The organism is Curtobacterium sp. 9128 (assembly GCF_007673775.1).
Taxonomy (GTDB): domain Bacteria; phylum Actinomycetota; class Actinomycetes; order Actinomycetales; family Microbacteriaceae; genus Curtobacterium.
The window spans coordinates 63,451-174,101 of sequence record NZ_VEAF01000004.1; the positions used below are offsets into that span (position 1 = coordinate 63,451).

Here is a 110,651-nt window from a genome sequence, read left to right on the forward strand (position 1 = left end):
GCTCAGGGTTGCCCCCGGGCACCCGGTCTGGGGGTGACCGACCGCCGGACTGGAGGCTCGTGACGGCGCCGTCACGAGCCTCCAGTCCGGCCGTGGTCACCGGAGCAGCGCCAGCACCCGATCGCCGAGCAACCGTTGCGCTGGCTCGGCGCGCACCGCCGCCGTGACGAGGGCGCTCACCCGCTCCGTGACGGAACCGACCGGTGCGGTCTCCCCGATGCGCGCCGCGCCACGGGTGAGCAGTCCGTCGACGTCGCCGCGTCCACGGCGGGCAGCCTTGACGGCGGCGACGGCGTTCATGAGCGCGCTCTCGGCCGCCGACCACGGCAGGTCCCACGACGGTGGTGCGGGGCGGAAGTCGCCGTGGACCTCGAGGTCGACTCGGTGGAACACCGACCACGCGGTGAACCGGACGAAGACCAGGCGTCGGCCCCTGTCGTCGTCCGGGTCGAGCCGCAGGGACTCGACCGCGCCGACCGTGTGGAGCGCGGACGGGAGCGTCTCGAGTGCCCAGGAGCCGGACGCGCCCACCTGCCAGTCGAGGTCGACGTCGCTGTACTCGTCCGCGGTGCCCGCCGCTCGGGAGCCCCGCAGGGCGACGGCGCTGGCCGGGACCGCGGCGACGAGGGCCGCGGACAGCGCCCGGATGCCGGCGTCGACACCGGGGGACGAGTGCATGCGAGGAGGCTAGTACGCCGGCTGCCGTAGGGTCCTGGTGTGAACCGCACCGACCGCCTGTACGCGCTGGTCGAGGAGCTCCGGGCCGTGGCGCCCGGCAGACGGAGCGCGGCACGCCTCGCGGAGCAGTTCGGCGTGAGCACGAGGACCGTCGAGCGCGACCTCCGTGCCCTGCAGGAGGCCGGCGTGCCGATCTGGGCCGATGCCGGCCGCACCGGCGGCTACACGATCGACGCGCGCGCGACGCTGCCACCGCTCGGCCTGACGGTCGACGAGGCACTCGCGGTGTCGATCGGGCTGGGAGCACTGGCGGGGAGCCCGTTCCGCGACGCTGCAGCGAGCGCCGCACGGAAGGTGACGGCGGTCCTCGCCGAGGACGACGCACGGCGGACCGCACGGCTGGCGAGCCGTGTGCACCTGCTCGAGTCGGGTGACCGCGCGGAGCCGCCGACCGGGCTCGCCCGCGCGCTCGCCGACGGACTCGTCCTGCGGATGACGTACCGCGACGCGCAGGGGAGCGAGTCGGTGCGCCTCGTCGAGCCGCTCGGGTACATCGGCAAGGGCGAGGACTGGTACCTGGTGGCCTGGTGCCGGCTCCGCGACGCCGTGCGGGTGTTCCGCGGCGACCGGGTGCTCGGCGTCGAGGAGACCGGCGAGCGGGCTCCGGCGCGGGTCGTGTCCGTTGCGGAGCTCGACATCCCGCACGGCGTCCTCCGTCCGGTGTTGCGCGATCCGGTTCGCTGAAACACCGACAGGACGGTGTCGCGAGCCTGTCGGATGCTCGGTCCGTCGGTCACCCTGGCCGACGAGAGAGGGCACCGTGCAGTTCACATCCATCCGCATCGTCACCGAGCAGCTCGACCAGATGACGGCGTTCTACGAGCGTGTCACGGGGACGACGGCGAACCGCCCGGCTCCGGTGTTCGCCGAGATCACCACCGGCGGGCTCACCCTGGCGCTGGCGACTCCCGCGACGGTCGCGATGCTCGGCGCCGCTGCCCCGATCGCCGGCACCAACCGCAGCGTCGTCGTGGAGTTCGAGGTGGCCGACGTCGACGCGGCGTTCGCGGCACTCGGGCACGACGACGTCGTGCTGCCACCGACCACGATGCCGTGGGGCAACCGCTCGGCGCTCCTCAGGGACCCGGACGGCAACGTCGTGAACCTGTTCGCCCGGCCGACCAGCGGCTGAGGGGCCGATCGGGCAAGCTGGGGCCATGCGCTCACCGTCGGGGCTGTCGTTCGCCGCTGTGCTCCTCGTCGCCGCCGTCGCCCTCGCAGGGTGCGACGCGACGTCCGGGGACGACCACCGGGCGACGACGTCCCCGACCGCCGCAGCATCCGCCGAGGACGGGGCGTCGTCGAACCAGGCGTTCGCAGCGCTCGAGCGGGAGCACGACGCCCGGCTCGGGGTCACCGCGATCGACACCGGCTCCGGGCACCGGGTGACGTACCGGCAGGACGAGCGCTTCCCGTTCGCGTCGACGAACAAGACGTTCATCGCGGCGGCCGTGCTCGCGCACGACTCGGACGCCGACCTCGACACCGTGGTGCACTACGACCGGAGCGACCTGCTCGCGTACGCCCCGGTGACGAGCCGCTTCGTCGCCACCGGCATGACCGTCCGCGAGCTGATCGACGCCGCCATGCGGTTCAGCGACAACACCGCGGCGAACCTGCTCGTCGAACGGGTCGGCGGTCCGGCCGCGGTCGAGCAGTGGCTCCGCGGGATCGGTGACCGGGTGACGAACGTCGACCGTACCGAGCCCGACCTCAACCAGGCGACCCCGGGCGACGAGCGCGACACCACGACGCCGGCACAGTTCGCATCGGACCTGCGGTCGGTGATCCTCGGCTCGACACTCGGCGCCACCGACCGGACGTTCCTCCGCGACACGATGCTCGACAACACCACCGGTGCCGCGACCGTCCGGGCAGGGGTCGACAGCGCGTGGCCGGTCGCCGACAAGACCGGCACGGGGGAGTACGGCGTCCGGAACGACATCGCCGCCGTCTACCCGGCTGGGCGTGCGCCGGTGATCGTCGTGGTGATGACGGCGACGGACCGCTCCGGCGCGACCGCCGACGACGCGCTCGTCGCCGCGGCGACGAAGCAGGCCGTCGCAGCGCTCGGCTGACCCGGCGCGCTGCTGCCCAACTCGTGCGCGCGCTGACGACGAGTGCGCGGTCGGACGCCGGCGCAACTGTCGCCGTCGTGTACAGCGCCCGCTCTCGCCCGGAGGCCCGCGGGAGCGCCGACCGTCAGCCGAGCGTCGCCGCCCAGCGCGCGATCGCGTCGTACGCCCGCTCCCGGACCGGCTCGGCGGACAGCACCACGTCGTGCAGCGCCCCGCGGAGCCGCCGCACGGTGACCTCCTCGCCGAGGGACAGCGCCCGGCGTGCGACGACGTCGACGTTGAGCGCGACGTCGGCGTGCGCCATGCCGTCGTCCCACCGCGGCTGGAGCATGCTCTTGTCGCTGAGCATCACCAGCGCCGGGACCTCGAGTCCGAGCCCCTGTTCGACCGTGCGCTGTCCCTGGAACACGGCGTCGAGCCACCCGGGGTGCAGCGGGAAGCCGCGCTCCGGACGCCATCGCTGGTCGTACGTCCAGGACCCGCCGCTCGTCGCCGACACCGTGCGCGTGTAGAAGCCCGGATCCACGGCGGGCATCGGCGCGAGCGGGTTGCGTCGCGCGCCGAGTCTGACGAGCGGGGCGAGGAGCGTCCGCACCGTGGCGTCCGCCTGGAACTCGAGCCACGGACTGTTGAGGACGAGCCCGGCCACCAGGTGCTGGTGTCGTGCGGCCCAGAGCGACAGGGTGAGGCCGCCCGTCGAGTGCCCCATCGGCACGAGCCGGCGCTCGCCGCGGTGCTCGGACCCGATGACGTCGAGGGCCGCGGCGATGTCCTCGTCGTAGGTCCGCAGGTCGTCGACGTGCCCCGGCGTCTGGTGGGGACGCAGGCTCCTGCCGTACTTCCGGAGGTCGAGCGCGTGGAAGCGCGCGCCGAGCCGTTCGATGCGTTCGGCGAGCTCGGTCTGGAAGAAGTAGTCCGACCACCCGTGCACATAGAGCACGTCGACACCGTGCAGCGGTCCGCGCGGACGGAGCAGGTCCGCGGCCGAGCGGCGTCGGCGCACGAGGGTGGCGACGACCGGTCCCTCGCCGTCCTCGCCGAGCGGGAGCGTGCGCTGCTCCCACGGCGCACCGAGCACGTCCTCGGTCCACGCGCCGTCGGTCATGCCTCGTTCCTACCGGTGTTCGCGGCGACTCGTGGCGGTGCGGCTGCGCGACGCTCCGTCTGGGAACACGACGCCCCGCGCCCCGTAGGCTCCGGGCATGGCTGACTTCACCGAGGCGCAGGCCGCCGTCGTCCGCATCGAACGTGCCGAGCCGGGGCGCTGGGACCTCTCCGTCATCAGCGACAGCGGGGTCGCCATGGGGCACGGCGTCTACCTGTTCGAGTCGGACCAGGACGACGCGCAGGACGAGGTCGCGGGTGCCGCCGAGTTCGTGCGCGAGTACGGGTTCCGCTTCGAGGCGGACGCGGTCGTCGCCGACGGCCCTGACGCGTTCTGGGCGCCGCTCCTGCCGATCGACTAGGACAGCTTCTTGCTCTCGGTGAGCCACCCGGCCAGGTCGTGCATGTACTGCGCCTGCGACGCGTAGTCGAGTGCCGGGAACGTCCAGCTGTGCACCTGTCCGGCCGTCAGGGCGGGGTTGTCGGCGAACGTCGGCTGCTTCTCGAGGTCGGCGACCTGGTAGCCCTGCTGTGACAGCAGGATCACGTCGCCGCTGATCTGGCCCGCGTTCTCCCAGCTGTAGATGCCCCAGTAGAAGCCCTTCGGCTTCGGGTCGACCAGGTCGACCCCGAACGAGCGGTACATCTGCAGCGTCGGCTCGTCGCTCGGACGGGTGACGTACGCGCCGTCGCCGTCGGCGTACATCGAGACGACGCGCAGGTCGGACTCCTTCGCTGCCTTCGTGAGCTCGTCCTTCGCGGTGTCGAACCGCTTCTCGGCGGCGTCGATACGCGACTCCTTCGCGCCGAGGGACTCCGCGAGGTCGCTGACGTGCTCGATGACGTCCTGGCCCTTGCCGCCCCATTCGACCTCGGCGACCGGCGCGATCGCCTCGACCTGCTTCTGCTGGGTCATGTCCTTGAACCCGTAGCCCGGGGCCGTCGCGTCGAGGGTGCCCTTCTCGTCGGTCGGGTAGACCGAGGTGACGACGAGGTCGGGCTTCAGCGCCGCGAGCTGCTCGAGGTCGATGTCGCCGTAGGCCTTGCCGAGCTGCGTGATGCCGTCGGTGTCGAGTCCCTTGAAGCGGGCGTCGTCGGCCATCGTGAGCTGCCCGAACGTGCCGACCGGGTGGAGCCCGTACTGGATGAACGAGATCGCCAGGTCGTTGAGGACCACCACACGCTTCGGCCGGTGGTCGACCTTGACGACCTTGCCGGTGGCGTCCTTGTAGGACCAGGCACCGGTGCCCGCGGACGCGCTGCTGTCGGAGCCGGAGGAGTCCGCGCCGGTGGAGGAGCACCCGGCCAGGAGCAGGGCGGACGCGGCGACGGCGGAGAGGAGAACGGTTCGGAGCTTCACATTAGGAGAGGCTAACCTAACCTTGCGTCCCGCGCGAGTCCGGACTCGCGGGCAGGTGCTCGTCCGCCTCGGGAACGACCATCGGCGCGCCGGTGACCGGATCGGGGACGACCCGCGCGTGCAGCCCGAACGCCGTCGCGAGCACGTCCGGCGTGAGGACCTGGTCGGGAGTGCCGTCGGCGAGCACGCCGCCGTCGTGGAGCACGACCAGACGGTCGGAGTACCGGGCGGCGAGGGTCAGGTCGTGCAGGACCATCACGACGGTCGACCCCTGGTCGCGGTTGATCCGGCGGACGAGGCGGAGCACCTCGAGCTGGTGCGCGAGGTCGAGGTACGTCGTCGGTTCGTCGAGCAGCAGGGTGTCCGCCCGCTGCGCCAGGACCAGGGCGATCCACGCCCGTTGCCGCTGTCCGCCCGACAGGCTCGCGACGTCACGGTGCGCCACGGCGGAGAGCCCGGTCGCGGCGATCGCCTGCTCGGCCACGTCGGCGTCCTCGGCCGTCCACGGACGGGCCCACGACTGGTGCGGGTTCCGCCCGCGCATCACGAGGTCGAGCACACTCGTGCCGGACGGCGCCACGGGGGACTGCGGCAGGATCGCGAGCTTCCGGGCGACCGCGCGGTTCGGCTCGCGGCGGATCGGGACGCCGTCGAGGAGCACCTCGCCGGCCATCGGCTTGAGCACCCGGCCGAAGGCCTTGAGGAGCGTCGACTTCCCGCAGCCGTTCGCGCCGACGATCGTCGTCACGGTGCCGCGCTCGATGCCGAGGTCGAGGCCGGTGAGCACGGCGTGCCGGTCGTGGCCGACGGACAGGGAACGGGCCTCGAGGACGGGGGTCGTGATCAGAGCGTCGCGGTGCGGCGTGGTCGGGGTGTCGCCGTGCCGTGTCGTCGTCGGGCCGGTGCCGGCCGGTGTTGCCATCGGGGCGGTGCCGTGCGGTGTCGTCATCGGGACATCTCCTTGCGGTGGCGGATGAGCAGCCAGATCAGGTACGGCGCGCCGATCACGGTCGTGACGATGCCGACCGGCACCTGCCACGGGAAGGCCGAGCGTGCGAGCAGGTCCGCCGCCAGGACGAGCACCGCGCCGAGCCCTGCCGACAGCAGCAGCGGCGGACGGTTCGTCCCCGCCAGCCGCAGCGCGATCTGCGGCACGACGAAGGCGACGAAGCCCACGGGCCCGGCGGCGGCGACGGCAGCGGCGGTGAGGACGACCGCCAGGGCGATCACGAGCAGCCGGTGCCGCTGGAGCGCCAGTCCGACGCCGACCGCGACCTCGTCGCCGAGCTGCCCGATGCCGAGTGCGGCACTGGTCGCCAGGGCGATCGGGACGGTGACGGCCGCGACGACGAGCAGCGGCCAGACGCTCGTCCACGAGGTGCTCGACAGACTGCCCACGAGCCACTGTGACGCCGCGGCGGCCTGGGTGATCTGCGCCCGGACGAGCAGGTAGCTCGTGACCGCGTCGAGCGTCGCGCTCACCCCGATGCCGACCAGGACGAGGCGGTGGCTCTGGACGCCGCCGCGCCACCCGAGCCCGTACACGACGGTCGCCGCGACGAGTGCGCCGATGGTCGCTGCGACCGGGATCCCGCTGCCGAGGACGACGGCACCGACGGCGTACGACCCGCCCCCGATCACCACCGCGGCGACCGCCCCGACGCTCGCGCCCGAGGTCACGCCGATGATGTCCGGCGTCCCGAGCGGGTTCCGCGTGAAGGTCTGGGTGAGGGCTCCGGCGACCGCCAGGGTCAGGCCCACCAGGGCGCCGGTGAGCACGCGCGGGAGCCGCAGGGTGGTGATGATGAACGCATCCGGGCCGGATCCGAGGCCGAGCAGGGAGCGGACGACCGTCGCCGGGGCGATCCACGTCGACCCGATCGCCACGCCGAGCACCACCAGCAGCAGCGCGACGACGAGGGTGGCGACCGTCAGCCAGAACACCCGTGGGCGCCAGGCGAGACCGACGGGACCGATTCGGACACCGCGGCGGAGCGCGGTCGTGCCGTCCGCGGCGGAGTCGATCGCCGCCGCGCGGACCGTGCCGGCACCGGCCTGCCCGGCCGTCACAGCGACACCAGCGATCGACGGCGGGCGACCGCGACGAACACCGGGCCGCCGAGGACGGCGAGCACGATGCCGACCTCGACCTCGGCGAAGCCGCCGACGAGCCGCCCGATGACGTCGGCGACGAGCACGAGGGCGGCACCGAGCAGTGCGGACGCCGGCAGCGCCCATCGGTGTCCGGTCCCGACGAGTGCGCGGGCGACGTGCGGCACGGTCAGCCCGACGAAGCCGATCGGGCCGGCGGCGGCGGTGGCCCCGGCGGCGAGCAGCGTGATCCCGCCGAGGCCGACGAGCCGCGCCACGAGCACGTTCTCGCCGAGCCCCTTCGCCAGGTCGGCGCCGAGGCCGAGGGCGTCGAGGGCACGCACGTTCAGCACCGCGAGCAGGAGTCCGGCGACGAGGAACGGCCACACCGCCTGCAGCACGTCGAGCTGGCGCCCGGAGAGCGACCCGACGACCCAGAGCCGGTACGCGTCGAGGGAGTCCTGGTCGGTGAGCACCAGGAACGAGGTCAGTGCGCCGAGCAGTGCCGAGACCGCGGCCCCGGCGAGGGCGAGGGGGACGGGGCTCGCGGTCCCGCTGCCCGCGATCGTCACGGAGAACACGACGACGCTCGCCACGACGGCTCCGGCGAGCGCGAACCACACCGTGGCGCCGGAGCTCGTGACGCCGAAGACGGACGCGGCGACGACGATGGCCAGGCCGGCGCCGGCGGAGACCCCGAACAGGCCGGGGTCGGCGAGCGGGTTCCTGGTGTGTCCCTGCATGAGCAGCCCGGCGATCCCGAGCGCCGCACCGACCGCGGCACCGATCGCGGTCCGCGGCACCCTCGAGCCCCACACGATGGCGTCGTCGGTGCTCGAACCGGTGTGCGTGAGGCCGGCGAGGACGTGGTCGACGCTGATCCGGTTGCTGCCGAGCAGCAGGCTCGCCACGGCGGCGATCACGAGGACCAGGAGCATGCCGCCGACGACCGCGGAGCGCCGTCGCAGGGCCAGACGATGCGCCCCGGCAGCGCCGGCAGCGCCGGCAGCGCCGGCACCGGCAGCACCGGCACCGACGCGCGGGGAGCTCGGGACGGCCTCGGTCAGGACGGGATCGGGGGCTGGCACGCGGACCAGCTTAGGGTAGCCTTGCCTCATGGCGAAGAACCCGCGGCTCCTGCCCTCGGATCCCCGGCTCTTCCACGCCCAGGTGCTCCGGACCGAGCGCGTGACGCCGTCGATGCACCGCGTCACGGTCACCGGCGACGATCTCGACGACTTCGGGTACCTCGGCTTCGACCACTGGTTCCGCCTGTTCACCCAGCGTCCGGACCAGGACGTCTTCCGGATGCCCGAGCTCGACGGCCGGAAGTGGTGGCCGACCTACCTCGCCGTTCCGGAGGCGATCCGCCCGCACTGTGCGAACTACACCGTCGCCGCGTTCCGTCCGGCGACCGCGACGACTCCGGCCGAGCTCGACGTCGACTTCGTCGTGCACACCGCGGCGGACGGCTCGCTCGAGGGTCGTGCGGCCGTGTGGGCGTGTTCCGCGCAGCCCGGCCAGCGCCTCGCGCTGCTCGACCAGGGCTGCATCTTCGACTGCCCGGAGGACGCGAGCGAGGTGCTCGTGGTCGCCGAGGAGACCGGACTGCCCGGCGTCGTCGGCATCGCCGCGTCACTGCCGCGCGACGCGGTGGGCCGCATCATCCAAGAGGTCCCCGTCGCCGCAGACGTCCGGGAACTCGACGCACCGGCCGGCGTCCGTGTGACCTGGCTCGTCCGTGACGACCCGCGCGCCGTCCCCGGAGCGGCCGCGCTCGAGGAGCTCCGGCGGCACGTGCCGTCCGACGAGCACGCGTACGCCTTCGTCGTGGGCGAGTCCACGCTCGCCACCGAGGGGCGTCGCCACCTGCACCGCGCCGGCTTGCCGAAGTCCCGGATCACCTTCTCCGGGTTCTGGAAGCGCGAAGCGCGGGAGCCTGTGCCCGCCTGATCCGCACCGTGACGGACTGGAGGCCCGGTGCCAGCTGGCACCGGGCCTCCAGTCTGCGCGTCGGCGTCAGCCCTTGAGGCCGGACCCGGTGACGCCCTCCACGATCTGCCGCTGGAAGATCAGGTAGAGGATGATCAGCGGCAGCGCAGCGAGGATCGCTCCGGCCTGGATGTCGGCGTACCGCTGTCCGAAGCTGCCCTGGACCGTCGCCAGACCGACCGGGATGGTCATCAGGTCGGGGTTCGACAGGACGAACAGCGGCAGCAGCAGGTTGTTCCAGACCCCGACGAAGGTCAGGATCGTCACCGCCGCGATCACCGGACGCGACAGCGGCAGGATGACCGACCAGTAGACCTTCCAGATGCTGGCGCCGTCGATGCGCGCCGCCTCCTCGAGCTCCTTCGGGATGCCGTCGAAGAACTGCTTGAAGATGAACACGGCGATCACCGCGGGCACCTGCGGGAAGATGACCGACCAGTAGGTGTTCAGCAGGTTGACGGCGTTGAGCTCCTGGAAGATCGGGATGATCAGCACCTGCGTCGGGATCATGATCCCGAGGATGATGAGCAGGAACGCCAGGTTGCGGCCGCGGAACACGAGCCGGCTGAGCGCGAACGCGGCCATCGAGGCGAACAGCACCGTCAGCAGTGCCGTGACGACGCTCGTGATGCCGCTCGCCAGGTACCAGTTCCAGATGTCGCCGGCCTGGAACAGCGACGCGTAGGAGTGCAGCGTCGGGTTCCAGTTGGACAGGATCGCGTTCGCGCCGAGGGCGGCGACGCCGTTGTCGGACAGCGAGGTCTTGAGCGCGAACAGGCTCGGGATGAGCCAGATGATCGCGAACACCGTCAGGACGATGCCGGACGCGATCGTGAAGCCCTTCCCGCTGACGCCGATCTTCGCCGCGCTGGTGGGGGCTGCCGAGGACACGCCGGTGCGGAGCTTCCGGCGGTCGGTGGTGATGCTCTCGGTGGCGGTCATCTCAGGCACCGACCTCTCGCTTGGCGGCAGCGCGCTCGACGAGCTGCCGGATGACCGCGATCGCGACGATCACGATGAACAGGAGCACCGACGCAGCCGATGCCGCGCCGAGGCGGTTGTCGGTGAACCCGACGCCGGTGATGAGCTGCAGTGAGACCTGGGTCGAGATGCCCGGACCGCCGTTCGTCATCAGGTACACCTGGTCGAAGATCTTCAGGGACGCGATGATCTGCAGCAGGATCACCAGGGTCGTGGTGCGACCGAGCAGCGGCAGCGTGATCGACTTGATCTGCTGCCAGTTCGAGGCACCGTCGACCGCCGCCGCCTCGTACAGCTCGCGCGGGATCTCCTGCAGGCCCGCCAGATAGAGCACGAAGTTGAAGCCGAGCGTCCACCACACCGTGGCGAGGGCGACGCCGATCATCGCGGTGTTCGGACTCGCCAGGACGCCGGCGCCCGGGGTCATCCCGAGGAACGACTGCACGCTGGCGAACAGGCCCGTGCTCGGCGTGAAGATGAACACCCAGATGAGCGAGATCGTCGCCGAGGGCAGGATGAACGGCAGGAAGAACGCCAGACGGAAGAACCACTGACCGCGGTTCATGCGGTTCGTCAGCACCGCGAACACGAACGCCAGGATGACGAGCGGCGGCGTCGTGTACAGCGTGAACTGCAGCGTGTGCCAGAGCGAGGACCAGAAGTCCGCGCGACCGAGCATCTCCGCGTAGTTCGCGAGCCCGGCGAAGCTGCCGAGCCCGGTGCGGACGGTGGAGGTGTTGAAGAAGCTCGTGACGATCATCCAGACCGTCGGGCCGAGCAGGAAGGCCAGGTAGAACAGGCCGAAGGGGGCGAGGAAGAGCCAGCCGCTGCGGCCCTGGCCGCGGGTCAGGCTGGTCCGGTAGGTGCTGAGTCGTCGCGGAGCGGTGGTCGCATCCGTGGGACGGGTGAGGACTGGTGCTGCGGTCACGTCGTCGTGCCTTTCGCGCAGGTGTTCGCGTCGCCGCTCAGAGCGGGCTCGGGGTGTTGAGGTACGGCGAGAGCTGGGACCTGATGGCGTCCATCGCTCCGGCGGGGGAGATGCTGCCCTGCTGCACGAGGGCGAGCTGCGCACCGACGGTGTTCTCGAACGTCGAGCCGGAACCGCCGTACCAGGCGGCGTCGTCGAACACCGCGTGCTGCGCGGCCGAGGCGTAGTCCGACTGCGGCTCGAGCTTCTTGTACGCGGTGCTGTCGAAGGTCGGCAGGTACGCCGGCACGTGACCGCCCTGGGCCCAGATGAGGCTCTGCTGCAGCATCTGCTTGATGAAGAGCATCGCGGCGTGCTTCTCGTCCGGCGTGCGGTTCTTCCGCGGCAGGATGAACGTGTGCGAGTCGGCCTGCGCGGCCGGCTTGTCGAAGAGCTGTGGCACCGGCGCCATGCCGAACTTCAGCCCCTTGATCGACTGTGCCGTGCTGATCTCCCACTCGCCCTGCATGAAGAAGCCCGCCTTGCCGGTGAACATGAGCGTCTGCGCGGTGGCGTAGTCGAGGCCCTTGTTGAGCCACCCGTTCTTGACCCACTTCTGGGTCATGTCGGTCACCTTCGTGTACGCGTCCATGTCGACGGTGAGCTTCCCGCCGCCGTCGCTGATGAAGGGCGTCACCCCGTTGATCTGGTTGTACATCGTCCAGAAGAACCGCCACGGTGTCGCGGTCTCGCTGACGTTCGCGACGTTGAGTGCCGTTCCGCCGGTGACCTTCGCGACGGCGGCGAGAGCGCTCTCGAACGCGTCGATGCCGGTCAGGTCCTTGAGTGTGCCGTCGCTGTCGATGAGTCCGGCCTTCTGGCAGACGTCGACGTTGTAGAACAGCACGAAGGGGTGGGTGTCGAGCGGCACACAGATGTTCTTGCCGTCGGTCTTCTGCGCGGTCCACGCCTTCTGGTTGAAGTCGCTCGCGCTCAGGCCGACGCCGGCGAGGTCGTCGGCGCTGATCGGTTCGAGCAGGTCGCCGTCCCACAGGGGCTTCGCGCGGGTCAGGTGTGAGATCGCGACGTCCGGCGGCTTGTTCCCGACGGTGGCCAGTGTGAGCTTGGAGTAGTACGGGTTGCCCCAGGCGAACGTCGTCGCCTGCAGGGAACTCGAGCCGCCGTGTTGCTTGGCGTAGCCGGCCTCCATCTCCTGCATGCGGAGGCCGTCACCGCCGCCGAAGAGGTTCCAGAACACCAGGGTGTCGGGGTTCAGCGCACTGCCGGCGAGGCCCGCGGCGAGGGGGCTGGAGCAGGCGGCGAGGGGGAGCACGGTCGCTGCCGCCGCTCCGGCGGCGAGGAGGCTCCGCCGGGTGAAGGCGGTCCCCCGGCTCGGTGGGACGGTCGGGAGGGGTCGGATCGGCATGGCATCACTCCATCGGGATGGGCCGGGCTCGGAACACCAGGGCAGGTGCTCCGTGAGCGCTCACATTAGCCCCGGCTCCGCGGATGCGCCACCCCTTCCATCGGCAGGTGGACACCGGTAGCGTTGTCCTCGGGTGAGCGCTCACTTCGTGGTTCGGCCGCCCGTCCACCTGCCGCACGCTGATCGAAGGAGATCCATGCCCCGCACACACCTCGTCCTCGATGCCGCCTTCGCCGTCGGACCGGTGCGCCGGCGTCTGTTCGGCGGGTTCGTCGAGCACCTCGGACGGCACGTCTACGACGGCATCCACGAGCCCACGCACGAAAGCGCCGACGAGCACGGCTTCCGGAAGGACGTCATCGAGCTCGTCAAGGAGCTCGGCGTCACCACGATCCGCTACCCCGGCGGCAACTTCGTCTCCGGCTACAAGTGGGAGGACGGCGTCGGCCCCGTCGACCAGCGCCCCCGCCGACTCGACCTCGCCTGGCACTCCACCGAGACGAACGAGGTGGGCCTGCACGAGTTCCAGCAGTGGCTCGACTCGGTCGGCTCCGAGCTGATGCTCGCCGTCAACCTCGGCACCCGTGGCACGGAGGCGGCGATCGAGCTGCTCGAGTACGCGAACATCCCTGGCGGCACCGCCAGGTCCGAGGAACGCAAGCGCAACGGCCGCGAGGAACCGTTCGGCGTCACGATGTGGTGCCTCGGCAACGAGATGGACGGGCCGTGGCAGCTCGGTCACAAGAACGCCGACGACTACGGCAAGCTCGCGGCCATGACGGCGAAGGGCATGCGGCAGATCCAGCCCGACCTCGAACTCGTCATCTGCGGGTCCTCCGGTGCGTCGATGCCGACCTTCGGCGAGTGGGAGCGCACCGTCCTCGAGCACGCCTACGAGGACGTCGACTACATCTCCGCGCACGCCTACTACGAGGAGGGTGACGACCTCGCCACCTTCCTTGCCTCCGGCGTGAACATGGACCGCTTCATCGACACCGTCACCACGGCGGCGGACCACGTGCAGGCGCACAAGAAGTCCGACAAGCGCATCGACATCTCCTTCGACGAGTGGAACGTGTGGTCGATCTCGAAGTGGAACGAGATGCAGAAGGAGTTCACGCTCGACGAGTGGCCGGTCGCGCCGCGGTTGCTCGAGGACGTCTACACCGTCGCGGACGCCGTCGTGGTCGGCGGGCTGCTCATCTCGCTGCTGCGGCACGCGGACCGGGTCGCCTCGGCCTCCATCGCGCAGCTCGTGAACGTGATCGGGCCGATCATGACCGAGTCGGGCGGTGAGGCCTGGCGCCAGACGACGTTCTTCCCGTTCTCCCTGACCTCGCGCCTGGCGCACGGCACCTCGCTGCAGGTCATCGCCTCGGGTGACACGGTCGACGGTGGCACGTACGGGCAGGTCCCCGTGGTCGACTCCGCGGCGACGGTCGCGGACGGCACGGCAGCCGTGTTCCTCGTCAACCGGCACCCGTCGGAGAGCACCACGGTGACGATCGACCTGTCCGGGCTCGGCGTCTCCGGGGACGTCCATGCCGAGGGGGTCTGGGACGACGACCTGCACGCCGTCAACGACCTGTCCAACACGGCGCGCGTCGGGCTGCGGACGAACGAGTCGGCTCGCCGCGAGGGCGACACCGTCACGATCGAGCTGCCGCCGGTGAGCTGGACGGCGCTGTCGATCGGCTGATCGCGCACGGTGCGGGAGCGGGGGAGGTGCACCGTGCGCGCTTCGTGGTGCGGTGCGGTGCGAGGGGCGCACGGTGCGCGCTTCGTGCCCGGTGCGTGGTTGATGGCCTGGTGCGTCGTCACGACCCCGCACCAGGCATGCAACGGCGCACTAGCGTGCAACGGCGCACGGTGCGGGTTCCGCTCGGCGCAGCAACGGCGCTCGGTGCGCGCTTCGTGGCCGGTGCGTGGTTGTCGGCTCCGTGCGTCGTCACGACCCCGCACCAGGCATGCAACGGCGCACCAGCATGCAACGGCGCACGGTGCGGGTTCCCTCTCGGCGCAGCAACGGCGCACGGTGCAGAGTCCGCACGCCGCAGCAGCGGCGCACGGTGCGCACTTCGTGGCCGGTGCGTGGTTGTCGGCTCCGTGCGTCGTCACGACCCGGCACCGGGCACGCAACGGCGCACCAGCATGCAACGGCGCACGGTGCGGAGTCCGGTCGGCGCAGCAACGGCGCACGGTGCGGAGTCCGCGCGGCACAGCACGGCACCCACCAACCGCGCGCAGTGCGGAGCAGGCGACGGACGGGAGGCTCGTGGCGGCACTGCCACGAGCCTCTTGTCCGCGCGCGGTAGCCTGCACGGCATGCGCGGCGTCGGACTGATCGACGAGGCCGGCCGGATGCGGCTGGTCGGTGCCGGCGCGGCCGGCGCGGCCTTCGCCGTCGTGCTGGTGATGCTCGTCGTGTCCCCGTGGGCCGGTGCGACCACCGGTGTCCTCGTCGGTGTCGCGCTCCCGGTCGGGGCCGTCGGCGCAGCGATCGGCGTGTGGCTGACGCTGCGGTCGTGGCGCCTCGGGGGCGGGTACGAGCGGGTCGTCGCGGTCCAGCGGTGGGTCGCCGAGGACGAGGTGCCCGCTGGCGTCCCGACCTCGACGTGGGTGCCGCTCGTGCAGGCGGAGGCCGACAAGCAGATCGCCGGCTGGGGCAAGATCGTGCTCGCCGTGTCCTGGGGCGGGATCACCTGGTCGATGCGGGACCAGCAGCCGCCGGTGCTCACCGCGATCCTGCTCGCGCTCTGGACGGGCCTGGCGCTGTGGAGCGCCGTCTGGGTGATCCCGCGGGCCCGAGCCGCGCAGGCGATGCTGCGCCGCGGAGTCGCGACCCAGGACTGACCCCCGGCGCGCAGACGAGTCAGCGCACAGACGGGGGAGCGAGCCAGCGGGTCAGCGCGCCCACAGGCCAGCGTGCAGACGAGGCTGCGGGCAAGGGTCCGACGGGCTCAGGCTCGCGGCGGGGCCGTGCTCGCGCGTTCGACCAGCCGGACGGGGACCAGGTCGGTCGCCGTCCGTGGTGCCTCGCCCGCGATCTCCGCGAGGAGCGTGCTGACCGCCCGACGCCCGACCTCGTCGAAGGACTGGTGGACGGTGGTGAGCGGCGGCCAGAACGAGTCGGACTCGGGTGAGTCGTCGAACCCCACCACGCTGAGCGACTCCGGCACGCTGCGGCCGAGTTCGTGGCAGGCGCGGAGGATGCCGAGCGCCGACTGGTCGTTCGCGGCGAAGACGGCGGTGACGTCCGGACGGCGGGCGATCTCGAGCCCGGCGCGGTAGCCCGACTCGGTGCCCCAGTTGCCCTCGAACACCGGCGGGACCGGTCGTCCGGCCGCGACGAGGGTCGCACTCCACGCCGCGCGCCGCCGAGCAGCCGAGTAGGACGACGCCGGGCCGGCGACGTGCCACACGGTCTCGTGCCCGAGGTCGAGCAGGTGCTGCGTCGCCAGCCGGGCGCCCTCGGCCTGGTCGGTGTCGATCGCCGGGTGGTTCGTCGTGCCGGTGGAGTCGACCACCACGACCGGCACACCGTCCGGCAGCGCGACCTCGGCGGTGTCGATGACGTGGGACTCGATGATGATCACGACGCCGTCGACGGCCTGCTCGTGCAGCCGTGAGAACGCCGACCGCACGCCTTCTTCGGTCCGGGAGGCCATCGGCAGCAGCGTGATCGTGAAGTCGGCGGCGCCGGCGGCGTCGGCGATCGCCTCGAGGGTCCGCATGTTGCCGAACGACGCGAGCGTGAACATGATCACGCCGATCGTGCGGAACCGCCCGGACCGCAGCGCACGAGCGGCCCGGTTCGGCCGGTAGCCGAGCTCGGTCATCACACGGCGGACGCGGTCGCGGGTCTCCGGACTGACGTTGTCGAACCCCCGCGCGACCCGCGAGACCGTCTGCATGGAGACCCCCGCGGCGTCGGCGACCGCGGCCATCGACGGGGCACGACGCGCCCCCGAGTCGATCTCCGTGGTCACGTCGTCCCCCTTCGCGAAGTGGCCCGCCGATCGGCTGCCGCCCCCGAACGCTAGCGCATGTTGACGTTGCCATGCTATCGTCGCGCCGTTCGATGTTGACGTCAACATCGAACCAGCTCGCAGCAGACGAAGGAGTCACATGAGCACGCTCGCAGCGCGACCGGCAGCGGCGTCCGCGCCGACGTCGCCACCGCGACGACGGACGAAGCCCCGCGGCCGGTGGACCGGATGGCTCTTCGTCGGGCCGTTCGTCGTCGTCCTGGTCCTGATGCTCGTCGTCCCGATCGGCTACGCCCTCTGGCTCAGCCTGTTCCGCGACCAGCTCATCGGTGGCAACCAGTTCGTGTGGTTCGCCAACTACGCCCAGCTGTTCCAGGACGCCAAGTTCTGGACCGGGTTCGGCCGGGTCGCCCTCTTCCTGGTCGTCCAGGTGCCGATCATGCTCGTGGTCGCCCTCGTCGCCGCCCTCGCGCTCGACAGTGCGCGGCTCTGGGGAGCGTCCTTCTTCCGGATCGCGATCTTCCTGCCCTACGCGGTGCCCGGCGTGGTGGCCGCCCTCATCTGGGGCTTCATCTACGGCAACCAGTTCGGACTGACGGGCTCGATCAACTCCGCCCTCGGCATCGACCTGCTGCAGCCGTTCAGCCCCGACTGGGTGCTCGCGTCGATCGGCAACATCGTCACGTGGGAGTTCGTCGGCTACAACATGCTGATCTTCTACGCGGCCCTCCGCGTCGTCCCCGGCGAGCTGTACGAGGCCGCGGAGATCGACGGCGCCGGCCCGCTGCGCACCGTCTGGTCGATCAAGGTCCCGGCGCTCCGCGGTTCGATCGTGATCGCCACGATCTTCTCGATCATCGGCAGCTTCCAGCTCTTCAACGAGCCGAACCTGCTGAAGACCCTGGCACCGAACGTCATCGGCACGTCCTTCACCCCGAACATGTACGCCTACTCGCTGTCCTTCAGCGGCCAGCAGTTCAACTACTCCGCCACCGTCGCGATCGTGATGGGTGTCATCACCGCCGTGATCGCCTACGTCGTCCAGGTGCACGGGACCCGAGCGGAGAACCGATGAGCACCCTCGACACCCGCACGACGGCCCCGACCGTGACCGAGGCGGTGACCACCCGCGGTCACCGCGGGGCGGGCCGCACCCGTGCCTCCAGGACGACCGGCCGGGGTCCCCGGGCGCGCAAGTCCACGCTCCTGCTCGTGGTGATGGTCGTCATCACCGTCTACTCGCTGCTGCCGCTCTTCTACCTCGTCGTCAACGCGACCAAGTCGCAGGACGACCTGCTCAGCACCTTCGGGCTCTGGTTCGGCAACGGCTTCTCGCTGTTCCAGAACATCGGCGAGACGCTGACGTACAACGGCGGCATCTACCTGCGGTGGCTCGCGAACACCGTGCTCTACGTCGTCGTCGGCGCCGGCGGGGCGACCCTGCTCGCGACCGTCGCCGGGTACGGCATGGCGAAGTTCCGCTTCCCCGGTCGTCGCGCCGTGTTCGCGATCGTCCTCGGCGCCATCGCGATCCCCGGGACAGCCCTCGCCGTGCCGACGTTCCTGCTGTTCTCGTCGGTCGGCCTGACGAACACCCCGTGGGCGATCATCCTGCCGTCGCTCATCAGCCCCTTCGGGATGTACCTCATCTGGACCTACGCGATCGACGCCGTCCCGACCGAGGTGATCGAGGCCGCCCGCATGGACGGCGCGGGGGAGTTCCGGATCTTCTTCACGATCGCGCTCCGACTGCTCGCGCCCGGCGTCGTCACGGTCCTGCTCTTCGCCGTCGTCGCGACGTGGAACAACTACTTCCTGCCCCTGATCATGCTGAGCGACCCGAACCTCTACCCGCTCACCGTCGGGCTGAACCAGTGGAGCGCCCAGGCCCAGGGGGTCTCGGCACACCCGATCTACAACCTCGTCGTCACCGGATCGCTCCTGACGATCATCCCGATCGTCGTCGCGTTCCTCTTCCTCCAGCGCTCCTGGCAGTCCGGCCTCGCAGCCGGCTCCGTCAAGGCGTGACCCGCACCCCAGCAGCACCACGAAGCACCTGCTTCACGATGAAGTGAAAGGCAACCCCATGCACAAGCGTCTCCGGCGCGGGCTCAGCGCCCTCGCGATCGGTGTCACCGCGGCCATCGCCATGACGGCCTGCGCCTCCGGCGGCTCGTCGTCCGGCGGATCGTCCGACGACATCACCAAGGCCCTCCAGAAGGGCGGCACCATCACCTACTGGTCGTGGACCCCCTCCGCCCAGGCCCAGGTCGCCGCGTTCGAGAAGGCCTACCCCAAGGTGAAGGTCAAGCTCGTCAACGCCGGCACCGGCAACGACCAGTACACGAAGCTGCAGAACACGATCAAGGCGGGCTCCGGTGCTCCCGACGTCGCCCAGATCGAGTACTTCGCGCTGCCGCAGTTCGCGCTGAGCGACTCGCTCGTCGACCTGAAGTCGTACGGCTTCGACTCGCTGGCCGACAAGTACGGCGCCGGCACGTGGCAGTCGGTCGACCTCGACGGCAAGGTCTACGGCCTGCCGCAGGACTCCGGCCCCATGGCCATGTTCTACAACGAGAAGACGTTCCAGGAGGCCGGGATCACCACCCCGCCGAAGACCTGGGACGAGTACGTCGCGGACGCCGAGAAGATCCACGCGTCCAACCCGAACGCGTACATCGCCGCGGACAGCGGGGACGCCGGCTTCACGACGTCGATGATCTGGCAGGCCGGCGGTCGGCCGTTCGACGTCAAGGGCACCGACGTGACGGTGAACCTGCAGGACGCGGGCACCAAGAAGTGGACCTCGACCTGGAACCAGCTCGTCGAGAAGGGCCTGCTCTCGCAGACGCCCGGCTGGACGGACGACTGGTACAAGCAGCTCGGCAACGGTGAGATCGCCACGATGGTCACCGGCGCCTGGATGCCCGGCGTGCTCGAGTCGAGCGTGAAGGACGGCAGCGGCAACTGGCGCGTCGCCCCGATCCCGACCTACGACGGCTCCTCCGACGTCACCGCCAACAACGGCGGCTCGGCCGAGGTGGTCATGAAGCAGTCGAAGAACCCGGCGCTGGCCGCCGGCTTCCTGAAGTGGCTCAACTCGTCGCAGGACTCGATCGACGTGTTCCTCAAGTCCGGCGGCTTCCCGTCGACGAAGGCGCAGCTGACCTCGAGCTCGTTCACCGCCGAGAAGCCGGAGTACTTCGGCGGCGAGGCGATCAACGAGACCCTGTCGAAGGCGTCCTCGAACGTCGCCGAGGGCTGGCAGTACCTGCCGTTCCAGGTCTACGCGAACAGCATCTACGCGGACACCGTCGGCCAGGCCTACCAGAACAAGACCGACCTGAACGCCGGGCTCGAGGCCTGGCAGAAGGCGATCGTGAAGTACGGCAACGAGCAGGGCTTCAAGGTCACCGCGAAGTAGTCCCCGCCCACAGCACCGGGGCCGTGCGGATCCGTCCGCACGGCCCCTGCTCCTGCCCCTGCTCCCGAGAGGACCACCCCCATGCGCTTCGCCATCGGCGACACCGACTTCCTGCTCGACGGCGAGCCGCACCGGGTGCTCTCCGGCGCGATCCACTACTTCCGCGTCCACCCGGACCTGTGGGCCGACCGCATCCACAAGGCCCGGCTGATGGGGCTGAACACCGTGGAGACCTACGTTGCGTGGAACGCGCACGAGGCCACGCCCGGCACGTTCGACTTCTCCGGCGGTCTCGACCTCGGTCGCTTCCTCGACCTGGTCGAAGCCGAGGGCATGCACGCGATCGTCCGCCCCGGCCCCTACATCTGCGCCGAGTGGACGAACGGCGGGCTGCCGTACTGGCTCTTCACCGACGGCACCGTGGGCGTCCGCCGCGACGAACCGCAGTTCCTCGCCGCGGTCGAGCGGTACCTCGAGGCCCTCGCCCCGATCCTGGTGCCCCGCCAGATCGACGCCGGCGGCCCGATCGTGCTCGTCCAGGTCGAGAACGAGTACGGCGCGTACGGCTCCGACCCCGTCTACCTGACCAAGCTCGAGGCGATGCACCGGGCGATCGGGCTGACCGTGCCGTTCACGAGCGTCGACCAACCGATGGGCACGATGCTCGAGGACGGATCGCTGCCCTCGCTGCACAAGACCGGCTCGTTCGGGTCCCGCGCCGCCGCCCGCATGGAACGGCTCCGGCAGGCGCAGCCGACCGGACCGCTCATGTGCTCCGAGTTCTGGGACGGCTGGTTCGACAGCTGGGGCGAGCACCACCACACCACGTCCGCCGCCGCGAGCGCGGAGGACCTCGACGTCCTGCTCGGCGCCGGCGGCTCGGTGAACGTCTACATGTTCCACGGGGGCACCAACTTCGGCTTCACGAACGGTGCGAACGACAAGGGCGTGTACCGCCCCATCGCGACGTCGTACGACTACGACGCACCCCTCGACGAGGCGGGACGGCCCACCGCCAAGTTCCACGCGTTCCGCGCGGTGATCGCCCGCCACGCGCCCGTCCCGGAGCTTCCGGCGTCGATGCAGCCGGGAGGCTCCGGCAGGCTGGGAGCGGATGCGCCGCTCGGACTGGAGGCTCGACGCACCTCCGCCCCGGACGTCGCCGTCCGGCTGGACCGCGCCGTCCCGCTCGGTGCGCTGCTGCCGCAGCTCACGTCCTGGACCACCCACGACACGCTCCCCACGTTCGACGAGCTCGGCGCAGCCTCCGGGTTCGTGCTGTTCCGGACGGAGGTCGACCTGCCCACCGGTGGCGTCCTGACCGTCGGCACCGAGGTCCGTGACCGGGTCCTCGTGAGCGTCGACGGCCAGACCGTCGGCGTCCTGGAGCGCGAACACCACGACCGTGCGATCGCCCTCCCGCCGGTCGCGGGCACCCTGGAACTGCTCGTCGAGGACCAGGGGCGGGTCGACTACGGGCCCCGCATCGGTGAACCGAAGGGCCTGATCGGCGGGGTCTCCGTCGACGGGGTCCCGCTCGAACGCTGGACGGCGTCGCCGTTGGCGTTCGACCCGCTCGCACCGTCGGCGCTCGAGGCGCTCCAGGGCGCGCCCACGTCGGCGGGGGACCGGCTCGCCGGGCCGGTCGTGGCGTCCGGGACGTTCGACCTCGACGAGGCGACCGACCGGTACCTGTCGCTCGACGGGTTCCGGAAGGGGGTCGCCTGGGTGAACGGCTTCTGCCTCGGCCGGTACTGGTCGCGCGGCCCGCAGCGCACGCTCGCCGTCCCCGGACCGGTGCTGCGCCGCGGGACGAACGAGGTCGTCGTGTTCGAGCTGCACGCCGCTGCGTCGCGCACGCTGTGCCTGCTGCACACGCCGGACCTCGGGCACACCGAGGCCTGACCACGCCCGGCGCTCAGCTGGTCGCGCCGGCGTCGGCGCTGCCCCCAGGGTCCGGTGCGTCGCGGTGGTCGCCGTCGGTGGGGGTGTCGAGCGCGTCGAGGTCGGCGAGGGCGCGACGGGCGTCGGCGACCCGGTCGGACTCCGGGCGCCCCCACCACTCGGGGCCGCGCTCGCCGAGGCCGTGCTTGGCGATCCCGTTGCGGTGTCGCGCGGCTGCCAGCGCCGCGTCGTCGCCGGACCGCTTCGCCTGCCGGACGGCGTTCCGGCCGCGTCCGAGGTGGGACCGCAGCGCGGCGGCGACGTCCTCGGGGACCGCCGGGTCGGTGCGGCGCCACCGTCGGCCGTCGACGACGAAGAAGTGGTCGTCCGGTTCGCTCATGCTCCGAGTCTGCTCCGTCGGTGGTCGCCGGTAGACAGGGGACGATGAGTCCCGACCGCGTCCGTCCGCTGCTCGACGTCACCCGCATCTACGCCGAGCAGGCCGCCCTCGAGCTGCCCCGCGGGCAGGACGTCGTCGCGCGCTGGCCCGACGCCGAGATCGTGCCGGTCGCGTCGCACTGGAACATCCCGGAGGTCCACGGCGACGAACGCAACGTCCGGCGCTGGGTGCGCATCAAGACCGAGGCGCTGGTGCTCGGCGTCAAGAAGTCGCTCGTCACCCGGCCGAACGGGCGCTCGGCGGACTTCATCGCCCCCTCGACGGCGAACGGCTGCGCGATGGCGTGCGCGTACTGCTACGTCCCCCGGCGCAAGGGGTACAGCAACCCGGTCACGGTCTTCGCGAACATCGAGCAGATCGCCGCACACGTCGCGCGGAACATCCGGAAGCAGGGGCCGAAGACCGAACCGAACCAGTGCGACCCCGAGGCGTGGGTCTACGACATCGGGGAGAACAGCGACTGCTCCGTCGACGCGGTGCTGAGCGAGAACGTCCGCGACCTCTGCAACCTGTTCCGGATGTCGCCGACCGCCAAGGCGTCGTTCGCCACGAAATGGGTCAACCGCGACCTGCTGGACTGGGACCCGATGGGCCGCACACGCATCCGGTTCTCGCTGATGCCGCACGAGACGGCGAAGGTGACCGACATCCGGACGTCGCCGATGGCCGAGCGGATCGCGGCGGTGAACGACTTCGTCGACGCGGGCTACGAGGTGCACCTGAACTTCTCCCCGGTCATCCTCACGCCGACGTGGGAGGCGGACTGGGCGGAGCTGCTGCGCCAGGTGGACGACGTGCTGTCACCCGCGGCGAAGGCCCAGCTGGCGGCCGAGGTGATCTTCCTCACCCACAACGAGGGCCTGCACGAGGTGAACCTCGGGTGGCATCCGAAGGCCGAGGAACTGCTGTGGCGTCCTGACCTGCAGGAGACCAAGGTGTCCCAGAACGGTGCCGTCAACGTCCGGTACCGCCGAGACACGAAGGGGCAGCTCGTCGAGCGCTTCCGCGAACTGGTCGCCGAGCACCTGCCGAGCTGCCGCCTCCGTTACGCCTTCTGAGCGTCGCGACTCACTTGCCGTCGACGGCGTCCTTGGCCTTCTCGGTCTCCATGCGGCCCTCGCCCATGACCTGGTCCTTCTGGCCCTGGTGCTTGAGCTCGGCGTCGTCGGTGTGCTTGCCGACGGCCTCTTCGGCCTTGCCGGCGATCTTCTGGGTGGCGTCCTTGGCCTTGTCTGCGAGCGACATGACGTGTCCTTCCGGTCGGGGTCCCACCGGGGAGCCCCGGCTGGTCTGTACCGGACTCTACGTCGGTGCCGTGTACCCCACTCACGGACTCGGCTCGGCGCCGGGCGCGATCGACCGCACCGGTTCGACCGACGGTGCCGGTCAGGGGATCACTCGATCCGCCCGGTAGCGGTCGAACAGGTCGGTGAAGGCCCGTTCGGTGCGCCTGTACCCCGTGAACCCGGCCTCGCGGCTCTTGCTCATGTCGGTCACGACCTCCATCGCGCGCCCCAGGTCGGCGTCGGTGTGCCACCAGGACGCGAGCCGGGCGATGTCCGACTCGACGAGCCCGTGGCGCTCGGCGATGCCCGCCCACGCGGACTCGTGGGGTGCCATCTGCTCCTCGAGCGGCCGCGGTGCGGACTCGTAGCCGACCACGCGCGCCGGGTCGACCCCGAGGTGCGCGGCCAGGCGCTGCCACATCCAGCGCCACCGGAAGACGTCGCCGTTCACGATGTTGAACGCCTCGTCGGCGCCGGCGGGGTCGGTCGCAGCCCACACCATCTGCTCGGCGAGGACACCCGCGTCGGTCATGTCGGTGAGGCCGTTCCACTGCGCCTCGCTGCCCGGGAACACGAAGTCGAGGTCGAGCTCCTTCGCGAGCGTCGCCTGGACGGCGATGGTCAGCCCCATGTTCATCGCGTTGCCGACGGCGTGGCCGATCACGGTGTGCGAGCGGTGCACCGACCACGTGAAGCCCTGGTGCGCGGCCGCGGCGAACAGTGCGTCCTCCTGGGCGTAGTAGAAGTTCGGCGTGTCCAGGCGCGGCTCCTCCTCGTGGAAGGGCGTGTCCGGCATCGCGCCAGCGGCGTACGCCTCGAACGGGCCGAGGTAGTGCTTCAACCCGGTGACGAGCGCGACGTGCTCGAGGGGTGCGTGGTCGAGGGCAGCGAGGAGGTCGCGGACCATGCCGCCGTTCACACGGATGTTCTCGGCCTCGGTGGCCTGACGCTGCCACGCCGTGAAGAACACGTGCGTCGGCCGCTCGTCCGCGAGGGCGGTGCGGAGGCTCTCCGGGTCGCGGAGGTCGGCGGCCACGCCGCGGATCCCGTCGCGGGTGCTGGCACTGCGCGAGAGTGCGGCGACGTCCCAGCCGTCCCGGGTGAGCAGGTCGACGAGGGCGGCGCCGGTGATGCCGCTGGCACCCACGACGAGTGCGCGGCGGTGGTCGGTGGACGGGGTGGTCTCGGAGGAGGTCATCCTCCCCGACAACACCTGTCGAGCAGCAGGTGTTCCCTCACCGTGGACGACGGATGCGGATCGGCCCCTTCGCGGTCGACGGGTCGACGACGTTGCCGCCCTGGGTGATCTCGACCTCGCCGCGGGCCACCATGCGGCGCGCGGCACGACGTGCGGGCTCCATGAGGTCGCGCCACTCCTCGCCGCCGATCGCCCTGGCGGCGTCCGACGGGCAGATGCTCGACGTCAGGGCACGGGCGTCGAGCAGCTCGTCGATGGTCCGCTCGAGCTCCAGGTCGGTGTGGTCGAGCTTGTGTCGGCGGCAGGCGTCCGAGCACCACTTGGCGTCGGGGGCCGCGCTGTCCGGCATGCGCCGCCCGCACGACGCACACGTGCGTTCGGCCTGCGCGGCGGATGCCCGTCGCGCGTCGTCCTCGGTCCGGATCGCTCGTCCCATCGCTCCAGCATCGTCCCGTCGTGCTCGGCTGTACCCAGGTGGAGCGGCACCTGGCAGCATCGAGGCGGTGAACCCGAACCCCGAGTCCGTCCGTCCGCCGGAGCCCGCCTGGGTCGAGCACGTGCTGTGGTGGCACGTCTACCCGCTCGGCTTCGTCGGTGCCGACGTCCGACCCGCCGTCCCGGTGGCGGACCGCCCCGTGGACCACCGGCTCGGGCGCATCACGGCGTGGCTCGACCACGTGGTGGCGCTCGGGTTGAACGGCCTCCTGCTCGGCCCCGTGTTCCGGAGTTCGACGCACGGCTACGACACCGTCGACCACTTCCGGATCGACCCGAGACTCGGCGACGACGACGACTTCGACGCGCTCGTGGCCGCGGCGCACGAGCGTGGGGTCCGGGTCCTGCTCGACGGCGTCTTCAACCACGTCGGACGGGACCACCCGGCCTTCCGCGCCCTCGAGGCCGACGGCCCGGGGGCGGCCACGGCAGCGCTCTTCGGCATCGACTGGTCGGGATGGCAGCAGGGCGACCCGGTCCCGGTCGGGCTGTTCGAGGGCCACGACATCCTGGTGGCGCTCGACCACGACGCACAGCCGACCGAGGACCTGGTCGTCGAGGTCATGCTGCACTGGCTCGGCCGCGGTGTCGACGGCTGGCGCCTGGACGCCGCGTACGCCGTCCCGCCGACGTTCTGGGCGCGGGTGCTGCCGCGGGTCCGGGAGCGGTTCCCGGAGGCGTGGTTCAGCGGCGAGGTCATCCACGGCGACGCGGCGGCGATCGTCGAGGCGTCGACCATGGACTCCACCACGCAGTACGAGCTCTGGCAGGGCATCTGGCACGGCATCGCCGACCGGAACTGCCACGAGCTCGCGCACGCCGTCGAACGCCACGACGCACTGCTCGGGACCTTCGTCCCGACGACCTTCGTCGGCAACCACGACGTCACGAGGATCGCCAGCGCGGTGGGGGAGCGCTTCGCCGGTCACGCGGCCGCCGTGCTGCTCACCGTCGCCGGGACCCCGGTGATCTACGCGGGCGACGAGTACGGCTGGGCCGCGGTCAAGGAGGAGCGCGAGGGCGGCGACGACGCGGTCCGTCCGGAGTTCCCCGCTGAGCCCCCTGCCGCCGTCGACCTCACTCACGTGCTGGAGGCGCTGGTCGCCCTTCGTCGGCGGAACCCCTGGCTGCACCGGGCCCACACCGACGTCACGCACTTGACCAACACGGCGGTGGTGCTCCGGACCGCAACGGCGGACGCCGCGGTGGTGACCGCGCTGAACCTGGCGGACGACCCCGTGGAGCTGCCCGCGGCTGACGCGACGCGGGTGGAGGCGGGCGGCGGCGACCTGCGGGACGGGACCCTGCGCCTCCCGGCTGCCGGCTGGGCCGTCCTGTCCCGCTGACCGACCCGCTGATCCCGTCGCGAACGCGACAGATCCCCGCCGGGACCCGGCGGGGATCTGTCGCGTTCGCCGGTGGGACGCGCCGACCGCTACTTGCGAGCGGACGCGGCGCGACGCTTGTTGAAGACGTCGAAGGCGACCGCGGCGAGCAGCACCAGGCCCTTGATGAGGGACTGGAACTCCGTGCCGACGCCGAGGATCGACATGCCGTTGTTCAGGAGGCCGATGATGAGACCACCGACGATGGCACCCGGAACCGTGCCGATGCCGCCCGTGACGGCAGCGCCGCCGATGAACACCGCCGCGATGGCGTCGAGCTCGAAGCCGTTGCCGGCGCCGGGCGCCGCCAGGTTGAGCTGGCCCGTGAAGACCACGCCGGCCAGCGCCGAGATGACACCCATGTTCACGAACAGCAGGAACGTCACGCGCTTGGTCTTCACGCCGGACAGCTGGGCGGCCAGGGCGTTGCCACCGATGGCGTAGATGTGGCGACCGAACACCGCGCTCCGCATGACGACCGAGTAGATCACCACGAGGGCGCCGAGCACGACGAGCACGATCGGGGTGCCGTTGTAGCTGGCGAGGAGGAGCGCCACGTAGATCACCAGGAACGCACCGAACGCCGTCTTCACGAGGAACCACACGAACGGTTCGCTCTCGAGCTGGTACTTCCGACGCGTCACCCGACCACGGAAGGCCGCGACGACCATCACCGCCGCCGCCGCGAAGCCGAGGATCATCGTCAGCGGCTCGTACCCGGTGGTGCCGAACGACGGCAGGAACCCGGAGCCCAGCGAGCGGAACCCGTTCGGGAACGGGGAGATCTGCTGGTTCTGCAGGACGATCTGCGCGGCACCGCGGAACGCGAGCATGCCCGCGAGCGTGACGATGAACGCCGGGATGCCGAAGTAGGCGATCCAGAAGCCCTGCCACGCACCGACCAGCGCGCCGACCACGAGGCACAGGACGACCGCGATCGGCCACGGGATGTTCCACTGGGTGATCATGACGCCGGCCATGGCGCCGGTGAAGGCGACCACCGAGCCGACCGACAGGTCGATGTGCCCGGCGATGATGACCATCACCATGCCGATGGCCAGGATCAGGATGTAGCTGTTCTGGACGATCAGGTTCGAGACGTTGATCGGGGCGAGCGTGATGCCGTTCGTCGCCACCTGGAAGAAGATGACGATGACGATCAGCGCGATGAACAGCCCGATCTGGCGGAGCTGCCCGGTGAGGTAGCTAGCTGCGGACTTGAGCGCGTTCATTGACTGGGGTCTCCCGTTCCTGGGTCATGTACTGCATGAGGACCTCTGGGGTGGCCTCGGAGCGGGGCACGTCGGCGGTGATCGTGCCCTCGGACAGCGTGTAGATGCGGTTGCAGATGCCGAGGAGCTCCGGGAGCTCGGAGGAGATCACGATGATCCCCTTCCCCTGGTCTGCGAGCTGGTTGATGATCGTGTAGATCTCGTACTTCGCGCCGACGTCGATGCCACGGGTGGGCTCGTCGAGGATCAGCACGTCGGGGTCGGCGTACATCCACTTCGCGAGGACGACCTTCTGCTGGTTGCCCCCGGAGAGCTTCCCCGTCAGGACGTCGACGTTCGGCGCCTTGATGTTGAGGCTCTTCAGGAAGCGGCCGGCGGTGGTCGTCTCCTCGGAGGCGTTGACGAAGCCCCAGGTCGCGAGCTTGCCGAGTGCCGAGCCGGAGACGTTCCGCTTGATGTCGTCGATGAGGTTGAGGCCGTAGCGCTTCCGGTCCTCAGTGACGTACGCGATCCCGTTGTCGATCGCCTGCGAGACGGTGTGCGTCTTGATCGGGGTGCCGCGCTTGTACACGGTGCCGGTGATGCCGGTGCCGTACGACTGCCCGAAGACACTCATCGCCAGCTCCGTGCGTCCGGCGCCCATCAGCCCGGCGATGCCCACGACCTCACCGGCGCGGACGTGCAGGTTCGCCTGGTGGATGATCTCGCGCGACGAGTCGAGCTGGTGGTGGACGGTCCAGTCCTCGATCCGCAGGAGCTCCTCGCCGATCACGGGAGCCTCGCGCTCCGGGTAGCGGGTCGACAGGTCACGGCCGACCATGCCGCGGATGATCCGGTCCTCGGACACGTCGTCGGCGTGCATGTCGAGGGTCTCGATGGTCTTGCCGTCGCGGATGATCGTGACCTTGTCCGCGATCGCCTTGATCTCGTTGAGCTTGTGGCTGATGATGATCGCCGTCATGCCCTCGGCCTGCAGCGAGCGGATCAGTTCGAGCAGGTGCGCGGAGTCGTCGTCGTTCAACGCGGCGGTGGGCTCGTCGAGGATGAGGAGCTTCACCTCCTTCGACAACGCCTTCGCGATCTCGACGAGCTGCTGCTTGCCGACGCCGAGGTCGACGATCTTCGTGACCGGGTTGTCCTTGAGTCCAACGCGCTGCAGGAGCTCGGCGGCCCGCAGGTTCGTCGCGTTCCAGTTGATGAAGCCGCCCCTGGCCTGCTCGTTGCCGAGGAAGATGTTCTCGGCGATCGACAGGAAGGGGCTGAGCGCGAGCTCCTGGTGGATGATCACGACACCGGCGGCTTCGGAGTCGTTGATGTCCTGGAACTGCACCGGCGCCCCGTCGAGCAGGATCTCGCCGTCGAACGAACCGTGCGGGTAGACGCCCGACAGCACCTTCATCAGGGTCGACTTGCCCGCGCCGTTCTCGCCGCAGATCGCGTGGACCTGCCCGCGTTCGACCTCGATCGAGACCCCCTGGAGGGCCTTGACGCCGGGGAACGTCTTGGTGATGTCCCGCATCTCGAGGATGGTGTCCGTCATGGGGACGCCTTTCCGTCGTGCGCGCTGGGCGCGCTGGTGGAGACGGACGGGAGGCGCGGTGCGGGCTGGCACCGCGCCTCCTGTCCGAGAGATGGGTTGCGACTACTTCAGGTCGGCTTCGGTGTAGTAGCCCGAGTCGACGAGGACTTCCTTGTAGTTGTCCTTCGTGACGACGGTCGGCTGGAACAGGTAGGTCGGGACGACCTTGACCTTGTTGTCGTAGCTCTTGGTGTCGTTGACCTCGGGCTTCTTGCCGGTGAGCAGGTCCTCGGCCATGGTGACCGACTGCTTGGCGAGCTTGCGCGTGTCCTTGTAGATGGTCGAGTACTGCTGACCGGCGATGATCGACTTGACCGAGGCGGCCTCGGCGTCCTGCCCCGTGATGATCGGGAGCGGACGGTCGGCCGAGCCGTACCCGGCACCCTGCAGGGCCGAGATGATGCCGATCGACATGCCGTCGTACGGCGAGAGGACGCCGTTCAGCGTGGTGCCGCCCGAGTAGGACTTGGCGATGAGGTTCTGCATGCGGGCCTTGGCTGTCGCCGGGTCCCACTGCTGCGTGGCGGCCTGCGAGAGCTGGTCCTGCCCGGACTGGATCGTGAGCGTGCCGTCCTCGATGTACGGCTTGAGGGTCTTCATCGCGCCGTTGAAGAAGAAGCTCGCGTTGTTGTCGTCGAGCGACCCGGCGAACACCTCGATGTTGAAGGGGCCCTTCTTGCCGGTCTTCTTGCCGTCCGCGTCGAGGACGCCGAGGCCGGTGAGCAGGCTGGTCGCCTGGTCGACACCGACCTTCTCGTTGTCGAACGACACGTAGTAGTCGACGTTCTTGTTGCCCGTCAGCAGGCGGTCGTAGGAGATGACCTTGATGCCGGCCTTCGCGGCGGCGTCGAGCTGGTCGGAGAGTGCGCCGCCGTCGATCGACGCGATGATCAGGACCTTCGCGCCCTTGGTGATCATGTTGCTGACCTGCTGGGCCTGCTGCTGGACCTTGTTGTCCCCGTACTCCAGGTCGACCTTGTAGCCGGCCTTCTCGAGGTCGCTCTTGACGGCGTCGCCGTCCTTGATCCAGCGTTCGGAGACCTTGGTCGGCATGGCGACGCCCACCAGGGCGCCCTTGTTGTCGGTCGAGCCGCCCCCGTCGGAGGAGGCGCGGCCGCCGGCGGAGCAGCCGGCGAGTGCGATGGCGATTCCGAGGGCGGCGACGCCCGCGACGATCCTGCGCTTCATCATCGAAGTACCTCTGTTCCCGTCACGTCGACGTCGACGTGAGTTGTGTGACCTCGGCTGCTGTGCCGTGAGTCGGAGATGTGATCGCTCGGAGTGAGCGCTCACATACTGTGTGCTCCGCCGCGCTGTGTCAACCCGAAGATGAGTGAAGAGCAAGGGCGGTGATCGACCGGGGGAGCGGTACGGTGTCCGAGTGACGACCACCGCGGCGGGGAACGGCAAGCCACGCAAGGCCCCGACGATCTTCGACGTCGCCGAGCGCGCCGGCGTCTCGCACCAGACGGTCTCGCGGGTCATCAACGGCGACCCGACCGTCCGCGATCACTTCCGGTCCCGCGTCACCACCGCTGTGACCGAGCTGGGGTACCGCCCGCGCGCCGCCGCCCGCGCGCTCGCCGGGGGGCGCAGCAGGGCCCTCGGACTGGTGACGGCCGGCGACGCGCTGTACGGGCCGTCGAGCACCGCGATCGGGTTCGAACGTGCCGCCCGGCACGCCGGGTACCACGTGCTGCTCTCCACCCTGCCGGACGACCCGCGGCCGAACGACCTGTCGAGCGCGCTCACCACGCTGCTGGCGCAGGACGTCGCCGCGGTCGTGCTCGTCGCCGCCGACAACCGGGTGCTCGACTCGCTCGCGTCGCTCACCGAACCCGTCACCGTGCCGGTCGTCGTCGCGAACGCGGTGCAGCGCGACGCTCGGCGAGCCGAACGCCTGCCGACCGTGGCCGCGGTCGCCATCGACCAGGCCGCCGGTGCACGGATGGCGATGCAGCACCTGTTCGACCGCGGGCACCGGCGCATCGTGCACATCACCGGTCCGACGGTCTCGCAGGAGGCCGAGGTGCGCCGTGCGACCTTCCTCGAGACGATGACGGCCGCCGGCCTCGAGCCGGTCGTGCTCGACGGTGACTGGACCCCCACGAGCGGGTTCGCGGCGGCCAGGACGCTCGACCCCGCCGCCGTCGACGCGGTGTTCTGCGGCAACGACCAGATGGCGCTCGGCGTGCTGCACGCCTTCGCGGACGACGGGCTCCGCGTGCCGGACGACGTCGCCGTCCTCGGCTTCGACGACATCCCGGAGGCGGCGCACTTCACGCCCCCGCTGACCACGGTGCGGCAGGACTTCCGGGCGATGGGGGAGCAGGTGCTCGCGACCGCCAGGAGCCTGGTGGAGGGTGACCCGCTCGACGAGATCCTCCTGCAGCCCGAGCTGGTGGTGCGGCGCTCCGCCTGAGCGGCGCCGGGTGGCCGGGCGTGACCCGGGCGGGGCGCTTCCGCGGCGAGGTTCCAGAATTGCGGAACCCGGACGCGTTGCACGGGTGAGTCGTGGAACCCGGGCGGACCTGAGCGGCGAGTTGTGGAACCTCGGTGGGCGGGCGCATGGGTGTGTCGTGGAACCCGGGCGCGCCTGAGCGGCGAGGTTCCAGAATTGCGGAACCTCGACGCGCCGCACGGGTGTGTCTCGGAACCCGGGCGGACGTGAGCGGCGAGTCGTGGAACCTCGGTGGGCGAGGACGGCTCGGCGTTGCGAGAGTGAGCGCTCACGTGCCAGGATGTGAGCGCTCATCCATCAGCGGGGGCACGGACGAGGACGTCTCAGGAGGACACCATGGGCGAGGACCGCCGACAGCAGATCGCCCTCGGGCACACGTTCCTGGGCATCGAACTCGGATCCACGCGCATCAAGGCCGTACTCATCGACGAGCAGCACCGCCCGATCGCGAGCGGCGACCACGAGTGGGAGAACGCCTTCGTCGACGGTCGGTGGACGTACTCGCTCGAGGCCGTCGAGACCGGGCTGCAGGCCGCGTACGCCGCGCTGGTCGCCGACGTCGAGGCGCAGTACGGCATCCGCCCCACCACGTTCCGCGCCGCCGGGGTGTCCGCGATGATGCACGGCTACCTGGCCTTCGACGCCGACGACGCACTGCTCGTGCCCTTCCGCACCTGGCGCAACACCTCGACCGGTCCCGCGGCCGAGGCCCTCAGCGAGCACCTCGGGTTCAACATCCCGTTGCGTTGGTCCGTCGCGCACCTGTACCAGGCCGTCCTCGACGAGGAGCCCCACGTCGCCGAGGTCGCCCGGGTCACCACACTCGCCGGGTACGTCCACCACCGCCTGACCGGCCGCGACGTCCTCGGGGTCGGCGACGCGAGCGGGATGTTCCCCATCGACCCTGCGAGGCGCGACTACGACGCCGCCATGCTCGAGACCGCAGACGAGCTGATCGGCGCAGGCGCAGGCGCAGGCCTCGGTATGACGCCCGGCATCCGCGCCCTGTTCCCGGAGGTACTCGTCGCGGGGCAGGACGCCGGTGCGCTCACCCCCGAGGGTGCCGCGTGGCTCGACCCGACCGGCACGCTCGAGTCCGGCGTGCCGCTCTGCCCGCCGGAGGGCGACGCGGGCACGGGCATGGTGGCGACGAACGCCGTCGCTCCCCGGACCGGCAACGTCAGCGTCGGCACGAGCATCTTCGCGATGGTCGTCCTCGAACGCCCGCTGGCCCAGGCGCACGAGGAACTCGACGTCGTCACCACCCCCGCCGGCGACGCGGTGGCGATGGTGCACTGCAACAACGGCGCGAGCGAGATCGCCGCTTGGGCTCGGGTGTTCGGGCGCTTCTCCGACGCCGCAGCCGAGCGGACCGGCGGCACGCGCGTCGACGTCGACGACGTCTACGCGACCCTGCTCGCCGAGGCCGCAGACGCCGACCCCGACGCGGGTGGCCTGCTGTCCTACAACTACCTGGCGGGCGAGCCGGTGACCGGTGTCGCCGACGGCCGTCCGGTGCTCGTGCGCAGCCCCGACGGCCGCTTCACGCTCGGCAACCTGGTCCGGGCCGAGGTGCAGGGGGCCTTCGCGACCCTGGCGATCGGCATGGACGTGCTGCACGACGAGGACGTGACCGTCGACCGGATGACCGCGCACGGTGGCCTGTTCCGCACCCCCGGCACTCCGCAGCACCTGCTCGCCGCCGCACTCGACGTGCCCGTCGCGCTCGAGGAGACCGCCGGCGAGGGTGGCGCGTGGGGCATCGCGGTCCTCGCGGCGTACCTGGCCCACGCCGACACCACCGACCTGACGACCTACCTCGCCGACCAGGTCTTCGACGGCGACGGCGTGCACGTGGCCGAGCCGGCCGCGCGCGACGTCGCCGGGTTCCGCGCGTACCTCGAGCGCTTCCGCGCCGGTCTGCCGCTGCAGGCTGCGGCAGTGGCAGCGACGACACGACCGACCGAGACGACAGCCGGAGCCGAGCCGAGCCTCCAGACCGACACGGCCGACACGGCCGACACGGCCGACACGGCCGACAAGGCCGACACGGCCGACACGGCTGACGCGGCCGACACCACCGAGAAGGAGCCGACCCGATGACGGAAGCAACGACCCAGGAGGCCGTGGCCGCCACCCGCGAGCGCGTCGCGCGCCTGCACGGCGAGCTGGTGCGCTACGGCCTCGTGATCTGGACCGGCGGCAACGTCTCCGAGCGCGTCCCCGGGCACGACCTGTTCGTCATCAAGCCGAGCGGGGTGTCGAGCGACGACCTCACGCCGGGGAACCAGGTCGTCTGCACGCTCGACGGCGTCCCGGCCGACGGCTGGGGCAACGCCCACGGCCCGAGCTCCGACACCGCTGCGCACGCATACGTCTACCGCAACATGCCCGAGGTCGGCGGCGTGGTGCACACGCACTCCACGTACGCGACGGCCTGGGCGGCCCGAGCCGAGGCCATCCCGTGCGTCATCACGGCCATGGCCGACGAGTTCGGCGGCCCGATCCCGGTCGGTCCGTTCGCGATCATCGGTGACGACTCGATCGGTCGCGGCATCGTCGCGACGCTCTCCGGGCACCGCTCCCGAGCGGTCCTCATGCAGAACCACGGCGTGTTCACGATCGGCAAGGACGCGAAGGACGCCGTCAAGGCGGCGGTGATGTGCGAGGACGTCGCGCGCACGGTCCACATCGCGAAGCAGGGCGGCGAGGTCGTCCCGATCGCACCCGACGACATCGATCGACTCTTCGATCGCTACCAGAACGTCTACGGACAGAACCCCGAAGGAGCCATGCGATGACGCAGGACAACGTCGACCCCCAGGCCACACTCGACGGCTACGAGGTCTGGTTCCTCACCGGCAGCCAGGGGCTGTACGGCGAGGAGACCCTGCGCCAGGTCGAGGAGCAGAGCCGCGCCGTGCACGCCGACCTGGCGCCACACGTCCCGGTGAAGCTCGTGTGGAAGCCCGTGCTGAAGGACGCCGACGGCATCCGACGCGCCCTGATCGAGGCCAGCGCCGACGACCGGGTCATCGGCGTCACCGCCTGGATGCACACGTTCAGCCCCGCGAAGATGTGGATCGGCGGCCTGAACGCCCTGACCAAGCCGCTGTTGCACCTGCACACGCAGGCCAACGTCGCGCTGCCCTGGTCTGAGATCGACTTCGACTTCATGAACCTCAACCAGGCCGCGCACGGCGACCGCGAGTTCGGCTACGCCCTGGCCCGCATGGGCGTCCGGCACGCGACCGCGATCGGGCACGTGTCGGACGAGCGGGTGCAGCAGCGGGTGTCCGACTGGTCCCGCGCCGCAGCCGGTGCGGCCGCGATCCGCGAACTCAGGCTGACGCGCTTCGGCGACAACATGCGGTACGTCGCCGTCACCGAGGGCGACAAGACCGAGGCCGAGATCGAGCTCGGCGTGCAGGTCAACACCTGGGCCGTGAACGAGCTGGCGGCAGCCGTGGACGCCGCCAGCGAGCAGGACGTCGACGCGCTCGTCGCCGTGTACGACGAGTCCTACGACCTCGTCCCCGAACTGCAGGACGGCGGCGCGCGCCGCCAGGCCCTCCGCGACGGCGCCGCGATCGAGCTCGGTCTCCGTGCCCTCCTGTCGCAGAACGACAGCGCCGCGTTCACGACGAACTTCGAGGACCTCGGCACGCTCAAGCAGCTCCCCGGTCTGGCCGTGCAGCGGCTGATGGCCGACGGCTACGGCTTCGGCGCCGAGGGCGACTGGAAGACCGCCGTGCTCGTCCGCGCGATGAACGTCGCCGGCGCCGGGCTCCCCGGCGGGGCGTCGCTCATGGAGGACTACACGTACGACCTGACGCCGGGCGCGGAGAAGATCCTCGGCGCCCACATGCTCGAGGTCTCCCCGACGCTGACCTCGTCGCGTCCGACGCTCGAGATCCACCCGCTCGGCATCGGCGGCAAGGACGACCCGGTCCGCCTGGTCTTCACCGCCGACTCCGGTGCGGCCGTGGTGGTCGCGCTCTCCGACACCCGCGACGGCTTCCGCCTCACCGCGAACGTCGTCGACGTGGTGCCGCCGACCGAGGCCCTGCCGAAGCTGCCGGTCGGCCGCGCCGTCTGGGAACCCCGTCCGTCGTTCCCGGTCGCCGCCGAGGCGTGGCTCACCGCCGGCGCCGCCCACCACACCGTGATGACGACGGCCGTCGGGCTGCAGGTGGTCGAGGACCTCGCGACGATGCTCGGCACCGAGTTCCTCGTCATCGACGAGCACACGACGTCGCGCGGGTTCCGCGACGAGGTGCGCGGCCAGCAGACCTGGCACCGCCTCGACCGCGGGTTCTGAGCCGTACGATGACGGACGTGACCGCGACGACGCGCACCAACTGGGCGGGCAACCTGACCTACCGCGCGCGAGCCCTGGAGCGCCCGACCTCAGTCGCGGCGGTGCAGGCGCTCGTCGCCGCGACGCCGCGCCTGACGGCGCTCGGATCGACGCACTCGTTCAACGACATCGCCGACACCGACGCGGTCCAGGTCACGCTCGCCGGCCTGCCGCCGGTGCTCGAGATCGACACGGCGCGACGGGTCGTCCGGGTCGCGGCCGGGATGACACACGCGCAGGTGGCGTCCGGCCTGGAGGCTCGTGGCTGGGCGCTCGCGAACCTCGCGTCCCTGCCGCACATCTCCACGGCCGGCGCCGTCGCCACCGGCACGCACGGTTCCGGCGTGCGCAACCCCTCGCTGGCGCAGGCGGTGGTCGGCCTCGACGTGGTCCGGGCGGACGGATCGCTCGACCACGTGGCCGTCGACGACCCGACCCTCGACGCGCACCGGGTGGCGCTCGGCGCCCTCGGGATCGTCACGGCGGTCGAGCTCGCGATCGAGCCGTCGTACCAGGTGGCCACGACGGTGCACCTCGACCTGCCGTGGGACGCGGTGTCCGCGCACTTCGACCAGGTGATGTCCGACGCCTACTCCGTGTCGATGTTCACCGCGTTCGACGACCGCGGTGCCCGTCAGGTGTGGACGAAGCACCGGCTGGACGAACCCGCGCCGGACGTGGACCTCGTCGCGCTCGGTGCCAGGACCGCGACCGGACCGGTGCACCCCGGCGAGAACGACACCGCCGGGGTCACGGAGCAGGGCGGCGTACCGGGGCCGTGGTCCGAGCGGTTGCCGCACTTCCGGTCGTCGTTCACCCCGTCCACCGGCGCCGAGATCCAGGCGGAGTACCTGCTGCCGGCAGCCGCGGCGGTGCCGGCGCTCGACGCCCTGCGTCCCCTCGCCGAGATGCTCGCGCCGATCCTCATCGCCGCCGAGCTCCGGACGGTCGCGGCGGACACCGCGTGGCTCGCTCCGTCGTCGGAGCGGGCGTCGGTCGGGGTGCACTGCACGTTCCGCCGGGACGCCGACGCCGTGGCGGCCGCGGTCGCCCGTATCGAGGAGGTCCTCGCACCGTTCGACCCGCGACCGCACTGGGGGAAGGTGTCCGCTGCGACCCCGGAGCGCCTGCACGCGGCCTACCCGCACCTGGCCGAGTTCGCCGCGCTCGCGCGTGACCTCGACCCGGCGGGGCGGTTCCGCAACGGGTTCCTGGACCGCGTGCTGTCCTAGAGGCCGACGCTGCCCTGCGAGATCCCGCCGTCGATCGTGACGGTGGTGCTCGTCATGTAGGCGGCCTTGCCGGACGCCAGGAACACGACGACCTCGGCGATCTCGTGCGGCTTCGCCGGTCGCCCGAGCGGGATGGCGTCGTCGAGCTGCTTGAGCTTCTCCGGGTCCGACGTCGTCGCCGTGTTGATCGGGGTGTCGACGGCACCGGGTGCGATGTTCACGATCCGGACGTTGTGCGGGCCGAGTTCGACGCCGCCGCTCCTGGCGAGCATGCGCATGCCGCCCTTCGACACGCAGTACGCCAGGTTGCCGGGCATCGGCCAGTCCTCGTGCACGCTCGAGATGTTCAGGACCAGCCCGCCGCTGCCCTGCGCGATGAACTGCTTCGCTGCCGCCTGGGTGCCGAAGAAGGCGCTCTTCATGTTGACCGCCATCACCTCGTCGTACCCCTCCTCGGTCTCCTCGAGGAGCGACTTGCGGTCCTCCATGCCGGCGTTGTTCACCAGGACGTCGAGCGAGCCGAACGAGTCCACCGCCTTCTGCACCATGCTGTGCAGGTCCGCCGACTTCGTGATGTCCGCATCGACCCCCACGGCGTGACCGCCGGCGTCCTCGATGCGCTTGATCAGGGAGTCGGTGGCGTCCGGGTGGGCGACGTAGTCGATCACGATGTTCGCGCCCTCCGCGGCGGCGGCGAGGCAGATCTGCTCTCCGATCCCGCTGTTCCCACCCGTGACGACGATGGTCTTGCCTTCGAGCAGCATGCTTCCTCCTGGGTTGTCGGTGTCTCCAGGCTGCTCTCGATCGCCAGGGGAAGTCCGCCGGAGCCGCTGAGACATCGCGCAGCCGTACCGACCGCGGCCACGACCCGTAGGGTGGGGGACGGACTCGCCGGTGCACGGGGCGCACGGCGGAACGCAAGGGGGAACCGCATGTCCATCGCAACGAGGACCATCGTGTCCAGGACCATCGCCGCGAGCACGGTCGCCGTGGTCGCCACGCTCGCACTCGTCGGCTGCGCCGGTGGCGACGACGCACCCGGGGACCGGCGTTCAGCGGCGTCGACCACGAAGTCGACCGCGTCGCCGAGCCCGAAGTCGACGCCGACCGCCTCCGCGGAAGCGGAAGCGGAAGCGGCAGCGACACCGACGAACCTGACCTTCGAGGACGGGGCCGCGATCTCGCCGAGCTCACTGCCGGCGTTCGGCCTCGAGGTCTCGGCGCTCGGCAGCTGGACCCAGTCCGGGGAAGACCCGACCACCGGCTCCCGGGAGTACACCAACGCCGACGGCGCGGTCGCCACGATCACCCAGCAGAAGGTGACCGACCTCGATCCGAACGCGGGGGACCGGGCCGCCACCGAGCGGATGTTCACCGCCGCCGGCTACCCCGCCGACCGGCTCGAGGAGCAGCTCCTGCCCACGATGTCCGGCGGCACGGCGCAGTTCCTGTCCATCGCGACGCAGAACACCGACGGCACGTGGTCGGCGACCGTGGTGCGGGCGTTCGCCAAGCCGGGTGCCGCCCTCATCGTGAAGGTGCAGACGCCGTCACAGGAGGCGTTGCGTCCCGATCTGCACGACATCCTCGTGCACGCGCAGGTCATCCTGACCTGATCCGCTGCTCGTCGTCCGGCGTGACCAGCACTGGGGCCTGCGGCCGACAGTCGACGAACCCTACGCTGACCGGCAGGCAACGAGGGGAGCGTCGTGACACTGCCGATCGCCGGGTGGTACCCCGACCCGCAAGAACCGTCCAGGGTCCGCTGGTGGGACGGCGAACGCTGGGGACAGCTCGCGCCGGCTCCGCAGCAGACGATGGTGGCAGCACCGGTGTACGAGACTGCTCCACGCCCGCCGGCGCCGTCCGAGTACCGGCGGGGTGCCGACCTGCGCGACGAGCCGGTCCTGCGTGGCCGGAAGGCACGTCTCGCGAAGGACCGTGCGACGCGTGCCGCGAACCCGTTCGGCTACGCGGGTCTCGTCCTGGCGTTGATCGCGTTCCTGTTCAACGTCTTCGCGGTTCCCGGGATCCTCGGGATCGTGTTCGGTGCGATCGGGCTCGCCCGCGCCGGGCAGCTCACCGGTGCACGGATCACGGGCTTCGGTGTCTCGCTCGCAGCGGTCATCCTGGGCCTCGTGGCATCCGGGGCCTTCGCGCTCCGAGCGGCGCAGCTGCTCGGCTGAGGTTATCGGCGCCGAGCGGTCATCCGCCGCTGGGCTCCGGGAGGAGCGGCGGACGGTTGCCGCGAGCGACCTCGCGTGCGGCGAGCGTGCGCATCTCGTCGTGCACGAGCTCGAGGAGCAGGTCGGCCGCGACGAGCCCGTCGTGCTGACGTCGGAGCACCGAGAGCGGCGTCGTGGCGTGCCCGTCCGTCACCGGCACGTAGCTGACGCCCTCGAAGGCGTGCAGCGTCGACACGTAGGGCATGAGCGAGACGCCCAGGCCGCAGGCGATCGACGACAGCATCGCCACGTCGTCGAGGGAGTACGTGCGGATCTGCGGTGAGAACCCGGCCCGGACACAGGCGCTGACGATGGCGTCGTAGCCGGGGATGCCCTCGTCGCGGTGGAACAGCACGAACGGGTCGTCCCGGAGCTCCACGAGGTCGATGCGCTCCCGCGCGGCCAGCGGGTGCGTCGAGGGGACGGCCGCCACCAGCGGCTCGTGCGCGACGAACGCGAAGTCGACACCCTCCGGCGCTTCCGAGAGTCGCCCGAACGCGAAGTCCACGCGCTGCTCGAGCACCGCGCGGTACACGTGCGTGTCGAACACGCTCATCAGCGAGACGCGGACCTCGGGCATCGCGGCGCGCAGCCGGGGCACCACGCGGGGGACGAGCCCGGCGAACGTCGACGAGATCGACGAGACCTTCAACGGGACGGTCGCGGTCGGCTCGTCCACGACGGACGCCTCGACCCGCTCGGCGTGGTCGAGGAGCGCCTTCGCCTGGGCGGCGAGGACGCGGCCCTGCGGTGTCAGTTCCGGGGCGCGCCGCTGGCCACGGTCGAAGAGCGACACCCCGAGTTCCCGTTCGAACCGCGAGACGGACTGGCTGAGCGCCGACTGGCTCATGCCGAGCCGGGCGGCGGCGTCCTTGAAGGAGAGGTCCTCGGCGACCGCCGTGAACGCCCGGAGATCGCGGAGTTCCATGCCCCGATCGTCGCACGCTACTTCGACGAACTTGCGATACGACGCCGTAAAGTTCGTGTTTCTAAATCATTTCCGCACGCTTATCTTACCCTTGCATCGCTTACGGTGATTTTGCCCGCACCACTCATCCTCCCCAGCACAGGAGCCACCATGCGACGCACCCACTCGAAGGCCGCCGCGGTCGCCGTCATCGCGGCACTCGCCGTCGGCCTCACGGCCTGCTCCACGACCTCCTCCGCAACGACGTCCACGGCGTCGGACGACTACGGCACGCTCACCCCGGGCACGCTGAAGATCGGCACCCTGAGCGACGCCAAGCCCTACGCGTACAACGAGAACGGCAAGCTCACCGGCTTCGAGGTCGACATGGCCACCGCCATCGCGAAGCACATGGACCTCAAGCCGGTGTTCGTCCAGCAGGAGTTCTCCACGCTGCTGCCCGCGGTCGCCGCCGGGTCGCTCGACGTCGCCGCGGCGAGCACCTCGGTCACCGCGGAGCGCAAGAAGTCCGTCGACTTCTCGAACACCTACTTCATCGGGTACATCTCGATCATCACGCCGTCCGGGTCGACGATCACGAAGAAGCCGTCCTCCCTGTCGGGCAAGCGCCTCGGCCTCATGCAGGGCACCCTCGAGGACACGTACGCGCAGGAGCACTTCCCCGGCGTCCAGATCGTCCGCTACCCGGACAACAACGCCGCGAAGGCCGCCATGCAGGCCGGCAGCATCGACGCGGTCTTCCTCGACTACCCACTCGGGCAGGACTTCGTGGACAAGGACAGCTCGATCACGATGCCGATCAACATCTCGCTGCCCGAGTACCCGGTCGCGATGAGCATGCACAAGGACAAGCCCGCCCTCAAGAAGGGCATCAACGCCGCGATCAAGGAGATCATCGCCTCCGGTGAGTGGCTGCAGATCGAGAAGAAGTACTACCCGGACGCCCCGGTGCCGGACCAGTTCCAGCCGACGGCGAAGTAGCCGGCCGTGAACCAGCTGCAGACGCTCCTGGACTCGTTCTTCAACGTGCAGGACATGCTCGTGGTCGTGCCCGAGATCCTCGGGTACGGCCTCTGGAACACCCTGCTGCTCGCAGCAGCGGCGACCGTCGTCGGCATCGTGATCGGCCTCGTCCTCGCCGCGCTGGCCGTGTCGCGGAGTCGGACGCTGCGGGTCCTCGCCGGGATCTACACCGACGTCTTCCGCGGGCTGCCCGCGATCCTCACGATCCTGGTGCTCGGGCAGGGGCTCGCGCCGCTGTTCAACCCGATCACCAGGGGCAACCCGTACCCGCTCGGCATCCTGGCCCTCGGGCTCATCGCCGGCGCGTACATCGGCGAGATCTTCCGGTCCGGCATCCAGAGCATCGACAAGGGCCAGCTCGAGGCGGCCAGAGCGCTCGGCATGGGCTACGGACCGGCCATGCGGCTCATCGTCATCCCGCAGGGCATCCGCCGTGTGCTGCCGGCGCTGGTGAACCAGTTCATCGCCATCGTCAAGGACTCCTCGCTGGTCTACTTCCTCGGCCTGGTGACCTCGCAGCGCGAACTGTTCCGGGTGGGCCAGGACGCCGCCGTGACCTACGCGAACCTCTCACCCCTCGTCACCGCCGGCGTCTTCTACCTGCTCATCACGGTGCCGTTGACGCACCTGGTGAACGTCATCGACCGTCGGCTCCGCACCGGCCGCGCCGCGGTCGACGCCAGCGACGAGGGCGGTCCGCGCTCGTCGGGGACGCCAGCCACCGCTCCCGCCGGAGCCGTCACGATCGGACAGGACGGATGACCATGACCACGCCCCCTGAGGACACGACGGTGCCCGGCGTCGACACCGGCGTGACGGACCTCGTCAGCGAGATCCGCGGCGCCGGTCTCGAGCTCCGCGGGATCACGAAGCGGTTCGGCGCCAACGAGGTGCTGCACGGCGTCGACCTGGCGGTCCGCCCCGGACACACGGTGTGCATCATCGGACCGTCCGGTTCCGGCAAGTCCACCCTGCTCCGCTGCGTCAACCGGCTCGAGGAGCCCACCGCGGGCACGATCCTGCTCGACGGCGACGACATGACGACGGGGGACCCCGACCGGCTGCGGAGCCGTGTCGGCATGGTGTTCCAGCACTTCAACCTGTTCCCGCACATGACCGTCCTCGACAACATCGTGCTGCCGCTCCGGAAGGTCCGCAGGCTCGCCGTCGACGAGGCGCGGGAACGGGCGGTGCGGTCCCTGGCGGACGTCGGGCTCGCCCACAAGCGTGACTTCCGGCCGTCCAGCCTTTCCGGCGGCCAGCAGCAGCGCGTCGCCATCGCCCGGGCGCTCGCGATGCGACCGGAGGTGATGCTCTTCGACGAGGCGACGAGCGCGCTCGACCCCGAGCTCGTCAAGGAGGTCCTCGACCTCATGACCGGGCTCGCGAGCGCCGGCATGACGATGCTCGTCGTCACCCACGAGATGGGCTTCGCCCGCCGTGCCGCCGACCACGTCGTCTTCATGGACCAGGGGCGCATCGTCGAACAGGGTGAGGCCGCGGCGATGTTCGACCACCCCGAGTCCGAGCGGCTCGCCGGGTTCCTCTCGAAGGTCCTCTGATGCCGTCCGGACCCCGCGTCGCCGTCGTCGGGACGGGCACCATGGGCGCGATGACGCTCTGGCAGCTCGCCCGGCGCGGGGTCCATGCGGTCGGCTTCGACCGCTGGGCACCGGGGCACGCCTTCGGTGCCGCCGGCGGCGAGACCCGGCTGTTCCGCAGTGCCTACGCCGAGGGGCCGGAGTACGTGCCGCTCCTGACCGAGTCGCTGACCGAGTGGCGGGCGCTCGAGACCGAGACCGGTCTCGACCTGCTGACCCTGACCCGCGGCCTGATGATCGGGCGGAGCGGCTCCGCCTTCCTGCGCGGCGTGCTCGCGTCGGTCACCGAGAACCACCTGCCGCACGAGGTGCTCTCCGCCCAGGAGGCTCGTGGCCGGTTCCCCGAGACCGTCCTGGACGACGACGAGGTCGCCGTCCTCGACGAACGGTCCGGCGTGATCCGTGCCGAGGTGTCGGTCTCGGCCGCGGCGCGCGCCGCGACCGACCGCGGATCCGTGGTCCGCGTCGGCGACGCGGTCGTGGCCGTGGAGCCGGGACCCACCGAGGTGACGGTCGTGACGGAGGGTGGGGCGCGCCTCCCGTTCGACCGTGTGGTGGTCGCCGCCGGTGCCTGGGCGAACCAGGTCCGCGGGATCGAGCTGCCGCGCCTCGACGTCCAGTCGATCGCCGTGCACTGGTACCCGGTCCGCCACCCGGAGCGCTTCGCCGCCGACCGGTTCCCCTTCGTGTGCCGTGACGCCGGCGTCGACTTCTGCGTCTGGCCGACCACCGACGGCGCGACCGTCAAGGTCGGGCTCGCCGCCGGGCTCGACCACCTGGGCAGCGCCGACGAGCTCGACCAGCGCATGCCCGACGAGCTCGTCCCGGTCGTCGACGAGTACGTCCGCCGGTACGTCCCGGACGCCGTCCCCGCCGCGGTGCGGCACGCCGTCCAGGTCGACGCGTGGACGGCCGACCACGCCTTCATCGTCGACACCACGGCGGACGACCGTGTCGTGGTGCTGGCGGGCTTCTCCGGGCACGGCTTCAAGATGTCCCCGGTGATCGGCCGAGCCGCCGCCGACCTCGCGCTGACGGGGGCGACCTCGCTGCCCGTCGCGCGGTTCCGCGCGGACCGCTTCGCACGGAACCCGACGCTCCGATGACCCGCTTCGACGCCGAGGTCGGCGTGGTCGGCGTGGGGACCATGGGTGCGCAGACCATGTGGCAGCTCGCCCGACGCGGTGTGTCGGCGATCGGCTTCGAGCAGTTCGCACCGGGACACGACCGCTCGGGGGCCGGTGGCGAGTCCCGCCTGTTCCGGACCGCGTACCTCGAGGGCAGTCACTACGTGCCGCTGCTCCGCCGGTCCCGCGCCGCATGGGAGCAGCTCGGCGCCGACACCGGGGTGGAGGTGCTCCGGATGACCGGCGGCCTGATGATCGGCTCCGACGGTTCGTCGTTCCTGGAGTCCGTCGCGCGGTCGATCACCGAGCACGGCATCGACCACGAGTTCCTCGACACCGACGCCCTCGGCACCAGGTACCCGCAGCACGCGGTCCGACCAGGCGACGTCGCGTACCTCGACCACGAGTCCGGCTGGCTGCGACCCGAGGTCGCCGTCACGCTCGCCGCGTCGGAGGCCGAACGCCTCGGCGGCGTCGTCCACCGGCGTGCGCGCGTGACCGAGATCCGGATGACCGACGCCGCGGTCGAGGTGCACACCGAGGAGCGGGTGTTCCGGTTCCCGCGGCTGGTCGTCGCGGCCGGAGTCTGGACGGCACGGCTCCTGCCGGGCATCACGCCCCTGCACGAGGTGATCCGGATCGTGATGACCTGGTTCCCGACCGTGACGCCGGAGCGCTTCACCGAGGACGTGTTCCCGATCTTCGTGCGCCAGTCGGACGGGTTCGACATCTCCGGCTGGCCCTCGATCGACGGCGCCACCGTGAAGATCGGGCTCAACAACGGGTGGGACCGCGTCGCCGATCCCGACCGCCTCGACCGGAGCGTGCCGGACGAGCTCTTCGCCGAGGTCCGCGAGGCGGTGCGCGCGCTCGTCCCCGGAGTCGTGCCGGAGGTCGTGCGCGCCGGCGTGTACATGGACGGCTACACCGCCGACCACGACGCCTTCGTCGGGCCGCTCGGGTGGGACGACCGCGTCACCGTCCTCGGCGGCTTCTCCGGGCACGGCTTCAAGCTCGCACCGGCGATGGGCACGGTCGCGGCCGACCTCGCCACGACCGGCACGACCGACCTGCCGGTCGGTTTCCTCGACCCCGCACGCTTCTCCGCCACCGTGACCGCCGCCGACCGCCTGCGCTTCGGCCGCCCTGGAACGCGCTGAACCAGCACCCACCGAAAGGAACCCCATGGAGACCATCACCACGGACGTCGTCGTCGTCGGACTCGGCGCCTTCGGATCCGCCGCGCTCTGGCGCCTCGCGGCCCGCGGCGTCGACGTCGTCGGCGTCGACCGGTACGGACTGGGACACCACATGGGGTCCTCGCACGGCGCCACCCGGTTGTTCCGGATCGCCTGCCAGGAACACCCCGGGCTCACGCCGATCGCGCAGAAGTCCCTCGAGCTCTGGACCGCGCTCGGTGAGGCGGACGGCGAGACCTACGTCCGGCAGACCGGGTGTCTCTCCACCGGGTCGCCCTCGTCCCGCCCGGTGTCCGGGGTGACGGCCGCGGCGGCACGCGCCGGTCTCGACGTCACGCACCTGGACCACGACGAGCTGCTCCGCACGTACCCGCAGTACGGCGGGACCGCGGAGGACACCGTCGGTGTACTCGACCCCGGCGCCGGCATCTGCTACCCCGAGAAGAACGTGCGGGCGCAGGGCGAGGCGGCGATCGCGCTCGGCGCCCGGGTGTTCACCGACACCCGCGTCACGGCGGTCGAGCTGGTCGACGGCGGCGTCCGGGTGACGACTCCGACCCTCGTGATCGAGGCCGCACAGGCCGTGGTCGCGGCGGGGGCGTGGAACGGCAAGCTCCTGCCGGGCCTGCCGCTCCGACCGCGTCGGACGCCGCTGTACTGGTTCCGGCCGAAGGACGACGCGTCCGTGTCGTTCGCCCTCGACGCCTTCCCCGCGTTCATCCACGAGCTTCCGGACGGCCGCCACCTCTGGGGGCACGGCTCGGACGAGGACTACCTGGTCAAGATCGGCATGGAGGACTCCGGAGCCAACTTCGCGGACACGGATGCCGACACCGTCGACCGGTACATCCACCCGCGAGACGACATCGAACAGCTCTCCTCGTGGGTCGCCGACGCGTTCCCGGAGATCGACCCGGTGCCGGTCAAGGCGATCCCCTGCATGGTCACGAACTCGCCGGACGGACAGTTCCTGGTCGGCCGCCCCGACGGCGACCCGCGCCTGGTCGTCGCGGCCGGCGACCACGGGCACGGCTTCAAGCACGCCGCCGGGGTGGGGGAGCTGCTCGCACAGATCGCCGTGGGGGAGACGCCGTACACGACGATCGACTTCCTCGACCCGGACCGCTTCGCCACCGGCGCACCGGTGGACGCGGGGACGGTGCACGCCGGGTCCGTCGCACCGGTCGGAGCATGAGCGGGAGCGGTCGTCCGGTCGCGCTGGTCACCGGGGCCTCGCGCGGCATCGGCCTCGCGATCGCCCGTGACCTCGCACGGACGCACACCGTCGTCGCCGGGGCCCGGTCCACGGCGGCGCTCGCCGGCCTCGTCGACGAGGTGCCCGACGTCGTGCCCTTCGTCTGCGACGTCGGGGACGGGGACTCGGTGGCGACCGCCGTGGCCGCGCTCGACGCCGACCGGCTCGACGTGGTCGTGCACTCCGCGGGCATCGCTGACGAGCGGCCGTTCGACACGTTCACCCGCGACGACTGGCGCCGGTCCTTCGAGGTCAACGTCTTCGGCGTGGCGGACCTGACCGCCCGCCTCCTCCCCGCGCTCCGTCGCGCCCGCGGGACGGTCGTGTTCCTCAACTCGGGGTCGGGGACGTTCTCCTACCCGGACGGCGCCGTGTACTCGGGGACGAAGTTCGCGCTCCGCACCATGGCCGACTGCCTGCGCGAGGAGGAACGGACGAACGGCGTCCGGGTCGTCTCCGTCCACCCCGGGTTCGTGGACACGGACATGGCGCGGACCATCCGCCGCGAGGCGGGACGGGAGGGGCCCGACGAGTCCTACGTGCAGCCGGAGACGATCGCCGCCGGGGTGCGCGTGGCCGTCGACGCCCCGCACGAGGCGCAGTTCGAGACGATCGCGATCCGGCCGACGCTCCGCGCGTGACCCGACGTCCGACCGCGTGCGGTGTGGTGGCTCGCGGTCAGGTCACCCGGGCGAGCGCCTGCCCGAGGTCGCTCCGGTAGTACAGCACGGCGCGGCCGTACCGCGTCCGGTTCAGCAGCCCGCTGCGCTCGAGGACGCGGAGGTGCTGGTTGACCGCCGAGGTCGACACGCCGAAGCGCATCGCCAGGTCCGTCGACGACGCCGGCTCGCCGAGCGCCTGCAGCAGGCCGGCCCTGGTCACGCCGAGCAGGTCGCGGACGGCACTCTGGTCGGGGTGCGACGTGGTCGACCACATCGCACCCTGCCCGCGTGCCGGGTACATGATCGTCGGCGGCAGGTCGTCGTCGATCGGTGTCGACGCGCGCACGACGAAGATCGACGGCACCAGGGTGACCCCCTCGCCCCGCACCGGTCGGTCCCGGGCGACGGAGCTCGACAGGTGGACGTCGAGGTTCCGGCCGTCGAAGCGCACCGGTTCGGCCAGGCCGCCGAGCACGGCGCCGAGTCCCCGCTGCGCGGCGATCCGGCCGCGGTGGGTGATGTCGGACTGCATCACCGCCCGCATCCGGAGCCAGTACGGCGCGAAGCACAGCCGCCACGCGGTGGCCAGGGCCTGCTGCAGCCGTTCGACGACGACGTCGTGCCGACCCGTGAAGACCGCGGGCACGGTGCCGTGCACCCGTTCGAGGTCGGCGTGCATCCGTTCCCGCGAGATGCGGCCGAGGGTCACGAGCTCGTCGTCGAAGGAGGTCAGCGGCGACTCCGGTCGCGGGTTCACGAAGTCGGCGACCCACCGCCGCTCGTCGACCAGCCCGAGCAGGACCTCGTCGTCGAGGAGTGGCCGCACCGCGGCGATGCCGTCGAGCCACGGACGCTGGAGCGGGTATCGGTCCGGGGCACGGAACGCACGGAGCGCGAGGCCGAGCTCGGACAGCGGCGAGATCCCGAATCGGATGGTCGACACGTCGCTCGCCTCGAGCTGGTACCGGATCATGAAGCCCCACGCTACATCGATTGGCGGCCATGCCGGCATCCGTCCGGAATGGGACCGTGAGCAGCAGCACCGTCCTCCCCGAAGTCCCCGTCCGCACCCTCGTCCGGCAGGACGCCACCCTCCGACGCCTGCTCACCGTCACGCTCGTCGACACGATCGGCCGTGGCGCGTTCTTCACCCTGACCTCGCTGTACCTGACCACGGTCGTCGGGCTCCCCGCGGTCGCCGTCGGACTCGGCCTCACGGTCGCCGGCGCCGTCGGTGTCCTGAGCTCCCTCGGGTTCGGCCACCTCGCCGACCGGTTCAGCGCCCGCCGGATGCTCGTGTGGCTGCACCTCGTCCAGGGACTCGCACTCGTCGGCTACGTGCTCGTGCACGACCTGCCGACCCTCGTCGTCGTCGCGTCGATCGTGACGCTCGCGCAGCAGGGCGGTTCCTCGGTCCGGTCCGCGGCCATCGGGCGAGCGTTCCCGGGCGGGGAACGCGTCCGGGTCCGGGCGACGATGCGCACCGTGACGAACGTCGGCATCGCCGCCGGGACCGCCCTCGCCGCGATCCCGCTCGCGGTGGGCACCGGGTCGGCCTACCGCGTCACCATGGTCGCAGCCGGCGTGCTCTTCGTCGCCTCGGCGCTGCTGCTGCTCGGACTGCCGTCCGCCCGGATCGACGCGGCCCCGGCCGAACGCACGGAGACCGGCTCCCTCGTGTTGCCGACCGCCGACGTCCGATCGCCCTACCGCGACGTCCGCTTCCTCGGGATGACCGCACTCACCGGCGTCTTCGGCATCCAGTTCGGCCTGTTCGAGGTCGCGGTACCGCTCTGGGTCGTCGGGCACACCGTCGCGCCGGACGTGCTCGTCTCGCCGCTCCTGCTCGTCAACACCGCGGTCGTGATCGCGTTGCAGGTGCGCATGAGCCGCGGGACCGGGACGATCGCCGGTGCCGGACGGTCGATGCTGCACGCCGGGTGGTTGATGGCGCTGGCGTGTGGCCTGTGGGCGGCCGCCGGCTGGGTCAGCGGCGACGACTGGGGGCCGGTCGCGCTCGCCGCGGTGGTGCTCGTCGTCGCCGCCCTCGTGCACTCGCTCGCGGAGATCACCTCGAGTGCCGCGGGGTGGAGCCTGAGCTTCGAGATGGCCCCTGCGGAGCGGGTCGGCGCGTACCAGGGCGTCTACGGGACCGGCTACGCGGTGGGCGCGATGGTCGCCCCGGCCGTCGTGACCCTGACGGCGATCGACCTCGGCACGGTGGGCTGGGCCGTCCTCGCGGCGATGTTCCTCGGAGCGGCGCTCGGCACGGCCGCGATCGCCCGACGTGCCGCACGCGTGGCGCGGTGACGACGCTCGGAGCACCCCGTCGCTGAGACTCCGCACACGTTCCACCGGTCGAACCGCACCAGCATCAGGAACGCCGCCGATGTCCGCACAACGGAGGACTTGTCGCTCGTCGAAGCCGAGGTGGACAGTTCGACCGTGAACAACACACAGGGGAACCGCGTCGCCTCGACGCGGTCGGTCCGGCCACGGACCAGGAACACGTTCATCACGATCGCGGCAGCCGCGATCGCCCTCGTCGCCACGATCGGCACCGCTGCTCCGGCACTCGCCGGCCAACCGGGTCTGAACACCGGGGGAGGGCCCTCCGCGCAGGCCAACAGTGCGATCGCGTACGCCGAGAGCATGTGGAGCACCAGCAACGGCGGTCCGAACTCGCACACCTACTACTCGCTCGGCGGCAACGGCCCCGACGCGTGGGACTGCTCGGGGCTGGTCTGGAAGGCGTACCTGCAGGCCGGGATCGACCTGTCGAACGGCGCATCGCGACCCGTCGTCGGGGACGAGTACAACGCGTTGAAGAACCACCTGGTGTCGCGGTCGAACGCCCAGCCGGGTGACGTCCTGTTCTGGACGAGCAACGGTTCGACGAGCGGGAACTTCCTGCACGACGGGATCTACCTCGGCGGCGGCTACATGGTGGCGGCTGCCGCCCCCGGCGAGGGCGTGAAGGAGCAGACGCTCTGGTCGGAGCCCGGCGAGGAACTCCTCGACGTGGTCGGACGCCCGACCGGTTCGTTGAGCGGCGTCGGGTCCGGCGGCAGCTCGGTGACCAACACCTCGTACGTCACCGCAGCCCAGGTCAACACCGGCAAACTCTGGAGCATCACGGCGTCGAAGGCCGCGACCGCGTACAACGTGGGTGTCGCAGCCGGCACCAGTCCCGCGATCGCCTCGCTGCCCGGCGGCAAGTACGTGACCGCCTTCCAGGCGCAGGGAGGCAGCCTCTGGACGATCACCTCGGACGGAGCCGCCACGTCGTTCCCCGTGGGGATGAAGGCCGGGACCAGCCCGTCGATCATCGCCACCGCCGGCGGCGGGTACGTGGTCGCGGTGCAGACGAACACGGGCAAGCTCTGGACGATCACCAACACCAAGGCGGCGACCGCGTTCGACATCGGCATGGCGGCTGGGACGAGCCCGTCGATCGCCGCGGTCGGGAGCGGGTACGTCGTCGCGGTGCAGACGAACAGCGGTGACCTGTGGAGCGTGACGAACACGAACGCGGCGACGTCGTTCGGCGTCGGGATGATGGCGGGCACCAGCCCCGCGATCACGGCGACCGCCAACGGCGGGTACGTCATCGCAGCCCAGACGAACACGGGTGCCCTGTGGAGCGTGACCAACACCAAGGCGGCCACGGCCTTCCCGGTCGGCATGAAGGCCGGTACGAGCCCGGCGATCCTGTCGGTCTCCGGTGGCGGCTACGTGATCGCGGTGCAGACGAACTCGGGTTCGCTGTGGACGATCACGGACGGCAAGGCCGCGACCGCGTTCGACATCGGCATGGCGGCGGGCACGAGCCCGTCCATCGCCGCGGTCGGCAGTGGCTACGTCGTCGCCGTCGAGACCAACACCGACGTGCTGTGGACGGTCACGAACGACGACGCCGCGACGGCCTTCCCCGTGGGGATGCAGGCCGGGACGAGCCCGGCGATCCTGGCCGACTGACGCTCGTCAACTGCGGCGGAGCGGGTCGTCCGTCCGGACGACCCGCTCCGTACCCGTCCGACGACCGGAGGCAGTTCGCGCCACGTCTCGACGTGGCGCGAACTGCCTCCGGTCGTGCGAGTGCCAGAAGCGGTGTGCCCGAGCGTGAGCGGCGCCCGAGCTGACCGACACCCCGCCCCGCGTCAGAAGTACGTGATCCCGTGCGGCGTCCGCGCCGGCAGCAGCATCGCCCGGAGTCGCACCACGACCGCCGGGTCCGAGGCCCACACCAGTCCGGCGGCGGCGAGCGTCACCGGGTCCACCGAGCCGATGAGCAGCGCACCGAGGTCGGCCACGTCGAGCGCGACGTCGACCGCGTCGCCGGCCTCGTCGGCCAGTCGGGTGACGGTCCCGCGGCCGTCGACGACCTCGAGCCGGTACGTCCCCGCGGCGAAGCCGAGCGTGTCCGACACCGCGAGCACCAGGGAGCCGTCGACGGCGTACGGGCGCGACTCGAGCGTCGCCACGACGTCGAGCACGCGGAGCCACACGTGGTCCTCCTCGTGGTCGACGTCGTAGGCCCGGTTGTCGCCGAGCGCGGCGACGATCGGGTCGTCGAGGCGCGACCGGTTGTACCGCACGACGTCGTTGAGGTCGATCGACAGCAGGAACTCCCAGAGCGACAGGTAGGCCTCGTCGGTGGCGTAGACGAGGTCGACGATCTCGACCGAGGTGTCCGAGCCGCTCTCCTTCACCCGCCAGGTGACGTACCCGTCGACGTCGTCGGAGCCCTCGGCGCGGTGGACCGCGGCCCGGACGTCCTTCGCGGGCTCGCCGTCGCCGGTGAGCTCGCCGAAGACGACCGGCCAGGTGGCGACGTTCCGCACCATCGACCCGGGCGTGCGCGCGTCGAAGCGTGCGAAGACGTCCTGGCCGACCCGGTCCGCCAACCACGCCAGCGGCACGACGGACACGGTGCCCGAGGTCGGCGCGAGGAAGGGCAGCGCCCGGTTCCGACGCACGCTCACGGCACGCTCGCGGATGGCACAGCCGAAGCCGAACCGGCGGTAGATCGTGCCCTCGGACGCGGTCAGGGACGCCACCGCGTAGCCGTCCTCGACGCCACGGCGGAGCGCGTGGGTCATCATGGCGCGCAGGATGCCCCGTCGGCGCTCGGTCGGGCGGACCGTGACGGCCGAGATGGCCTGGGTGTCGATGCCGGTCCCGTCGCCCCACGAGAGCGCCTTGCGGAACCAGGTGAAGGTACCCGCCGGCCACGTCTCGTCGACGGAACCGGGCAGCGGCTCGCGGACGTGGACGCCGAGCAGCGTCTCCTGGTCGGCGATCATGTTGCCGGCGATCCGCGCGAGGACCTCCGGCGTCGGGTTGCCCTCGTGGAAGCCCATGCCCACGGCCTGCATCCAGGCGGCGGTGCGGTCGTCCGGCACCCCGTCGGCGTCGGCGGCCGGCGTGAACTCCCGGAGGTCGAAACGGTTGTCGAAGTCGTCGTTGATCGGCACGAGGCGACCCTATCGGTGCCGGGTGACGGCATGGTCGGTGACGTTCGGACTGGAGGCACGGCTCGGCCCCGGCGGTCGACGCTCCACCCCGCCCTCCCGGCCCGCAGCGCCGGTCCGCTCAGTCCGTCGCGCCGGCCGGCGGGTCGACCAGGAGTCCCACGCGGTCGTCCAGGTAGGTGGCCAGCGGCACGGCGGTGTCGGCCGTGGGGGACCAGCGCACCAGCGGTTCGTCGTCGCGCACGGTGAGCACACCGGTGCCGTCGAGCAGGGTCGCGTCCAGGGGGATCGGTGTGGCGCCGTGGTTCACGGTGTCGCCGGCGTCGAAGTGTCCGCGGACCGCCGCGGCCCGGTATGCCCGGCGGACCTCCGCGGAGACGGACACGAACTGGGAGCGCCCCGGATCGGTCACGCGCGTGATCGCCCCGGTCGCCCAGACGCGGCCACCGGTCTCGGGGGAGGACCCGATCAGCAGGGCCCCGACGCGCCACACCCGCCCGAGCGGTCGCATCGTCGGTTCGCGTCGGATGCCGAGCACTGCCCTCGGCTCGACGTACTCGCCGAGTGCCTCGTCCCGGACGTCCGCGGCACGGAGGCGCCTGGCCGCCGCGTCCAACAGCTCGCGCGTTCGCGTCACCGGGTCCGTCACGTCTGCCGAGCCTAGACGTGCCGCCCGCGCACGCGCCGCCTCCGCCGCCGTCGCAGGGCGGACACCGTGCCGAGCGCGATCATCACGGCGCCGTAGGTCAGGAGCACGCCGGCGATCGTCGGGATCAGCCAGCCCCTCGAGCCGTTGACCACCTGGTTGACGTACCCGACCCACGGGACGCTGTACCAGACCACCCCGCGGACCTGCGGGGCGGTGACGGGCGCCGGATCCGGCTGGGCGTTGCCGTCCCCGCGGAGCACGAACGTCCGTGCGCCGTCGGACGAGCTCGCGACGGCGACGACGCGGTGGGTGACCACCGCCGGGTCACCGGAGGTGATCTGGTAAGTCACGACGTCGCCGATCCGGATGTCGGCGAGCGGGGTCGGCCGCACGACCACGAGTGTCCCCGGCGGCAGCGTCGGCTCCATCGACCGGGTCAGGACCGTCAGCGGGATCGAGCCCGTCGCCTTCGGGACGACGATGAGGACGACCGCGAGCCCCGCGAGGAGGAGGAGCAACCCGATGCCGATGCCGAGGCGGACGGCGTGCAGGACAACCCGCCAGCCGGTCCGTTCGACGCGCGCTCGCCGCGTGCTCATGCGCCGCACCGGATCGCCGGCCCGTCGTTCTGGGTGAAGAGCGTGACCGGGCCGCTCGCCGCGACGGTCGAGGTCGGCTGCCCCGCGTCGTCCAACACCTTCACGACCACCGTCTGCGTGCCGCTCGTCGCGATGGTGGACGGGATGTCCGTCGGCGCGAGCGTGATGAACCCGGAGTAGTCCTGCGCGTGCGAGCCGACCTGGGTGTCGCCGATGAACGCCCCGTACCAGGTGTCCTGCGGGCGAGACCCAGCGGGCCACCGGATGTCCACGTAGTTGCCGCTGTGGTCCGTGCACGTCAGCGCAGGATCGGTCGCGGCAGACGTGTTCAGGTAGAACCCACCCATGTCCGCCGCCGTCCAGGTGCCGGCGGTGAGCGTCACGCCGATGTGGACGTCCGCGGTCGCCGGCGCCGTGGCCGACGGTGTGCTGCGGACGCACCACACGACGCTCGTGTGTGCGGGCAGCTGCGACGTCAAGCTCGGCAGGGTCGCCCAGGTCCCGGAGACGGAACCGCTGCCGACCATCGCGGTGTCGGTGCAGTCCGACGTCGCACCGACGGGCCACGCGACGACGTCCACCGCCTGCGCGAGCTCCGTCGATGTGCCGGCCACCACGGAGACCGAGGTCGTCGCCGTGCCGGGGATCGAGTCGGTGTTCGCCAGCGTCACCGGCATCGTCATCGACGTCTCCGCCGACGAGAAGGTCGTGGTCATGGCCTCCACGCCGCTGATGTCGACGGCCACCTTGCCGATCGTCACGCTCGCGTCCCGCGGTTCCGTGTCGCTCCAGAGCGACCACGCGACGCTGGAACCCCCGGCCACGAGCACGGCGGCGAGGAGGGTGGCGAGCAGCGCACGCAGTCGGCGGCTCACGGTCGCACCTGCGTGCCCGTCACGGTGAGGGTGAAGTCCGTCACCGCGCCCGCGACCGACTGCGGTGCGTCCGCGTCGAGGGCGATCTCCAGGCAGCCCACGCCGCGGGCACCCGGCGGCATCGTGTAGTAGCCGCTGCCGGTGTCGAACGTGTCCACCCGACCGGTCGCGCCCCCGAGCCCCGGTCGACAGTCGGACGGGGTCGCCACGACGGCGAGGTGGAGGGTCTCCTCGTCGAGGACGGTGGGCTTCGTCGCGTCCGGCACCCACGCCACGTTCCGGACCCCGGACGTCACCCGCATGGCGAGCGGGACGGTCCCGGTGTTCTGCACGGTGAAGGTCCCGGTGACGCCGGTGCCGGGTGCCAGGATCCGGGTCTCCATCGCGGAGATCGCGCTGACGCTGATCGTCGCCGTCCCCGAGCGCACCGTCGCACCGGCGGTGGTGGCCGAGCCGTTCCACAGCGCGTACGTCCCGCCGGTGCCCAGGACGCTCGCGGTGACCGCGACGACGAGCGCGGCCGTGGTCGGCCAGACCCAGCGACGAGGACGGGGCGCGCGGTGGCGTCCCGTCCTGGTCGCTGTCCTGGTCATCACGACCCCCTGGTCGTCGTCGCGGGTGGGGCCGACCGGGTGGGCCGGCGGTGGACCGGCACGATCGGTGGATCAGGGACCGATCGTGCCGGTGGTTCAGGAGCTGATCGCGGTCTGCTGCAGGGTGAACGCGACGCCGCTCAGGTCGACGGTGCCGCCCTGACCGGTGGTGGCGTCGGCCGGGATGCCGACCGTCAGGGTCACCGTGACCGTCGAGAGCGACGAGGACGGGGTCACCGTGTAGGTGTCGTCCGTCGTCGACGGCACGACGTTCGCACTGCTCGAGGTGACGTCGAGGTGCTTCGTGAGCACGCCGAGCAGACCGGGGTCACCCGTGATGCTGTTGTCGGCGTAGGCCAGGGTCGCCCTGAGGTCGTCCCCGGTCGCGCCGATGGTGAGCGTCTGGGTGAAGCGGTACGTGTTCCCGGGGACCATCAGCGTCTTCGCCGGGTCGATCGCGGCGGACCGACCGTTCGTGACGTCGGTCCAGGTGCCGTCGTCGTCCGCGGTCAGGGTGAGGGTGCCGGAGCTGACCGAGGACGCGGCGCTCGAGGCGTCCGCGTTCCAGAGCGCGAAGCTCCCCGCTCCGCCGAGCAGGAGCGCGACGCCCGCGGCGCCGGCGATGGTGCCGGTGAGGATCTTGTGCATGAGCAGTCCGTTTCTGCGCGCGACGGCGCGGAAGCCACCGGCACCTTGGTTCGGGTTGTGTGCCGGCGGAACGGCGTCTTCGACCCCCGGGTGACGCAGGGTCGCGGCTGACCTGTGCCGAGAGCGATCGCCGGGCTCCGGGTGCCGCGTCGTCCGACGGCGTGTCCGGGCGGGCTGGATCCGCTCTGGTACCGAATCTAGCCGTCCCCCGAAATGCGGACACGGGAAAACATGAATTCGTATCAACCCAATCCGGGGGACACGATGCCCCCTTCTCTGGGGACCATACCTGTACCCCGATCGCTCAGTCGTCTCCACGGAATGCCGGCCGATCCCAGCGGGTTGCAGGGACGGGAACGAGGAGGGCCACATGGGCATCGTGCGTTGGCTGTTCGACGCGCAGATCGTCATCGGCGACCAGACGGTGCTCTGGCGCGAGGTGATCGGCAACGTCTTCGGTCTGCTCAGCGCGCTCGGCGGCATGCGTCGGAAGGTCTGGGCGTGGCCGGTCGGCATCGTCGGCAACGCGCTGCTCTTCACCGTCTTCATGGGCGCCCTGTTCGACACGCCGAACCCGGTGAACCTGCTCGGACAGGCCGGACGTCAGGTGATGTTCGTCGTCGTCAGCGTCTACGGCTGGTACCGCTGGACGCACCGGCCGTCGGAGGCGACCACCGTCATCGACCCGGTCTGGGCCTCCTGGCGGACCCGGGTCCTGCTCGTGGTGGGACTCGTCGGTGGCACCCTCGTCCTGACGCCGGTGTTCCGCGCGCTCGGCTCGTACGAGCCGGTGTGGAGCGACGCCTGGATCTTCGTCGGCAGCCTGCTCGCCACCTACGGGATGGCGAAGGGCTGGGTGGAGTTCTGGCTCATCTGGGTCGCGGTCGACCTGGTCGGTGTGCCGCTGCTCTTCTCCGCCGGGTACTACGCGTCCGGGCTGATGTACGTCTTCTACGGGGTGTTCACGCTCACCGGCTTCTTCGTCTGGATGCGGCAGCGCACCCGGCCGTCCGCCGCTCCGGTGACCGTCGGCTGAGCAGCAGCCCCCATCGGCGGGCACACTGGCACCATGAGCGAGGGGGTCGTCAGCACCGGGATCCGGGTGTACCGCGAGCGGCGACGGGAGTTCACCGACCCGGCTCGCGCACGACGTCGCACCCTGGTGTGCGGCCTGGTCGCCGTCCTCGCGGGTGCGACCACCGTCGTCACGGACCTGCTGACCGGGTGGCTCGGGACGACGCTCCCGGTGACCGTCGTGACCGTCGTGACCGCGACGGCGTTCGCCGCGGCGCTCGGCTGGTTCGTGGCGGTCTGCTTCCCGACCGCGCGGACCCGGCAGTCGGCGCGTTGGCAGCCGTTCCCCGGCGGCTGGCGTCGGCACGAGCGGCTCGGTGCGCAGTTCACCCGCCGTCCGCCCGAGCTCCTGCCGGAGGACCGGGACGACGTGCTCGCGCTCGCCGAACGGGTCGTCGAGCCCACCGTCGTGAGCATCGACCGGCTGCGGTGGTTCCCCCTCGCGTGGCTCGCGGCGTGGATCGGGGCTCTTGTGAGCGGGCTCGCCGCGGGTTCGGTCGGCGCGCTGCTCATGCCGCCGGCGTACCTGCTGCTGTCGGGCGGCACCGTCGTCGCCGGGGTCGTCCGACTCGGTCAGGCGGAGCTGGTGCGCCGCCGGGTCGCGGCGACGCCCCCGTGGGCCCCGCCGGCGGCCGGAGATCCCCGGTCCAAGACACGCGTCACCGGGTCGAAGCTCGCCCTCCCCGGCGACTGAGTCGCGGCCCCCGGTCTGGGACGCGACAGATCCGCGGTGGTGCGATGTGATTGCCGGGTGGAGAGCCTGACAGACGACACGATCGTCGACGAGCAGACGACCGCGGAGCGCCTCGTCCGGGCCGCCATCCGCGCCTACCGCCTGCACCCGTTCACCGAGGTGGACGCGACCGTGGTCGCCGACATCGCCGGACTGCCCGTCGAGGCGGTCTCCCGGGCGTTCCCGACGTGGGACGCCCTGCTGCTCGTGACCTACGACATGTGGACGAACCTCCGCGGGACGAACCGCCGCCGGCGGGCCGCCACGACCATCGACCACGTCCGCACGACGCTCGCCGAGGACGTCGCCGACCCTGGTCTGGTCCGGGTCCTCGCCGGGGTGATCAACATCGCCGGCGCGGGCACGACGTTCGCCGAGCTGTTCCGCAAGCGGTACGGCGAGTACCTCGCGGCGCTCGCCGCCGGCTTCCAGCGTGACTTCGACGCCGGGGCGGAGGACGCGCTGGTCCCCGCCGAGCGCGCCGCGACCCAGCTCCTGGCGCTCTACGAGGGTCTGCAGATCCAGATGCTCGTCCGCCCGGACCTCGACGTCCTGGCCGAGTACGACCACGCCGTGCGCGTGCTCCGTGACGGCTGGCGGCACCGTCCGGTCCCGGAGTGGGACCTCGACGTCGTGCCGACCTCGCCGGTCCTGCCCGCCTGACGCGCGCGGTCGCCGACGGCGACCCGACGGCGTGACGGGAGGCACGGTGCCTGCCCGCACCGTGCCTCCCGTCCGGTGCTCAGTCGCGCTCGGAGCGCAACCAGGCGGTCCCCACGCCCGTCAGGGCGCCGTCTGCCACCGGCGCCGAGGCGAGCAGCACTGCACCCGCGGGGAGTTCGTAGGGCTCGTCGCCGAACACGGTGACGCTCGTCCAGCCGTTCGGACGGCGGAACGCGAGGACGTCGTCGCGACCGGTCTCGAGCCACTCGAGGTGTTCCTCGGTCTGCAGCTGTGCGCGCAGGGCGAGTGCCTGCCGGTACAGGTGCAGCGTCGAGTCGGGGTCGGCGTCCTCGGCCTCCACCGAGGACGCACCGAACCACGACGGCTGCGGCAGGTGCGAGCCGCCGGGGCCGAAGCCGAAGGACGAGCCCGCACGCGTCCACGGGATCGGGACGCGGCAGCCGTCCCGACCGACGTCGACGCCGGGGTTCCGGAAGAACGCCGGGTCCTGCCGCTCGGCGTCCGGGATGTCGCCGACCTCGTGCAACCCCAGCTCCTCGCCCTGGTAGAGGTACGCGGAGCCCGGCAGCGCGAGCTCGAGGAGCGTCGCGGCGCGGGCGCGACGCAGCCCGAGGTCACGGTCGAGGTCGTCCCGCGCGCCGCCGGCGAGCAGCCACGCACCGCCCTGCTTGCCCTCGGCGCCGCCCCGCGGGGGGAGGGCGTAGCGGGTGGCGTGTCGGACGACGTCGTGGTTGGAGAAGACCCACGTCGTCGAGGAACCGGACTGCTCCGCGAGCCCGAGGTTGAACTCGATCACCGTCCGGAACGCCGCCGCGTCGAAGTCGGCCTCGAGCAGGTCGAAGTTGAACGCCTGGCCGAGGCCCTCCGCACTGGCGTAGCGCGCGCGGCGGTCGGCGGGGACCCATGCCTCCGCGACGGCCGTGCGGGCCGGCGTGTACTCGTTGAAGACCTTCCGCCACTCGGCGTAGATCTCGTGCACGTCGTCACGGTCCCACAGCGGGTGGGTGCCGTCCTTCGGCATCGCGGCGAGCTCCGCCCAGGTCGGCAGCACCTCGCCGAGGTCCTTCGACAGGCCGTGCGCCACGTCGATGCGGAAGCCGTCGACGCCCCGGTCGGACCAGAACCGCAGGGTGTGCAGGAAGTCGTCCCGCACCTCGCGGTTCGCCCAGTTCAGGTCGGGCTGCTCCTTCGCGAAGCTGTGCAGGTACCACTGCCCGTCGCCCGCGGCCGTCCACGCCGGGCCACCGAAGATCGAGACCCAGTCGGCCGGCGGCTCGCTGCCGTCGGGGCCGGTGCCGTCACGGAACACGTAGCGGTCCCGCGCTGCGGAGCCCCTCGGTGCGGACAGGGCCTCGCGGAACCACGCGTGCCGGTCGCTGGTGTGGTTCGGCACGACGTCGACGATGACCCGGATCCCCGCGGTGTGCAGGGCGTCGACCATGGCGTCGAAGTCGTCGAGTGTGCCGAGCTTCGGGTCGACGTCACGGTAGTCGTCGACGTCGTAGCCGCCGTCGGCGAGGGCGGACGGGTAGAACGGGCTGAGCCAGACCGCGTCGATGCCGAGCGACGCCAGGTACGGCACCCGGTCGGTGATCCCCGCGAGGTCCCCGATCCCGTCGCCGTTCGCGTCCGCGAAGGAGCGCGGGTAGATCTGGTACACGCCCGCCTGGCGCCACCAGGTCTCGTCCGCCGCGGTGCCGACGGTGTTCGTGCGGGTGGCTGTTGCTCGGTCGGTCACTTGATCGCTCCCTGTGTGACGCCCGACATCACCCAGCGCTGGGTGAGGACGTAGACGATGATCGACGGGGCCATCGCCATCAGGTACGAGGCGAAGGACACGTTGTAGTTGTTGCTGAACTGGCTCTGGAAGATCTGCTGCAGCACCGGGAGGGTCTGCAGCGCGGGGTCGGCGGTGATGAGCGCCGGCATCATGTAGTCGTTCCAGGACGCCAGGAACGCGAAGATCCCCACCGTGGCGCTCATCGGGGCGAGCAGCGGGAAGAGCAGCCGCCAGAAGACCTGGCCGACGCTCGCACCGTCGATCCGGGCGCTCTCCTCGAGCTCACCGGGGATGGACCGCAGGAACGCGGTGAACAGCAGCACGCTGAACGACAGCTGGAACATGATGTGGAGGATCGCGACGCCGATCGGGTTGTCGAGGCCGACCATGCCGGTCAGCTTCACCTGCGACAGGGCGAGGACCGGGAACGGCAGGAACATCGCCGCGAGCAGGTAGAAGAACGACCAGCGGAACAGTCGGTGCTGCCAGTTGTGCGAGATGGCGTACGCGGCGAACGAGGCGAGCAGGATCGTGCCGGTCACGGAGATCGCGGCGACGAGCACGGAGACCCCGAACGCCCGCGGGAAGTCCGTCAGCTCCCAGGCCTTGACGAAGCCCTCGATGCTGAACGGCGCCGGCAGCGAGAACGCGTTGCCGTCGATCGCCTGCCCCGTCGTCTTGAAGGCCATCACCACGGTGACGTAGAGGGGGACGAGGACGGTGAGCGTGCAGACCGCCAGGATGATCGTCAGCGGCCAGTTCCAGCCGCCGGACTTCGAACGGCGACCGCGGGCGTTGTCCGCGTCGATCGACCGCATGCTGCCGGTGCGCGTGGTGCCCGGCTGGAGGGGAGCGGGGAGCGTCATGAGAACAGGGCCTTCCCGCGGCTGAGCCGCAGCTGGACGAGCGCGAGGATGACGGTGATGACGAAGAAGATGGTCGCGTTCGCCATCTGGTACGAGTAGTCGCCGCTGTTGAACCCGTTGAAGATCGACATCGCGACGCTGGTCGTCGAGGTCCCGGGGCCGCCGGCCGTCAGGCCGACGATGATGTCGTACGCGTTCAGGAAGTTCTTGAACCCGAGGATGAGGTTGATCACGATGTACCCGGCGGTGAGCGGCATCGTGATGGAGATCAGCTGCCGCCACGACGACGCCCCGTCGATCGCCGCCGCCTCGTAGACCTCACCGGGGATGGCGAGGACACCGGCGATGTAGATCAGGAGCGTGCCCGGGATCGCCTGCCACGTCGTGACGATGACGATCGCGACCCAGGCGAGGTCCGGGTTGGCCAGGATGCTCGTCTCGAGCGGTGCGAAACCGAGCGAGGTCGCCAGCGCCGGGATGCTGTTCGAGAACAGGAACGAGAACACGTAGGCGATGACGATGCCGGAGATCACCATCGGCAGCACGAACACGGCACGGAGGGTCACCTTCGCGCGGATCCGGCTCGTCAGGGCGATCGCCAGCAGCAGCGCGAGGGCGTTCACGACCAGCACGGTGACCAGCGAGAAGCCCATCGTGAACAGGTAGGCGTGCAGGATCGCGGGGTCCGAGAAGATCGCGAGGTAGTTCGTCAGGCCGGTGAACCCGAACTCACCGAACCCGACGGAGTTCGTGAAGCTCAGGACGATGCCCATCACGGCCGGCACGGTGATGGCGAGCGTGAAGACCACGAGGGTGGGCAGCAGGAACGCCAGGAACACGGGCTGGATGCGGTGCGCGCTGCGGCGGCCCGAGCGTGCCGGCGTGCTGGCGATGGGGGAGGACTGCGGGGCGTCCGAGCTCCCGGGGCGTGGTTCGTTCCGGCGCTTGCCGCCGGATGACGTCGTGGCGATGGCCATGGGGATCGTCTCCTCGGTCCGGGACCGGGTCAGGCCTTCCGACGCGCGACGCGCGCCCAGTCGGCATCGAGCGTGCGGAGTTGCGGAGCCGGGTCGCCGCCGAGGGCGATCGTCTGCGCGTAGTTCGCGACCGGGATCTCGGCCGGGACGAGCTGCGACGTGCCGAGGTAGAACGCGGCGTCGTCGTAGTACTGCTGCATGCCCTTGAGCGTCGGATTCGCCACGGGCGGCGAGTCCCTGCGGGTCCCGAAGCCGTTGTTGTCGGCGTTGTACTCGTCCGCGACCTCCGGGGACATCAGGAAGCGCAGGAACTCCCGCGCCGCGTCCTGCTTCTTCGAGGCCTTCGGGATCCAGAGCGCCAGATCGACGTTCACCCGGACCTTGAGGTCGGCGGGGTCGTCGGTGGCGGGGAGCGGGAACGTGCCGAGGTCCATGTCGGGGTCGGTCTTCGCGATCTCGATGAGTGCCCACGGGCCCTGCAGGTACATCGCCGACTCGCCCTTGGCGAAGGCGAGGTTGCCGTCGCCGTAGGCCCGGCTCGCCGCGTTCTTGTTCGACCACTTCGCGAGCTGGGCCATGCGCTCCATCGGCGCCGCGAAGTCCTTCGAGAACGACACCGGCGACGACGGGGTGAGGCTCGTGCCCTCCCGCTCGAGCGCCGCGAACGTCTTCTTCACGTCGATCATGCCGCCGATCGAGTAGTCGAACATGCCCTGCGCCAGGGTCCACGTGTCCTTGTAGGTGTTGTAGAACGGCGTGACGTCCGCGGCCAGCAGCTTCTCGCAGACCGCGGTCAGCTCGGTCCAGGTCGTCGGGACCTCGATGCCCTGCTCGGCGAAGATCTTCTTGTTGTAGATCACCGACGCGGCCGTGACCGAGTACGGCAGGGCGTTGCGTTCGCCCGGGTAGGACGCGGTCTGCTCCATGAGCGTCCACAGGTCCGGGTTGATGGCCTTCGCCTCGGCCAGGTCCGACAGGTCGGTCAGTGCGCCGTGCTCGACGAACGAGACCATCGCGTAGTTGTAGTTCAGGCAGCCGAGGTCGGGCGGAGAGCTCCGCACGAAGTCCGCCGGCAGGGACGAGGTCGAGTCGCGGATCACGCGGATCCTCGACTGGCTGTCGTGGAACTTCGCGATGACGTCGTCGAAGTAGGAGATGACCTCGGGTTTCGACACGTAGAACGTGATCGTCTCCCGACGTCCTGCCGATGCGGCCGGGGCGCACCCGGCGAGGGCCAGACCCGCGCCGACTGCGCCGGTGCCGAGGAGGAAGGAGCGGCGGCTGAGTGCCGACCGACCCGTCCCGGAAGCGGTTCCTGTGTGCACGGTGACTCCGTCCAACGGTCGCGGCGCCCTTGCCGTCCCGTCCTGCCGATCGCTCCGATGCGGTCGACGGACTAAATATAGCGAGAAAATCTTCTCCCGCAAGGAACCGGTGCAGGAGTATCTTCGGCGGGTGACCACGCCCCCGGCGCCGCTCCGTCGATCGAGCCTCGAGACGGTGCTCGACGTCGCCTTCACCGAGCAGGCGTTCACCGCGAGCACGGTCATGGCGCGCACCGGGCTCACCCGTTCGACGGTCCTCGCCGCGTGCGACGAGCTCGTCCGCTCGGGCTGGATCACCGCGCTCGACGACGCGCGGACGGCGGGGGAGTACCGACTCGGTCGCCCGGCGAAGCGCTACGAGCTGCACCGCACCGCCGGGCTCGTCGTCGGCGTCGACGTGGGGAACACGCGGATCGCCGCGGTCGTCGCCGACCTGCGCGGGACGGTGCTCGCGCAGGTGGAGCGCGGTGCCGCAGCGGGGACGCCCGGCGACGACGCGCGGCGCGCCGCCGTGGCCGCGTGCGTCGCCGATGCGCTCCTGCAGGCCGACCACCCCGGGTCACCGGTGCTCGTCACCACCGTCGGGGTCGCCGCGCCCGTCGACCGACGCGGTGGCTCCCCGAGCGAGGACGACGGCTTCTGGCACCGCATGAACCCGGGCTTCGCGGCGGCCCTGTCCGGCTACGGCGAGCTCGTGGTGGAGAACGACGCCAACCTCGCCGCCATCGCGGAACGCGCGCGTGGCGCCGGGGACTCCTTCGCGGCGCTCCTGTCCGGCGAACGGTTCGGCGCCGGGCTCATCGTCGACGGTGTCCTGCTGCGGGGGACGCACGGCGGCGCCGGTGAACTGCGCATCCTCAACATCGTCGAGGGCGTCGGCACCCCGGAGGGCCTCGGTGCCGCGTGCCGGACGCTCGCCGCCGCGGCACGCGCCGCCGGGCGGATCCTGCCGGGCACGCCGCTCGCGACGGCTGCGTCCGAGCCGCGGGTGCTCGATGCGCCGATGGTCTTCGCCGCGGCGGAGGCCGATGACCCGGTCGCGCTCGAGATCGTCGAGCGGCTCGCCGAACGGCTCGCGAAGGCCTGCATCGTGCTCGGGAGCCTGCTCGACATCGAGCGCGTGCACGTCGCGGGTGCGATCGCCCGTCCTGCCGAGCGGGTGATCCGGCGGGCGAACGCCCTGCTGCAGGCCGGTGCGTTCCGCCCGGTGCCCGAGGTGGTCGCGTCGCAGCTCGGTGCCGACGTGGTGCTCGTCGGGGCTGCGCAGCGCGCCCTCGACACCGTCCGGGCGCACCCGCTCGCGTTCAGCCTGCCCGCCGCGGCGCGCGAGCGGACCGTCGCCACGACAGGATCTGTCGGAGGGTGACCTTCGAGCCGTACTGCGCCACCGAGTGCCGGAACAGGTACTCGGCGAACCAGAGGAGCAGCCCGGCCACGACGAACACCTCGACGATCGTGCCGACGGACTCGGCCGGTGACAGCGACCCGACGGCGTTCCGCACCATCGCGGTGACCGGCGTGAACGTCGGGAACCAGGTGAAGACCGCCACCACGGGCGACGACGGGCTCGTCATCACGAAGAACGCCGCGTAGAGCGGGATGATCAGGGAGAAGATCGCGGCGGACTGCAGGGCTGATGCGTCCTTGATCGTCGGGACGGCGGCCCCGACGGCGACGAAGAGCGCCGAGGCGAGCAGGACCCCACCGATGAGCAGCAGCGCGCCGACGACCATCCGCCAGGGGTCGACGACCACGTGCCCGACCCGGCTCGCGAGCAGCGGGACCACGACGACGAGCGACAGCAGCCCGGGCACGATGAAGACCCCGATCTGGACGAGTCCGACCAGGAGCATCGCGATGACCTTGCCGCGGATGAGGTCCCCGGCGGTCACCGTCGTCAGGATCATCTCGGAGATCCGGTTCTCCTTCTCCTCGACGACCACCGTCACCATGCGCGCGGCGAGCAGCAGCACGAGGCCGAAGAACGCCGCCAGGTAGACCAGGGGCGGCAGGATCGACAGCCAGCCGGGTGCCACCTTCCCCGCGGCGTAGGCGGTCACGTCGGTGTCCGGCGGCGACCGGAGGATCCGCACCGCCTCGGCGTCGCCCACGTTCCCCGCGACGCTCTGCTCGAGCACCCGTCCCGCGAGGGACGAGTAGGCGCTGTTCTCGAACAGTCCCCGGTCCTTCGCCACGACGCTGATCGGCTCGGTCGACGGCGAGGCCGGGAACACGACGAGCGCGTCGAGTCGTCCGGCGACGACCGCGGCCCGGTCAGCGGACTCGTCCGTCGACGGTGTCCCACCCCACCGTGCCGCCACCCGCTCGGAGACGAGGCCGGAGTGGTCGACGTAGTGGAACGGCGTCTTCTCGGCGGACGAGCCCCGCACGACCGAGTCCGTGCCGGCCGCCTGACCGACTCCGACGAGCAGTGACACCACGACGATCACGAACGGCAGGGCGAGCGTGCCGATCCAGAACGCGGGCTTCTTGACGGCGCGGACGAACTCGAACCGGACGACGGTGCCGAGGCGGCTCACTGCGCGGCTCCGACCGTGGCACCGGTGCGTTCCTCGGCGCCGGCGTCGTGTCCGTACACCTGGACGAAGATCTCGTCGAGCGGGATGCGGCGCATCTCGAAGCCGGTCACGTGCGCTCCGGCACCGACCAGGGCCGCGAGGACGTCGGACCCGTCCGCTGCGGCGGCCGAGGTCGGGACGAGGTAGGCGACGTGTCCCTCGTGGCGGGCGAGGCGCCAGAGCGGGGACCGTGGCACCGGCCCCTCGAGCGAGACCTTCGCCACGGCGCCCCCGAACGCGTCCTGCACCTCGGGGATGGTGCCGTACGCCGCGGCGACGCCGTCCCGGAGGAGCAGGATCCGGTCGCAGAGGCGCTCGACCTCGTCCATGTGGTGCGTCACGAGGACGACCGTCGCACCCTCGGCCTTCCGCTCGTCGACCAGGTCGAGCAGGAGCCGACGGTTCACCGGGTCCAGGCCCTTCGTCGGCTCGTCGAGGATGAGCAGCCGGGGGTGGTCCATGATCGTGATGCCGAGCTGCACCTTCTGCTGCTGTCCGCCGGAGAGCTTGTCGATCCGCAGCTTGGCCTTGTCCGCGAGGCCGACCCGTGCCAGGTAGTCCATCGACCACCTGGTCGAGGCCGCGCGCGGCATCCCGCGGAGTGCCGCGAAGTACGTCATCACGTCGATGACGGACTCCTTCCGGTACAGCCCGCGTTCCTCCGGCAGGTACCCGATCCCACCCGTCGACGGACGGTACGGGCGCCCGTCGATCGTCAACGCGCCCGCTGACGGCGTCGTGATGCCGAGCAGCGCCCGGATGGTCGTGGTCTTGCCCGAGCCGTTGCTGCCGAGCAGTCCGAACGTCTCGCCGGGGGTGACGTCGAACGACAGACCGTCGATGACGGTCCGGTCCCCGAACCGCATGACGAAGTCCTGCACGCTGATGCTCGCACCGGCCATGCGACCCCCTTCTCGTGACGCCGACACTACCGGCCGCGGTGCCGTGGTCCTCGGCGGATCCCGGCCGTCCGCGGCTACGGCGTGCGGAGCGTGTCGTCCGCGTCGGACGACACCGGCTCCTCCGGGGTCCAGCCGTACCAGCGACCGTCGATCTCGGCCGTGATGCGACCGTCACCGCAGGTCACGAGGTCGGTGGTCGGGAGCGACTCCGGCAGGAAGCCCGCCGTCATCGCCGGGCCGCCGTGCGTCCCCTCGACCGGGGTGCACGCAGCCGTGTCGACGCCGTCCTCGGACGAGAACGCGATCACGTACCCCGGGTTGCTGGTGTCCAGACGCACGTCGATGTCCTCGGCGTCGCGCGGCACCCACGTCGGCATGAACCACGCGGCGTCCTGCGAGGTCGCCTTCGACGGGGCGTCCGTGTAGCTGGCGTAGTGCCGCTGCTGCTCGGGCATGGACTGCTCGATCATGCTGCAGCCGGTGAGGCTCGCGACGACGAGGCCCGCCCCGAGGACGGCGACGGCGGCGGTGTGGGCAGGACGGCTGGTGCGCTGGGTGGTCATGCATCCATGGTCGCGCCGGCATCTGTCCGCTGACATACGGTGGCCCACCGGGACGAGGGTGGGGGAAACCCCCGCCCGAGGACTGCGGGCGGGAGCGCGGGTACCGTCCTGGACATGGCCGACGTGATCCACGCCGCCGACATCGGGATCGACCTGTCGGACGGCAAGCCCCAGCAGCTGTACCGGTGGTTCCTCGCGAGCATGCTCTTCGGCAGACCGATCCGGCAGGAGCAGGCAGCCCAGACCTACCGGGTGCTCATCGACCACGGGTTCACCAGCCCGGGCAGGTTCGGTGGGGTCGGGCACGAGCGGCTCCGGAAGGTGCTCGACGAGGGTGGGTACGGGCGGTTCGACCACCAGATGACGGACGCCCTGCACGAGACCATGCACACGCTCGACGCCGACGAGGGATCGGTGTCGCACCTGGTGAAGTCCGCCGGGTCACGCTCGGAGCTCCGCGAGCGCCTCGGATCGCTGAAGGGCGTCGGGCCGAAGACCATCGAGATCTTCCTCCGGGACGTCCCGGACGCGCTCCTTCCGGAGTGACGGCGGCGGCCGTCGGGGGCAGCTCCCTCGAGCCCGGCGGTCCGCCCCACCGTGTTCGGCTAGCGTCGAGGCCATGCAGCCTCCCGTCCCCGGCACGCTCCGCATCCTGCACCTCTCGGACACGCACCTCACCGGCGACGGCGCGCTCCACCAGGGCACCGTCGACACCACGGCCGCGCTCGACGCGCTGCTCGAACGGCTCGACGTCGTCGAGGGCGTCGGGCTCGTCGTCGTCTCGGGCGACGTCTCCGAGGACGGCAGTCCCGAGTCCTACGCCGTGCTCCTCGAGCGCGTCGGAGGATGGGCAGCGCGCCACGGTGCAGCACTCGTCACCGTCCCGGGCAACCACGACCTGCGCGAGGGCTTCCGGCAGGTGCTCGCGAACGGGCACGTCCTCGGCGACGGCGGCCGTCCGCTCATGCACACGATGGAGCACCACCCGCCGACGGTGCCCGTGTGGGGCCAGTCGCTCGTCGCGGGGCGCCGCGTCGTCACGATCGACACGAGCGTCCCCGGCTCCGGACACGGCGAGGTGAGCGAGGACTCGCTCGGTCGCCTCCGTGCGGCGCTCGCCGACGACTCCGGTGCACCGCACGGCTCCGTCGTCGTGCTCCACCACCCGCCGCTGCCGGCGCCGACCGCCCTGCACGAGGCGCTCCGGCTGCAGAACCCCGCGGCGCTCGCGGAGGTCCTCCGCGGCAGCGACGTCCGGGTCGTACTCGCCGGGCACTACCACCACCACTTCGTCGGGAGCATCGGCGGGGTACCGGTCCTCGTCGCGCCGGGCGTCGCCAACGACACCGACGTGATCGGTGCCTACGGGGAGGAGTCCGCGTACATCGGGACCGGCGCGCTCGTCGTCGACCTCGCCGAGGACGGCACGCTGTGGTCGACACCGGTGCGCGTGCCCGTCGCCGGTGCCGACCAGGTCGCGGTCCACCATGACGCCGACGCCGTCGCGCGGATCATCGCGGCGGTCGGACCGCGCTGACGGCACGGGCTCCGCACCGGCGGGTCCGCCGTCCCTCGACTGGTCGCAACACCCCGCTCACGTCCGTCGACCGGTCACAATCCGTCGGTCGCGGCGTCCCGCGTCGACGTTCTCCGACCGCTCGACGTCGAGCATGCGGGGTGTCGTGACCGCTCGGAAGGGGGTCCGCGCACGTCGGCGCAGGAGCCGGCCGCGGCGACCCCGCGTGCACGCGACCGGCGGGGCGGGGCTGCACCGAGCCTCCAGTCCGGGGACCCGGCCGCCGGCCTTCGGTACCCCGCACGTTCGGGATGTTCCGCGCCTTCCGGTGTAGGCCGGTGCAACAACGTCCGAAGGAGTGCGCCATGCGAACCGGCAGTGCAGTGCAGTACGACCGCTACGGCGGATTCGACGTCGTCGAGGTCGTCGACCAGCAGCGACCGGAGCCCGGACCCGGCGAGGTCGTCGTCGAGGTGTCCGTCGCCGGCCTGAACCACATCGAGCGGTTCCTCCGCGAGGGACGGCTCCGTGAGTTCGTGGACGTCGAATTCCCGGCACGGCAGGGCGTGGACTTCGCCGGCGTGGTCGCGTCCACGGGGAGTGGGGTCCGCGATCTGCACGTCGGTGACGAGGTGATGGGGCATGCACCACACGGTGGGTCGCACGCGACCTGGGTCGTCGTCCCGCGCGGAGCGGTGGTGAAGAAGCCGTCCGGCATGACCTTCGAGGTCGCCGGCAGCCTCTACCTGGCGGGGTGCACGGCGCTGTCCGTGGTCCGTTCGCTGAAGCTCGGACCGGATGACACGGTCGTGGTCAGTGCAGCGGCCGGTGGCGTCGGGCACATCGAGTGTCAGCTCGCGCGGGACGCCGGCGCGACGGTGATCGGCCTCGGCAGCCCTCGGAACCACGACGCTCTCCGGCAGATCGGCGTGCTGCCGGTGGCCTACGGTGACGGTGAGGAAGACCGGATCGCGGAGATCGCCGCGGGACGGCCGATCACCGCCTTCATCGACAACCGCGAGCACGGCGAGAACGTCGCGCTCGCGAAGCGGCTGGGGGTCGACGACCGGCGCTTCGTGTCGAGCGAGGACCGCCGCGACCTGGAGATCCGGTTCCTGCGGGCGCCGGGCGACGACGTCGAGGCGTGCGAGATGCTCGAGACCCTCGGCGACCTCGTCCAGCGCCACAAGGTGCAGTTCATCATCTCCGGGTACTACCCGTTCGAGTACATCGTCGACGCGTACGAGGACCTCGCCGAGATGCACTCTCGGGGCAAGGTCGTCGTCGGGATGCAGCCCGTGGAGACCGGTTCGCGTCTGCACTGGTACAAGTCGGAGAAGTCCCGCGACCTGCGGGACCCGGTGCCCCGCCCCGAGGCGCGGTGACGCGTCAGCTCAGGACGTCCTTCGTCGCGAAGCGCCCGTACGCCAGGGTGCCGAAGACGGCGACGTAGCCGAGCTGCAGCAGAGCGTTGCTGCCGAACGAGTCGAACGCGATCGGGTCGCGGAGCAGGTCGCCGAACCCGAGCCACTGGTGCGAGAACAGGAACGGGTGCAGCCAGTCGAGCTGCGGCAGCTGATCCAACACCTGCGAGGCACCCGCCAGCACGACGGTCGCGGCCATCGCCCCGACCGGGACGTTCGTGAGCGACGACGCGAACAGTCCGATCGCGGACAGACCGAGCATCGACAGCGTCGCGTACAGGGCGAGCAGCACGGCCCGGCCGGCGTACGACCAGCCGTCGACCTGCGTGCCCGAGAGCAGCGTGACCGGGCCGATCGGGAACAGGAGCGCGCCGATCGCCGCACCCACGACCACGATGAGCAGCGTCGCCGCGAGGCAGAACGCCACCGCCCCGGCGAACTTGACGAGGATGAAGCGCAGTCGACCCGTCGGGGCGACGAGCAGGTAGCGGATCGTGCCGTGGCTCGCCTCCCCGGCGACCGTGTCACCCGCGACGACCCCGACGGTCAGCGGCAGGAACAGCGGGATCGACACGGTGAGCGCGGTGAAGGACACGAACAGGCCGTTGTTGGTGATGTCACCGAGGAACGCCGGGCCGCCGGAGTCGCCGTCGGTGGTCAGCCGCACCGCGACGGCGATGAGGATCGGCACCAGCGCCAGCGCACCGAGCATCGCCCAGGTCCGGCGACGGCGGAACACGAGGGCGAGTTCCGAACCGAGCAGGGCGAAGGCGCGGGACGGCCGGGCAGGACGTGCGCCGACGTCGGACGGGGCGGCCGTCGGCGCTCCACCTGCTGACGGTGCGGCAGCGCCGGGTCCTGCGGGCTGGTGCGGCGAGCGCTCAGGCTGCGACATCGAACCCCTCTCCGGTGAGGGCGACGAAGAGGTCCTCGAGCGTGCCGCCGCCGACGACGAACCCGCGGACGCGGACGTCGGCGCGGACGAGCTCGGTCGCGATCGTCTCGGGCAGGAGCGAGTCCGGCAGGTCGGCGACGAGCGCGTCGGCACCGCCCTCGTGGCGCGGGGTCAGGCCGAGCCGCATCAGCACGGACCCGGCCTGTCCGAGGTCGGGCGTCCGGACCGTGACCGTCCGGGCGCCGGCCGACCGGAGCTCGTCGAGCGGGCCCTGCGCGACGAGACGCCCGGTGCGCATGACGCCGGCGTGCGTGCACACCTGCTCGATCTCGGCGAGCAGGTGGCTCGACACGAACACCGTCGTGCCGTCGTCGGCGAGGGAGCGGATGAGGCTCCGGACCTCACGCGTGCCCTGCGGGTCGAGGCCGTTCGTCGGCTCGTCGAGCACCAGGAGTTCGCGTGGCGAGAGCATCGCGTTCGCCAGCCCGAGCCGCTGCTTCATGCCGAGCGAGTACGCGTGCGCCTTCTTGTCGGCCGCGTGTGACAGCCCGACGCGGTCGAGGGCCTCGGCGACCCGGGTCTTCCGCGTCCGCGGGTCCGACGTGGGGTCCGCGGCGTCGAAGCGGCTGAGGTTCGCCCGGCCGGACAGGTACGGGTAGAACGCCGGACCCTCGACGAGGGCGCCGACGCGCGGCAGCACGCTGTGCAGGGACTTCGGCATCGGCTCGCCGAGGACCTCGATGCTGCCGCCCGTCGCCGAGGACAGGCCGAGCAGCATCCGGATGGTCGTCGTCTTGCCGGACCCGTTCGGCCCGAGGAACCCGAAGACCGCCCCGCGGGGCACCGCCAGGTCGATGCCGTCGACCGCCCGCTGCTTGCGGAACACCTTCTGGAGGCCCGTGGTGCGGATCGCGAGGTCGGTGTCAGCCGTCGACTCGGCCGGGTCCACCGCCGTGGTCGCCGTCACGCTCACTTCGCGGCGGCGACCAGGGAGGAGACCGGCACGGCGCCGACGAGGACGCGGCCGTCGTCGGTCAGGTAGACCGAGACGAGGGACGTCTGGATCGCGCGGCCGCCGTCGACCGCCTTCGTGAGCTGGTTCAGCAGCGTCGTGCCGTCGTCACCGAGGCCCGACTGGTCGGCCGTGCCCGCCGGGAGCTGGGCGATGGTGTCCCATCCCGTCCCCGTGACGGTGGGGGCGTCGCCCTCGTGGCCGTGACGCGCGCCCGTGCCGGCGTGGTGGCCGGAAGCGTCGGAGAGGTCCTTCGTGGTGACCTTCGCGTTCGACGGCGGCGTGAAGTCGAACAGGCGCGACGCCGGCGCGCCGTACTGCAGGCTCGTGAAGCCCACCTGGAACGCGGGCTCGGACTGCCCCTTCGCCCGGACCGTCGCACGGAGCGGCAGCCCGGTCTGCTTGTCGACGGCGAGCTGCACGCTCCCGACGAGCGTGTCCGAGGACTTCGGGGTGAGGACGAGCTGCCAGGCGTCGTGCCCGGCGACGCTGGTCGACGTCGGCTTGGCGACCGACGTGCTCGGGGTGATCGCCTCGATGGCCTGCTTCGCGACGTCCGACGGGGTCGTCGTGCCGTCCTCGAAGGACTTCTGCGCGCCCGACGGCAGGACGACGTGGGTGGCTTCGCGCTCCTTCGAGTCCCAGGTCCAGACGTCGCTGCCGTTGCGGACGAGGTCCTGCTCGGCGAGCTGCTCGGTGACCTGCACGCGCTGCTTGGTCGTGCCGTCCGCGTAGACCCGCGCGGTGTGCGAGGAGGTGAGCATGCCGAGGACGTCAGACGCGTTGCCCTCGAGCGAGGAGCCGCCGGAGCCGGTGGGGAGTTCGGGGAGCCCGAGGTCGCTCGACTGCGCGAGCTTGCCCGAGTACTGCGCGTCGGAGGACTTCGCGACGCTCGCGATCACGTCGGCCGCGCTCGGGTTCGTCCCGGCGACGGGGGCGTTCGCGGCACTGGCGAGCGCGGGAGCTGCGACGGCACCGGCGACGACGACCGGTGCGATGAGTGCGGGCAGCCAGGCGGACTTCTTCATCGAGCATCTCCTCGGGTGGTGCGCCTCCTCGGCTGGAGCGTCGGAGTGGTCAGCAGGATAGGTCCGACAACCGACAGTCCGCTGAGCACGCTGCGCTGGGCGGTTCCGGTGGCCGGGCTACGATCGCGGTGTCCGTCCGCCCTGAGGGAAGGCCCGCTCCATGTCCGCCGAACCCGCTCCCGCCGACGCCGGACGAGCCCGGTTCCCGCTCGACACGGTGTACCAGGCGGCGCGGATGTACTACCTCGAGGACGCCACGCAGGGGGCCATCGCCTCCCGCCTCGGTGTCTCCCGCCCGACGGTCTCGCGGCTGGTGGCCGAGGCCCGGAAGGCCGGGCTCGTCCGCATCGAGGTCGTGGACCCGTTCCAGGACGAGACCGCGGTGCTCGCGGAGCGGCTCCAGGTGGCGCTCGGGCTCCGCGCCGTGCACCTCGCCCCGGTGACCCACACCGCCACGCTCGGTGCCGACCTCGCCGCCCCCATCGCGGCCGCCGTCGACGGCATGACCCTCGTCCCCGGCGATGCGGTGCTGATGTCCTCCGGTCGGACGGTGTACGACGTCGCGCACGCGGGCATGCCGCCGCTCGCGGGGATCCAGCTCGTCCCGACCGTCGGCGGACAGGCCGATCCGCTGCCGTGGTTCCAGACGAACGAGATCACCCGGACCGCTGCCGAGCGGTCGAGCGCGATCCCGGCCTTCCTCTTCGCGCAGGCCCTGCCGTCCGAGGCGATGCGGGCCTCCCTGGACGACGACCCCGCGTTCCAGCACGTGATCGGCCTCTGGGGCCGGGCGAAGGGCGCCGTCCTGGGCATCGGGGCGCCGGTCCCGACCCGGGACGCCCTCGCCCGCGGGCTCCCGGTCGAGGACGCCGCCTTCGAGCAGGCCGCCGGGGACGTCTGCCTCAACTTCTACATGCCGGACGGGTCGGCGGTCGAGTTCGCCGGGAGCGACCGGATGGTGCGGACGTCCCGCGAGGTCCTCGCGGCGATCCCGCACGCCGTCGGGGTCGCGGTCGGGGAGTCCAAGGTGACGAGCATCATCGGGGCCGTGCGGGGGCGGCTGGTGAACGAGCTCGTGACCGACGCCGCGACGGCCCGCGCCCTGCTCGACGCACTCGCCTGACGCGGGCGGGCGGGCCGAGCGCGCCGGCGGACCGGCTCGGTGGGTCGACTCGGAACGACACTGTCGTCCGGCTCGGTGGGTCGACTCGGAACGACACTGTCGTCGTCGTACGACAGCGACACTGTCGTTCCGTGCCGACGCGGATGGTTGCGCGCGCGGGGGAGCGACACGGTCGACGTCGTACGACAGCGACGATGTCGTTCCGAGTCGACCCGGGCCGAGTCGACCCGAGCCACTGGCTGGCTGCTCCGCGCGCTCAGTCCTGCCCGTGTTCGTGCTCGAACGCCGGCCACACCGGGAACGGGTCCGCCCACGTGCGCCAGAGCGCCGGCCCGGCGAGGAGCTCCTCCGGCGTGAGCAGCGCCCCGTCGAGCGCGCGTTCGATGCCCGACACGTCCAGGCGCTCCCCGACGAACCAGATCGCCTGACCCACGGGAGCGTCCTCGTCCCACGACGGGTTGGCGGTGGGGTCCAGCGCGAGCATCGCACCGAAGCTCGACCACGACCCCACGTGGTCCGGTCGTGACGCCAGGCAGAAGAATCCGCGTGACCGGAGGACCCTCCCGTTCACGCCGGCAGCGAGGTCGTCCCCGATCACCGACGCGAGCCGCCCGGGGTGGAACGGCAGCGGTTCCCGGTACCGGAGCGTGACGAGGTCGTCGCACGCCCCGCGACCGAGGTCGGCCCCGCTCGAGAGCGCCCGCATCCACCCGGCACCGGACGCGAGCAGCCGGGCAGCTCCACCGTTGGACGCGGGGAGGTCCGACGCGGAGCGCACGCTGTCGAGGGCGACGATCAGCGCGTGCGGCGCCAGCCGGTGCAGCAGGGCCACGAGGGCCCGCCGCCGCCGACCGGTCAGCCCCGCGAACCGGTCCAGGGCGATCACCGTCGAGTACTCGACGAGCGCGGTCACGCGGTCGGCGGCGAGGAACGCGTCGTCGACGTCGGACCAGAGCAGGTGCGCGACCTCGTCGGCCCGGAGCACGGTGACGGCATGGCGGAGGACCCGGTCGTCGCCGTGCTCGCTCATCGCCGCGTTCGCGAGCAGCATCCCGACCGCGCGCGTGTCGGCGTCCGGGGCCAGGGTCACGACGAGGTGGTGCTCGGCGTCCGGACCGCAGACCCGGTCGAGCTGGTCCGTCCGCGACGCGATCTCCCGGGCGGCAGCGAAGGCGCTCCCCGTCACGTGCAGGCGGTGACTCCGCGCACCCGGCCCGCCCAGACGACCGCCGGTCGACTCCGGTGCGGCGATCCGGGTGGCGAGACGGTCGGCGTCGACCTCGTGGAGCGCGGACACGAGCGTGATGACGGCGGATCGCATGTCCGCTACTGTACATGATTACCGTTCTCAACAAGGAGCTCGTCATGAAGGTCCGCAACTCCCTCAAGTCCCTGAAGAAGATCCCCGGCTCCCAGGTCGTGCGCCGTCGTGGTCGGGTGTACGTGATCAACAAGCAGAACCCCCGGTGGAACACCCGCCAGGGGTGACCGCGTCCGTAGGGTGGCAGCATGCGACTGTTCCTGATCCGCCACGGCCAGACCCCCGCCAACGTCTCCGGCGTCCTCGACGCCGAGGTCCCCGGGCCCGGCCTGACGGACCTCGGGCAGCAGCAGGCCGCAGCGCTGCCGGCAGCCCTGGCGGACCGCGGCATCGAGCGGCTCTTCGTGTCGAGCATGGTCCGGACGCACGTCACCGCGGCACCCCTCGCGTCGGCGCTCGGCATCGAGCCCGTCGAGCTCCCCGGGCTCCGTGAGATCGAGGCGGGGGACCTGCAGGGCCGGCGGGACGAGACCTCCGTGCAGCGTTACCTCGCGGCGTGCTACGCGTGGGCGTCGGGGGAGCGCGAGGCGCGGATGCCGGGTGCGGAGACCGGCGAGGACTTCTTCGACCGCTACGACGACGCGGTTCGCCAGATCGAGGAGACCGGCGCTGCAGTCGCGGCGGCGTTCAGCCACGGCGCGGCGATCCGGATCTGGGCCGCGGTGACGGCGCAGAACACGCCGAACGACCTCGGCGCGAGCCGGCACCTGGAGAACACCGGCGTCGTCGAGCTCGAGGGGTCGACGGCCGACGGGTGGCGCCTGGTCGACTGGGCCGGTGAGCCGATGGGCGGCGACGACCTCATCGACCGGACCGCGCAGGACCCGACCGGCGAGCGGTTCTAGACCGGGCGTGCAGCGGGAGACCGGGCGCGCAGCGGGAGACCGGGCGCGCAGCGGGAGACCGGGCGCGCGGCGGGAACCCGGGCGCGCAGCGGGGACCCGGCCACGGCCTGGCGGCCCGGCCACAGACGGAGGGGAGGCCCGGTGCCAGCTGGCACCGGGCCTCCCGTCCGTCAGTGGGTCGTGATCAGGCGCGCGCCGTCGCGGTCGTGAGCGGCACGATCACGCCGTGCGACTCGCGCAGCACGTCGAGGGTGCGCTGGACCTCGTCCGCACGCTCCTCCGTCGTCCAGCCGAGCGCCTCGGCGAGCACGTCCGCCAGTTCGTCGAGCAGGTCGATCGTGACCCCGCCGACGAACGCCAGGTTCGTACGGCGCAGCACGACGTCGATCAGGTGGACCGCCTGCTCGTGCTCGGCGAAGTACGCGACCTCGGCGCGGGTGAGCGCGGGGTCGGACTCCAGCGGTTCGACGGGGCCGTTCGTCAGGACGTCGACGACCTCGGCGGCGCGGGTGCCGTACCGCTCGAGCAGGCCCTCGACCAGGTGCTCGTCGAGTCCGTCGCGGTGCGACTTGACCCACAGCGCGCGCTGGGCGTCCGTCGTCGGGAACTCCTTGCCACCGCCGATCGGCATACCGGTCGTGTCGACCTTGCGGGCGACGCCGAGCTTCGTCGTGGCCTCGGTGGACAGGTGCGCGGCGAGGGCACGGAACGTCGTCCACTTGCCGCCGACGAGCGAGAGCACGGTGCTGTCCGGCAGGCCGGCGATCGGGGTGTCGACGATCCGGTAGTCACGCGACACGAAGCCGGGGGCGGTGTCCTCGTGGCGGGGGAGCGGGCGGATGCCCGAGTAGCTGTAGACGATGTGGTCACGGGTGACCTCGATCTGCGGGAAGACGTGCTTCACGAGCCCGAAGAAGTAGTCGATCTCCTCCTCGGTCGTCGTGACCGGCTTCGACGGGTCGGCGTCGATGTCGGTCGTGCCGATGAGCACCCGGCCCTTGAGTGGGTAGATCAGCACGATGCGGCCGTCGTCGTTCTCGAAGAAGAGCTCGCGGCCCTTGGTGGCCTCGAGCAGTTCGTCGTTGTGCACGACGATGTGGGAGCCCTTCGTGCCACCCATGTACTTCGTCTCGCCGCCGAACGCGCCGTTCGTCAGGTCGGTCCACGGTCCGGAGGCGTTGACGACGACGTCCGCGGTGAACACGAACTCCTCGCCGGTCTCGCGGTCGCGCAGCAGCACGCCGCCGTCGCGGGTCCCCGCGGCCTCGACGTAGTTCGTGGCGCGGGCGGTCGCGGCGGAGCCGGTCCCGGTGCCGGCGGCGAGGCCGTCCTTGAGCACGTCGAGCGCCAGACGCTCCGGCTCGTGCACGCTGGCGTCGTAGTAGGTGCCCGTGTACTTGAGGTCGCGGTTGAGGGCCGGCATGTCCTCGAGCGCCGCCTTCTTGGTGCGGAAGACGTGCTTCGGGACGGAGCCGCCGTCGCGCGAGAAGGAGTCGTAGATCGTCATGCCGATCTTGATGAGCATCGCGCCGCGCTCCTTGGTGGAGCGCTGCTTGTGCGTGAGCATCCGCAGCGGGGCGTTCATGATGCCGGAGAACGTCGAGAAGATCGGCATCGTCGTCTGCAGCGGCTTGACGTAGTGCGGGGCGATCCGGATCAGGCCGTTGCGCTCCTGCACGCTCTCGCGCACCAGGCGGAACTCGCCGTTCTCGAGGTAGCGGATGCCACCGTGGATCATGTGGCTCGACGCCGCTGAGGCGCCGGAGGCGTAGTCGCCGCGCTCGACGAGCGCGACGTCGACGCCCTGGAGGGCGAGGTCGCGGAAGGTGGCGATGCCGTTGATGCCGCCACCGACGATGAGGACCTGGGCGTTGGGGCGCTCGGTGAGCGAGGTCACCGTGCGTCGGGGCTGCGTCGTCTTCGACATGTGCGTACGCGTCGCTTTCTGGTCGGTTCGCTGGTGTTACAGATCGATCGTGCGCCTCGGTGAACGAGCGGGCAACTTGCGTGCACGAACGTGCAGAACACCTGTGGCGCGGCCCGGAACGGGGGACGGGAGGCTCGACCGGGCTTGCAGACGCCCTGCACGTCCGTGCATGGTTGCTCCATGACCCCGTGGACGCGAACGGACGGAGTGGTCCGGTGAGCGACGCAGCACAGCCCATGCGCACGCAGCAGGCACTGCGTGCCGCCCACCTGTACTACCTGCAGGACCTGACGATGGACGCGATCGCCGACGAGCTCGGCACGTCGCGGTCCTCGGTGTCCCGGCTGCTGAAGCACGCCAGGGACACCGGGCTCGTCGACATCCAGATCCGCTCGCCCCTCGACCAGGCCGCCGCGCTCAGCCGGAACATCCGTGCGCGCTTCGGGGTGCACGCGCACGTCGTGCCGGTGCCGGACCACACGAGCGACGTCGACCGGCTCGAGCGGGTCGCACTGTCGGCCGCGCGGATCCTGACGCAGTACATCGAGTCGAACATGGTCGTCGGCCTTTCGTGGGGCTCGACGGTGAGCGCCGTCAGCCGGTACCTCGTGCCGAAGACCACGCACGGCACGACCGTCGTGCAGGTGAACGGCGCCGCGAACACCCGCACGACGGGCATCGTGTACGCCTCGGAGATCCTCCGGCGCTTCGGCGAGGCCTACGGTGCACTCGTCCAGCAGTTCCCGGTCCCGGCGTTCTTCGACGACCCTGCGACGAAGGAGGCCCTGTTCCGCGAACGCTCGATCCGCCGCGTGCTCGACCTGCACGAGCGCATGGACGTCGTCGTGTTCGGTGTCGGCGCGCCGCAGGCCCCCGTCCCCTCGCACGTGTACTCGGGCGGCTACCTCGACCCCGCCGACCGCGAGGAACTCACGACGGCGAAGGTCGTCGGCGACGTCTCGACCGTGTTCTACCGCGCCGACGGGTCGTGGCGGGACATCGGTGTGAACGCCCGCGCGGGCGGACCCGACCTGGACACGATCAAGCGGGCACCCCGGCGGATCTGCGTCGTCGCCGGGCGGGGCAAGGCCGCGTCGCTCAAGGGGGCACTCGCCGCCGGTCTGGTCACCGACCTCATCCTCGACGAGAGCATCGGACAGGCGATCCTGCAGCCCTGACGACATCGATGTCGGTGGTCGGAAGTACCGTCGTGCCCATGCATGATCGCCAGAGCTCTCGGTGGTTCCGGCGCCTCGCCGGCACCGACGTCGACGACGCGCTCGCGTTCTTCGCCGCCGACTACGGACTGCGCACCCCGACGGTGCGGCGGACGTCCGCCAGCACCAAGTGGGACTTCGCCGGGGTCGGGGACGGCCGCATGTCGCTGCGGACCTCCCGGCTCGGAGTCGACCTGCACTGCGAGAGCTTCGTCGAGGACGCCTTCGTCATCGCGTGGGTCCGGTCGGGCTCCAGCACGATGACGGCCGGCGGCGAGAGCGTCGACCTCGAACCCGGCGTCCCCGTGGTGCTCCCGACGGAGAGCGTCTACGAGATCCACCAGCGGGACGTCGCGCTGAGCGTGGTGCACCTCGACCGGACCTTCGTGACGGGGCTCGCCGGTGACCCCGCGTTCACCTTCGACCCGCTGCGTCGCCCGTCCGCCGACGGCATGCGGCTGTGGCGCTCGACCGTGCAGCAGCACTCGTCGCGCTGGCTCGACATGGACCACGAGCTCGACGAGCTCGCACGGCGCGACATCGCCGAGGCGTTCTCGTCGGCGGCGCTCCGGGCGTTCCCGCAGCGCGCGAGCTGGCGCTCCTCGATCGCGGGCAACGGCCCGGAGCACGAGCGGCTCCGGCGTGCGCTCGAGTTCGTGCACGCCCATGCGAACGAGGCGATCGGCACGCCGGAGATCGCCGCTGCGGCAGGACTCAGCGCGCGCGGTCTGCAGCAGTCCCTGCGGCGCCACCTCGACCAGACCCCGGGCGAGCTCCTGCGCGAGGTCCGTCTCGAGGGGGCGCACACCGACCTCCGGCGTGCCGACCGCGACGAGCTGTCCGTCGCGGAGATCGCCCGCTCCTGGGGGTTCGGGCACCTCGGGCGCTTCTCCGCCGCCTACCGGTCCCGGTTCGGCGAACTCCCGAGCGAGTCGCTCCGCAGTCGCGTCTGAGCCGCATCCGTCTCGGTAGCGTTGCCGTCATGGACACCGTCGTCGCCCGTCTCCGTTCCGCGCTGGACGATCCGCGGGGTGCGGTCGTCCTCGACGACGACCCGGTGCTCGACGCCGTGCGGACGGACAAGTCCGGCTGGGTCGCCTCCGGGCGTCCGGCGGCGGTCGTCGAGGCGCGGACGGTCGCGCACGTGCAGGCGACGCTCCGGACCTGCAACGACCTCGGCGTCCCCGTCGTCCCGCGCGGCGCCGGGACCGGACTGGCCGGCGGCGCGAACGGAACCGACGGCTCGGTCGTGCTGAGCGTCGCCCGGATGGACCGCATCCTCGAGGTCTCGGTGGAGGACGAACTCGCCGTCGTCGAACCCGGGGTGCTGAACGGGGCACTCAACGCCGCCGTGGCACCGCTCGGGCTCCGGTTCGCACCCGACCCCGCGAGCGCGGCGATCGCGAGCGTCGGCGGGAACATCGCCACGAACGCAGGAGGACTGCGGTGCGTGAAGTACGGCGTGACGCGGGAGGCCGTGCTCGGGCTCGACGTCGTGCTGGCGGACGGACGGCTCGTCTCGACCGGACACCGCACCGTCAAGGGCGTGACCGGACTCGACCTGACGGCGCTCCTCGTCGGGTCGGAGGGCACCCTCGGTGTGGTCGTCGGGGCCACCGTGCGGCTGGTCCCCGTCCCGCCGGGGGAGCCCGCGACGCTCGGTGCGGTCTTCCCCGACGTCCGTGCCGCCGCTGCCGCCGCCGCCGCGGTGGTCCGCGGTCCGGAACGGCCGTGCACCGTCGAACTGCTCGACGCCGATGCGCTCGCCGGGATCGCGGCGTACCTCGGGCCGGACCTCGTCGCCGAGACGGTGGGGGACGTCTCCGGCGGCGGAGCGTTCCTCCTCGTCGAGTTCGACGGCGTGGGCGCAGCCGCGGCGGCCCGCGGAGCCGAGCCGGTCCTCCAGTCCGGCGGCGCCCACGTCCGCCGTGCACGCGACCAGGCGGAGCGCGAGCGCCTGCTGACCGTCCGCCGGTCCTTCCACGCCGCCATGGAGGCGCGGGGGCGCGTGCTCATCGAGGACGTCGCGGTGCCGCGGAGTCGCCTGGCGGACATGTTCGACCGGGTCCAGGCGATCAGCCGGCAGTACGGGGTCGCCATCCCGACCGTCGCCCACGCCGGCGACGGCAACCTGCACCCGAACTTCGTGTTCGACGGAGACGAGGTCCCGCCGCAGGTCTGGGACGCGGCGGACGCGCTGTTCCGGGCGGCGATCGAGCTCGGCGGCACGCTGACGGGGGAGCACGGGGTGGGCGTCCTGAAACGACGGTGGATCGGCGACGAACTCGGGGACGACGTCGCCGCACTGCAGCGGGCGATCCGGCAGGTGTTCGACCCGAACGGCATCCTCAACCCGGGCAAGGTGCTGTAGCGCCGAATTGCGTCGTACGGATGCGCGTTCGGTCATCCGGATGTTCGGCTGTGACCCGCCGGAAACGCGCCAGTGGCTGGATGGTGCTCATCACGTCCGCCCGAGCCGCCGCTCGTCGCCCACGAAGGAGCCCGCCATGCGCATCGGCGTCCCCACCGAGATCAAGAACAACGAGTACCGCGTCGCAGCCACCCCGGCCGGCGTCGCCGAACTCACACTGCACGGACACGAGGTGCTCGTGCAGACCGGAGCCGGGACCGGCTCGTCGTTCCCGGACGACGAGTACGCGGCCGCCGGCGCGACCATCGTCCCGACCGCCGCCGACGTGTGGTCGCAGGCGTCGGTCGTCCTCAAGGTGAAGGAGCCGGTCGCGTCGGAGTACGCGTCCGTCCGGCCGGGCCAGGTCCTGTTCACGTACCTGCACCTCGCGGCGGACCGGCCGCTGACCGACGCGCTCGTCGCCTCGGGTGCGACGGCGATCGCGTACGAGACGGTCCAGCTGCCGGACCGGTCGCTCCCGCTGCTCTCGCCGATGTCGGAGATCGCCGGACGGCTGTCCGCGCAGGTCGGGGCGAACCACCTGATGGCGGCGCACGGCGGCCGCGGGCTGCTGCTCGGCGGCGTACCGGGGACGCCGAAGGGGCGGGTCGTCGTCATCGGCGGCGGCGTCGCGGGCGAACACGCGGCGACGATCGCGCTCGGGATGGGTGCCGAGGTCACGGTGTTCGACATCAGCCTGCCGCGACTGCGGGCGCTCGATGCCCGGTTCGACGGCCGCGTCACGACGCTGCGCTCCTCCACCCACGCCATCGCGACCGCGCTCCGCGACGCCGACCTCGTCATCGGGTCGGTGCTCATCCCGGGAGCGTCCGCGCCGAAGCTCGTGACCGACGCCATGGTCGCGGACATGCGCCCGGGATCGGTGCTCGTCGACATCGCGATCGACCAGGGCGGGTGCTTCGAGGGCTCGCGGCCGACCACGCACGACGACCCGACGTTCGCCGTGCACGACGCCGTGTACTACTGCGTCGCGAACATGCCGGGCGCGGTGCCGCGGACGTCGACGATCGCGCTGACGAACGCGACGCTGCCGTACGCCCTCGCGATCGCCGACCAGGGGTGGGAGGCGGCGCTGGGAGCGGACCCGGCGCTCGCGAAGGGGCTCAACGTGCACGACGGCCGTGTCACCAACGAGGCCGTGGCCGCTGCGCACGGTCTGGTCGCTGCCGCGGGCTGAGCCGGGCGCCGGGACGCGCGCCGGGGTGCGGGCGCGCGCCGTGCGCGGTGCGTTCCCACACGCTGGCCGACACCTCACGGGCCGCGCGGCCCGTGAGGTGTCGGCCAGCGCGAAGAGTCGCGGCAGGCGCGCTGCCGCGCGCTACGCGGCGCGCGTGGCCCGCGCGCCCGCCCAGCCGGCGCGGGTCCGGACCACGACGGTCACGAGGACGGCGGCAGCGGCGGCGACGAGCGCGGCCACCGCGGTCGGCACCGAGACCAGGGGGCCGTCCAGCCGCGCGACCGCGACCCACGTCAGCCCCCATGCGAGCGAGGCCGTGGGGGCGAGCCGCCCGCGCCCGGTCAGCGCGAGCAGGACCCCGACCGCCCCGGCGACGAGGGCCACCAGCACGCCCCAGACGTCCTGCGAGAGCCCGAAGCCCCGGAAGCCCGCCGCCGCGAGCACCGCGGCCGTGTTCGCCGCCGTCGCGACGCACACCCACCCGAGGTAGAGCCCGAACGTGCCGTCGGTGACGATCGCCTCGACGGTGCCGGACGGCCGCGTTCGTCGCAGGACGACGAACGTCCAGACCAGCACGGCGAGCAGCGCGACGATGATCGGCTCGCTCAGCCACAGCAGACCGAACTGCACCGACAGGATCCACGCGGCGTTGAGCAGCAGCGACAGCGTCGCCGGCACCGCCAGTCGGTCGTGGCGAGCCTCGTCTGCGCGGCGCGGCAGGAACTGCCAGACCGCGAAGGCGATGAGGCCCACGTAGACGACGCTCCAGATGCCGAACGCCGGACCGTCGGGGGCGATCGCCGTGGACGACGCCGACAGCGCACCGCCCGCGGCGTCCTGGATCGGCGTCCCGCCCGCCGCGCCGGACCCGATGAACGACCCCACCAGTGCGACGACGGCGCTCGCCGCGATCACGATCTTCCGGAACCACCGCATGACCCGTCCTTTCGTCAGCATGCTGATGAACTGTACGGTAGGCCCTGATCGGCGCCGGCGCGCAGGTCCCGTCCAGGGGGCGGGGGACGTCAGCGCTGCGGGACGTGCGTAGGTTGGGCACGTGACCGTCGAGCTCAACACCGCCTACGTCGACCGCATCGCCCCGATCGCGAGTCCCTCGCTCGACGACTCCTTCCGGATGATGACCGAGCAGGACGCCAGCGCGTGCATCGTGCTCTTCCAGCCGGACGCGCAGGAGCTCGGCGACGTCGCCGTGGCGCTCGGCCTGCACGAGCTCGCGGTGGAGGACTCGGCGGAGGGGCACCAGCGACCGAAGCTCGAGCGGTACGGCTCGACCCTGTTCGCGGTGCTGAAGCCGGCGCTCTACAACGACCGGCTCGAGGAGGTCGAGTTCGGCGAGGTGCACGCCTTCGTCGGCGAGCAGTTCTTCCTGGCCGTCGTCAAGGCGGACCCCCGCGGGCGGAACGTCGTCCCGCGGGCCCTGCAGCGGATGAGCGGGAAGCCGGGCCTGGTGACGGCGGGCCCGCAGGCGCAGCTCTGGGCCCTGATGGACTCGATCGTCGACGACTACATCCCGGTCATCGAGGGGCTCGAGGAGGACATCAACCAGATCGAGGACCAGCTGTTCGCCGGCGTCCCCGGCGTCTCCCGACGGATCTACGAGCTGTTCGGCGAGGTCGTCGACTTCCAGCGGGCAGCCCGTCCGCTCGTCTACATGATCGAGAGCCTGCACCGCGGCGCCGAGAAGTACCACCTGCCGGTCGAGATGCAGCGGCGCTTCCGCGACGTCCTCGACCACGCGATCCGCACGATCGAGCGCATCGACACCTTCCGGCAGCTGCTGCAGAACGCCCTGACGGTCGACGCGACCCTGGCGGCGCAGAAGCAGAACGACGACACGAAGAAGATCTCCGGGTGGGCGGCGATCCTGTTCGCCCCGACGCTCATCGCGGCGATCTACGGCATGAACTTCACGCACATGCCCGAGCTGTCCTGGCGGTACGGGTACCCGCTGTCCATCCTGGCGATGGTCGTCTTCGCGGTGGTCCTCTTCGTGGTCTTCAAGGTGAAACGCTGGTTCTGATGCTCGACGAGCGTCGGACAGCGGACGCTCCGTCGATTGCCAGCGCTCCTGCAGCACGCTGGCACCGACCGCACACGGCGTGCCGACAGGATCGGTCACATGCAGTGTCCCAACGACCAGTCCACCCTCGTCATGACCGATCGTTCCGGCATCGAGATCGACTACTGCCCGGAGTGCCGCGGCGTGTGGCTCGATCGCGGCGAGCTCGACAAGATCATCGACCGGGCGGCGCCCGCGACGTCCGGGCCGATCGCACCGCCGATGGCCGCACCGGCGTACGGCGCCGTCCCCGGGTACACCCCGGGCATGGCCGTCCCCCGCAACGGGTACGCGTCCCCGGGTTCGCCCGGGTCGCCGGCCTCGTGGGACGCGGGCCGTCGCCGCAGTGACCATGGCCAGCCCTGGTCCGGGCAGCCCTGGTCCGGGCAGCCCTGGTCCGGCCAGCCCGGGTCCGGGCAGCAGCCCCACGGCCGGAAGCGCCGCGGGAACTGGCTCAGCGAGCTCTTCGACTGACCGGCAGCGCTCCGAGCGCCGGAGTCAGGGCTCGTAGCGCAGCCACACCAGCACGATCGGCTCGTCGTCCGGCACCGTCGCACCCTCGGTCCGCAGCCAGAACCGCCGGTGTCGCGCCCGCCAGTCCTCGATGTCGGTGAAGCCCTCGCCCTCGGCCTCGGCGAACGACCACGGGACCTCGGTGAGGGGCACGACCTCGACCGCGGTGACGACGACCGTCCCCATCGGGCGGTCGTCGTCGTCGAGGAGGGCCAGGCGCTCCCCGACCTGCTCGAGCTCCTCGCCCTCCGCCGCGTAGTCGGCGAGGCGTCCGGCCGTCGCCGTCTTCGTGCCGTCGGCGACCAGTGCGGTCAGTCGCTGCCGGAGGGGGCCGTTGTCACCGAGTTCGAGGCCGCGGAGCGGTCCGTGGCCGGGGACGTCGAAGCGGGTGTCCATCGGGTCACCGTAGCGAACGAGAGCACCTGCCGGCGGCCGATAGGGTTTCCGACATGTCGCACACCGCCCACACGACACCCGCGTGGGTGCTCAAGCTCGTGGTCGTCACCGGGCTCGTCGGCGTCGCGAGCGGGGCCGCCGGCATCGCGGTGTGGCTCGCCCTGCAGCTCATCCAGTTCGTCGCCTTCGGGTACGCGTTCGGCGGACACCGCGAGGCTGCCGACGCCCCCTCCGGCATGAACCGCTTCCTCGCGCTCGTGGCCGCCGGCGTCCTGACCGGGGTCGCGTGGTGGGCCATCCGGCGGTGGGGCCGCCCGGTCGTCTCCGTGCCCGCGGCGGTCGGTGGCAAGCGCATGCCCTCGCTCGCGACCATCGGCAACGCCGGCATCCAGATCCTCGCCGTCGGGCTCGGTGCGTCCATCGGCAAGGAGGTCGCCCCGCGCGAGGTCGGTGCCTGGCTCTCGCAGCTGATCACCCGACGTGCCGGTCTCAGCGAGCGGGAGACGAGGATCCTCGTCGCCTGCGGTGCCGCCGCCGGCCTCGCGGCGGTCTACGACGTGCCGCTCGGCGGCGCGCTCTTCGCGGTCGAGGTCCTGCTCGGCGAGCTCACCTTCGCCACCGCACTGCCGGCGTTCGCCACGAGTGCCATCGCCGCGGTCGTCGCACGCCTCGTCATCCCCGACGAGGTGCTGTACCACGTGCCGGCGACCCACCTCTCGCCGTCGTTGCTCATCTGGGCCCTCGTCGTCGGACCCGTGCTCGGGTTCGCCGGGGTCGGGTTCGTCAAGCTCACCAACCGGCTGCAGGGCATCGCGCCGAAGGGCTGGCGCCTGCTCGTCGTGCTGCCCGTCGTGTTCGCGATGGTCGGGCTCATCGCGGTGCCGTTCCCGGAGGTCCTCGGCAACGGGCGCGCGCTCGGCGTCGCGGCGATGAACACCGACAGCACCGGCGCGACGATGTTCGGCATGGCGCCCGTCATCGGGCTGCTCGTGCTCGGTCTGGTGAAGACGATCACGACGTCGGCCACCATCGGCGCCGGAGCCGTCGGCGGCACGCTCACCCCGTCCATCGCCATCGGGTCGGCCTTCGGCGGCTTCCTCGGCGGTGCCTGGATCCTCCTCTGGCCGGCCGACGGGCCGAGCCTGGTGTCGTTCGCGTTCATCGGGGCGGCGGCCTTCCTCGCCACGACCATGCGGGCGCCGTTCACGGCCCTCGTGCTCGTCGTCGAGTTCACCCAGCAGGGAACCGACATCCTCATCCCCGCGATCCTCGCCGTCTCCGGCTCCGTCGCCGTCTCCTACGTGCTCGCGCGTCGTCGCAGCGCGCAGATGACCTGAACCGAGCGCCGACGCGACGGAGCGCCGACCCAGCGCACAGACGGCCCGCCTCGGGAGATCCCGGACATCCCGGAGCACGTCCGCCTACCATCGGCGACGGACGTGGGGCACAGGGCCCTGCACCGAGCTGAGGAGCACGGGATGGCTGGGTTCGACGACATCACGAAGAAGGCGCAGGAGTTCCTGAAGGACGGCAAGGTCCAGGACGCCCTGAAGAGCGAGAAGGCCGAGGGCGTCAGCGACAAGGTCCTCGACGGTGTCGCCGACGCCGTGAAGAAAGCCACCGGCGGCAGGTTCGACGACAAGATCGACGGTGCGCGCGACACCGCCGACAAGCACATCGGCAACGAGTAGCACGCCGGACGACGGCCCCGACCTGCTGCGGCGGACCGGGGCCGTCCCGCTGCCCGGGCACCCGCCCGGCTGGACTCGCGGCGGAACAACGGGGACCATGGAGCGGTTGTCCCCGACGGCAGCAGCAGGAGGAACCATCACCGTGACGATCGAGGCACCGCACCAGCCGCTCACCGACGACCAGGTCGAGCGCATCAGGGCCGACTTCCCGATCCTGCAGCAGCAGGTCAACGGGCAGCCGCTGGCCTACCTCGACTCCGGGGCCACCGCGGAACGCCCCCGGCAGGTGCTCGACGCCGAACGCCGCTTCCTCGAACACGACAACGCCGCCGTGCACCGTGGCGCGCACACCCTCGCCGCGCTGAGCACCGACGCGTACGAGGACGCCCGTGCCACCGTGGCGGAGTTCATCGGTGCCACGAGCCCGAGCGAGGTCGTCTGGACCGCCAACGCGACCGACGCCCTCAACCTCGTGGCCCACGGCATCGCGAACGCCAGCCGCGGCCGCGGGGGAGCGGACGCCGAGCGCTTCCGGATCGGCGCCGGCGACGAGATCCTCGTCACCGAGGCCGAGCACCACGCGAACCTCGTCCCCTGGCAGGAACTGGCCATCGCGACCGGTGCGACCCTCCGCTGGGTCCCCGTCGACGACCGCGGCTGCTGGAGCGCCGCCGACGCCGTGGCGCGCATCACCGAGCGCACCCGGGTCGTCGCCTTCGCCCACGTCTCGAACGTGACCGGCATGATCGCGCCCGTCGCCGAGGTCGTGGCGGCCGCGCACGCCCGCGGCGCACTCGTCGTCCTCGACGCCTGCCAGTCCGCCCCGCACCGCCCCCTGGACGTGCGGGACCTCGACGTCGACTTCGCCGCGTTCTCCGGGCACAAGATGCTCGGACCGAACGGCATCGGCGTGTTCTGGGGTCGTCGCGATCTCCTCGACGCGCTGCCCCCGTTCCGGACCGGCGGCTCGATGATCACCACGGTGACGATGGAGCACACCGAGTTCATGCCCGCCCCCGAGCGCTTCGAGGCCGGCACCCAGCCGGTGTCCCAGGCGGTCGCGCTCGCCGAGGCCGTCCGCTACCTGCAGGCCATCGGCATGGACCGGGTCCGTGACCACGAGGAGCACCTCGCCCAGCGCATGCTCGACGGACTGGCCGCCGTCCCCGGCATCCACGTGGTCGGGCCGGAGGCCGGCGTGCCGCGGTCCGGCCTCGTCGCCTTCGACGTCGACGGCGTCCACGCGCACGACGTCGCGCAGTACCTCGACGCGCAGGGCATCGCCGTCCGCTCGGGGCACCACTGCGCCCAGCCCCTGCACCGCCGGCTCGGGCTGACCGCCACGAGCCGCGCGAGCACGTACGTGTACACGACGGAGGACGACGTCGACCGCTTCGTCCGCGCCGTCGGCGAGATCCGCGGGTACTTCGGCGCCGAGGGGGTCGGCGCATGAGCTCCCTGGACACGCTCTACCAGCAGGTCATCCTCGACCACGCCAAGGCCCGGCACGGTGACGGCGAGCTGCCGGACGCCGATGCGTCGCACTTCGAGCGCAACCCGACGTGTGGCGACGAGATCACCGTCAGCATCCGACTCGAGCCGGGGACCGACCGCATCGCCGGGGTCGCGTGGCAGGGCGACGGCTGCTCGATCTCGATGGCGTCCGCATCGGTCCTCACCGACATGGCGGTGGGGCGGACGGTGCCCGAGTTCCTCGCGCTGACCGAGGAGTTCCGCACCATGATGCGGTCGCGCGGGGTCGGGGAGCCGGACGAGGACGTGCTCGAGGACCTCGTCGCCTTCCACGGCGTCTCGAAGTTCGTCATGCGCGTGAAGTGCGGGATGCTCGCCTGGGTGGCGGCCGAGGCCGCGGCGCGCGAGGCCGTCGCGGCGCACTGACCCGGCCATCTGACCGACGGGAGGCTCGTGGCGGCGCCGCCACGAGCCTCCCGTCCGCCACCTGGTCGCCTCACGGCAGCACGATCACCTTGCCGGCGATGCGACCGGCGGCGCCCTCCGCGTGCAGGGCGGGCAGTTCGGCCAGCGGGATGCGGCGGGTCACCTCCACCGTGAGCACACCCTGGTCGACGAGTGCCACCAGCTCGGCCAGCCGCTCCCGGTTCGGCAGCACGAACACCGTCGCCGCACGCACGCCGCGGGACGCGTCGTCGGGCGTCGCCATGAACGCCGTGGTGCTCACCACGACGCCACCGTCGCGGACTGCGGCGACGTCCGCGGCGAACTGCTCCGGGTCGAGCGGCGCGAGGTTGAGCAGGACGTCGACCTGACCGTCGAGGGCGCCCAGCACGTCGGCTTCGGTGTGGTCGACGACCTCGTCGGCGCCCGCGGCTCGGACGGCGTCGGCGCTCCGCGGGCTCGCGGTGGCGATGACGTGCACGCCGGCACGTGCGGCGAGCTGGACCGCGTACTTGCCGACCACACCGCCGGCACCGACGATCAGCACCCGCTGCCCCGCCGTCAGGTGTCCGTCGTCGAACAGGGACTGCCAGGCGGTCAGCGCGACGGACGGCAGTGCGGCGGCGTCCGCGAGCGGGATGCTCGTCGGTGCGGCGACCCATGCCTCGGCCGGAGCGACGACGTACTCCGCCGCGCCGCCGTCGCGCTCCATCGGGAGGAAACCGACGACCGCGTCGCCGACCGCGAGGTCCGTGACGCCCTCGCCGAGCGCGTCGACCATGCCCGAGACGTCGTAGCCGGGGACGTGCGGGAGCTGGATCGGGATCGGGAGGAACCCGCCGCGCATGCCGTTGTCGGCCGCGTTGTAGGCCGAGGCGGCGACCCGCACCCGGACCTGTCCCGCGGTCGGGACGGGCTGCTCGACGTCGGTGAGGTGGAGGACCTCGGGTCCGCCGACCTCGTGGAACTGGATTGCCTGCATGATCGTGCCTCTCGTAAAGTGCTTCGAATTCGAAGTGATCACGACGATAGCACTGCTTCGAACTCGAAGCAACCGGTAGGATCGATCCATGACCGAACCCGTCCGTTCCCTCACCCCGGCGCAGCTCGGCGCCTACCTGTCGTTCACCGAGGTCGGGGCGCTGCTCCGACCGGCGGTGGAGCGGCAGCTCAAGGACGTCGGGCAGCTGAGCTACGTGCAGTTCCAGCTCCTGGCCCGGCTCGGGGATGCACCCGACGGACACCTCCGCATGACGGACCTGGCGGACGGCGTCGTGTACAGCCGGAGCGGGCTGACCTACCAGGCGCAGCTGCTCGAGCAGCGGGGACTCATCGAGCGGGCACCGTCACCGGAGGACGAGCGCAGCACGGTCGTCACGATCACCGGAGCCGGGCGGGACGTCCTCGCGGCGGTGTTCCCGGGGCACATCGACACCGTGCACGGGCTGCTCTTCGCGCACATCTCGGACGAGGACGCCGAGGAGCTCGCGCGGATCCTCGGTCGGGTCAGCGAGCAGCTGCGGGCGGCGCCTCCGCGGTCGGCGCGGCGGCGGCGCGAGGGGTGAGCGGGGCGCCCGCGGAGCGATGCGCCTCATCGGCGGAGTGGGCGCCCGGGGAGCGCGGACTCAGCGCCGCTGACGCGTGTGCCGACGGGACGCGGCGACACCGGCGGCGACGAGCAGGGCGACCGCCAGCACCGAGGCGACCCATGCGATCGCCCGAGCGGTGCGCGCCGCGTCCTCACCCCCCACGGCGACGGAGGCGAAGTCGCCCGCGTGCAGCCAGGGGAATGCCGGCGCGAGCGGCCATGCGGTCTGCTCCGCCACCGCGGCGACGGCGACCGCGATCCCGGCGCACAGAGCGAGAATGAGCGCGGGGGCCTGGTTCCGGAGTCGGGAGCGCATCGCTACACGCCACCGGACGGTTGCGACGGGTCGGCGGGCGGAGCGGTCAGGCCGCGTGCCGCCCGAGCGTGATGCGCTCCTCAGGCAGTTCCTGCAGGTCGCGCCCACGGAACCACCGCAGCAGCCAGTCGGCGGGGGAGCCGGCGAGCCCGGCGGGCAGCGCGGAACGGTCGGTGATGAACGTGCTGAAGCCCGGCTCGTCGCGGACGTCGGCGTCGGTCGGCGCGGCGAAGGCCATCGCCCAGCCGTCGAAGCGGCGGGCGTCGATGTCCTCGCGCGAGAGGGTCTTCACCTGCCGGTGACGGGTGTCGCGCTCGATCGCGTCGAACCGGTCCTCGACGCTCCACGCCTGGCCCTCGAGGACCTGGAGGAACTTCCCGCCCTTCGCGAGCAGCAGCCCGGAGACGCCGAGCGCATCGTTGCGCAGGCGTGCTTCGCGGAGCATGGCGACCAGGTCGTCGTCGGTCATCGTGTCGTTGGCGACGGACATGTACACGAGGGAGGTCAGGGAAGTCATCCCCGGCAGTGTGCGTCCTGCGCGGGCGGCCGGTCAAACGTCGTCCGGTGTGCGCATCCGGGCACCGCACAGGGGGCCGGTGCACCGCACCGGCCCCCTGTCGTGGTCAGGCCCCTGTTCCGTCCTGGGGCCCCTGTCCGTGGTCGGCTCAGACGAGCGCCGTGAAGGACGCGTCGCGGACCAGGACCGTCGTCGCGTCGCCGTCGACGTGCTGCTCCGGGTCGCTCGACAGGCCGAGCGCCCACGTGCCGCCGCCCGGCTTCTCCGGCAGCGTGAACTCGACCGTGGTGTCCGAGGCGTTCAGCAGCACCGCGACGGTGTCGTCGCCCTGCGCGAGCACGAGCAGCACGGCGCGGTTGCCGGTGTCGGCCCAGTCGCCGTCCTCGAAGCCCGCGGCGTCGGCGCGCAGCACCGACACGGTGGACTCCGAGTCGCCCGGCGCGGTGCGGTACCACTCCGGACGGAGCGCGACGTGCTCCTTGCGGAAGGCGATCGCCGAGCGGGTGAACGCCAGCAGGTCCTGGTCCGCCGCGGCCCAGTCGAACCACGAGATCTCGTCGTCCTGGCAGTACGCGTTGTTGTTGCCGCCCTGCGACCGGGCGATCTCGTCGCCCCCGAGGATCATCGGCACGCCGGCGGACAGCAGCAGGGACCCGAGGAAGTTCCGGCGCTGCCGGTCGCGGTAGTCGTTCACCGCCCCGTCGTCGGTCGGACCCTCGATGCCGCCGTTGAACGACGTGTTGTTGCTCTCGCCGTCGTTGTTGTCCTCGCCGTTGGCCTCGTTGTGCTTCTCGGCGTACATCGTCAGGTCCGCCAGCGTGAAGCCGTCGTGCGCGGTGACGAAGTCGACCGAGCAGACCGGCGCGCGGCGCGAGCCCTCGTAGACGTCGGGGCTGCCGAGGACGCGCTGGACGGCGTCGCCGAGGGTGCCCTCGTCGCCCCGCCAGAACGCGCGCATGTCGTCGCGGTACTTGCCGTTCCACTCGGACCAGTCGGCCGGGAAGCCGCCGACCTGGTACCCGGCGGTGTCCCACGGCTCCGCGATCATCTTGACCTGTCGGAGCACCGGGTCCTGGTGGATGATGTCGAGGAACGCGGAGTGCTTCTCGGCCTCGCCGTCCTGGCGGGTGAGCGTCGTTGCGAGGTCGAAGCGGAAGCCGTCGACGTGCATCTCCTCGACCCAGTAGCGGAGCGAGTCGGTGATGAGCCCGAGCGCGGACGGGTGCGACACGTTGAGGCTGTTGCCGGTGCCGGTCGTGTCGAAGTAGTTGCCCTCGTCGCCCTCGACCAGGCGGTAGTAGGACTGGTTGTCGATGCCCTTGAAGGACAGCGTCGGGCCCATGTGGTTGCCCTCGGCGGTGTGGTTGTAGACGACGTCCATGATGACCTCGAGCCCTGCGGCGTGCAGGGCCTTGACCATCGCCTTGAACTCCGTCACCTGCTGGCCCGCGGTGCCGGAGGAGGAGTACTCGTCGTGCGGCGCGAAGAAGCCGATCGAGTTGTAGCCCCAGTAGTTGCGGAGGCCCTTGTCGGCGAGCGTCGAGTCCTGGACGAACTGGTGCGTCGGCAGCAGCTCGACCGCGGTCACGCCGAGGTCGACGAGGTGCTGGATCGCGGCCGGGTGCGCCATGCCGGCGTACGTCCCACGGATCTCCTCGGGGACGTCGGGGTGCTGCTTCGTGAAGCCCTTGACGTGCACCTCGTACACGACGGTGTCGGCGAGCGAGGTCCCCGGGCGGACGTCGCCGTCCCAGTCGAAGGCGCGGTCCGCGACGACGGACTTCGGCATCGCGCTCGCGGAGTCGCTGGTGTCGATCTGGTCGGGCTGGTCCATGTCGTGGCCGAAGAGTGCCTGGCCCCACTCGTACGTGCCGTCGATCGCGGTCGCGTAGGGGTCCAGCAGGAGCTTCGCCGGGTTGTGGCGCAGACCGTTCGCCGGGTCCCACGCGCCGTGCACGCGGAAGCCGTAGCGGGTCCCGACGGTGACGTCCGGCACGACGTCGTGGAACGTGTAGCCGGTCCGGTGGGTGAGCTCCGTGCGGTGCTCGGTCCCGTCGTCGTCGAAGCGGCAGAACTCGACACGGTCGGCGGTGGTCGAGAAGAGTGCGACGTTGGCGCCGCCGTCGACGAGCGTGACGCCGAGCGGTGAGCGCGAAGAAGTGGTCATGTGCCAGTTCTACTGAACCGGTGCTGTGCTCCGCACTCGGCCGCGTACCCCGTGGCGGTCGCGGCGCGGAGGTGGCGCCGGATCTGGAGTGGTCGTCACACCCTCACCGGAGTGTCCACGGGTCCTCGGGGCGCGACCCCGGGCGGAAGCCGTAGTGCTCGACCATCGCGACGGCCTCGGGGAACCCGTGCGCCAGGACCTCCGGCGCATGCGCGTCGCTCCCGAACGTGACCGCCCGCCCGCCCTCGTCGACCCACCACTCCGGGATCCACGACCAGAGCCGCCGGGTGTTCATCTCCAGCGCCCGACCGGACCCTGCGATCGCCCGCATCGCGGCGCGGAACCCGTCCTCGAACACCCGCGGGTCGAACGGTCCCTCGGTCTCGGACGGCCAGCTCCGGACGGCGTAGTCGATGTGGGTGAACACCTCGACGACGTCGGACCCGGCGACCATGCGGGGAACCTCGTCCAGGTAGGCCCACAGCACGTCGGCAGCGGGGCGGTGCCGGAACAGCGTCATCGGTTCGGCGCGCAGCCCGTCACGGAACGGCAGCATGTGCAGCGACCCGTTGACGCGGTCGAACGCGCCGATGTCGAGCACGGACGCGGCCGCCGACTCCCACAGGTGCGGCTGCCCGAACTCCAGCCCGGTCAGGATGCGCAGGTCGGGGAACGCGTGTCGGCATGCGTCGATCGACGCCAGGTACCCGTCCAGGTCGAACCGGGGGAGCCGGACCATGCCGTCCGCGTCGACGTACCGGGTCTCGTGGTCGTCGAGGTCGCCCTCGTCGACCCACCACGCGTCCTCCAGGTCCAGGTGCTCGGTGAACACCAGCGCCGGCAGCCCGATCCGGACCGCCCTGGCGCACGTCCGGCGCATCAGGTCGACCGAGGCGGGGTCCGACCCGGCGTCCCAGGAGAACTGGCTGTGCACGTGCGCGTCGGCGGGCAGCGTCATGGCCCGACTCTGCCACGCCAGCCGCCGCCGAGCACGTCGGCGCGGACCGGACTCAGGGCGTCGCCGGGAGCAGCCGCTCGAGGAGCCGGATCGTCGCGGGGATGTCGAGGTCACGGTCGAGGAGCCACTGCACCTGGAGCCCGTCCGAGGCCGCGATGACGAGCGCGGCGACCTGCTCGAGGTCGAGGTCCGTGGTCGCCCCGCTGGCGTCGAGCCGCGCGCGGAGATCGGCGGCCATGCTCTTCCGCCCCTCGGCGAACCGCTCGCGGAAGAACGCCTGTGCGACCTCGTTCCCGGGCTCGACCGACATCGCGAGCATGCGCGTGTACAGCGTGACGAGCCCGGGGACGCGGACGTTCGCCTCGGCCGCCCGGACCATGTCCGCGACGCCGCCGTCGTCGTCGAACTCCTGCTGGACCACCTGGTCGCGGGCGCGCAGGACCTCGACGAGCAGGGCCTCCCGTGACTCGAAGTAGTGCGTGAGGGCGGCGTGCGAGACGCCGATCGCCTCACCGATGGCGCGGAGCGAGGTGCCGTCGATGCCGCGTTCGGCGACGACGTCGAGGGTCCGGTCGAGGATCTCCTGCCGTCGCTGCACCCCCTTGGCGTAGGGGCCTCTCGTGCCGGTTCCGTCACTGGAGCTCACGTCGACGACCCTACCGATCACCGGGCGGGACGAACTCGATCACCGCGAATACTTCCGCGTGGGGGTTTTCGGTGCTACATTCCCGATCACCTAGCAGCACTAGGTATTCGAGGGCCCCGAAGCCCCTGATGACTCGAGGAGGAGTCATGTCGACACCGTCGTCGAAGGAAGACCCGCAGACCGGTCTCGCCGGGACCGCATCGCCGCCCGTCACCGCAGCCGCAGGAGCGACGAGCACGGACCCGGCGGCAGCGTCGCGTGCGTTCTCGGTCGAGGGCCTCACGCAGTCGGTCAGCACGGTCCGGGTCGGCCCGAAGTACATGTGGGCGCTCAGCCTGGCCCAGTTCGGGCTCTTCGCCGCGCTGCTGACGCCGGTCTTCGTGAGCATGTCCATCAAGGCGACCGAGCTGAACCCGTCGAGCCCGGAGACGATCGTCGGCTCGGTGCTGCCGTTCGGCGCACTCGGGGCCCTCTTCGCGAACCCCCTCTTCGGCGCGATCTCGGACCGCACCCGCACCCGGTGGGGCCGACGCCGACCGTGGATGGTCGGCGGGATCGTGGTGTTCCTCGGCGCCCTGGCCTGGCTCGCCTTCGCCCCGGACGTCCTGCAGCTCACGCTGGCCTGGGTCCTCGCGCAGGTCTCCGCGAACGCCGTCCTGGCGACGCTGACCGCGAGCTTCGCCGACAACGTGCCGGAGTTCCAGCGCGGCAAGGCGTCGAGCGTGATCGCCCTCGCGCAGAACATCGCGATCCTCGCGGGGCTCTACCTCGCCGTGTACCTGGTCGGGAACCTGCCGCTGCTGTTCATCGCACCCGGTGTGCTCGCCGTCGTGCTCATCCTCGTGTACTCGTTCGTCGCCCGTGACGACCTGCCGACCACGGAGATGAAGCCGTTCAGCTGGATCAACCTCATCTCCTCGTTCTGGACGAACCCGATCAAGCACCGGGACTTCGGACTCGCCTGGTGGGGCCGCTTCCTCATCACCTTCGGCACGTTCATGTTCACCACGTACCGGCTCCTCTACATGGAGGACCGCATCGGGCTGCCGCAGGCCGAGGCCGTGGGCGTCGTCGCGTTCGGTGTCCTGCTGTACACGATCGCGTTGCTCGTCAGCGCCTCCGTCTCCGGGTGGGTGTCCGACCGCGTCCGCCGCCGCAAGGTCTTCGTCTGGAGCTCCACGGCGCTCACCGCCGTCGGACTCGTCATCCTGGCGCACGTCGACAGCGTCGGCGGGTTCTACTTCGCCGAGATCGTGATGGGCTTCGCCTACGGCATCTACGCCGCCATCGACACCGCGCTGGTCGTCGACGTCCTGCCCGACCCGGAACGCCCCGGTAAGGACCTCGGCGTCATCAACATCGCCAACGCCCTGCCGCAGTCGCTGGCCCCGGCCGTCGGCCTGTTCCTGCTCGGCATCGGCGGCGGGCAGAACTACACGCTGATGCTCTGGGGCGCCGGCGTCGCCGTGCTGCTCGGAGCCCTCGTCATCCTGCCCATCAAGTCGGTCCGCTGACCGACCGCACCACCCTGGAGGCTCGGCGCACCCCGGCAGGGCGACCCGAGCCTCCAGATGCGGAACCAGAACCCCCGAACGGAAGGAACCGACATGGCCCCCGCCATCTCGTTGCAGCTCTACACGGTGAACGCCGCCCTGGCGCCGGACCTGGACGGCGGCGTCCGCCGCCTGGCCGAGATCGGCTTCGACACGGTCGAGGCGTTCGCGTTCGTCGACCGCGCCCCCGAACTCCGGGCCGCGTTCGACGCCCACGGCATCGCCGCGAAGACCGGACACGCCTTCCTGGTCGAGGAGTCGATCCCGCTGCCCGACGGCACCGTGATGACCGCCCCCTCGCACGCCGACACGTTCGCCGCGGCGGCCGAGCTCGGGATCGAGATCGTCATCGACCCGTTCGTCGGCCCCGAGCACTGGACCACCCGCGAGGGCGTCGAGCGCGTCGCCGCCCGGCTCAACGCCGCCGCCGCCGAAGCCGCCGAGCACGGCATGCGCGTCGGCTACCACAACCACGACCACGAACTCCGGCCGCGCATCGACGGCAGGCCCGCGCTGCAGGTGATGGCCGAGCTCCTCGACCCGGGCGTCGTGCTCGAACTCGACCTCTACTGGGCGACCGCCGCCGGCATCGACGTCGCCCGGTTCGTCGAGGAGCTCGACGACCGCATCGTCGCCGTGCACGTCAAGGACGGCCCGATGCGCGACGGCATCTCCACCGCCCAGGTGCCGACCGACCAGACACCGGCAGGGCAGGGTGACGTCCCGCTCGCCGAGGCGCTCGCCGCCGCGACCGCGCTCGAGTACGCGGTGATCGAGTTCGACGGCTTCGACGGGGACGTCTTCGACGGCGTCGCCCAGTCGTACCGGTGGCTCACGGCGGCGCTGCGCGGGGAAGCGGTGTCCGCATGAGCCGCACGGGCCGGGTCGGCGTCGGGTTCATCGGCGCCGGCATGATCAGCGAGCAGTACCTCACCAACCTCACGACGTTCCCCGACGTCGAGGTGGTCCGCATCGGCGACGTCGACACGGCCCGCGCGGCGGCGTCGGCGGCGAAGTGGGGGATCCCGGCATCGGGCACCGGGGACGAGGTGCTCGCGGACCCGGACGTCGAGATCGTCATCAACCTGACGCTGCCGGCCACGCACGTGGAGGTCTCCACCGCGGCACTCCGCGCCGGCAAGCACGTGTGGAGCGAGAAGCCGATCGGCGTGGACCGGGCCTCGGCCGCGGGACTGGTCGCCCTGGCCGACGAGCTCGGCCTGCAGCTCGGCATCGCGCCCGACACCGTGCTCGGCCCCGGGTGGCAGACCGCCAAGCGCGCGATCGAGGCCGGCGCGATCGGCACCCCGCTGACCGCCGTCACGAGCATGCAGTGGCAGGGGCCCGACGTGTTCCACCCGAACGCGTCGTTCCTCTACGCGAAGGGCGCCGGACCGCTGTACGACATGGGCCCGTACTACTTCACGGCGATGGTGCACCTGCTCGGCCCGATCGCGTCCGTCGTGGCGACGGGGTCGCGGTCGCGGGACACCCGGTCGCTGGTCGTCGGGCCGAACGCCGGCGACTCCTTCCCCGTGGAGGTGCCGACGCACGTCTCCGTCCTGACCGCGTTCGAGCAGGGCGGCAACGCGCAGTCGCTGCTGTCCTTCGACACCCCGCTGTTCCGGCACGGCGTGTTCGAGGTGAACGGGACGGAGGGCACGATCGTGCTCCCCGACCCGAACACGTTCGGCGGCGGCCACCCGATCCGGATCGCCCGGCCGCTGACGAAGGACGCCACGTTCCCGTTCGAGCAGTCCTTCGAGACGGTGCTCGACGAGGAGCCGACCGTCGGCCGGGGACTCGGCGTGCTCGACATGGCGCGCGCGATCCGCGGCGGCGGCTCGCACGTCGCGACGGGCGAGGTCGGCTACCACGTGCTCGACACGATGGTCGCGGTCGAGGAGTCCATCGCGACGCGGTCCTTCGTGGACGTGTCGTCGACGGTCGACCCGATCGCCTCGCTCCCCGAGGACTTCGACCCGCGCGCGTCGACGCTCGAGGAGCCGGTCAGCCACCAGGCGTAGCGGCGCGGGGTCGTCCGGGCGCTGCGCCTACTGTCGGCACGATGACGGACGAACGACGACGCGAACTCGGCGAGAGCGACGCCCCGGTCGAGGACGAGCTCATCGACTCGTTCGAGGCGACGGTGGAGGAGGGCGCGGAACGGCTGCAACGGACGGTCCGCGCCACCCTCATCACCGGGTTCTTCGGCGGCCTCGAGGTCGGGCTCGGCGTGATGGCGTACCTGGCGGTGCTCCACCAGACCGACGACCACCTGCTGGCCGGGCTGGCGTTCGGCATCGGGTTCATCGCGCTGCACCTGGCGCACAGCGAGCTCTTCACGGAGAACTTCCTGATGCCGATCGCCGCCGTGGTCGCGCGCGAGGGGAGCGTGGCGCAGCTCGTGAAGCTGTGGGGCGGGACGCTCGTGGCGAACCTCGTCGGCGGGTGGGTGTTCATGTGGTTGCTCGTCCAGGCGTTCCCCCAGTGGCACGACACCCTCACCGAGGCCGCCCGGCACTACGTGGACGCGCCGTTCGGGCTGCAGAGCATCGTGCTCGCGGTGCTCGGCGGCAGCACGATCACGCTCATGACGCGCATGCAGCAGGGCACCGACTCCGACCCGGCCAAACTCGTCGCCGCGGTGGCGGGCGGGTTCCTGCTCGCCGGCCTGCAGCTCTTCCACTCGATCCTCGACTCCCTGCTGGTGTTCGGGGCGATCCAGTCCGGCGCCGCGATCACCTACGGCCAGTGGCTCGGGTGGTTCGGGTACACGCTGCTGTTCAACGTCGTCGGCGGCGTCGTGCTCGTCACCGCGCTGCGGTTGGTGCGGACGAAGGAGCTCGTGGCCGGACGGCGACGGGACGCACCCGAGGACCCGGACCGGGCCGAGCACGAGCAGGCCGACTGACGCGTGTCGGGACCGACGGGCACCGGAGCGGGCGCGTCATCCTTCGTCACCTTGCGTGACCTGCGCTGGACGCGCCCGTAACGTCGCGCTCGTGACGGAGCCGACGAACCCCACGAACCCGACGAACGCCGCGAGCCCGACGGGCACGACCCGGCAGATCCGCTTCAACGCGTTCGACATGAACTGCGTCGCGCACCAGTCCTCCGGGCTCTGGCGGCACCCGCGGGACCGGTCGCGGAACTACCGCGACCTGACGTACTGGACCGACCTGGCGAAGACGCTCGAGGCTGGTGCGTTCGACGGGATCTTCATCGCGGACGTCCTCGGGACGTACGACGTCTACGGCGGCACGAACGAGGCGGCGCTCCGGACCGGGTCCCAGGTGCCGGTGAACGACCCGATCCTGCTCGTGTCGGCGATGGCGTCGGTCACCGAGCACCTCGGGTTCGGGATCACCGCCGGCACCGCGTACGAGCACCCCTACCCGTTCGCCCGCCGGATCTCGACGCTCGACCACCTGACGAAGGGCCGCATCGGCTGGAACGTCGTGACCGGCTACCTGCCGAGTGCCGCGCGGAACATGGGCCAGACCGACCAGCTCAGCCACGACGACCGCTACGACGTCGCCGACGAGTACCTCGAGGTGCTCTACAAGCTGTGGGAGGGCTCGTGGGAGGAGGACGCGGTCGTCGAGGACCGCGAGACCGGGGTGTTCACCGACCCGGCGAAGGTGCACCCGATCGAGCACCACGGCGAGCACTTCGACGTCCCCGGCATCCACCTGTCCGAACCGTCCGTGCAGCGCACCCCGGTGGTCTACCAGGCCGGGGCCTCACCGCGGGGGATCGCGTTCGCGGCGGAGAACGCCGAGGCGGTCTTCGTCGGCGCCCCGACCGTCCCACAGCTCGCGGCGACGGTGACGAAGATCCGGGACGCGCTCGAGGCCGCCGGACGCGACCGGTACGCGGCGAAGATCTACACGCTGCTCACGATCATCACCGACGCGACCGACGAGGCCGCACAGGCGAAGTACGAGGACTACCTGTCGTACGCGTCCGAACTCGGCGCGCTCGTGCTCAACTCCGGCTGGATGGGCGTCGACCTGTCGCAGTGGGACCTCGACGAGCCGCTCGGCGACGTCGAGTCGAACGCGATCCAGTCCGCGGCGGCGAACATCCAGGCGGCGACCGGTGAGGACGGCAGTGCGTGGACGATCCGCGACCTCGCCCGGCACACCGCGATCGGGGGACTCGGTCCGGTCGCGGTCGGCGGGGGAGCGACGATCGCGACCCAGCTGCAGGACATCCAGGAGCAGACCGACGTCGACGGCTTCAACCTCGCGTACGCGGTGACACCGGGGACGTGGGAGGACGTGATCGAGTTCGTGGTCCCGGAGCTCCGTGCCCGCGGGGCCTACCCGGAGGCCTACGTCGAGGGCTCGCTCCGCCACAAGCTCTTCGGTCGGGGGGACCGCCTGCCCGCCGAGCACCGCGGCGCCGCCTACCGGATCGGGAGCGACGCCGTCGTAGGCTGACCAGATGTCGACCAGCCCCGCCTCCGTCGTGCGCACGGGGACCGATGCCGACGTCGCCGCGTGCATCGACCTGTGGACGTCGGCGGTCGCCGCACGGGACGGCGTCAGCGCCTCGACTGCGGTCCGGGCGCGCGCTGCGGAGAAGTTCCGGACGCCGCGGGTCGCCCTGGTGCTGCTCCCCGGCAGCCCGGACGGCGCTGCGCTCGACGGCTTCGCGCTCCTCACCGCCCCCGGCACGGGCCGGTCGACCGACCCGGCGGACGCCGCCTACCTCTCCCTGCTCGCGGTCCGCCCGGACCTGCAGGCGCGCGGTGTCGGCCGGGCGCTCCTCACCGCTGCCGTCGCCGCCGCCACGGCCGCCGGGCACCCCGCGGTCGCGCTGCACGTGCTGGTCGACAACGCGCGTGCGGTGCGCCTGTACGAGGCCAGCGGGTTCGGCGCGACGGACGTCGCCTTCCCGCACGCGCTCACCGGCACGCCGACGCGGACCTACGTCCACCGCGGCTGAACGGCCGGCATCCCCCCCGGGCGACGGGTCAGGCGCCGTCCGGCCCGGCCCCCGGGACCGCGACGATCCGGTTCTGGTAGGCCCAGACGACGGCCTGCAGCCGGGACTGCACGCCGAGCTTCGGGAGCATCCGCGCCAGGTGCGACTTCACGGTGGAGACCTCCACCACGAGTGCCGCGGCGATGTCCTCGTTCGACATGCCCTGGGCGAGCAGCAGCAGGACGTCGCGTTCCCGGGCGGTGAGGACCTCGTCGGCACGGTCGCCGGTGACGGGCTGCAGCCGACGGCGGGTGACGAACTCCCGGAGCACCCGCCGGGTCAGCGCCTGGTCGAGCGTGCCGTTGCCGGCGGCGACCTGCCGGACGGCGCCGACGATGACGTCCGGCTCGGCGTCCTTGAGGAGGAACCCGCTCGCGCCGGCCTCCAGGGCACCGAACACGTAGTCGTCCATGTCGAACGTGGTGAGCACGAGCACCGGGACCACGGGGTCGGCACCGGGCCCGCAGAGCGCCCGCGCCACCGTGATCCCGTCGTGCACCGGCATCCGGATGTCGAGGCAGGCGACGTCGGGGACGGTCCGCCTCGCGAGCTCGAGTGCCTCGGCCCCGTCGGACGCGACCGCGACCACCTCGATGTCGGGCTCGGCGTCGAGGAGCGCGGACACACCTGCCCGCACGAGGGGCTGGTCGTCGGCGACGAGGACCCGGATCACGTCGGTCATCGGGTCTCCCGGTCGAGGTCGAGCACGACGAGCCAGCCGCCGTCGTCCGTGGGTTCGGCGCGCAGGTGCGCGCCGACGAGGTCGGCGCGTTCCCGCATCCCGCGGAGCCCGTTGCCGCCGGCCGTCGACCGCGCCGGGGGCGGCGTCGTGGGTGCGCCGTTCCGGACGGAGATCGTCAGACGCGGTTCGGCGTGGTCGTCGATCGTCACGGTGCAGGGAGCACCGGGGGCGTGCATGGCGGCGTTGGCGAGCGCCTCCTGGACGGTCCGGTACGCCGCGAGCTGCGCGAGGGGCCCGACACCCTGGCCGAGGGGCGGTGCGTCCGCGGACTCGGCTCGGCGCCGGACCTCGAGCACGACGGCGCCACGCTGCCCTGCCCGTTCGACGAGGTCGACGATCCCGGGCACGGTCTCGACGAGCCGTTCCGCCGGGGCGTCGTCGCGGAGCAGCCCGACGAGCCGGCGGAGGTCGTCGAGGACCTCGGTGCTCTGCGCGCGGACCTGTCGGACGCCCTCCCGTGCCCGCTCGGGATCGGTGTCGATCTGCCGGTCGATCGCGGCGGACATCACGGCGATGCCGGACAGGTGGTGCGCGGCGATGTCGTGGAGTTCCCGTGCCATCGCGGCCCGTTCCCGGGCGATGGCCGCGTCGACCTGGGCGTCCTGCTGCCGGTCGACGGCGGACGCCTCGGCGGTGCGGGCGGCGCGGACCTCGCGGCGGGACCGGACGACCAGGACGACCAGGAGCGGGAGTCCGATCACCCCGACGGCCTGCAGCACGCCCTGGCCGACACCGGTGGTGAGTCCGAGGGACACGCTCGACCGACCGGCGCCGAGCACGGCGAACGCGTACACGGTCTGGGCGACGACGATCGGGACCGCGGCGACGACGAGTGCCGGCCAGAGCCGGGGGAGCGGGACGCGGAGTCCGGCGAGCACGACCGCGACCACGACCGGCAGCATGGTCAGACCGAACAGGGTGCTCGGCGCGACCAGCACGACGGCGATCGGCAGGACCGCGGTCACGAGCAGCGTCACCCGGGGTGCGCGGCGGGCGGCGAGGAGCGCGGCGGACTGCACGGTCATCCCGAGTGCGAGCACGGTCCAGCTGACGCTGACGACGTCCGGGTAGCGCATGCCGGTCCCGTCCGGGTCGGCACGGTCCAGGGGCGGGAGGCCGAGTTGCAGGCCGATCGCGACGACGGCGGTCAGGACGGCGACCAGGACGTCCGTCCGCCGCGCGCGGGCCTCAGCGGGTGCCATCGTTCGATCCTACGAGGGCGGCGTCGCGCGTGGCGGCGCGGTCGGTGGTCGGTGCCGTGGCGATCGGCTCGCGGGGCGGCAGGCCGAGTCGCCCACGGGTCAGGACGACGACCGCGGCGGCGGCGATCGTGGACAGGATGACGAGGCCCTGCATCATCGTGCCGGCGGTCATGCCCGGGTACATGTCGGACCAGAGCGTCGAGATGGTGTTGTTCACGCCGACGTGCAGCAGCAGTGCGAGGGGCAGGCTCTGCCCGGTGCGGTTGAACACCCAGATCATCACGACGTTGAACGTGATCGTGAACGCCGCGAAGACGAGCGGCTCCGTCCAGTGCGCGTTCGGCCACCCGCCCCAGTCGCTGAGGTACAGCGGCATGTGCCAGAGCGCCCAGATGGGTCCGAGGACGGCGGCGGCGCCGAGGGGTCCGAAGCGACCCTGCAGTCGGGGCAGGGCGAAGTCACGCCAGCCGGGCTCCTCGGACAGGCCGGTCGAGAACAGTTGGATCACGAGGCCGGGGACGAGCATCGCCAGTGCCAGGCCCGAGGGGGCCCGGACCTCGCCGCCGGCGAACAGCAGCCCGGACGCGACGATGACCGCGGGGACGCCGACGAGGGCCAGGGCGTACCAGTACCAGGCGACCCGCCAGCGCCAGAGCCGCCCGACCCAGCGGCGGAGCCCCGAACGGCCGTCGGCGATCGCCGTGACCAGGAACGCACTGCCGAGCGGGCCGAGCAGCGCCCCGGGGAGCACGCCGGTGAACTGCGCAGTGCCGAGGAACTCCGGGAAGTGGAGGTCCCAGACACCGAGCCCGTGCGGCGACAGGATGTACGGCACCCACGCGAGCCAGCTGAGGCCGAGCGCGAGCGTGAAGAACGTGGTGAGGGGGAAGCGGGCGACGACGCCGCGGATGCCCCCTGGCTTCGATGTGGTGATCGTCATGACGTCGACGCTAGGAAGCGACGGCGCAGCGGACGACCGGCAGAGGGACGCTCCTGTCGAACCTCCATCGAAAGGACGAACCGGCGGCGGCGCGGTGGTCAGGGCGTCGGCGACGATCGGTGCCGCGCCAGTCGGGCGTTCGCCGTGGCCGCCGCTGCGGTCATGCTCGTGAGGAACGTCATCGCCGCGCGGAGGGTCGTCGGGTCGGTCTCCTGCAGGGTGGTCGCGATCTCCACACCGGCGAACGCCAGGAACCGTTCGGTCTCGGCGCGCGCCGACGCCGTGGGGCGGAGCGTGATGCGGCGGCGGTCGGTGCTCTCGCGGTGCCGTGTCACGTGCCCGGCGGTCTCGAGCCGGTCGATGAGCACGCTCGTCGCGCCCGTGGTCAGCCCGATCTGTCGGGCCAGCTGCGCCGGTGAGAGGGGCTCGCCCGCCTGTTCCGCCCAGACGACCTGACCGAGCGCGTTCGCGTCGGTCCCCGGGAGTCGCATCCACGACGACAGGTGGCGCTGGAGCTCGTCGAACGTCACGGCCCAGTCGCGCAGGCGGTGCATCACCGTCACCTCGTCGTCGGCCCACGTCGTGGTGAGCGGGTCCACCTTCGCCATCCAGGTTCCTTTACTGTCAAGTGGCTTTACTGTAAAGCACGGCGGGGTCGATCCCGCTCGACACGAGGAGCAGGGACATGACCACACCGCACGCAGTGATCTCCGGGGCAAGCATCGCAGGCCTCTCGGCAGCCTGGTGGCTGCGCCGCATCGGCTGGGAGGTGACGGTGATCGAACGCGCTCCCGCCTTCCGCGACGGCGGTCAGAACGTCGACGTACGCGGTGTCGCCCGCCAGGTCCTCGACCGGATGGGACTCGTGGATGCCATCAAGGCGGTGAACACGACCGAGACCGGCGCCGTGCTCGTCGACCGCGACGGCCGCGTCACCGCGGAACTGCCCTCCGACGGCACCGACGGCGCCACCGCCGAACTCGAGGTCCTGCGCGGTGACTTCGCCCGCGTGCTCCTCGACGACCTGCCCGACGGTGTGCTGTTCCGGTACGGGCAGACCATCGACGACGTGCACGAGGGTGACCGGGTCACCGTCACGACGAGCACCGGCGACCGCCTCGACGCCGACCTGCTCGTCATCGCCGAGGGGGTGCGGTCGCGGACCCGGGACCGCGTCTTCGCGGGGCCCGACGAGGTCGACGCACGCGACCTCGGCGTCACGATGGTGTTCGGCACGATCCCGCGCACGCCCTCGGACGACGACCGGTGGCGCTGGTACAACGCCGTCGGCGGCCGCCAGGTGCACCTGCGTCCGGACCCGCACGGCACGACGAGGGCGATCCTGGCGTACGCGGGCGACGACGGTCTGGTCGGACGGTCCCGGGCCGAGGCGCTCGCGGCGCTCCGTGGCCGCTACGCCGGCGCCGGGTGGGAGGCGCCGCGGATCCTCGACGGCTTCGACACATCGGAGGACGTCTACCTCGACGAGCTGACGCAGATCCGGATGCCGCGGTGGCGCCGTGGCCGCGTCTGCGTGATCGGCGACGCCGCCTGGTGCGTCACGCCGATGGGCGGGGGCGGCGCGTCCCTCGCACTGACGAGCGGCTACGTGCTCGCCGCGTCGCTGGCGGAGCGTGGCGGCGGTGTGCCCTCGACCGCGGACGTGGACGCAGCGCTCGAGGCGTTCGACGCGTGGATGCGTCCCCTCGTCGACGACGTGCAGGGCCTGCCGAAGGGCATCGTGCGGTTCGCGTACCCGCAGACCCGGTTCGGGCTCGCACTCCGTGGCGTGGTGGACAAGGTGCTGCTGTCCGCACCGATGCGGCCGATCGCGTCGCGGCTCACCCGTGTCGCGGACACGGACCGGCCGCTGCCGGCCATGCCGGCGACGATGGGCTGAGCGGACCGACCGCCGGACGGGAGGCTCGTGGCGGGGTCGCCCCGAGCCTCCCGTCCGCCGTGTGACCGGGAACCACCGGTGCGTCAGCTGGCGGCGCCGGCCGTGATGCCCGTGACGGACAGCGTGTCCACGCCCTGCGAGCAGGCCTGGTAGCCGGGCGCCTCGACGAACAGGGACCGCGTCGACCCCGGCGGGATCACGCGCACGCCGTCGGTGTTCCGCGGCGCGCACATCGCGTTCGAGTCGTCCATCGGTCGGACGACCCGCAGGGTGAAGTGCGCCTCGTCCCCGGGCTGCAGGGTCAGGGACGGGTGCGGGGTGGACCGGTCGAGGGTGGCACCCGGACCGACCTGCGTGCCGTTCTGTCCGGTCACGAACGACGCACCCGGCCAGCCCTGGACCGTGCACGCCGTGGTGCCGCTGTTCCGCAGGGTGATCGGGATGTCGATGCTGACGTCGGTCTGGACGTTCTTCGTCGTGGTGCCGGTGAGTCGGTCGACGTCGCACCGGGGGAGCGACCCGCTGCCGCTCGAGCCGGCGCCGCCTGCGCCGCTGTCGGAGGCGGTCCCGGCCGGAGCGCTGGACGCCGTCGCCGCCGGAGCGCTCGCGCCGGACGACGGGGTCGGTGTGGCCGAGTGCGGCGTGGCGGCGGTGGTGATGTCGGGGTCGTGCGCGTCCGACGTGCTCGCGCAGCCGACGAGCGCGACGAGTGCCAGGCCGAGGCCGGCCGCCGCGAGCACGGGTCGTCGCAGGGAACGGTGGTGTTCGTGATGCATGCTCCCACTGTGCTGCCGAGCGGATGAGACGACCGTGAGGACCGTGTCTCATCCGCGTCTCACGAGCGGCCTGGCACGCTGGGGCGGCCGGCGTGCGGATCGGTACCGGTGAGGAAGGACGGCCCATGCGGGTGCTGCTGCTCGAGGACGACGTGGACCTCGCCCGCGAACTGGTGGGCGCGCTGCGACGCTCCGGGTTCGCGGTCGACCACGTCGCGACGCTCGCCGACGCCGACGAGGCGATCGCCCTCGCGCCCTACGACTGTCTCGTGCTGGACCGCTCGCTGCCGGACGGCGACGCCCTGTCCGTGGTCGAGGACCTCCGGCGGCGCGGGACGGAGACCGGGATCCTCGTGCTGACCGCCCGTGACACGGTCGTCGACCGCGTGGCCGGGTTCCACGCCGGGGCCGACGACTACCTGGTGAAGCCGTTCGCCTTCGCGGAGCTCGAGGTCCGCATCCGCGCGGTCGCCCGTCGCGGCACCCGGGAGCGGACGCCCGTCCTCCGTTCCGGGGACGTGGAGCTCGACGTCCCGCGGCACGAGGTCACCCGTGGCGGGGTGCTGCTGTCCCTCGGCCCGAAGGAGTTCGCGGTCCTCGAGATGCTCCTCGACGCCCGCGGCGACGTGCTGAGCCGTACGGCGCTCTTCGAGGGGTGCTGGGACGAGCGCACCGACCCGATGTCGAACGTCGTCGACGCGGTGGTCGCGCAGCTCCGGCGGCGTCTCGGAGCGCCGGACCCGATCGAGACCGTGCGCGGTGTCGGGTACCGGATCCGGACGTGACCCGGCGGCGCCTGGCGTGGATCCGCTGGTCGATGACGCTGTTCTTCGCGCTCACGACGGCGGCCTGCCTGATCGGCCTCGCCGTGTTCGTCGCCCACCAGGACGGCGTCGACCGTGCGCGCACCGATGCCGCACTGCTCGCGCACGCCGACCGTGTCGCGCTCGGTGTCGGTGTGGACAGTGACGGTCGGGCGTACTCGACACCACCCCCACCGGGGACGAACCTGCAGGGGTCGTTCGGGCTCGCCGCCGTCGGGACCGCGCCCACCGGGGTCGTCATCGGCGGTGCGCTGCAGTACGCCACGCCCGAGGCCAGGTCGCTGCCGTCGGCACGGACCATCGGGCGGTTGGCGTCGGCGGCCGAGGACAGCGACGGCCCGGCGTACACGACGACGACGTCCCGCGCCGGGGACCGGTCGCGCTGGGTGGCCGTGCCCGTCGGCGACGCCGAGCACACCGCGGTCGTGCTCGGCGGTGGTGATGCGCCGACGCTCGACCACGGCACGCTCGTCGGGGTGCTCGCGGCGGTCGTCGCCGGTCTGGTCCTCGTCGTCGCGGCAGCCGGACACCTGCTGTCCGGGATCGCGATGCGGCCGGCCGTGCGGCAGACCGAGCAGCAGGAGCAGTTCCTCCGAGAGGCCTCGCACGAGCTCCGGACCCCGCTCGCCACGGTGTCGCTCATCGCCGAGCGGGGCCTCGCCGACCCGGCCCTGGCACACGACGCGCTGCGCGAGGTCGACCAGCGCCTCGCGGGGATCACGCTCCTCGTCGGCAGTCTGCTCGCGCGGGCCCGAGCGGACGCGAACGGCGCCGATGTGGAGCGACGTCCGCTGCGCCTCGACCAGCTCGTCGAGGAGACCGTCGGCGAGCTCGGCGCCGCGGACCGCGTCACGACGTCGACCGACCCGGTCGTGGTGGACGGCAACGCCGAGCTCATCGCACAGGCGGTGCGCAACCTCGTCGAGAACGCCCTCCGGCACGCGCCGGAGAGCCGGGTCATCGTCACGGTCGGTGGGCGGAGCGTGACGGTGGACGACGACGGGCGCGGTG

The 110,651-nt window shown here is 71.6% G+C and carries 110 protein-coding genes (1 of these 110 running past the window's edge); 59 read left to right on the top strand and 51 right to left on the bottom strand.

What is annotated here, in order from left to right; genetic code table 11:
* Positions 1-96: 96 nt before the first annotated feature.
* A complete protein-coding gene (locus tag FS641_RS09105) occupies positions 97-678 on the bottom strand; it encodes a hypothetical protein (protein WP_144763025.1) in 582 nt (193 codons plus the stop codon).
* Between the two features lie 39 nt (positions 679-717).
* On the opposite strand from FS641_RS09105, the gene FS641_RS09110 reads away from it, so the two are divergent.
* The 3 genes from FS641_RS09110 (at position 718) to bla (ending at position 2,816) form a co-directional block, all read left to right on the top strand.
* Positions 718-1,422, top strand: coding sequence for a YafY family protein (locus tag FS641_RS09110; RefSeq protein WP_144763027.1), 705 nt, complete (start codon positions 718-720; stop codon positions 1,420-1,422).
* 76 nt (positions 1,423-1,498) lie between these two features.
* A complete protein-coding gene (locus FS641_RS09115; protein ID WP_144763029.1) occupies positions 1,499-1,870 on the top strand; it encodes a VOC family protein in 372 nt (123 codons plus the stop codon).
* A gap of 25 nt (positions 1,871-1,895) precedes the next feature.
* Positions 1,896-2,816: a class A beta-lactamase gene (gene bla, locus FS641_RS09120; protein WP_144763031.1), complete on the top strand. Its 921-nt coding sequence runs from the start codon at positions 1,896-1,898 to the stop codon at positions 2,814-2,816.
* Positions 2,817-2,940: 124 nt separating this feature from the next.
* Here bla and FS641_RS09125 read toward each other — a convergent pair whose 3' ends face one another.
* On the bottom strand, positions 2,941-3,921 hold the full coding sequence (locus FS641_RS09125) for an alpha/beta hydrolase (RefSeq protein WP_144763033.1): 981 nt from the start codon (positions 3,919-3,921) through the stop codon (positions 2,941-2,943).
* 97 nt (positions 3,922-4,018) lie between these two features.
* Between FS641_RS09125 and FS641_RS09130 the strand changes: the two genes are divergently transcribed.
* Positions 4,019-4,282 (top strand): hypothetical protein, encoded by a 264-nt coding sequence (locus FS641_RS09130; protein WP_144763035.1) that lies wholly within the window; start codon positions 4,019-4,021, stop codon positions 4,280-4,282.
* Here the strand turns inward: FS641_RS09130 and FS641_RS09135 are convergent.
* The 4 genes from FS641_RS09135 to FS641_RS09150 are packed head-to-tail and all read right to left on the bottom strand — an operon-like array spanning position 4,279 to position 8,459.
* Positions 4,279-5,280 (bottom strand): ABC transporter substrate-binding protein, encoded by a 1,002-nt coding sequence (locus tag FS641_RS09135; RefSeq protein WP_144763037.1) that lies wholly within the window; start codon positions 5,278-5,280, stop codon positions 4,279-4,281. The genes FS641_RS09130 and FS641_RS09135 overlap by 4 nt on opposite strands.
* A gap of 16 nt (positions 5,281-5,296) precedes the next feature.
* A complete protein-coding gene (locus FS641_RS09140) occupies positions 5,297-6,229 on the bottom strand; it encodes an ABC transporter ATP-binding protein (RefSeq protein WP_260855758.1) in 933 nt (310 codons plus the stop codon).
* Complete coding sequence (locus tag FS641_RS09145; RefSeq protein WP_144763039.1) at positions 6,226-7,350, bottom strand: iron chelate uptake ABC transporter family permease subunit; 1,125 nt, start codon at positions 7,348-7,350, stop codon at positions 6,226-6,228. The genes FS641_RS09140 and FS641_RS09145 overlap by 4 nt, the downstream gene beginning before the upstream one ends.
* The gene (locus FS641_RS09150) at positions 7,347-8,459 is read right to left on the bottom strand and encodes an iron ABC transporter permease (RefSeq protein WP_260855759.1); all 1,113 of its coding nucleotides are present in this window, start codon (positions 8,457-8,459) and stop codon (positions 7,347-7,349) included. Before FS641_RS09150 ends, FS641_RS09145 begins: the two co-directional genes overlap by 4 nt.
* Before the next feature lie 28 nt (positions 8,460-8,487).
* Here FS641_RS09150 and FS641_RS09155 point away from each other — a divergent pair, with 28 nt between their 5' ends.
* On the top strand, positions 8,488-9,324 hold the full coding sequence (locus tag FS641_RS09155) for a siderophore-interacting protein (RefSeq protein ID WP_144763043.1): 837 nt from the start codon (positions 8,488-8,490) through the stop codon (positions 9,322-9,324).
* A 66-nt stretch (positions 9,325-9,390) separates the two neighbouring features.
* Here FS641_RS09155 and FS641_RS09160 read toward each other — a convergent pair whose 3' ends face one another.
* From FS641_RS09160 to FS641_RS09170, 3 genes are read right to left on the bottom strand one after another with little or no spacing between them, the layout of a single operon-like run.
* Positions 9,391-10,305: a carbohydrate ABC transporter permease gene (locus tag FS641_RS09160; protein ID WP_144763045.1), complete on the bottom strand. Its 915-nt coding sequence runs from the start codon at positions 10,303-10,305 to the stop codon at positions 9,391-9,393.
* A 1-nt stretch (position 10,306) separates the two neighbouring features.
* Positions 10,307-11,272, bottom strand: coding sequence for a carbohydrate ABC transporter permease (locus FS641_RS09165; protein ID WP_144763048.1), 966 nt, complete (start codon positions 11,270-11,272; stop codon positions 10,307-10,309).
* A 37-nt stretch (positions 11,273-11,309) separates the two neighbouring features.
* Positions 11,310-12,677, bottom strand: coding sequence for an extracellular solute-binding protein (locus FS641_RS09170; protein ID WP_144763050.1), 1,368 nt, complete (start codon positions 12,675-12,677; stop codon positions 11,310-11,312).
* Positions 12,678-12,873: 196 nt separating this feature from the next.
* Here FS641_RS09170 and FS641_RS09175 point away from each other — a divergent pair, with 196 nt between their 5' ends.
* Positions 12,874-14,376 carry an alpha-N-arabinofuranosidase gene (locus FS641_RS09175; RefSeq protein WP_144763052.1) on the top strand — a complete coding sequence of 501 codons (1,503 nt, stop codon included), beginning with the start codon at positions 12,874-12,876 and terminating at the stop codon, positions 14,374-14,376.
* A 626-nt stretch (positions 14,377-15,002) separates the two neighbouring features.
* On the top strand, positions 15,003-15,530 hold the full coding sequence (locus FS641_RS09180) for a hypothetical protein (protein WP_144763054.1): 528 nt from the start codon (positions 15,003-15,005) through the stop codon (positions 15,528-15,530).
* Between the two features lie 107 nt (positions 15,531-15,637).
* On the opposite strand, the gene FS641_RS09185 is transcribed toward FS641_RS09180, so the two are convergent.
* Complete coding sequence (locus tag FS641_RS09185) at positions 15,638-16,624, bottom strand: LacI family DNA-binding transcriptional regulator (protein ID WP_186317715.1); 987 nt, start codon at positions 16,622-16,624, stop codon at positions 15,638-15,640.
* Positions 16,625-16,805: 181 nt separating this feature from the next.
* Between FS641_RS09185 and FS641_RS09190 the strand changes: the two genes are divergently transcribed.
* From FS641_RS09190 to FS641_RS09205, 4 genes are all read left to right on the top strand, one after another.
* The gene (locus tag FS641_RS09190; RefSeq protein WP_144763058.1) at positions 16,806-17,741 is read left to right on the top strand and encodes a carbohydrate ABC transporter permease; all 936 of its coding nucleotides are present in this window, start codon (positions 16,806-16,808) and stop codon (positions 17,739-17,741) included.
* Positions 17,738-18,694 (top strand): carbohydrate ABC transporter permease, encoded by a 957-nt coding sequence (locus FS641_RS09195; protein WP_144763060.1) that lies wholly within the window; start codon positions 17,738-17,740, stop codon positions 18,692-18,694. Before FS641_RS09190 ends, FS641_RS09195 begins: the two co-directional genes overlap by 4 nt.
* Before the next feature lie 58 nt (positions 18,695-18,752).
* A complete protein-coding gene (locus tag FS641_RS09200) occupies positions 18,753-20,090 on the top strand; it encodes a sugar ABC transporter substrate-binding protein (RefSeq protein WP_144763062.1) in 1,338 nt (445 codons plus the stop codon).
* Positions 20,091-20,171: 81 nt separating this feature from the next.
* Positions 20,172-21,995 carry a beta-galactosidase family protein gene (locus FS641_RS09205; RefSeq protein WP_144763064.1) on the top strand — a complete coding sequence of 608 codons (1,824 nt, stop codon included), beginning with the start codon at positions 20,172-20,174 and terminating at the stop codon, positions 21,993-21,995.
* 13 nt (positions 21,996-22,008) lie between these two features.
* Here the strand turns inward: FS641_RS09205 and FS641_RS09210 are convergent, their stop codons facing one another.
* Positions 22,009-22,374, bottom strand: coding sequence for a biopolymer transporter Tol (locus FS641_RS09210; protein WP_260855760.1), 366 nt, complete (start codon positions 22,372-22,374; stop codon positions 22,009-22,011).
* A gap of 44 nt (positions 22,375-22,418) precedes the next feature.
* On the opposite strand from FS641_RS09210, the gene FS641_RS09215 reads away from it, so the two are divergent.
* Positions 22,419-23,492: a spore photoproduct lyase family protein gene (locus FS641_RS09215; protein WP_144763066.1), complete on the top strand. Its 1,074-nt coding sequence runs from the start codon at positions 22,419-22,421 to the stop codon at positions 23,490-23,492.
* A 10-nt stretch (positions 23,493-23,502) separates the two neighbouring features.
* On the opposite strand, the gene FS641_RS09220 is transcribed toward FS641_RS09215, so the two are convergent.
* The 3 genes from FS641_RS09220 to FS641_RS09230 all read right to left on the bottom strand — a co-directional run bounded on the left by FS641_RS09220 (position 23,503) and on the right by FS641_RS09230 (position 25,354).
* The gene (locus FS641_RS09220) at positions 23,503-23,679 is read right to left on the bottom strand and encodes a CsbD family protein (protein ID WP_144763068.1); all 177 of its coding nucleotides are present in this window, start codon (positions 23,677-23,679) and stop codon (positions 23,503-23,505) included.
* A gap of 141 nt (positions 23,680-23,820) precedes the next feature.
* The gene (locus tag FS641_RS09225; protein WP_144763070.1) at positions 23,821-24,918 is read right to left on the bottom strand and encodes an SDR family oxidoreductase; all 1,098 of its coding nucleotides are present in this window, start codon (positions 24,916-24,918) and stop codon (positions 23,821-23,823) included.
* Between the two features lie 37 nt (positions 24,919-24,955).
* On the bottom strand, positions 24,956-25,354 hold the full coding sequence (locus FS641_RS09230; RefSeq protein WP_144763072.1) for a DUF3253 domain-containing protein: 399 nt from the start codon (positions 25,352-25,354) through the stop codon (positions 24,956-24,958).
* 67 nt (positions 25,355-25,421) lie between these two features.
* Here FS641_RS09230 and FS641_RS09235 point away from each other — a divergent pair, with 67 nt between their 5' ends.
* Positions 25,422-26,759: an alpha-amylase family glycosyl hydrolase gene (locus FS641_RS09235; protein ID WP_144763074.1), complete on the top strand. Its 1,338-nt coding sequence runs from the start codon at positions 25,422-25,424 to the stop codon at positions 26,757-26,759.
* An 89-nt stretch (positions 26,760-26,848) separates the two neighbouring features.
* Here FS641_RS09235 and mmsB read toward each other — a convergent pair whose 3' ends face one another.
* The 3 genes from mmsB to chvE all read right to left on the bottom strand — a co-directional run bounded on the left by mmsB (position 26,849) and on the right by chvE (position 30,800).
* Entirely contained in the window at positions 26,849-28,030 is a 1,182-nt protein-coding gene (mmsB, locus tag FS641_RS09240; RefSeq protein ID WP_144763077.1) for a multiple monosaccharide ABC transporter permease, read from the bottom strand.
* A complete protein-coding gene (gene mmsA / locus FS641_RS09245; RefSeq protein WP_144763079.1) occupies positions 28,005-29,570 on the bottom strand; it encodes a multiple monosaccharide ABC transporter ATP-binding protein in 1,566 nt (521 codons plus the stop codon). The genes mmsB and mmsA overlap by 26 nt, the downstream gene beginning before the upstream one ends.
* Positions 29,571-29,672: 102 nt before the next feature.
* On the bottom strand, positions 29,673-30,800 hold the full coding sequence (gene chvE, locus FS641_RS09250) for a multiple monosaccharide ABC transporter substrate-binding protein (protein ID WP_144763081.1): 1,128 nt from the start codon (positions 30,798-30,800) through the stop codon (positions 29,673-29,675).
* Between the two features lie 190 nt (positions 30,801-30,990).
* Here chvE and FS641_RS09255 point away from each other — a divergent pair, with 190 nt between their 5' ends.
* The 5 genes from FS641_RS09255 to FS641_RS09275 all read left to right on the top strand — a co-directional run bounded on the left by FS641_RS09255 (position 30,991) and on the right by FS641_RS09275 (position 37,662).
* The gene (locus tag FS641_RS09255) at positions 30,991-32,031 is read left to right on the top strand and encodes a substrate-binding domain-containing protein (protein ID WP_186317673.1); all 1,041 of its coding nucleotides are present in this window, start codon (positions 30,991-30,993) and stop codon (positions 32,029-32,031) included.
* A 375-nt stretch (positions 32,032-32,406) separates the two neighbouring features.
* Positions 32,407-34,173, top strand: coding sequence for a xylulokinase (locus FS641_RS09260; protein ID WP_144763085.1), 1,767 nt, complete (start codon positions 32,407-32,409; stop codon positions 34,171-34,173).
* Positions 34,170-34,871 carry an L-ribulose-5-phosphate 4-epimerase gene (locus FS641_RS09265; protein ID WP_144763087.1) on the top strand — a complete coding sequence of 234 codons (702 nt, stop codon included), beginning with the start codon at positions 34,170-34,172 and terminating at the stop codon, positions 34,869-34,871. Before FS641_RS09260 ends, FS641_RS09265 begins: the two co-directional genes overlap by 4 nt.
* The gene (araA, locus tag FS641_RS09270) at positions 34,868-36,391 is read left to right on the top strand and encodes an L-arabinose isomerase (RefSeq protein WP_144763089.1); all 1,524 of its coding nucleotides are present in this window, start codon (positions 34,868-34,870) and stop codon (positions 36,389-36,391) included. The genes FS641_RS09265 and araA overlap by 4 nt, the downstream gene beginning before the upstream one ends.
* Positions 36,392-36,408: 17 nt before the next feature.
* A complete protein-coding gene (locus tag FS641_RS09275) occupies positions 36,409-37,662 on the top strand; it encodes an FAD-binding protein (RefSeq protein WP_144763091.1) in 1,254 nt (417 codons plus the stop codon).
* On the opposite strand, the gene FS641_RS09280 is transcribed toward FS641_RS09275, so the two are convergent.
* Positions 37,659-38,426 carry an SDR family NAD(P)-dependent oxidoreductase gene (locus FS641_RS09280; protein ID WP_144763093.1) on the bottom strand — a complete coding sequence of 256 codons (768 nt, stop codon included), beginning with the start codon at positions 38,424-38,426 and terminating at the stop codon, positions 37,659-37,661. The two genes, FS641_RS09275 and FS641_RS09280, sit on opposite strands and share 4 nt — an antisense overlap.
* Positions 38,427-38,594: 168 nt before the next feature.
* On the opposite strand from FS641_RS09280, the gene FS641_RS09285 reads away from it, so the two are divergent.
* Together FS641_RS09285 and FS641_RS09290 are read left to right on the top strand one after the other, a co-directional pair.
* The gene (locus FS641_RS09285) at positions 38,595-39,278 is read left to right on the top strand and encodes a hypothetical protein (protein WP_144763095.1); all 684 of its coding nucleotides are present in this window, start codon (positions 38,595-38,597) and stop codon (positions 39,276-39,278) included.
* 93 nt (positions 39,279-39,371) lie between these two features.
* A complete protein-coding gene (locus FS641_RS09290; protein WP_144763097.1) occupies positions 39,372-39,848 on the top strand; it encodes a DUF2510 domain-containing protein in 477 nt (158 codons plus the stop codon).
* A gap of 19 nt (positions 39,849-39,867) precedes the next feature.
* Here FS641_RS09290 and FS641_RS09295 read toward each other — a convergent pair whose 3' ends face one another.
* Positions 39,868-40,815: a LysR family transcriptional regulator gene (locus FS641_RS09295; protein ID WP_144763099.1), complete on the bottom strand. Its 948-nt coding sequence runs from the start codon at positions 40,813-40,815 to the stop codon at positions 39,868-39,870.
* Positions 40,816-40,965: 150 nt separating this feature from the next.
* Between FS641_RS09295 and FS641_RS09300 the strand changes: the two genes are divergently transcribed.
* From FS641_RS09300 to FS641_RS09330, 7 genes are read left to right on the top strand one after another with little or no spacing between them, the layout of a single operon-like run.
* Entirely contained in the window at positions 40,966-41,796 is an 831-nt protein-coding gene (locus FS641_RS09300) for an ABC transporter substrate-binding protein (RefSeq protein ID WP_260855761.1), read from the top strand.
* 6 nt (positions 41,797-41,802) lie between these two features.
* A complete protein-coding gene (locus FS641_RS09305; RefSeq protein ID WP_144763101.1) occupies positions 41,803-42,600 on the top strand; it encodes an amino acid ABC transporter permease in 798 nt (265 codons plus the stop codon).
* Positions 42,601-42,602: 2 nt separating this feature from the next.
* Positions 42,603-43,400, top strand: coding sequence for an amino acid ABC transporter ATP-binding protein (locus FS641_RS09310; RefSeq protein ID WP_144763103.1), 798 nt, complete (start codon positions 42,603-42,605; stop codon positions 43,398-43,400).
* Complete coding sequence (solA, locus tag FS641_RS09315; protein ID WP_144763105.1) at positions 43,400-44,545, top strand: N-methyl-L-tryptophan oxidase; 1,146 nt, start codon at positions 43,400-43,402, stop codon at positions 44,543-44,545. The genes FS641_RS09310 and solA (FS641_RS09315) overlap by 1 nt, the downstream gene beginning before the upstream one ends.
* Complete coding sequence (solA, locus tag FS641_RS09320) at positions 44,542-45,726, top strand: N-methyl-L-tryptophan oxidase (protein ID WP_144763107.1); 1,185 nt, start codon at positions 44,542-44,544, stop codon at positions 45,724-45,726. The genes solA (FS641_RS09315) and solA (FS641_RS09320) overlap by 4 nt, the downstream gene beginning before the upstream one ends.
* Before the next feature lie 25 nt (positions 45,727-45,751).
* Entirely contained in the window at positions 45,752-46,960 is a 1,209-nt protein-coding gene (gene solA / locus FS641_RS09325) for an N-methyl-L-tryptophan oxidase (RefSeq protein ID WP_144763109.1), read from the top strand.
* Positions 46,957-47,661 carry an SDR family oxidoreductase gene (locus FS641_RS09330; protein WP_144763111.1) on the top strand — a complete coding sequence of 235 codons (705 nt, stop codon included), beginning with the start codon at positions 46,957-46,959 and terminating at the stop codon, positions 47,659-47,661. The genes solA (FS641_RS09325) and FS641_RS09330 overlap by 4 nt, the downstream gene beginning before the upstream one ends.
* Positions 47,662-47,698: 37 nt before the next feature.
* On the opposite strand, the gene FS641_RS09335 is transcribed toward FS641_RS09330, so the two are convergent.
* Complete coding sequence (locus FS641_RS09335; RefSeq protein WP_144763113.1) at positions 47,699-48,655, bottom strand: DUF5937 family protein; 957 nt, start codon at positions 48,653-48,655, stop codon at positions 47,699-47,701.
* A 56-nt stretch (positions 48,656-48,711) separates the two neighbouring features.
* Here FS641_RS09335 and FS641_RS09340 point away from each other — a divergent pair, with 56 nt between their 5' ends.
* Both FS641_RS09340 and FS641_RS09345 read left to right on the top strand, forming a co-directional pair.
* Positions 48,712-49,992 (top strand): MFS transporter, encoded by a 1,281-nt coding sequence (locus FS641_RS09340; RefSeq protein WP_186317675.1) that lies wholly within the window; start codon positions 48,712-48,714, stop codon positions 49,990-49,992.
* A gap of 135 nt (positions 49,993-50,127) precedes the next feature.
* Entirely contained in the window at positions 50,128-51,660 is a 1,533-nt protein-coding gene (locus FS641_RS09345; RefSeq protein WP_144763117.1) for a C40 family peptidase, read from the top strand.
* Positions 51,661-51,842: 182 nt separating this feature from the next.
* Here the strand turns inward: FS641_RS09345 and FS641_RS09350 are convergent, their stop codons facing one another.
* The 6 genes from FS641_RS09350 to FS641_RS09375 form a co-directional block, all read right to left on the bottom strand.
* Positions 51,843-53,159 carry a GNAT family N-acetyltransferase gene (locus tag FS641_RS09350; RefSeq protein WP_144763119.1) on the bottom strand — a complete coding sequence of 439 codons (1,317 nt, stop codon included), beginning with the start codon at positions 53,157-53,159 and terminating at the stop codon, positions 51,843-51,845.
* A 118-nt stretch (positions 53,160-53,277) separates the two neighbouring features.
* Entirely contained in the window at positions 53,278-53,805 is a 528-nt protein-coding gene (locus FS641_RS09355) for a hypothetical protein (RefSeq protein ID WP_144763121.1), read from the bottom strand.
* 11 nt (positions 53,806-53,816) lie between these two features.
* The gene (locus FS641_RS09360) at positions 53,817-54,404 is read right to left on the bottom strand and encodes a signal peptidase I (RefSeq protein ID WP_144763123.1); all 588 of its coding nucleotides are present in this window, start codon (positions 54,402-54,404) and stop codon (positions 53,817-53,819) included.
* The gene (locus tag FS641_RS09365; protein WP_144763125.1) at positions 54,401-55,279 is read right to left on the bottom strand and encodes a hypothetical protein; all 879 of its coding nucleotides are present in this window, start codon (positions 55,277-55,279) and stop codon (positions 54,401-54,403) included. Before FS641_RS09365 ends, FS641_RS09360 begins: the two co-directional genes overlap by 4 nt.
* The gene (locus tag FS641_RS09370; protein WP_144763127.1) at positions 55,276-55,872 is read right to left on the bottom strand and encodes a TasA family protein; all 597 of its coding nucleotides are present in this window, start codon (positions 55,870-55,872) and stop codon (positions 55,276-55,278) included. Before FS641_RS09370 ends, FS641_RS09365 begins: the two co-directional genes overlap by 4 nt.
* Before the next feature lie 96 nt (positions 55,873-55,968).
* The gene (locus FS641_RS09375; protein WP_144763129.1) at positions 55,969-56,520 is read right to left on the bottom strand and encodes an alternate-type signal peptide domain-containing protein; all 552 of its coding nucleotides are present in this window, start codon (positions 56,518-56,520) and stop codon (positions 55,969-55,971) included.
* Between the two features lie 370 nt (positions 56,521-56,890).
* Between FS641_RS09375 and pnuC the strand changes: the two genes are divergently transcribed.
* From pnuC to FS641_RS09390, 3 genes are read left to right on the top strand one after another with little or no spacing between them, the layout of a single operon-like run.
* On the top strand, positions 56,891-57,556 hold the full coding sequence (pnuC, locus tag FS641_RS09380; protein WP_144763131.1) for a nicotinamide riboside transporter PnuC: 666 nt from the start codon (positions 56,891-56,893) through the stop codon (positions 57,554-57,556).
* 33 nt (positions 57,557-57,589) lie between these two features.
* Positions 57,590-58,288, top strand: a complete 699-nt coding sequence (locus FS641_RS09385) for a hypothetical protein (RefSeq protein WP_144763133.1) — start codon at positions 57,590-57,592, stop codon at positions 58,286-58,288.
* A 57-nt stretch (positions 58,289-58,345) separates the two neighbouring features.
* Entirely contained in the window at positions 58,346-58,990 is a 645-nt protein-coding gene (locus tag FS641_RS09390) for a hypothetical protein (protein WP_144763135.1), read from the top strand.
* A gap of 79 nt (positions 58,991-59,069) precedes the next feature.
* Here FS641_RS09390 and FS641_RS09395 read toward each other — a convergent pair whose 3' ends face one another.
* Genes FS641_RS09395 through FS641_RS09410 form a run of 4 tightly spaced genes read right to left on the bottom strand, consistent with a single transcriptional unit; the run spans position 59,070 to position 63,959 of the window.
* Positions 59,070-60,749 (bottom strand): glycoside hydrolase family 13 protein, encoded by a 1,680-nt coding sequence (locus FS641_RS09395; protein WP_144763137.1) that lies wholly within the window; start codon positions 60,747-60,749, stop codon positions 59,070-59,072.
* A complete protein-coding gene (locus tag FS641_RS09400; RefSeq protein WP_144763820.1) occupies positions 60,746-61,609 on the bottom strand; it encodes a carbohydrate ABC transporter permease in 864 nt (287 codons plus the stop codon). Before FS641_RS09400 ends, FS641_RS09395 begins: the two co-directional genes overlap by 4 nt.
* A 44-nt stretch (positions 61,610-61,653) precedes the next feature.
* Positions 61,654-62,634, bottom strand: coding sequence for a carbohydrate ABC transporter permease (locus tag FS641_RS09405; RefSeq protein ID WP_144763139.1), 981 nt, complete (start codon positions 62,632-62,634; stop codon positions 61,654-61,656).
* A gap of 29 nt (positions 62,635-62,663) precedes the next feature.
* Positions 62,664-63,959: an ABC transporter substrate-binding protein gene (locus FS641_RS09410; RefSeq protein WP_260855762.1), complete on the bottom strand. Its 1,296-nt coding sequence runs from the start codon at positions 63,957-63,959 to the stop codon at positions 62,664-62,666.
* A gap of 130 nt (positions 63,960-64,089) precedes the next feature.
* Here FS641_RS09410 and FS641_RS09415 point away from each other — a divergent pair, with 130 nt between their 5' ends.
* Positions 64,090-65,325: an ROK family protein gene (locus FS641_RS09415; protein WP_260855763.1), complete on the top strand. Its 1,236-nt coding sequence runs from the start codon at positions 64,090-64,092 to the stop codon at positions 65,323-65,325.
* On the opposite strand, the gene FS641_RS09420 is transcribed toward FS641_RS09415, so the two are convergent.
* From FS641_RS09420 to FS641_RS09430, 3 genes are all read right to left on the bottom strand, one after another.
* Entirely contained in the window at positions 65,264-66,499 is a 1,236-nt protein-coding gene (locus tag FS641_RS09420) for an ABC transporter permease (RefSeq protein ID WP_144763145.1), read from the bottom strand. The two genes, FS641_RS09415 and FS641_RS09420, sit on opposite strands and share 62 nt — an antisense overlap.
* Complete coding sequence (locus FS641_RS09425) at positions 66,496-67,440, bottom strand: ABC transporter ATP-binding protein (RefSeq protein ID WP_144763147.1); 945 nt, start codon at positions 67,438-67,440, stop codon at positions 66,496-66,498. Before FS641_RS09425 ends, FS641_RS09420 begins: the two co-directional genes overlap by 4 nt.
* A gap of 74 nt (positions 67,441-67,514) precedes the next feature.
* A complete protein-coding gene (locus tag FS641_RS09430) occupies positions 67,515-68,003 on the bottom strand; it encodes a hypothetical protein (RefSeq protein ID WP_144763149.1) in 489 nt (162 codons plus the stop codon).
* Positions 68,004-68,117: 114 nt separating this feature from the next.
* Here FS641_RS09430 and FS641_RS09435 point away from each other — a divergent pair, with 114 nt between their 5' ends.
* From FS641_RS09435 to FS641_RS09445, 3 genes are all read left to right on the top strand, one after another.
* Positions 68,118-68,549, top strand: coding sequence for a DNA methylase (locus tag FS641_RS09435; protein WP_144763150.1), 432 nt, complete (start codon positions 68,118-68,120; stop codon positions 68,547-68,549).
* Positions 68,550-68,622: 73 nt separating this feature from the next.
* On the top strand, positions 68,623-69,540 hold the full coding sequence (locus FS641_RS09440; protein WP_144763151.1) for a metallophosphoesterase: 918 nt from the start codon (positions 68,623-68,625) through the stop codon (positions 69,538-69,540).
* A gap of 344 nt (positions 69,541-69,884) precedes the next feature.
* Positions 69,885-70,904, top strand: coding sequence for an NADP-dependent oxidoreductase (locus FS641_RS09445; RefSeq protein ID WP_186317677.1), 1,020 nt, complete (start codon positions 69,885-69,887; stop codon positions 70,902-70,904).
* Between the two features lie 4 nt (positions 70,905-70,908).
* Here the strand turns inward: FS641_RS09445 and FS641_RS09450 are convergent, their stop codons facing one another.
* The 3 genes from FS641_RS09450 to FS641_RS09460 are packed head-to-tail and all read right to left on the bottom strand — an operon-like array spanning position 70,909 to position 73,878.
* Positions 70,909-71,838 carry an ABC transporter permease gene (locus tag FS641_RS09450; protein WP_260855764.1) on the bottom strand — a complete coding sequence of 310 codons (930 nt, stop codon included), beginning with the start codon at positions 71,836-71,838 and terminating at the stop codon, positions 70,909-70,911.
* Positions 71,825-72,805: an ABC transporter ATP-binding protein gene (locus FS641_RS09455; RefSeq protein ID WP_260855765.1), complete on the bottom strand. Its 981-nt coding sequence runs from the start codon at positions 72,803-72,805 to the stop codon at positions 71,825-71,827. Before FS641_RS09455 ends, FS641_RS09450 begins: the two co-directional genes overlap by 14 nt.
* A 2-nt stretch (positions 72,806-72,807) precedes the next feature.
* On the bottom strand, positions 72,808-73,878 hold the full coding sequence (locus tag FS641_RS09460; RefSeq protein ID WP_144763154.1) for a sigma-E factor regulatory protein RseB domain-containing protein: 1,071 nt from the start codon (positions 73,876-73,878) through the stop codon (positions 72,808-72,810).
* 160 nt (positions 73,879-74,038) lie between these two features.
* On the opposite strand from FS641_RS09460, the gene FS641_RS09465 reads away from it, so the two are divergent.
* On the top strand, positions 74,039-75,001 hold the full coding sequence (locus tag FS641_RS09465; RefSeq protein WP_144763155.1) for a sugar-binding transcriptional regulator: 963 nt from the start codon (positions 74,039-74,041) through the stop codon (positions 74,999-75,001).
* Between the two features lie 256 nt (positions 75,002-75,257).
* On the opposite strand, the gene FS641_RS09470 is transcribed toward FS641_RS09465, so the two are convergent.
* Positions 75,258-76,322 carry a GTP-binding protein gene (locus FS641_RS09470; protein WP_144763157.1) on the bottom strand — a complete coding sequence of 355 codons (1,065 nt, stop codon included), beginning with the start codon at positions 76,320-76,322 and terminating at the stop codon, positions 75,258-75,260.
* A gap of 44 nt (positions 76,323-76,366) precedes the next feature.
* Between FS641_RS09470 and ykgO the strand changes: the two genes are divergently transcribed.
* Together ykgO and FS641_RS09480 are read left to right on the top strand one after the other, a co-directional pair.
* Positions 76,367-76,489, top strand: a complete 123-nt coding sequence (ykgO, locus tag FS641_RS09475; protein ID WP_144763824.1) for a type B 50S ribosomal protein L36 — start codon at positions 76,367-76,369, stop codon at positions 76,487-76,489.
* Positions 76,490-76,510: 21 nt separating this feature from the next.
* Positions 76,511-77,167 carry a histidine phosphatase family protein gene (locus FS641_RS09480; protein WP_144763158.1) on the top strand — a complete coding sequence of 219 codons (657 nt, stop codon included), beginning with the start codon at positions 76,511-76,513 and terminating at the stop codon, positions 77,165-77,167.
* Between the two features lie 184 nt (positions 77,168-77,351).
* On the opposite strand, the gene FS641_RS09485 is transcribed toward FS641_RS09480, so the two are convergent.
* On the bottom strand, positions 77,352-79,094 hold the full coding sequence (locus FS641_RS09485) for a glycerol-3-phosphate dehydrogenase/oxidase (RefSeq protein ID WP_144763160.1): 1,743 nt from the start codon (positions 79,092-79,094) through the stop codon (positions 77,352-77,354).
* Between the two features lie 236 nt (positions 79,095-79,330).
* Between FS641_RS09485 and FS641_RS09490 the strand changes: the two genes are divergently transcribed.
* The 4 genes from FS641_RS09490 to ald all read left to right on the top strand — a co-directional run bounded on the left by FS641_RS09490 (position 79,331) and on the right by ald (position 83,919).
* Positions 79,331-80,272 carry a sugar-binding transcriptional regulator gene (locus FS641_RS09490; protein ID WP_144763826.1) on the top strand — a complete coding sequence of 314 codons (942 nt, stop codon included), beginning with the start codon at positions 79,331-79,333 and terminating at the stop codon, positions 80,270-80,272.
* Between the two features lie 38 nt (positions 80,273-80,310).
* Positions 80,311-81,264 carry an AraC family transcriptional regulator gene (locus tag FS641_RS18540; protein WP_144763163.1) on the top strand — a complete coding sequence of 318 codons (954 nt, stop codon included), beginning with the start codon at positions 80,311-80,313 and terminating at the stop codon, positions 81,262-81,264.
* A 29-nt stretch (positions 81,265-81,293) separates the two neighbouring features.
* Positions 81,294-82,682 (top strand): FAD-binding oxidoreductase, encoded by a 1,389-nt coding sequence (locus FS641_RS09500; protein ID WP_144763165.1) that lies wholly within the window; start codon positions 81,294-81,296, stop codon positions 82,680-82,682.
* A gap of 136 nt (positions 82,683-82,818) precedes the next feature.
* Positions 82,819-83,919 carry an alanine dehydrogenase gene (gene ald / locus FS641_RS09505; protein WP_144763167.1) on the top strand — a complete coding sequence of 367 codons (1,101 nt, stop codon included), beginning with the start codon at positions 82,819-82,821 and terminating at the stop codon, positions 83,917-83,919.
* Between the two features lie 141 nt (positions 83,920-84,060).
* Here the strand turns inward: ald and FS641_RS09510 are convergent, their stop codons facing one another.
* A complete protein-coding gene (locus FS641_RS09510; protein WP_144763169.1) occupies positions 84,061-84,876 on the bottom strand; it encodes a tryptophan-rich sensory protein in 816 nt (271 codons plus the stop codon).
* Positions 84,877-84,976: 100 nt separating this feature from the next.
* Here FS641_RS09510 and FS641_RS09515 point away from each other — a divergent pair, with 100 nt between their 5' ends.
* Entirely contained in the window at positions 84,977-85,960 is a 984-nt protein-coding gene (locus tag FS641_RS09515) for a magnesium and cobalt transport protein CorA (protein ID WP_222122079.1), read from the top strand.
* A gap of 99 nt (positions 85,961-86,059) precedes the next feature.
* Positions 86,060-86,473, top strand: a complete 414-nt coding sequence (locus tag FS641_RS09520) for a zf-TFIIB domain-containing protein (RefSeq protein WP_144763171.1) — start codon at positions 86,060-86,062, stop codon at positions 86,471-86,473.
* A gap of 24 nt (positions 86,474-86,497) precedes the next feature.
* On the opposite strand, the gene FS641_RS09525 is transcribed toward FS641_RS09520, so the two are convergent.
* Positions 86,498-86,908: an ASCH domain-containing protein gene (locus FS641_RS09525; RefSeq protein ID WP_144763173.1), complete on the bottom strand. Its 411-nt coding sequence runs from the start codon at positions 86,906-86,908 to the stop codon at positions 86,498-86,500.
* A gap of 53 nt (positions 86,909-86,961) precedes the next feature.
* Here FS641_RS09525 and FS641_RS09530 point away from each other — a divergent pair, with 53 nt between their 5' ends.
* The 4 genes from FS641_RS09530 to sufU all read left to right on the top strand — a co-directional run bounded on the left by FS641_RS09530 (position 86,962) and on the right by sufU (position 90,498).
* Positions 86,962-88,245 carry a chloride channel protein gene (locus FS641_RS09530; RefSeq protein WP_144763175.1) on the top strand — a complete coding sequence of 428 codons (1,284 nt, stop codon included), beginning with the start codon at positions 86,962-86,964 and terminating at the stop codon, positions 88,243-88,245.
* 141 nt (positions 88,246-88,386) lie between these two features.
* The gene (locus FS641_RS09535; RefSeq protein WP_144763177.1) at positions 88,387-88,599 is read left to right on the top strand and encodes an Rv0909 family putative TA system antitoxin; all 213 of its coding nucleotides are present in this window, start codon (positions 88,387-88,389) and stop codon (positions 88,597-88,599) included.
* 97 nt (positions 88,600-88,696) lie between these two features.
* Positions 88,697-90,052: a SufS family cysteine desulfurase gene (locus FS641_RS09540; protein ID WP_144763179.1), complete on the top strand. Its 1,356-nt coding sequence runs from the start codon at positions 88,697-88,699 to the stop codon at positions 90,050-90,052.
* Positions 90,049-90,498 carry a Fe-S cluster assembly sulfur transfer protein SufU gene (gene sufU / locus FS641_RS09545; RefSeq protein ID WP_144763180.1) on the top strand — a complete coding sequence of 150 codons (450 nt, stop codon included), beginning with the start codon at positions 90,049-90,051 and terminating at the stop codon, positions 90,496-90,498. Before FS641_RS09540 ends, sufU begins: the two co-directional genes overlap by 4 nt.
* Before the next feature lie 70 nt (positions 90,499-90,568).
* On the opposite strand, the gene FS641_RS09550 is transcribed toward sufU, so the two are convergent.
* Positions 90,569-91,498: an NADP-dependent oxidoreductase gene (locus tag FS641_RS09550; protein ID WP_144763182.1), complete on the bottom strand. Its 930-nt coding sequence runs from the start codon at positions 91,496-91,498 to the stop codon at positions 90,569-90,571.
* A gap of 88 nt (positions 91,499-91,586) precedes the next feature.
* On the opposite strand from FS641_RS09550, the gene FS641_RS09555 reads away from it, so the two are divergent.
* Positions 91,587-92,081 (top strand): MarR family winged helix-turn-helix transcriptional regulator, encoded by a 495-nt coding sequence (locus FS641_RS09555; protein WP_144763184.1) that lies wholly within the window; start codon positions 91,587-91,589, stop codon positions 92,079-92,081.
* Positions 92,082-92,141: 60 nt separating this feature from the next.
* Here FS641_RS09555 and FS641_RS09560 read toward each other — a convergent pair whose 3' ends face one another.
* From FS641_RS09560 to FS641_RS09580, 5 genes are all read right to left on the bottom strand, one after another.
* A complete protein-coding gene (locus tag FS641_RS09560) occupies positions 92,142-92,420 on the bottom strand; it encodes a hypothetical protein (RefSeq protein ID WP_144763187.1) in 279 nt (92 codons plus the stop codon).
* Between the two features lie 46 nt (positions 92,421-92,466).
* Complete coding sequence (locus FS641_RS09565; protein WP_144763189.1) at positions 92,467-92,937, bottom strand: BLUF domain-containing protein; 471 nt, start codon at positions 92,935-92,937, stop codon at positions 92,467-92,469.
* Positions 92,938-93,085: 148 nt separating this feature from the next.
* Positions 93,086-95,104: a glycogen debranching protein GlgX gene (glgX, locus tag FS641_RS09570; protein ID WP_144763191.1), complete on the bottom strand. Its 2,019-nt coding sequence runs from the start codon at positions 95,102-95,104 to the stop codon at positions 93,086-93,088.
* A 103-nt stretch (positions 95,105-95,207) separates the two neighbouring features.
* On the bottom strand, positions 95,208-96,062 hold the full coding sequence (locus FS641_RS09575) for a PHP domain-containing protein (protein ID WP_144763193.1): 855 nt from the start codon (positions 96,060-96,062) through the stop codon (positions 95,208-95,210).
* Positions 96,063-96,114: 52 nt separating this feature from the next.
* Positions 96,115-96,708: a TetR/AcrR family transcriptional regulator gene (locus FS641_RS09580; protein WP_144763195.1), complete on the bottom strand. Its 594-nt coding sequence runs from the start codon at positions 96,706-96,708 to the stop codon at positions 96,115-96,117.
* A 146-nt stretch (positions 96,709-96,854) separates the two neighbouring features.
* Here FS641_RS09580 and FS641_RS09585 point away from each other — a divergent pair, with 146 nt between their 5' ends.
* The 6 genes from FS641_RS09585 to FS641_RS09610 all read left to right on the top strand — a co-directional run bounded on the left by FS641_RS09585 (position 96,855) and on the right by FS641_RS09610 (position 103,217).
* Entirely contained in the window at positions 96,855-98,222 is a 1,368-nt protein-coding gene (locus FS641_RS09585; RefSeq protein WP_144763197.1) for an MFS transporter, read from the top strand.
* A 93-nt stretch (positions 98,223-98,315) separates the two neighbouring features.
* Positions 98,316-99,131 (top strand): sugar phosphate isomerase/epimerase, encoded by an 816-nt coding sequence (locus tag FS641_RS09590; RefSeq protein ID WP_144763199.1) that lies wholly within the window; start codon positions 98,316-98,318, stop codon positions 99,129-99,131.
* Complete coding sequence (locus FS641_RS09595; protein WP_144763201.1) at positions 99,128-100,288, top strand: Gfo/Idh/MocA family protein; 1,161 nt, start codon at positions 99,128-99,130, stop codon at positions 100,286-100,288. The genes FS641_RS09590 and FS641_RS09595 overlap by 4 nt, the downstream gene beginning before the upstream one ends.
* A gap of 41 nt (positions 100,289-100,329) precedes the next feature.
* Positions 100,330-101,175 carry a formate/nitrite transporter family protein gene (locus FS641_RS09600; RefSeq protein WP_144763203.1) on the top strand — a complete coding sequence of 282 codons (846 nt, stop codon included), beginning with the start codon at positions 100,330-100,332 and terminating at the stop codon, positions 101,173-101,175.
* Positions 101,176-101,266: 91 nt separating this feature from the next.
* Positions 101,267-102,709, top strand: coding sequence for an LLM class flavin-dependent oxidoreductase (locus FS641_RS09605; protein WP_260855766.1), 1,443 nt, complete (start codon positions 101,267-101,269; stop codon positions 102,707-102,709).
* A gap of 4 nt (positions 102,710-102,713) precedes the next feature.
* Complete coding sequence (locus FS641_RS09610; RefSeq protein WP_144763204.1) at positions 102,714-103,217, top strand: N-acetyltransferase; 504 nt, start codon at positions 102,714-102,716, stop codon at positions 103,215-103,217.
* 28 nt (positions 103,218-103,245) lie between these two features.
* On the opposite strand, the gene FS641_RS09615 is transcribed toward FS641_RS09610, so the two are convergent.
* The 4 genes from FS641_RS09615 to FS641_RS09630 form a co-directional block, all read right to left on the bottom strand.
* Positions 103,246-103,929 (bottom strand): response regulator transcription factor, encoded by a 684-nt coding sequence (locus FS641_RS09615; RefSeq protein WP_144763832.1) that lies wholly within the window; start codon positions 103,927-103,929, stop codon positions 103,246-103,248.
* A gap of 5 nt (positions 103,930-103,934) precedes the next feature.
* Positions 103,935-105,200 (bottom strand): sensor histidine kinase, encoded by a 1,266-nt coding sequence (locus tag FS641_RS09620; protein ID WP_144763206.1) that lies wholly within the window; start codon positions 105,198-105,200, stop codon positions 103,935-103,937.
* Positions 105,187-106,140 (bottom strand): type II CAAX endopeptidase family protein, encoded by a 954-nt coding sequence (locus FS641_RS09625; RefSeq protein ID WP_144763208.1) that lies wholly within the window; start codon positions 106,138-106,140, stop codon positions 105,187-105,189. The genes FS641_RS09620 and FS641_RS09625 overlap by 14 nt, the downstream gene beginning before the upstream one ends.
* Positions 106,141-106,238: 98 nt before the next feature.
* Positions 106,239-106,748 (bottom strand): MarR family winged helix-turn-helix transcriptional regulator, encoded by a 510-nt coding sequence (locus FS641_RS09630; protein ID WP_144763210.1) that lies wholly within the window; start codon positions 106,746-106,748, stop codon positions 106,239-106,241.
* Positions 106,749-106,825: 77 nt separating this feature from the next.
* Here FS641_RS09630 and FS641_RS09635 point away from each other — a divergent pair, with 77 nt between their 5' ends.
* On the top strand, positions 106,826-108,040 hold the full coding sequence (locus tag FS641_RS09635; RefSeq protein WP_144763212.1) for an FAD-dependent monooxygenase: 1,215 nt from the start codon (positions 106,826-106,828) through the stop codon (positions 108,038-108,040).
* Positions 108,041-108,123: 83 nt separating this feature from the next.
* Here FS641_RS09635 and FS641_RS09640 read toward each other — a convergent pair whose 3' ends face one another.
* Complete coding sequence (locus FS641_RS09640; RefSeq protein ID WP_144763214.1) at positions 108,124-108,816, bottom strand: DUF4232 domain-containing protein; 693 nt, start codon at positions 108,814-108,816, stop codon at positions 108,124-108,126.
* 125 nt (positions 108,817-108,941) lie between these two features.
* Here FS641_RS09640 and FS641_RS09645 point away from each other — a divergent pair, with 125 nt between their 5' ends.
* On the top strand, positions 108,942-109,601 hold the full coding sequence (locus FS641_RS09645; RefSeq protein WP_144763216.1) for a response regulator transcription factor: 660 nt from the start codon (positions 108,942-108,944) through the stop codon (positions 109,599-109,601).
* Positions 109,598-110,651, top strand: partial view of a sensor histidine kinase KdpD gene (locus FS641_RS09650; RefSeq protein WP_144763218.1) — the 5' portion only. The gene runs 152 nt beyond the window's last position; the window shows 1,054 of its 1,206 coding nt (coding positions 1-1,054); its start codon is at positions 109,598-109,600; its stop codon lies off the right edge, out of view. The genes FS641_RS09645 and FS641_RS09650 overlap by 4 nt, the downstream gene beginning before the upstream one ends.

What these genes read in the sequence shown, in the direction of transcription:
- FS641_RS09105 (WP_144763025.1), bottom strand. Translation starts at nt 678, where the DNA reads ATGCACTCGTCCCCCGGTGTCGACGCCGGCATCCGGGCGCTGTCCGCG.
- bla (WP_144763031.1), top strand. Translation starts at nt 1,896, where the DNA reads ATGCGCTCACCGTCGGGGCTGTCGTTCGCCGCTGTGCTCCTCGTCGCC.
- FS641_RS09125 (WP_144763033.1), bottom strand. Translation starts at nt 3,921, where the DNA reads ATGACCGACGGCGCGTGGACCGAGGACGTGCTCGGTGCGCCGTGGGAG.
- FS641_RS09130 (WP_144763035.1), top strand. Translation starts at nt 4,019, where the DNA reads ATGGCTGACTTCACCGAGGCGCAGGCCGCCGTCGTCCGCATCGAACGT.
- FS641_RS09140 (WP_260855758.1), bottom strand. Translation starts at nt 6,229, where the DNA reads ATGACGACACCGCACGGCACCGCCCCGATGGCAACACCGGCCGGCACC.
- FS641_RS09155 (WP_144763043.1), top strand. Translation starts at nt 8,488, where the DNA reads ATGGCGAAGAACCCGCGGCTCCTGCCCTCGGATCCCCGGCTCTTCCAC.
- FS641_RS09160 (WP_144763045.1), bottom strand. Translation starts at nt 10,305, where the DNA reads ATGACCGCCACCGAGAGCATCACCACCGACCGCCGGAAGCTCCGCACC.
- FS641_RS09170 (WP_144763050.1), bottom strand. Translation starts at nt 12,677, where the DNA reads ATGCCGATCCGACCCCTCCCGACCGTCCCACCGAGCCGGGGGACCGCC.
- FS641_RS09175 (WP_144763052.1), top strand. Translation starts at nt 12,874, where the DNA reads ATGCCCCGCACACACCTCGTCCTCGATGCCGCCTTCGCCGTCGGACCG.
- FS641_RS09180 (WP_144763054.1), top strand. Translation starts at nt 15,003, where the DNA reads ATGCGCGGCGTCGGACTGATCGACGAGGCCGGCCGGATGCGGCTGGTC.
- FS641_RS09185 (WP_186317715.1), bottom strand. Translation starts at nt 16,624, where the DNA reads ATGGCCGCGGTCGCCGACGCCGCGGGGGTCTCCATGCAGACGGTCTCG.
- FS641_RS09190 (WP_144763058.1), top strand. Translation starts at nt 16,806, where the DNA reads ATGAGCACGCTCGCAGCGCGACCGGCAGCGGCGTCCGCGCCGACGTCG.
- FS641_RS09195 (WP_144763060.1), top strand. Translation starts at nt 17,738, where the DNA reads ATGAGCACCCTCGACACCCGCACGACGGCCCCGACCGTGACCGAGGCG.
- FS641_RS09200 (WP_144763062.1), top strand. Translation starts at nt 18,753, where the DNA reads ATGCACAAGCGTCTCCGGCGCGGGCTCAGCGCCCTCGCGATCGGTGTC.
- FS641_RS09205 (WP_144763064.1), top strand. Translation starts at nt 20,172, where the DNA reads ATGCGCTTCGCCATCGGCGACACCGACTTCCTGCTCGACGGCGAGCCG.
- FS641_RS09210 (WP_260855760.1), bottom strand. Translation starts at nt 22,374, where the DNA reads ATGAGCGAACCGGACGACCACTTCTTCGTCGTCGACGGCCGACGGTGG.
- FS641_RS09215 (WP_144763066.1), top strand. Translation starts at nt 22,419, where the DNA reads ATGAGTCCCGACCGCGTCCGTCCGCTGCTCGACGTCACCCGCATCTAC.
- FS641_RS09220 (WP_144763068.1), bottom strand. Translation starts at nt 23,679, where the DNA reads ATGTCGCTCGCAGACAAGGCCAAGGACGCCACCCAGAAGATCGCCGGC.
- FS641_RS09225 (WP_144763070.1), bottom strand. Translation starts at nt 24,918, where the DNA reads ATGACCTCCTCCGAGACCACCCCGTCCACCGACCACCGCCGCGCACTC.
- FS641_RS09230 (WP_144763072.1), bottom strand. Translation starts at nt 25,354, where the DNA reads ATGGGACGAGCGATCCGGACCGAGGACGACGCGCGACGGGCATCCGCC.
- mmsB (WP_144763077.1), bottom strand. Translation starts at nt 28,030, where the DNA reads ATGAACGCGCTCAAGTCCGCAGCTAGCTACCTCACCGGGCAGCTCCGC.
- mmsA (WP_144763079.1), bottom strand. Translation starts at nt 29,570, where the DNA reads ATGACGGACACCATCCTCGAGATGCGGGACATCACCAAGACGTTCCCC.
- chvE (WP_144763081.1), bottom strand. Translation starts at nt 30,800, where the DNA reads ATGATGAAGCGCAGGATCGTCGCGGGCGTCGCCGCCCTCGGAATCGCC.
- FS641_RS09260 (WP_144763085.1), top strand. Translation starts at nt 32,407, where the DNA reads ATGGGCGAGGACCGCCGACAGCAGATCGCCCTCGGGCACACGTTCCTG.
- FS641_RS09265 (WP_144763087.1), top strand. Translation starts at nt 34,170, where the DNA reads ATGACGGAAGCAACGACCCAGGAGGCCGTGGCCGCCACCCGCGAGCGC.
- araA (WP_144763089.1), top strand. Translation starts at nt 34,868, where the DNA reads ATGACGCAGGACAACGTCGACCCCCAGGCCACACTCGACGGCTACGAG.
- FS641_RS09280 (WP_144763093.1), bottom strand. Translation starts at nt 38,426, where the DNA reads ATGCTGCTCGAAGGCAAGACCATCGTCGTCACGGGTGGGAACAGCGGG.
- FS641_RS09285 (WP_144763095.1), top strand. Translation starts at nt 38,595, where the DNA reads ATGTCCATCGCAACGAGGACCATCGTGTCCAGGACCATCGCCGCGAGC.
- FS641_RS09295 (WP_144763099.1), bottom strand. Translation starts at nt 40,815, where the DNA reads ATGGAACTCCGCGATCTCCGGGCGTTCACGGCGGTCGCCGAGGACCTC.
- FS641_RS09300 (WP_260855761.1), top strand. Translation starts at nt 40,966, where the DNA reads ATGCGACGCACCCACTCGAAGGCCGCCGCGGTCGCCGTCATCGCGGCA.
- FS641_RS09310 (WP_144763103.1), top strand. Translation starts at nt 42,603, where the DNA reads ATGACCACGCCCCCTGAGGACACGACGGTGCCCGGCGTCGACACCGGC.
- solA (WP_144763105.1), top strand. Translation starts at nt 43,400, where the DNA reads ATGCCGTCCGGACCCCGCGTCGCCGTCGTCGGGACGGGCACCATGGGC.
- solA (WP_144763107.1), top strand. Translation starts at nt 44,542, where the DNA reads ATGACCCGCTTCGACGCCGAGGTCGGCGTGGTCGGCGTGGGGACCATG.
- solA (WP_144763109.1), top strand. Translation starts at nt 45,752, where the DNA reads ATGGAGACCATCACCACGGACGTCGTCGTCGTCGGACTCGGCGCCTTC.
- FS641_RS09330 (WP_144763111.1), top strand. Translation starts at nt 46,957, where the DNA reads ATGAGCGGGAGCGGTCGTCCGGTCGCGCTGGTCACCGGGGCCTCGCGC.
- FS641_RS09335 (WP_144763113.1), bottom strand. Translation starts at nt 48,655, where the DNA reads ATGATCCGGTACCAGCTCGAGGCGAGCGACGTGTCGACCATCCGATTC.
- FS641_RS09360 (WP_144763123.1), bottom strand. Translation starts at nt 54,404, where the DNA reads ATGAGCACGCGGCGAGCGCGCGTCGAACGGACCGGCTGGCGGGTTGTC.
- FS641_RS09370 (WP_144763127.1), bottom strand. Translation starts at nt 55,872, where the DNA reads ATGACCAGGACAGCGACCAGGACGGGACGCCACCGCGCGCCCCGTCCT.
- FS641_RS09375 (WP_144763129.1), bottom strand. Translation starts at nt 56,520, where the DNA reads ATGCACAAGATCCTCACCGGCACCATCGCCGGCGCCGCGGGCGTCGCG.
- pnuC (WP_144763131.1), top strand. Translation starts at nt 56,891, where the DNA reads ATGGGCATCGTGCGTTGGCTGTTCGACGCGCAGATCGTCATCGGCGAC.
- FS641_RS09385 (WP_144763133.1), top strand. Translation starts at nt 57,590, where the DNA reads ATGAGCGAGGGGGTCGTCAGCACCGGGATCCGGGTGTACCGCGAGCGG.
- FS641_RS09400 (WP_144763820.1), bottom strand. Translation starts at nt 61,609, where the DNA reads ATGCGGTCGATCGACGCGGACAACGCCCGCGGTCGCCGTTCGAAGTCC.
- FS641_RS09405 (WP_144763139.1), bottom strand. Translation starts at nt 62,634, where the DNA reads ATGGCCATCGCCACGACGTCATCCGGCGGCAAGCGCCGGAACGAACCA.
- FS641_RS09425 (WP_144763147.1), bottom strand. Translation starts at nt 67,440, where the DNA reads ATGGCCGGTGCGAGCATCAGCGTGCAGGACTTCGTCATGCGGTTCGGG.
- FS641_RS09430 (WP_144763149.1), bottom strand. Translation starts at nt 68,003, where the DNA reads ATGACCACCCAGCGCACCAGCCGTCCTGCCCACACCGCCGCCGTCGCC.
- FS641_RS09435 (WP_144763150.1), top strand. Translation starts at nt 68,118, where the DNA reads ATGGCCGACGTGATCCACGCCGCCGACATCGGGATCGACCTGTCGGAC.
- FS641_RS09440 (WP_144763151.1), top strand. Translation starts at nt 68,623, where the DNA reads ATGCAGCCTCCCGTCCCCGGCACGCTCCGCATCCTGCACCTCTCGGAC.
- FS641_RS09445 (WP_186317677.1), top strand. Translation starts at nt 69,885, where the DNA reads ATGCGAACCGGCAGTGCAGTGCAGTACGACCGCTACGGCGGATTCGAC.
- FS641_RS09450 (WP_260855764.1), bottom strand. Translation starts at nt 71,838, where the DNA reads ATGTCGCAGCCTGAGCGCTCGCCGCACCAGCCCGCAGGACCCGGCGCT.
- FS641_RS09460 (WP_144763154.1), bottom strand. Translation starts at nt 73,878, where the DNA reads ATGAAGAAGTCCGCCTGGCTGCCCGCACTCATCGCACCGGTCGTCGTC.
- FS641_RS09465 (WP_144763155.1), top strand. Translation starts at nt 74,039, where the DNA reads ATGTCCGCCGAACCCGCTCCCGCCGACGCCGGACGAGCCCGGTTCCCG.
- FS641_RS09470 (WP_144763157.1), bottom strand. Translation starts at nt 76,322, where the DNA reads ATGCGATCCGCCGTCATCACGCTCGTGTCCGCGCTCCACGAGGTCGAC.
- ykgO (WP_144763824.1), top strand. Translation starts at nt 76,367, where the DNA reads ATGAAGGTCCGCAACTCCCTCAAGTCCCTGAAGAAGATCCCCGGCTCC.
- FS641_RS09480 (WP_144763158.1), top strand. Translation starts at nt 76,511, where the DNA reads ATGCGACTGTTCCTGATCCGCCACGGCCAGACCCCCGCCAACGTCTCC.
- FS641_RS09485 (WP_144763160.1), bottom strand. Translation starts at nt 79,094, where the DNA reads ATGTCGAAGACGACGCAGCCCCGACGCACGGTGACCTCGCTCACCGAG.
- FS641_RS09490 (WP_144763826.1), top strand. Translation starts at nt 79,331, where the DNA reads ATGCGCACGCAGCAGGCACTGCGTGCCGCCCACCTGTACTACCTGCAG.
- FS641_RS18540 (WP_144763163.1), top strand. Translation starts at nt 80,311, where the DNA reads ATGCATGATCGCCAGAGCTCTCGGTGGTTCCGGCGCCTCGCCGGCACC.
- FS641_RS09500 (WP_144763165.1), top strand. Translation starts at nt 81,294, where the DNA reads ATGGACACCGTCGTCGCCCGTCTCCGTTCCGCGCTGGACGATCCGCGG.
- ald (WP_144763167.1), top strand. Translation starts at nt 82,819, where the DNA reads ATGCGCATCGGCGTCCCCACCGAGATCAAGAACAACGAGTACCGCGTC.
- FS641_RS09510 (WP_144763169.1), bottom strand. Translation starts at nt 84,876, where the DNA reads ATGCTGACGAAAGGACGGGTCATGCGGTGGTTCCGGAAGATCGTGATC.
- FS641_RS09520 (WP_144763171.1), top strand. Translation starts at nt 86,060, where the DNA reads ATGCAGTGTCCCAACGACCAGTCCACCCTCGTCATGACCGATCGTTCC.
- FS641_RS09525 (WP_144763173.1), bottom strand. Translation starts at nt 86,908, where the DNA reads ATGGACACCCGCTTCGACGTCCCCGGCCACGGACCGCTCCGCGGCCTC.
- FS641_RS09530 (WP_144763175.1), top strand. Translation starts at nt 86,962, where the DNA reads ATGTCGCACACCGCCCACACGACACCCGCGTGGGTGCTCAAGCTCGTG.
- FS641_RS09535 (WP_144763177.1), top strand. Translation starts at nt 88,387, where the DNA reads ATGGCTGGGTTCGACGACATCACGAAGAAGGCGCAGGAGTTCCTGAAG.
- FS641_RS09540 (WP_144763179.1), top strand. Translation starts at nt 88,697, where the DNA reads ATGGAGCGGTTGTCCCCGACGGCAGCAGCAGGAGGAACCATCACCGTG.
- sufU (WP_144763180.1), top strand. Translation starts at nt 90,049, where the DNA reads ATGAGCTCCCTGGACACGCTCTACCAGCAGGTCATCCTCGACCACGCC.
- FS641_RS09550 (WP_144763182.1), bottom strand. Translation starts at nt 91,498, where the DNA reads ATGCAGGCAATCCAGTTCCACGAGGTCGGCGGACCCGAGGTCCTCCAC.
- FS641_RS09555 (WP_144763184.1), top strand. Translation starts at nt 91,587, where the DNA reads ATGACCGAACCCGTCCGTTCCCTCACCCCGGCGCAGCTCGGCGCCTAC.
- FS641_RS09560 (WP_144763187.1), bottom strand. Translation starts at nt 92,420, where the DNA reads ATGCGCTCCCGACTCCGGAACCAGGCCCCCGCGCTCATTCTCGCTCTG.
- FS641_RS09565 (WP_144763189.1), bottom strand. Translation starts at nt 92,937, where the DNA reads ATGACTTCCCTGACCTCCCTCGTGTACATGTCCGTCGCCAACGACACG.
- glgX (WP_144763191.1), bottom strand. Translation starts at nt 95,104, where the DNA reads ATGACCACTTCTTCGCGCTCACCGCTCGGCGTCACGCTCGTCGACGGC.
- FS641_RS09575 (WP_144763193.1), bottom strand. Translation starts at nt 96,062, where the DNA reads ATGACGCTGCCCGCCGACGCGCACGTGCACAGCCAGTTCTCCTGGGAC.
- FS641_RS09585 (WP_144763197.1), top strand. Translation starts at nt 96,855, where the DNA reads ATGTCGACACCGTCGTCGAAGGAAGACCCGCAGACCGGTCTCGCCGGG.
- FS641_RS09590 (WP_144763199.1), top strand. Translation starts at nt 98,316, where the DNA reads ATGGCCCCCGCCATCTCGTTGCAGCTCTACACGGTGAACGCCGCCCTG.
- FS641_RS09595 (WP_144763201.1), top strand. Translation starts at nt 99,128, where the DNA reads ATGAGCCGCACGGGCCGGGTCGGCGTCGGGTTCATCGGCGCCGGCATG.
- FS641_RS09600 (WP_144763203.1), top strand. Translation starts at nt 100,330, where the DNA reads ATGACGGACGAACGACGACGCGAACTCGGCGAGAGCGACGCCCCGGTC.
- FS641_RS09610 (WP_144763204.1), top strand. Translation starts at nt 102,714, where the DNA reads ATGTCGACCAGCCCCGCCTCCGTCGTGCGCACGGGGACCGATGCCGAC.
- FS641_RS09620 (WP_144763206.1), bottom strand. Translation starts at nt 105,200, where the DNA reads ATGGCACCCGCTGAGGCCCGCGCGCGGCGGACGGACGTCCTGGTCGCC.
- FS641_RS09625 (WP_144763208.1), bottom strand. Translation starts at nt 106,140, where the DNA reads ATGACGATCACCACATCGAAGCCAGGGGGCATCCGCGGCGTCGTCGCC.
- FS641_RS09630 (WP_144763210.1), bottom strand. Translation starts at nt 106,748, where the DNA reads ATGGCGAAGGTGGACCCGCTCACCACGACGTGGGCCGACGACGAGGTG.
- FS641_RS09635 (WP_144763212.1), top strand. Translation starts at nt 106,826, where the DNA reads ATGACCACACCGCACGCAGTGATCTCCGGGGCAAGCATCGCAGGCCTC.
- FS641_RS09640 (WP_144763214.1), bottom strand. Translation starts at nt 108,816, where the DNA reads ATGCATCACGAACACCACCGTTCCCTGCGACGACCCGTGCTCGCGGCG.
- FS641_RS09645 (WP_144763216.1), top strand. Translation starts at nt 108,942, where the DNA reads ATGCGGGTGCTGCTGCTCGAGGACGACGTGGACCTCGCCCGCGAACTG.